The following is a 115,343-nucleotide window of genomic DNA, read 5'->3' as shown; positions in this document are numbered from 1 at the left end:
TGCAGCCACCACATCTTTGGTTGGCACGGCTTGCGCCAGCGTAAACGCCCGACGTAAATAGTCACCTTGCGGATAAGCCATACTTTCCAGACCTGCACGACCGCGCGCATCGGCTTCACTGGTCAGCGCCATCTTTTCCACACGATCGGGCTTGCGCCATGCATCAATACGATCAAACAACGCGATTAGCGCCTCAGCCGGCTGACGCTCAATGGTGTGCACCACATCGTGAAATTCGGTTACCACTAACGCTAAATCACGCACCTGATTGGGCACACGCAGGCGCTGGCACAGCGCTTCAACCAGCGGTACACCCGCCAGGCCATGACCATGATGACTCGGCCATTTCTCTGGAGGCGTTAGCGCTTTGCCAATATCGTGGAATAGCGTGGCGAAACGCACGTCAAGTTGATCGGAAAGCGCAGCCGAGAGGGTGAGCGTCATCAGCGCATGCACGCCAGTATCAATTTCGGGATGCCACTTAATCGGTGCTGGAATGCCGTACAGATTATCGATTTCCGGGAACAGCACCTGCAGCGCACCGCAATCACGCAGCACCTGGAAATAGACCTGTGGATTACGCGTCAGCAGCGCTTTTTCCGTCTCTTTCCACACGCGTTCGGCGGTGAGATGCGCCAGTTCGCCACTGCTGGCCATTTCACGCATTAGCGCCTGAGTTTCATCTGCAACTCGGAAATTAAGGTGGGCAAAGCGGGCGGCAAAACGCGCCACGCGTAATACACGCAGCGGATCTTCATTGAAGGCGGCGGATACATGGCGCAGCAGGCGTTGAGCCAAATCGCGTTGACCACCATAAGGATCGATGAGTTCGCCGCTGTCGCTTTGTGCGATGGCGTTGATAGTGAGATCGCGGCGCTGTAAATCTTGCTCCAGCGTGACATCTGGCGCGAATTGCGTCACAAACCCGGTGTAACCGTTACCGCTTTTGCGCTCGGTACGTGCCAACGCATACTCTTCACGACTACGCGGATGCAGGAAAACCGGAAAATCGCGCCCAACCTGCTGATAACCTTCAGCCAGCATCGTATCGGGCGTAGCGCCCACCACGACCCAATCTCTATCTTTTACCGGCAAACGCAGTAAGGCATCGCGCACTGCGCCACCGACCAGAAACGTCTTCACTCAACCACTCCAGAGGCAAATCAGAAATTGCGTGCTCAACACGCTTGTTACTTTATTGTTGCATACTTTGGCTAAAAATCGGGCACGCCAAAAGGGGCATCTTACGATCCCCTCAAATAAAAGAACAAATCTGCGTGGAGTATTAGTTCATCCAGCGATCGTTTTTCTTGCGGCGCGGCACCATGTGCGGCAGCAACAGACCCAGCAGCAGACCAACACCCAGCACGCCGCCGCCATACATAAACCACTGCATGATGATGGTGCGCTGTTTGTCATCCAACTGCACATTGGCGGCACTGACTTTCTTCTGAGCGACAATCAGCTCGTTTTTCAGCTTTTGATTCTCAGCTTTCAGGCCATCAATGGTGCCGTCGCTATTGGCGACTTTGTTCTGCATCTCAGAAGTGCGCTGATTCCAGCTGTTATCAATGTTCGCCAGCTTAGCTGTCAGGTCTTTGACCTGCTGCTCCAGCTGCGGCACGCGAGTGCGCAGGCTGGGATTGGCGCTCAGCTGTGACAGTGGGATCCAGTTAGTTTTGCCTTCTGCATCACGAATCTGGCCATATTGTGAGTCGTTGTTGGTTTGCAGCAAGGTCACTTCCTCTCCGGCGTTCAGCTTGCCGATCAGGCGATATTGATCGCCCGGACCGCTGCGCACCCAAGTGGATAATTCATCGGAGATGTAACGCTTTTCGTCAGCAGCATGAGCAGGTGTGATGGCGCTGAAAGCCAGCAAAGAAAGGGCAGCAAGTGTGATTTTTTTCATTCGATGTCGTTTTTTCTTAATGGCGTAAAATTACCGGCACAGTCTGGAGACGCTTCTCATAAATCTGAATGAGAACTATCCTGGTCTCAATCTGGTGCGAAAAGGGTCGTAAAAGCACAAGAAAGCGGAGACAGCGGGCTTCCGGTGCATTACTCTTCGCCAGATTAAACTCGTAAGTGCCAGCAGCGTATTGAATAAAAAATTATGACCATTGAAATCGAATTAAAGTTCATTGCCACACCGCAAGCCGCCGAAAAACTGGCTGAAAAGCTTGCCGCCTGGCCACATCAGCACGTCGCCGCGCGCGATCTGACCAACATCTATTATGAAACCGACGATAACCAACTGCGTCGCTGGGATATGGGCCTGCGTATTCGGGGTATTGACCAACGCTATGAGATGACGTTAAAAGCCGCCGGTAAGACCGTTGGCGGTCTGCATCAACGTCCGGAATACAACGTCGATATCACTGAGCCGCAACTGGATATTGCGCGCCTGCCGGCAGAGATCTGGCCACAGGGCACCGATATCGCCCTACTGCAATCGCAGCTGGAACCACTGTTCAGCACGCACTTCCAGCGTGAAGCCTGGCTGGTGCAGTTTGGCGACAGTGAAATTGAGGTCGCGTTTGACCGCGGCGCAGTAACAGCGGGTGAGTTCAGTGAGCCGCTTTATGAAGTCGAGCTGGAGCTCAAAAGTGGTCAGCGCGCAGATATATTGAAATTTGCCGAAGCGCTCATCGCCATGGGGGGATTACGTCTCGGCAGCCTGAGTAAAGCAGCACGCGGTTATCAACTGGCACAGGGCAACCTGCCACGTCCACGTCGTCCACTTCCGCTGCAGAAGATTGCCGCCAAGGCTTCGGTAGAGCAGGGCATGATTAATGCCATGACCGCTGCACTGAATCATTGGCAATATCATGAGGAAGTGTGGCTGCGCGGCAATAAAGAAGCTAAAGCGTCGGTGGTTGAAGCGCTGGAAACGCTGCGCCAGGCATTCTCGCTATTCGGTGCATTGGTGCCGCGCAAGGCGAGCAGCGATCTGCGACAGCAATTAACCCGTCAGGAAGAGCTGCTGGCCGACGAAGAGATAAATGCCGAGGCCGCATGTTTCTCATCCATCTCCGTTGAGGCTCAGTTAGCGCTTACTCATTGGCTCGTTGAGTCACAATGGCAAAGCTGGCTTGATGACAAGAGCAAAAGCAAGCTGCAGGGATCGTTCAAACGTTTTAGCGACATTATGCTGAGCCGTATTGCGGCCGATCTCAGAGAAACCTTTGTCGACGTGCAACTCTTTAATGAATTCCAGGATAAAGCCACACGTTTGAATCGCCAGCTGCTGGCGGTGAACTTGCTGGCGGGTGCTTATCCAGCTGAAGAGGTAAACAGTTGGCTGGAAGGCTGGCTGGAGCTGCAGCATGCTATTCGCATCAAGCAAAATCACGGTTTGATTCAGCTGGTTAATCTGGCAATTAAAACCACGCCGTTCTGGCTCAACAGCGGAACCAAACGCTAACGAAAAATCCAATCAGGGAGAGAAGATGTTGTTACCGTTACCGGCGCTAATGCAGGCGCAGTTAGCTAATGTGGCAGAGAGACTTAATTTGCCGCCCTCAGCGTTCACGCCAGAGCAGGCAGGCGCGCTGACCTTTAGTGACTTTATCCTTGATAACCTGCAGCAGCATCCCGAATGGTGGCAGCATCTGCAGCAACAAGCCCCTGCGCCGGATGAGTGGCAGCATTACGCCCGCTGGCTGAGCGATGCGTTGCAATCTGTTGATAATGAAACCTCCCTGATGCGTGAACTGCGATTGTTCCGCCGTCATATGCTGGTGCGAATCGCCTGGATGCAGGCGCTGCAGCAATCCAGCACCGAACAGAGTTTGCAACAACTGAGCTCGCTGGCGGAGATTCTCATCGCCGCGGCGCGCGATTGGGTTTGGCAGGATTGCAGCCGTGATTTCGGTACGCCTTGCAATGCTGCCGGTGAAGCCCAGCCAATGCTGATTCTTGGCATGGGTAAACTCGGCGGCTGCGAGCTTAACTTCTCATCTGATATCGATCTGATTTTTGCCTGGCCGGAAAACGGCGTGACGCAGGGCGGTCGGCGCGAGCTCGATAATGCGCAATTCTTTACGCGCATGGGGCAGCGGCTCATTAAGGTATTGGATCAGCCAACCGTGGATGGATTTGTCTACCGCGTTGATATGCGGCTACGTCCCTTCGGCGACAGCGGTCCGCTGGTGCTGAGCTTTGCTGCACTGGAAGATTATTACCAGGAGCAAGGTCGCGACTGGGAACGTTATGCCATGGTTAAAGCGCGGCTGATGGGCGACGATCACGGTCATTGGAGCCAGGAGTTGCAGCAAATGCTGCGTCCTTTTGTCTATCGACGTTACATCGATTTCAGCGTGATTCAGTCGTTGCGTAACATGAAAGGCATGATTGCACGCGAAGTGCGTCGGCGTGGACTGAAAGACAACATCAAGCTCGGTGCTGGCGGCATTCGCGAAACGGAATTCATCGTGCAGGTGTTTCAACTGATTCGAGGCGGACGTGAGCGCTCACTACAACTGCGCTCCTTGCTGCCTACGCTAAAAGCTATCGGCGAGCTGTCTCTGTTAAGCCAGCAGCAGGTTGATCATCTGCGCGCAGCCTATCTGTTCCTGCGTCGGCTGGAAAACCTGCTGCAAAGTATTAATGACGAGCAAACCCAAACGCTGCCGGAGAATGAACTCGATCACCAGCGTTTAGCCTGGGCAATGGGCGCGGCAAATTGGGATGCATTAATGGCGCAGCTCGAGCAGCAAATGGCAGGCGTGCGCGCTATTTTTGATGAGCTGATTGGTGACGATGCACCGGATGTGGACGATCAGCCACAGTTGGCCGAATTTGCTGGTCTATGGCAGGACGCGCTGGAAGAGAGCGATCTCATCCCCGTCGTACCGCGGTTAGCGGATGCGCAACGTCATGCGCTTTACCATGCGCTTAACAATTTCCGCCAGGATGTTAGCCGTCGCACTATCGGCCCACGTGGTCGTCTGGCACTCGATCAGCTAATGCCGCGCCTGCTTAGTGAAGTCTGCCCACGGGATGATGCGGATGTCCTGCTGAACCGACTGACACCGCTGTTGCTGGGGGTGCTGACGCGCAGTACCTATCTTGAGCTGCTAACCGAATACCATGGCGCACTGCGTCATCTGATTCGCCTGTGCGCTGCATCGCCGATGGTTGCCAGCCAGCTGGCGCGCTATCCGCTCTTGCTCGACGAGTTGCTTGATCCTGCCACGCTTTATCAACCCACCGCTACCGATGCATACCGCGACGAGCTGCGTCAGTATCTGCTGCGTATTCCCACCGATGATGAAGAGCAACAGCTGGAAGCTTTGCGCCAGTTCAAACAGGCGCAGCATCTGCGCATCGCCGCTGCCGATATTGCTGAAACTTTACCGGTAATGAAAGTGAGCGATCACTTAACCTGGCTGGCTGAGGCGATTATCGAGTCAGTGGTGCAGCAAGCCTGGCAAATGATGGTGCAGCGTTATGGTCGTCCATCGCATCTCACCAGCGATAGCGAGCGCGGTTTTGCGGTTGTCGGTTACGGCAAACTCGGTGGCTGGGAGTTGGGGTATAGCTCGGATCTCGATTTGGTGTTCCTGCACGACTGTCCGGATGATGCTGAAACCGATGGTGAACGCGTTATTGATGGCCGGCAGTTCTACCTGCGCCTGGCGCAGCGTGTAATGCATCTATTTAGTACGCGAACGTCGTCCGGCATTTTGTATGAAGTTGATGCGCGCCTGCGTCCTTCAGGTGCCGCAGGCATGCTGGTGAGTACCTTTGTTGCCTTCGATGAGTATCAGCGCAGCGAAGCCTGGACCTGGGAGCATCAGGCGTTGGTGCGTGCGCGTATCGTGTTCGGCGAACCCACGCTGTGTGAACGCTTTGACGATATCCGACGGGGCATTCTATGCCTGCCGCGTGAGGCGGGCGTGTTGCAAACAGAAGTGCGCGAAATGCGCGAAAAAATGCGTTCCCATCTCAGTAACAAACATAAAGGCCGCTGGGAAATTAAGACCGATGAGGGCGGTATCACTGATATTGAATTCATCGCGCAATACCTTGTCTTAGGCTACGCCGCCGAGCAACCGGCGTTAATGCGCTGGTCCGATAACGTGCGTATTTTTGAACTGATGGCACGGCATAACATTATGCCGGAAGAGGAAGCGCAGGCGTTGACGCATGCCTACGTGACGCTGCGTGATGCGCTGCATCACCTTGCGCTGCAGGAGTTGCCGGGACATGTCGCCCCTGATGCCTTTGCCGCAGAGCGAGCGGTGGTAAACAACAGCTGGCAGCGTTGGTTAAGCGCTGCCGAATCTGATCGCGCGGAACGGTGAGCCACAAAGCTTATATGTTATTATCCGCGCATAATTTTGACCGTAGTCTGGAGTCTCTGGAATGAAAGTAACACTGCCCACTTTTGGCAAGGCCACTGTGCTGGTCGTCGGCGATGTCATGTTAGATCGCTATTGGTATGGCCCTACCAGCCGTATTTCTCCGGAAGCGCCGGTGCCGGTGGTCAAGGTGGATACCATTGAAGAGCGTCCAGGCGGAGCGGCTAACGTTGCGATGAACATTGCTGCGCTCGGTGCCGCTTCACGCTTAATTGGCCTTACCGGCGCAGATGATGCCGCGCGTGTGTTGAGTGAAACCCTGCAGCAGGTGAATGTCGACTGCGATTTTGTGGCGGTAAAAAGCCATCCAACCATCACTAAACTACGCGTATTGTCGCGCAATCAGCAGCTCATTCGCCTCGATTTCGAAGAGGGTTTTGAGCAGATTGACCCGCAGCCGATTCACGATCGTATGCGTCAATCGCTGAGCGAGATTGGTGCGCTGGTGCTGTCTGATTACGGCAAAGGTGCGCTAAACAGCGTCCAGACAATGATTCAGCTGGCACGTGAAGCCAAAGTGCCAGTATTGATTGATCCCAAAGGCACCGATTTCGAGCGTTATCGCGGTGCGACGCTGCTGACGCCAAATTTATCTGAATTCGAAGCGGTAGTGGGCAAGTGTAAAACCGTCGACGAAATCGTTAGTCGTGGTATGCAGTTAATCGCAGATTACGAACTCTCCGCACTGCTGGTGACGCGTTCAGAAAACGGCATGACGCTGCTGCAGCCGGGCAAAGCACCGCTGCATCTGCCAACGCAGGCGCAGGAAGTGTATGACGTTACTGGTGCGGGCGATACGGTAATTGGCGTGCTGGCTGCCGTGCTGGCGGCGGGTGACAACCTTGAAGAAGCCTGTTTCCTCGCCAATGCTGCAGCAGGCGTGGTGGTCGGCAAGCTGGGTACCTCAACAGTCAGCACGGTTGAGCTGGAGAACGCGATCCATGCGCGTCCGGAAACCGGATTTGGTGTGATGACCGAAGCCGAGCTGAAAACTGCCGTTGCTCATGCGCGTCAGCGCGGTGAAAAGGTGGTTATGACCAACGGCGTGTTTGACATCCTGCATGCGGGACACGTTTCATATCTGGCGAATGCGCGCAAGCTGGGCGATCGACTGATTGTGGCTGTTAACAGCGATGCTTCTACCAAACGTTTGAAAGGCGAAACGCGTCCAGTCAATCCGCAGGAAAACCGCATGATTGTGCTCGGTGCTTTGGAAGCGGTCGATTGGGTGGTGTTGTTCGAAGAAGATACGCCGCAACGTCTGATTGCTGAAGTGCTGCCGGATTTGCTGGTGAAAGGTGGCGATTACAAGCCTGAGGATATCGCGGGAAGCAAAGAAGTGTGGGCGAACGGCGGCGACGTGCGTGTGCTCAACTTTGAAGATGGCATCTCAACCAGCAACATTATTAAAACCATTCGAAGCCATTAAAGACTAGCGGGCGGGAGAGGGCTCCCGCCCAAAAAATCACTGTGGCGTATCGATTTTACCAGCAGGATCTGGCGTGATAATCGCTGGGGCTGGTGCCGCAGGACTTTCACTCTCTAATTTCGCCAGGCGCTGTTCCAGTGCGGCTAATTTCTCGCGGGTACGCAGCAGAACCTGTGTCTGCACATCAAACTCTTCACGGTTAACCAGGTCCATACGCGTCAACTGCGCCTGCAGGACCTGACGGATTTTCTTTTCGACATCGTCGCCAAAATCGCGAATACCTTTCGGCATAGCTTCATGTACCTGGCGAGCCAGTTGTTCAATTTTTTTCGTGTCGATCATGATTATTTCCTGGTTACGGTGGCCGATAGCAGCGCGTGTTCGGACTCAATAAGTATTAAGTGTAATGCCTGAAACGAAAAGGTTAAACCTGAAATCAGCAACGCAGGAAATGCAAAAGCATTTGCACTTTTGTCGATTGCCCGACCAGATGATTGGCGTTATAGTTTACCCGCTTATTCTCAGGGCGGGGCGAAATTCCCCACCGGCGGTAAATCAGCTTCGGCTGAAAGCCCGCGAGCGCTTTCTCTGCAAAGTGAAAGGTCAGCAGATCCGGTGTAATTCCGGAGCCGACGGTTAGAGTCCGGATGGGAGAGGGTAACGACATCAGCCGGGCTTCGCCCGCGTCACGTTTTTGCCATGTGTTTTGTACGCACTCCTAAGCACGCCCTGGTTCTGGTAACTCATATTTTATAAGGTTTTTTACCATGAATCAGACGCTTCTTTCTGAATTTGGCACGCCTGAACAGCGTGTAGAACGCGCCATTGATGCGCTGCGCAACGGCCGCGGTGTAATGGTGCTTGACGATGAAAATCGTGAAAACGAAGGTGATATGATCTTCCCGGCAGAAACCATGACCGTTGAACAGATGGCATTAACCATCCGTCACGGCAGCGGTATTGTTTGCCTTTGCATCACTGAAGAACGCCGTCAGCAGCTTGAACTACCGATGATGGTGGAAACAAATACCAGCGCTTATGGCACCGGTTTTACGGTGACGATTGAAGCCGCGACCGGCGTGACAACCGGCGTTTCTGCCGCCGATCGCATCACCACTATTCGTGCTGCAGTTGCAGATGGCGCTAAGCCTTCGGACTTAAACCGACCGGGCCATGTTTTCCCGCTGCGTGCGCGTGAAGGCGGGGTTTTATCACGTGGTGGACATACTGAAGCCACCATCGATCTGGTAACGTTGGCTGGATTTAAGCCGGCAGGCGTACTGTGCGAACTCACTAATGATGACGGCAGCATGGCGCATGCGCCAGAAGCAATCGTGTTTGCGAAACAACATGATATGCCGGTAGTCACTATTGAAGATCTGGTTGCATATCGTCGTCAGCGTGAAACGCGTCAGGCCAGCTAACTGAAGTGATTGAGAAGAAAGAGGCCGGATGAAATATCCGGCCTCTTTTTTTATGGCTTAACGGCTGGCGTAAAAAACATGATTGCCAATGACAACCGTGCGTTCGAAGGAGTGACGCCATGCGGGTTTAACGCTATGGGCATGAAAAAAGGTTGCTCCTTTCGTTACATCCTGTAATTCCCCTTCCACAATTTTCTTTGCCAAATTTCTGGCGCGTTGCCAGCTTTTGTCCTCTTTAGGTGGATGACGATAGGGATCTTTCTTTAGAGACGTCCAGGAGAACTGTTTAGGTGCGTACACCACGGGACAGATCTCTTTGACATCCCAGTTGGCCCGATTCATGGTCACCGTGCCAACGGCGATTTGCCCTTTAATCGGCTCTCCACGCGCTTCATGGTAGATATTCAGCGCCAGACATAATATTGCTCCCTGAATTAACATAACTTTCCATTGCTCATTTTTCTAAAATCGTGTGGAGTTTAGAAACAGGATTCAATGGATGTAACAAGACCGGTCTGGCTCGGTCTTACGTGTAAGCTATATCACTGATTTATCAAAAGAGCTGGCACCATATTGCGACAAATCTTGCATCGGCTTTTCCATCGAAGTTCCGTAAGTCCCTTCTTTATCTTCTAAAGAGTACTGAGTTGTATGCGTTATTTTTTATTCAAATTCCCTGATGAAGATCATCACGCTTATCAGCGTTAATCCCAGCGCCAAAGCGCGTATCGTAGCGATTAACAAAGCAACACTTCGTCAGAGGATTAATTATGAGTCACGCTCGCATGCCCGCGCTTTTCCTTGGCCACGGTAGCCCAATGAACGTACTGGAAGATAATCGCTATACCCAAGCCTGGCAGCAGCTGGGCGAGATATTGCCACGCCCACGCGCTATTCTTGCCGTTTCAGCGCACTGGTATACACGCGGCACGGCGGTGACGGCGATGAAAAATCCACGCACTATCCATGACTTCGGCGGTTTCCCGCAGGCATTGTTTGATGTGCGCTATCCAGCACCAGGTTCGCCTGAACTGGCTCAACAGGTGATTGATTTACTTTCGCCGATTGCTGTTCATGCCGATCAGGAGTGGGGCTTTGATCATGGATCCTGGGGCGTGCTGGCAAAAATGTATCCAGATGCCGATGTTCCGGTCGTGCAGCTCAGTATCGATGGTACTCAACCTGCCGAATGGCACTATCAGCTGGGCCAAAAGTTGGCGTCATTGCGTGACGAAGGGGTGATGATCGTTGCCAGCGGTAACGTGGTGCACAATCTGCGTATGTTGCGCTGGCAGGGTGCTGAAACCGCGTATCCGTGGGCAGAGAATTTTAATCAGTTCGTCCGTGAAAATTTAAACTTCAAGGGCGACGCAGCAGATCATCCGTTGGTGAACTTTATGCAGCATCCCGATGCGCAGCAGTCCAATCCAACGCCTGAACACTATTTACCGCTGCTGTATATCCTGGGTGCACGCGCTACGGATGAGGCGATCACGATTCCGGTGGAAGGAATGGAGATGGGTGCTATCAGTATGCTGTCGGTACAGATTGGCTAAAAAGCGCAGCCGCCCGATAATCGCGGGCGGCGCAGCCTTTAATCGATAAAGGTGTGTGGATAGAAGCGGGAGAGATCCTGAGTGATCAATGCGCGATCTTCTCGCAAACCGATGCCGGCAGGCTGATCGTCAATTAGCCAGCTACCAATCAAGGTGTAGCTATCACCAAATTTAGGTAACGGGTAGAACTGCTGGATAATCATGCCTTCTTCGCCATATGGCCCATCGGCACGCGCGATTTCCTGCCCGTTTTCAATAATGCGAATATTGGCGCCTTCGCGCGAAAACAGCGGTTTCACCACATACTTGTCCATCTGCGGGGCATTTTCATCATCGGCGAAATAGGCTGGCAGCAGGTTGGGATGATTAGGGAACATCTCCCACAGCAGCGGTAACAGCGCTTTATTGGAAATAATGCTTTTCCATGCGGGTTCAAGCCAACGTACGCCCGCATCTGCTAGCTTGGTAGAGAACACCTCGCGAAGCATGAATTCCCACGGATAGAGCTTAAACAGATTGCTGATGACCTGATCGTTTACATCAGTAAACTGGCCCCTTTCACCCAAGCCAATCTCATCAATATAGAGAAATTCACTCGGCATACCGGCTTCAGTCGCGCAGTCTTGCAAATATTGCACTGTCGCGCGATCTTCGTCGGTATCGCGACAGCAGGAGAAGTGCAGCCAGTTAAAACCATGCTGCTGATGTAGCGTGGCGAAGCGCTCAATCAGTTTTTCTTGCAGGCTATTGAACTGATCGCTGCCCTGCGGCAGATTACCCGCCTGGATTTGATCTTCCAGCCAGATCCATTGAAAGAATGCCGCTTCGTAGAGTGAGGTTGGCGTATCGGCGTTATTTTCCAATAGCTTAGCGTCACCCTTACCATCCCAGGCGAGATCAAGGCGCGAATAGAGCGAAGGTTGGCGCAGCTTCCACGAGTCACGCACGAAATCCCATGTGTGCTTAGGAATGCAGAAACGCGTGAGCAGCGTATCGCTGTTCACCACTTTTTCTACCACTTGCAAACACATCTGATGCAGTTCGGCGGTGGTCTCTTCCAGTTGTTCAACCTGAGCAAGCGTGAACTGATAGTAAGCATCTTCACACCAGTAAGGCTCGCCATACATGGTATGAAACTGAAAACCGTACTCGGCTGCTTTTTCACGCCAGTTGGGGCGTTCGGGGATGGCAATACGTTGCATGCTACGACTTAGCCTCCCAGCGAGCGGCTGCCCGTGCCGGAGGCACTGCTGCGCTGCATGGTGTTTTGTTTTGCCACGCTGTCACCAAAGCCACCGCGAGTAATGGTGGAAGTGGTCGCCGGTTTAGGCGCCATTGCCGTTTTCGGCACGTTCATGGTGCGGCCCGAGGTAGCATTGCCGTAATTTTTACCCGCCGCATCAACAAATTTACCGTTTGCCGGGCTATTTGGATTTTTCGGTGAGAAGAGCGGCTGCTGAGCAAAGCCTGCACCGCCACTCATCATTCGGCCCATCATGTAACCGGCCATCAGTGGCATCCAGAAGCTACCGCTCTGCTGCGCTTCTGCATTGTTAGCTGTGGTACCCACGCCCGCTTGCGCAGGTGTTTGCTGACACTGATTTTCGCCAAACTCAGCAACACAATCTTCGCGTGTCTTATATTTTGGCGCTGTGCGTTCGGCTTCTTTCAGAGCGTTGTTATACGCAGTGGTACATTGGGCGCTCTGACTTGGGTTGGCTTTTGCACAATCATCGGCGTTTTGATACAGCGATACCGTTTCATCACTCTGCTCGCAGCCTGCCAGCATAAACACTGCGCTAACGGCAAATGCGACCGGCGTTAAGTGGCGTGCCTGCCAGCTTTTACGAAAAGCAGCATGGCGAATATTTTTCGTCCGTTTCATTATTTTCATCCTGTGCCCAAAGGTGGGTTTAGGATAGGGGATGAGCGGTGGAAAATGAAGCGCGAAGCCAGATGGGGAAAGGATCTTTACGAAGCTATACGAATGAATGCGAAAGGGGCCGCATGCGGCCCCTTAGGGAATTAATTACCGAATGGATTTCCGCTGCTGCGCGCGGCAGCTGGACGGGCTTGTGCGGCGGCTGAAGGCGATGACGCCTTAGGACCGTTATCCACACGCGCGGCTTGCTGATTATTCTCCGGCGCCACCACTTCTGGCGTCGTGGTTATCTCTTTGCCCAGCGTGCTGTTCAGCTGCTGCAGATCCTGCTCGTTCAGCGTACCCAGCGCATATTTAATATTCAGCTGGTTAATCAGATAGCTGTAACGTGCATCTGAAAGCTGCTGCTTGGCATTAAACAGCGTAGTGGTCGCATCCAGCACATCAACGATGGTACGGGTACCAACCTGATAGCCAGCTTCCATCGCATCCAATGAGCTTTGCGCAGACACGACAGCCTGCTTATAAGCATCAATGCTGCTGATCGACGCATTCACGTTGTTGAATGACGAACGTACAGTCTGCACAGCGCTACGGTGTGCGCCTTCCAGTTGTTCGCTGGCAGCGACATAGTTGTACTGCGCCTGTTTCACCTGAGAGGTGACCGAGCCACCGCTGTACAGTGGCATGGTGAAGCTCAGACCAACCTGGTTTGAACCGGTGATTGAATCAGTGCTGCCTGCGCTCTGGTTAGCGCGGCTACCGCCGTATTTACTGTTGGACATACCGGTTGAAGCGGTCAAATCCAGCGTCGGCATATGGCCGGTTTCTGCGGAGCGAATCTGCTCACGTGCCAGGTCCTGGCTCAGACGCGCTGACAGCAAAGTCAGGTTGCGGCTTTCTGACTCTTTCAACAGGTTGGCAACGGCGTCCGGACGTGCGGTTTTGAAACGATCGATATTAAGTGAAGCCAGCGACAGATAATCCATGCCGGTAATCTGGCGCAGAGATTCCACGGCGTTATCGAGGTTGTTACGCGCGGTGACTTCATTAGCCAGCACGGTGTCATATTGCGCACGGGCGTTTTGCACGTCAGTGATTGCCACCAAACCTACGTTGAAGCGCTGAGTGGTTTGATCCAATTCGCGGTAGATCGACTGTTTCTGTGCTTCGGTGTAAGAAAGCGTATCGATTGCCTTCAACACGTTGAAATAGGCAGTTGCGCTGTTCAGAATCAGGTCTTGCTGGGCAACCTGATAAGTGACGTCTTGAATACCGGCTTGTTTTTCTTGCAGCGACAGCGCACGCCATTTCGACATATCGAAAATAGTTTGAGTTAATTGCAGAGATGCGCTGGTCGTGTTGGAATGAAGTCCGCTGCTGTCACGATAACCGTTGTTATAAGTGTAATCTGCGCCCAAGCCTAACTGCGGCAATAAAGGACTACGCGCTTCATTGATTTTCTCAAATGCAGCGTCGCGGTCAGCGGCGGAAGCACGCAGATCGGGGTTGCTAAGGCGCGCCTGCTGGTAGACCTGCAACAGGTTTTCTGCCTGGCTGGCAAGGCTGAATCCGCCCAGGCTCAGTCCAATAAAAAGTGGGAGCAGTTTTTTCATTTGCATTCCTTTTGTTGCAGCAAAATGCACGGGTAGTGCTGCAGGTAAGCCAAAAAAATAATCGCCGATTCTACAGAGGCGGCGTCAGAGATAAGTTGGCTGAACGTGCCTTCTTCCCCTAATTTACGTAAATAATTCAAAAAGAACCACTCGGACGGAGCGGTATACTTGGCTTTTCTTTGCTCCATCCCAATCTGCATAAGGAATCAGACGATGATGAGTGAAAAAAAATCCCCTGTGACTTTCACAAAAAACGATGTAGAAATTATTGCACGCGAAACGCGTTACGATGGTTTTTTTTCCATTGTCAGCTACCGTTTCCGCCACCGTCGTTTTAATGGCGAAATGAGCGGTGAAGTGGTGCGCGAAGTTTTTGAGCGCGGACACGCCGCCGTGCTGCTACCCTATGATCCCTTACGTGACGAAGTGGTGCTGATCGAACAGATCCGCATTCCGGCTTTTGATTCCAGCCCAACGCCCTGGCTGCTGGAAATGGTGGCTGGGATTATCGAGCCCGGCGAAACGCCGGAAGATGTCGCACGGCGTGAGGCAATAGAAGAAGCCGGCCTCAAGGTTGGCCGTGTAAAACCGATAGTGAATTACTTAGCCAGCCCAGGCGGAACGTCTGAACGTTTGTCGGTGCTGGTGGGCGAAGTGGATGCCAGCCTGGCAGAGGGAAATCACGGGCTGGAGGAAGAGAATGAGGATATTCTTGTCCATGTAGTAAGCCGCGAACAGGCTTACCGATGGGTGGAAGAGGGGATTATTGATAACGCAGCATCTGTCATCGCCCTGCAATGGCTGGCGTTGCACCATGAAAAACTACGACAAGAGTGGAAGCTAAAATGAAACAGCGCTATACCCCTGACTTTCCCGAAATGATGCGTCTGTGCGAAACCAATTTCGCCCAGCTGCGTCGCCTGCTGCCGCGCAATGACGAGGCAGGTGCATCGGTGATCTATCAGGTGAATGGCGCCAGCTATCAGCTCACCATCGAAGAATCAACGCGTTACACCACGCTGGTTGAAGTGCGTCAGGTGGCACCCGCGGTGAGCTACTGGAGCCTGCCTTCTATGTCGGTGCGGCTCTACCATGATGCGATGGTCGCTGAAGTGTGTTCCACTAAACAGATCTACCGATTTAAAGCGCGCTATGATTATCCTAATAAAAAATTGCATCAGCGCGATGAAAAACATCAGATTAACCAATTCCTTGCGGATTGGTTGCGTTACTGCTTAGCGCACGGCGCTGTGGCTGTACCGGTCTGCTGATAGCGTGAAACGCAACAATGGCGTGGAGATTAAGGAAACGCTTTGGATAGCCTGCTAACTCTTCCTGCGGTAGATGGGTCTGGTATCAGGATTTTACAAATCACGGATACCCATCTTTTTGCAGGAAAACATCAATCGCTGCTTGGGGTGAACACCTGGTCGAGTTTTGCTGCAGTGCTGGATGCCATTGAGGCGCAGCAGCAGCATTACGATCTGATTATCGCCACTGGCGATCTCGCTCAGGATCATACCGTTGAAGCCTACCAGCACTTTGTAGCGGGCATTTCGCGTCTGCCAAAGCCTTGCGTCTGGCTACCGGGCAATCATGATTTTCAACCGGCGATGGTTGATACGCTGGCCGATGCGGGCATTAAATCGGACAAGCACGTTCTTTTAGGCGATCACTGGCAGTTAGTATTGCTGGATAGCCAGGTGTTCGGCGTGCCGCACGGCATGTTAAGTGAATATCAGCTGGAATGGCTGGATACCGCGCTGCGCAAATATCCGGAGCGCCATACTTTGGTGCTGCTGCATCATCATCCGCTGGCGTCGGGTTGTACCTGGCTGGATCAGCACAGCTTGCGCAATCCCCATCAGCTGGAAGCGGTACTGCAACACTTCCCGCGCGCACGGAATCTGGTGTGTGGCCATATCCATCAGGAACTCGATCTCGACTGGCATGGGCGCCGCGTCATGGCTTCACCCTCCACCTGCGTGCAGTTCAAACCCCATTGCACCAACTTCACTATTGATACGCTCGCCCCCGGCTGGCGCTGGTTTACCCTGCAGCCTGACGGTACGCTGGAAACCGAAGTGAACCGCTTGCAAAGCGACATGTTCCGTCCCGATCTTGATTCCGAGGGCTACTAAGCCATGGCGGCACTGATTTATCTGCACGGCTTCAACAGTTCTCCGCAATCGGCGAAAGCCACGCAGCTGCAGCAATGGCTTAGCGAACAGCATCCGCATATTCATGTCATGGTGCCACAATTACCGACCTTCCCGGCTGAAGCCGCCAGTATGCTGGAAGAGTTGGTGATGCAATATGCGGGTGAACCCCTTGGTCTGGTGGGATCGTCGCTCGGTGGCTATTTTGCCACCTGGCTGTCGCAATGTTTTATGTTGCCGGCGGTGGTGGTGAATCCCGCCGTGCGGCCGTTTGAGCTGCTGGTGGATTACCTGGGAGAAAATCGTAATCCCTACACCGGCCAGCAATATGTGTTAGAGTCTCGCCACATTTACGATCTGAAAGTGATGCAGATTGACCCTCTCGAAGCGCCTGATTTACTTTGGCTGCTGCAACAAACCGGCGATGAAATACTCGACTATCGCCAGGCGCTGGAGTATTACAGCGCATGCCGCCAGACGGTTGAAGAGGGCGGCAATCATGCCTATATCGGATTCGAACGCCATTTCGCACAAATAGTTGATTTTCTGGGATTAAATCCTCAGTAATGCTGTGAGATGGGGCCATTTTCCTATTGCCAATCAGACATATACGATGAGCCAATCAAGCTATAATGCCGATGCCATTGAGGTCCTGACCGGCCTTGAACCGGTGCGTCGTCGTCCGGGGATGTACACCGATACCACGCGCCCAAACCATTTGGGCCAGGAAGTGATCGATAACAGCGTCGATGAGGCGCTGGCCGGTCACGCCAAACGCGTGGAAGTGATTCTTCACGCCGATCAGTCGCTGGAAGTTATTGATGACGGTCGTGGCATGCCGGTGGATATCCATCCCGAAGAGGGCGTGCCTGCGGTTGAGCTGATTCTTTGTCGCCTGCATGCGGGTGGTAAATTCTCCAACAAAAACTATCAGTTCTCGGGCGGCCTGCACGGCGTGGGGATCTCGGTGGTTAATGCCTTATCAAAGCGCGTAGAAGTGACCGTGCGCCGTAACGGCGAAATTTATCAGATCGCCTTTGAAAACGGCGATAAAGTGCAGGATCTTACCGTTACCGGCACCGTCGGAAAGCGTAACACCGGCACTAGCGTGCACTTCTGGCCGGATGAGAGCTTCTTTGACAGCCCACGCTTCTCGGTTTCTCGTTTATCACACCTGTTAAAAGCGAAAGCAGTACTCTGCCCGGGTGTAGAAATTGTCTTTAAAGACAAGGTCAACGACACCGAACAAACGTGGATGTATCAGGATGGCCTGACAGATTATCTGTGCGAAGCCATCGACGGCTTGCCGACGCTGCCAGAAAAACCCTTCGTTGGCAGCTTTGCCGGTGACGTTGAAGCGGTGGATTGGGCGCTGCTGTGGCTGCCGGAAGGCGGTGAGCTGCTGACGGAAAGCTACGTCAACCTGATCCCGACCATGCAAGGCGGCACGCACGTCAACGGCCTGCGTCAGGGATTGCTGGATGCAATGCGCGAGTTCTGTGAATTCCGCAACATTCTGCCGCGTGGCGTGAAGCTCTCGGCGGAAGATATCTGGGATCGCTGTGCGTACGTGCTGTCGGTGAAGATGCAGGATCCACAATTTGCCGGTCAGACCAAAGAGCGCTTGTCATCACGTCAGTGTGCGGCGTTCGTCTCAGCCGTAGTAAAAGATGCCTTTAGCCTGTGGCTGAACCAGAACGTGCAGGCAGCTGAAATGCTGGCCGAGCTGGCGATCTCTAGCGCCCAGCGTCGTATGCGTGCCGCCAAGAAAGTGGTGCGAAAAAAGCTCACCAGCGGGCCGGCATTGCCTGGCAAGCTGGCTGACTGTACCGCGCAGGATCTGAACAAAACTGAACTGTTCCTCGTCGAAGGGGATTCTGCTGGCGGATCCGCCAAGCAGGCGCGCGATCGCGAATATCAAGCGATCATGCCGCTCAAGGGTAAGATCCTCAATACCTGGGAGGTCTCTTCAGACGAAGTGCTGGCCTCGCAGGAAGTGCATGATATTTCAGTGGCGATCGGTATCGATCCCGATAGCGAAGATTTGAGTCAGCTGCGTTATGGCAAAATCTGTATTCTGGCGGATGCGGATTCCGATGGTCTGCACATTGCCACCTTGCTCTGCGCGCTGTTTGTGAAGCATTTCCGCTCGCTGGTGCAGCACGGCCATGTCTACGTAGCGATGCCGCCGCTCTACCGCATCGATCTCGGCAAAGAAGTCTATTACGCGCTGGATGAAGATGAGAAAGAGGGCGTGCTGGATCAGCTCAAGCGCAAGAAAGGTAAGCCTAATGTGCAGCGCTTTAAAGGTTTGGGTGAGATGAACCCGCTGCAGCTGCGCGAAACCACGCTCGATCCCAATACGCGTCGTCTGGTCCAGCTCACGGTCAGTGACGAGGATGTCGATCAAACGCTGCGTGTGATGGATATGCTGCTGGCGAAGAAACGTTCGGAAGATCGCCGTAACTGGCTGCAAGAGAAAGGCGACTTAGCCGACCTCGAAGTGTAAAAATCAGGGACGCCGCGGCGTCCCTTCTTTTATGGCTGTAAGGCGTGTTTTACGCGTGCGATCACGTCGCTCCACTCTTCATCCTGCCCACGGGCAAACAGTCGCATCTGCGGGTACCACGGTGAATCCTCGCGACCCGCCAACCAGCGCCAGTCACGCGCCCATGCCGGTAGCAATACCCAGCAAGGTTTGCCCAGCGCACCCGCCAGATGAATCACCGAGGTATCCACCCCAATGATCAGATCCAGCTGTGAAATGACCGCAGCGGTATCCTGATAATTGGAGAAGCGGGCGCCATAAGGTTGCACCTGCGGGAAATCAATAACCTCCTCCTCGCCCGCGCCTTTTTGCAGGCTAATCCAATGCGTATTCGGCAGATCAAACAACGGCGCAAGTTGTGACAGGTGTGCAAGCGAGCGCTGGCTATCATTTTTATGTCCGCTCGATCCTTTCCACACAACACCGATTTTTTTGCCAGTTCCTGCAATCGGCCACTGTTCCTGCTGCTCAATTGAGCTGAACAAATAGGGATGTTCGGCACTAAAAGGCTGGGCGGAGTCGAGGAAATGCTGCGGCAAATCTAACAGCGAGCACCAATAATCGACTTTGGGCAGTGAATGCTGTTTATCTTCCCTAACCAGATAACCATCAACATGTGCTAGCGTCGCCATCAAGGGTTTGAGGGCGTTACTGCCCAGCATAAGCACCTTGTCAGCCTGCTTTTCCGTTTTCACCCGTGAGAGAAAACGACAGAACTGAATCTCATCTCCCAGTCCTTGCTCGGTGCGCACCAGCAGCGTTTTACCGCGCAGATCTTCGCCCTGCCAGTAAGGAAACGGCAGCGTAGGTAAGGAAAAGAAACGATCGGGATTATCTAACGCGTAACGAGCCTGATAATTACGCCAACCCGCGGAAAAATTGCCCTGTTGCAGCTGCACCATGCCAAGCGCATTACGGCAGCGGCGATCGCTGCGTCGTTCACGCAGCACCTGCTGCATCAGACTTTCGGCTTCCGGCAGCTGACCCATATGTGCCAGCAAGGTGCTTATGCCGTAGCGGGCTTCGGTATAATCCGGCTTGATATGTAGCGCCAGGCGATATTGTGCGAGTGCGGCGTGATAACGATGCTGTTTATGCAGCAGAATGGCGTAGTTATTGTGACACGCAGCGTAATGGGTATGTGCCTTAAGCGCAGCCTGGTAACAGGATTCTGCTTCAGAGAAACGCCCAGCGTCATAGTGGGTTAAACCTAAGCCATTCAGTAATCCGGCATCCTGCGGCGTCACTTTTAACGCGCGCTGATAGTAGCGCTGCGCCAGCTCCAGTTCACCGTTGCGTCGCGCCAGACGTGCGGCCTCATGCAGAAACCAGCTATCGTAAGGTACCAGCGTCAGGTGCGCACGGATCTTGCGCCAGGCTTCATCCTGTCGTCCTTGCTGCAGCAGCTGAGTTACTGCCTGCTGCTGACGTAGCTCGTTACTCATCCGAGGTTTATGGCGCATTATGTTATCCTGCCGCTGGTGAAAGTGGCGTAATCTACGGCAAAAGTTGCTGCTCAGGCGCTAAGACAGGTCTTGTTCTCAGGGAGATGGAAGAGTGAAAATCACGCTGGAAGAGTTACGCGCATGGGTGGCGGTAGTCGATACCGGTTCGATCACTGCGGCAGCGGAACAGTTAGAGCAAACCAGCTCCGGTATCAGCCGTGCGTTGAGTCGTCTGGAAGGCAAGCTGCAAACCACGCTCATGCATCGCACCACCAGACGTCTGGCGCTCACCGAAGAAGGGCTGATTTTTCTCGACCATGCGCGGCAGATTCTGGCTTCCGTTGAGCAGGCAGAAGAGCACATCGCCCAGCGTCGGGATATTCCTTCAGGACGGCTGCGCGTCAACGCTAATACGCCTTTCACGCTGCACGTGATTGTTCCGCTGGTAGCGGAATTCCGTGAGCGCTATCCGCAGATTCAGCTGGAACTGAACACGGATGACATTGTGATCGATCTGCTGGAACAGCAAACCGACATCGCCATCCGCATCGGCGAACTGCGAGATTCAACCCTACGTGCGCGTGTGCTCGGCAGCAGCGCCATCCGCCTATTAGCCAGTCCCAGCTATCTGGAAAAGTTTGGTGTCCCTGAAGATGTTGCGGCGCTGGCAAATCATCAACTGCTGGGTTTCAGTCAACTTGATGCCCATAACGTCTGGCCGGTGTGGCAGCGTGAAGGTGAGTTTTTGCGCATCAAACCCACGCTTTCGGCATCCAGCGGCGAGACGCTGCGCCAGCTGGCGTTAGCCGGACAAGGCATTGTGCGCTTATCTGATTTTGTCAGCCGCGAAGATCGTGTCAGTGGCCGCCTGGTGCAGGTTCTACCCGATGACACTCGCGAACTGCGCTTACCTATCCACGCTGTGTATTACCGCAACCAATCTCTCACTTCCCGCATTACCTGTTTTCTGGATTTTTTACGTGAAAAAATTCAGGAAAACCATCTGCTTTAGTCCTCTTCCTGACTCTTCCCTCACCATGTTTATTCTCCGGTATTTTCATTAAATAACCATTAATTCAATTAGTTAATGAGTTAATCCGTTTTTGGGCAACGTTTGGAATTATTTATTTCTTAACGGGACGTTTCTTATGTCTCGGAAATCTCTCTTTCCGGATTATGACGCTCACTTTGAGCCCACATCCGTGGGTTAAGCCAGGGAGATTGCTGCGCTTGTCCGCAATCGAGCAATCAAAATTTAATGTACGGAAGGGATTAACCATGAACGTTTCGCCCGTGAGTGTTGCTGTTATTGATAAAAAAACAATAACCAAGGCCGAAGTATTACGTACCGGCAAAGATGGCAAGGCGGCAAAAGTCCAGGCCATTACCAATGGCAAATATTTGCTGACCCAAAATAATGACGGTGTTGCGCCAGAAAACATTACCGTCAAGCGCGTAGGAAAGAATCTGTTAGTGATGCTGGAAGGCTCTGACGCTAACGATCCCGATCTGATTATCGAAGACTTTTTTGCCAAATCTGGCGCACTGGTCGGTAAAGCCGAAGATGGCGAAATGCATGAGTACGTCGCTACCGATGGCGATTCCGATCATGATGCTGCCGCGTTGGCTGATGGCGAAACCAGCTCGCTGGCCTTAGGCGAAGGAGCTTATGTTGATACCGCAGGCGGCTTTGATCTGGCCTCCGGCTTTGAATGGTCACCTGCGCTGATTGCGCTGGGTGGTTTAGCAGCCATTGCGGCGGCGGCTGGCCTTGGCTATGTGGCGGCGAAAGAGCAGTACCAGGACAGCAATAACGGCGGTAACGGCGGCGGTGATAACGGACAAGGCGGCGGCGGTAGCGGCGGCAGAGACGTACATGTTCCGGTCGTGAAAGGGCTATTCGATGACGTAGGCAGCATCACAGGTCCAATCGCCAAAGGTGGCAGAACGGATGATGTGACTCCAACGCTTAACGGTACGGGCTCTAAAGGTAATGTCATCGAGATTTGGGATGGCGAGAAGAAAATTGGCGAAACGACCGTCGGTGCAGACGGCACCTGGTCATTTACGCCAGGCACGGCGCTGGGCGCCGGCGAGCACAGCATCACTACGCGTGAACGTAATGAAAAGGGCGTGGTAAGTGAGAAAAGCGAAGCGTGGAAATTTATCGTTGATCTGACCGCACCCAATCACGGCACCATCGATAAGATGCTCGACGATAGCGCTAATCCAGCGAAAGAGATTAGCAACGGTGGCGTGACCAATGACAAAACGCCCGTTTTGTCTGGCAAGGCTGAAAAGGGCTCTACCGTCGAAATCTGGAAAGATGGCAAGTTGGTAGGTACGGCGAAAACCGACAGTGAAGGTAACTGGAAATTTATCAGCCCGGAGTTATCCGAAGGCAAGCATGATTTCAGCGCTGTGGTGGTTGATGAAGTAGGTAATAAAGGCCGACCATCGGACCCGTATATTGTTGAGATTGATACCACAGCGCCAGAAAATAAAGGCATCGGTAAAATCAGCGATGACGATGGTAAGCCCATCGAGAATGGCAACGAAACGGAAGACAGAACGCCTACCTTTGGCGGTGAAGGTGAGAAGGGTGAAATCATCACCATCATCGATAACGGCAAGCCAATTGGTAGCACCATTGTTGGCGATGACGGCTCATGGACTTTCACACCAGAAAAACCTATTGATAACGGCGAGCATGAATTCCAGATTATCGTAAAGGATCCCGCCGGCAACGAATCTGAGCTGTCTGATAAAGTCATTATCGATATTAAAGATCCGGAAGGTCCCGTAAATCCGGGTGAAGTGATCCCCGATCCGAACGTGCCCGTAACCGGTAGCATTGAGGCCCTGTTCAAAGATAATAATCCAGGAGGCACGAAATTCTTGGTAGGTAATCATATCTCTAATGACACCACGCCAATTATCGAAGGTAAGGGAGTTGCAGGGGATACCGTTTATCTGTGGGTTACCGGTTCTAAAGGCCACACCTACTACTCCACGACTATAGGTGCTGATGGTAAATGGAGTTTTACCTTCCCGGAACTGGCTGAAGATAAGTACAAGCTTGAGGCCGCTTTCAAGGATGCTGATGGTGTCGTAACCGCAAAAACACCTGTTTTTGATTTTGAAATCGATATTACGCCGCCGCCGCGACCAATCCCTAAAATTGATGGGGTCGATTTTGATGAATTAGGATTATCCGATTTGTTGTCAGATCAAGGTCATTCTCTGTTTAGCGATCAGCAGGAAGAGAGTGTTCTACTTCACGATTTGAAAGCAATGTTGCTAAATGATATTTCGTTCAGCGCTGATGCCAGCGGAAATAGTGCCTCGGGTGTATTGGCTGCGAATAGTTCAGCGAATAATAGTGCTCATCAAATGAATGAGCTCCTTGATCAGATATCACACGACTAATTATTGAGATAAAGAGAAACAGGTATCCTTTGATACCTGTTTTCCGGAGTTATTATGAAAAATAAATCTATGATGATATTGGCTGCATTTGCGTCATTGTCAGTAATGACAGTATGCAATGTGCAAGCACAAAATAATTTTGGCCAGGTTTGGCGTTCAATGCCTGCCGCAGCGGCTGATCAAGTACGGATTGTTTATTATCGTCCAGCAGATGCTGTAAGTAATTCACCGGCAAATATTTATGTGGATGGTGAATTCCAGACTTCATTGCTTGCCGGTGGATACAGTACTTTCTGTTTAAGCCCAGGCGTGCATTCGCTGGGAAGTTTTACCAATGATGCGCCATCGTATCAGGGCAAGCAGCAGCAACCGTGGCGCGATAATCTGGCAGCCGGAAAAACCTACTATATTCGCGCTAGCCTGGATGGATCGGGTCGTCCATTAGTGACCAGTACCACAGACGCGCAGCAGCAATTGGTTGGCACTCGCCAGCAAACGCATTTGTTGTCACGTGCTTCATCGGTTGTTGCTTGTCAGCAAGGCACAACACAGTCTTATGATAACTATACATTTTCATCAGACCTGCTGTTTAAATTTGCTAGCGCGAACAGTGATGATATTTCCGATGAAGGCCGCAGGGCTATTCAACAATTTACTGCCATGCTGAAGCAGCAATCCAACATGCAGGCGCATATCGTTGTATCTGGTTTCACCGATCCTATTGGTGATGAAGAGAGCAACATGAAATTGGGCCAGCGTCGTGCTGATGCGATTAAGAAATTACTGGTCAATAATGGCCTGTCCAGTGCCAATATTTCTTCTCAAAGTATGGGAGAAAGCCAGGTATCTAAACAGTGTCAGGGGACGCGTAAAGAGCTGGTCGCCTGCTATGCAAGTGAGCGTCGCGTTATTATCAGTGTAGAAAATAAATAACACTCCTGTAATTTTCTTATTATTAACCAAAGGCCTTCCGATATTATTCGGAGGCCATTTATTTTAAATCTAACCTTCTGGTTGTGAAATTATTAGCGTTCGGGATTTGAGACATGTCCTGTGTAACGAATTACGCTAACCAGGAGAAAATTATTTCGTTCCGGAGGGATATCCGGAGTCCGATAATCACACCTTGAAAGGAATATAATCATGGCGAAAAATATTTTTAACGACGTCCCACCGCCGGAATATCCAGCGATTATTATTAATACTAAAAACTCCGCTTACAAATGGGAAAGTCAGGAAACCGGTGAGCCCTATGGCCTGGCTGAAATCGTCATTGATGGTTACTCCAAGACCATTGAGCTGGGTGCCGATGGTAAATGGAGCTATGATCCAACGTCAGTATGGGAAAGTGGTAAATGGGCGGAAGGTGAACACGTTATTCAGGTGCGAACCTTTGATGCCGGCGGTAACGATGGCCCACCTCTGCTGTACATTTTAAACGTTGATAACACCCCACCTGCAGCGCCTGAGATTTGGCGTGTTGTGGACAATACCGGTAGCGACATGGGTAACCTGACGCCGGGCCAAACCAGTGATGAACGTAAACCTGTCATCTCGGGTGTGGCTGAGCCGGAATCCATGGTTTATCTCTATGATAAAGATGGCACCACGCCGATTGGCGAAGCGCGTGCAGACAAAATGGGTTCATGGACCATCACTCCTGAACTGGGCGATGGCGACCATATCCTGACCGTCACTTCGCAGGATGCGGCGACCAATACCAGCGTCAAGTCAACCCCATTCAATATGACGATCAGCGGTGGCGCTGTGGTCTTTGCCGAAAAAGGAGTGGCTGAAGCCTCTGAAGTCGCAAACGAGACTGCTGGAGTGGGCACTTTTGAGGAGAGCAAAGATTCCCTGACCACACCACGCACCTATTACAGCAGTGGCAAATTGGAACTTGGAGGTAACACCGGCGAAGGATTCGTTAAGGTGCAGGTCGCGATTGGTGATTATGCTCACACTTTCTATGCTGACGCTGAGGGCAAATGGAATTTCACCGGATTCCCGGAGCTGCCAGACGGCATTTATGTCTATCAAGTGCGCTACTGCGATCTGGGCGATAACTGGGGTGAGCCGCTGCAACAGATCTATGTGATCGATAGCTCTCTACCGGAAAAACCGCAAATCATGCGCGTGATTGATGACAACGGGGCAACGGATTGGCTGACATCAGGTCAGTATACCAATGACACAACCCCAACCATCAGCGGTGTGGCTGCGCCAGGCTCGACAGTTTATATCTACGATATCAACTCAAATGAGATCGGTTCTATGACCGTAGGCGCAGATGGCCGCTGGACCTTTACCACCCCAGAGCTGACTGGTGATGACACGCATGCATTTACTGCGGCGTATAAAGATCGTCACGGTCGTATGAGCCCTAAATCCGATAACTTCGTTATCAAGTTAGATACCTCTGTTCCGGTTGATCCGAAAGTGGAGAAGGTTTGGGATGATGAAGGAACCGTGGGAGAAGTGGAATCAGGTAAGGCCACTGATGACAAAACGCCAATTATGTCAGGCGTGGGCACAGCGGGTTCCACAGTGCGTATCTGGGAAGGCGATAAAGTCATTGCCAGCACCATCGTTGACCAGCAAGGCCGGTGGGAAATCGTCCTGCCAGAACAGGAAGACGGTACCCACAATCTGCGCATTGATGCGGTGTCGAAAGGCGGTACCGAGTCAGCTGGTTCAGATAATTTCCAGCTGGTGGTTGATTCAAAAATGCTGCCACCGACGCAAATTGACGAAGTGATTGCCAATAACGGTCCAGAGGATGTCGTCATTAACGACGGTGACGCCACCGGCGATGCAACCCCGGTTCTGCGTGGTAAAGGTAATGATGGCGAAATCATTATCATCTCTGATAACGGCAAACCTATTGGCTCAACGGTAGTTGAAAACGGCGAGTGGGAGTTTGAAATCCCTGAGGCTGACAAGCTTGACGACGGCGAGCATAAGTTAGTGGTTCGCGTTGTAGATCCAATAACGGAAAAGAGCTCCGGCGATTCTGATCCGGTGACTATCGTGGTTGATACCAAAGCACCAGAGAAACCTTCTGAACCGACCATCATCGATCACGAAGGTGACAACGCAGGTCAGATTGTTGCGCCGGGTGAACCGATTGACGATAGCCGTCCGGAGTTTGGTGGTAAGGATGCAGACAAAGACGATACCGTAAAAATCATCATTCGCGATGAAAACGGTAATGACACAGTAATTGGTACGACTATCGTTGGTGAAGGTGGCGAATGGACCATTCGTCCAGAAGAGCCAATCCCTGATGGTGACTACGAAGTTATCGTTGTCATCACCGATCCAGTGGGTAATGAATCTGAAGAATCGGACCCGATTGATCTGATTATCGATACCAAAGAGCCAGGTGCATTAACCGATTTGGTTCTGACCGATAACGTTGGCTTAATTACCGGACGTATTGAAAATGGCACTGAGACCGACGATGACAAACCTGTTCTGACGGGTAAAGGTCAGGATGGCACCAAGGTCATCATTTACGATGGTGAAAAAGAAATCGGCAGTGCCATCGTTAAGAACGGTGAGTGGTCATTTGAGCTGCCACAGCTTGCAGAAACTGCTCATAGCATCAAAGTTCAGCCAGTGAGCGGCTCAGGTAAGCGAGGCGAAATCGTTGACGTAGCTGATTTCATTGTCGATACCTCAATACCGACCTCTGGCACCTTTGACAGCGTTCATGCTGACAATAAATTAGATCCAATTACTAAGCTGCCTGTAGAAAGGGATGCGACGGAGGGACCTGGTGAAGTCAATGACCAGACCTTGATCATGCGCGGTACCGGTACCGATGGAGACCTGGTAATCGTTTATGGTGATCAGGCACGTACCAACATCATCGGCAGTACCACGGTAGAAAACGGGGTGTGGAGGCTGGATACGGAGAAACTGCCTGAGGCTTGGTACAACTTTACCGCAAGCTTCTTTGATAAAGCGGGTAACGAGTTGGCGATTGACGCAGACTTTAAGGTTAAAGTCGATATCACTCCGCCAAAGAGGCCAGACCCTGTTCCAGCTAGCATCAATGAACTGGAAGAAGAAGATTTGATGCACATGTCACTGAACGACATTATTGCTAACAGCAATGATTCACTGTTCATCGACAACGGCAAAACGCAGCTGGTGGTATCTGAGAAAGCCGGTAAGGAAGTGACGCTGGAAGACATCCTGCCGAAAGGTGAAGATGTGAATAACTGGAGCCAGGCGAACGGCACCGTAACCGTGGCAGGCGTTGAGTATGACGTTTACCAGAATAACGGTGGTGATGCGGAAGTGCTGGTACAGCACAGCCTGATCCAGGAGCAGCAGCACTAATCTCTGATTAGCTGCTAAACAAAAACCCCAATCGAAAGATTGGGGTTTTTTTATGCTTGATGCGGATACGAAAAATGAATCACTGACCTATTTCTTTGCGTCTTCCAGCACCAGAATTTTCACATCAACCACTTCATCTTTAATGATTTCGCGATGCGCATCCATATGCGGCATTTGCTGATGCTGCTCCAGATGGCGCAGTGATTCCCACAACTCCAGCATAAAAATCGAGTCTGGCGAATTCTGTTTCCACGGCACCTGCGCCTGATGATCCACCAGCGCATCGTATTGATGGCAGCCATCTTCTTCCAGCACGGTTGGAATCAGTTTATTAATAGCATCCAGCACCACCTGACGGCGGCCTGGCTTCACACAAATCTCTGCGACGACGGTTAACATAATGCTTCCTCTTTTCCCTGGGTGCTTACAGTTAAGCAAAGATCTGGCTGAGATGAGTCCGATAACGCTCAATATCGCGTGGCACATCCGGCATCTTAATCACATCGTTACAAATAAAGGTCGGCAGAGCTTCCATCCCGAGGAACTGGTTGGCTTTATGGAAGTGTAGATACAAGCCATCTACACCCACGCCTTCGAAGAACTGCTCTGGATCGTTAAACGCTTCCAGCGGTGCGTTCCAGGTCAAAGACAACATGTATTTTTTGCCCTGAATCAAGCCGCCCGAACCGTACTTTTTACCGGCATCGCTGCGCGTGCGGCCATCGCTGGCATACAGTGAACCGTGACCTTCGGTGAAGACGTCATCGATGTACTTTTTCACTGTCCACGGTTCGCCCATCCACCAGCCTGGCATCTGATAAATCACCACATCGCTGTCGAGATATTTCTGCACTTCTTCAGTCACGTTGTAATCGCTATCGGCAAGGGTGACTTGCACCTGGTGGCCGAGGTCGCGCAGTTGGCTGGCCGCCACGTCGGTTAACGTATGATTCAGCTCGCCTTTCGAATGGGCAAAGGTTTTTCCGCCGTCGATAATTAAAATATTGCTCATGTTTCGCTCCGTTTCTCGTTGATGGCGCACACTCTACGCGCGTGCGGGAGAGAGAAAAATGCGTGATTGATCACAACACTTTTGCGAATACAGCAATAATGCGCCCGCTTATGAAACAATCTGCGCGCAAACTAACATCAACTCGAAAAAGAAGAAGCCATGAAAACCGCGATACTGAGTGCATTACTTCTGGTGACCGGCGCTGCTCAGGCGCAATCCCACCTTGATGAAATCCGTGCCAGCAAAACCTTAAAAGTCTGTACCACCGGCGATTACAAACCTTACAGCTATCTGCGCAGCGATGGCCAATATGAAGGGCTGGATATCAGCATGGCGCAATCGCTGGCCGCCAGCCTTGGCGCTAAAGTGCAATGGGTGCCGACCACCTGGAAAACCCTAAGCGATGATTTTGTGGCGAAGCAATGTGATATCGCCTTGGGCGGCGTCTCGGTTACGCTGAAGCGTCAGCAGATTGCCTGGTTTGCCCAGCCGCTCGGCGTGGATGGTAAAATTCCGCTGGTGCGCTGCGATGACAAAGCGAAATATCAAACGGTTGAACAAATCAACCAGGCCAGCGTGCGGGTCATTGAACCGGCCGGCGGCACCAATGAAGCCTTCGTGCACAGCCATCTGCCGCAGGCGACGCTGCACCTGGCCGATAACGTCGGCATTTTCCAGCATCTGGTGGATAACAAAGCCGATGTGATGATCACCGATGCGTCTGAAGCACTGTTCCAGCAAAAGCACTATCCAACGCTGTGCGCGATCAATCCGGATAAGCCGATGCAGTACGGCGAGAAGGCGTACATGATCCCGCGCGATGATATGAGCTGGAAGCTGTATGTCGATCAGTGGCTGCATCTCAGCACCGCCACCGGCGAATATGCACAGATTGCCGGACAATGGTTAGGGGTGATTAAGTAAAAAAAATGCGCGATAAATCGCGCCGCTACGGTTTTGTGCACTGTTTGGGCACAATCCTCAATACGTGCACTTACTGTAGCGGCGCAATTTATTGCGCAAGGTAGCATAACGATCAGTACAAACTCGCCTTACCCAATCCACCAAACAGATTCATTTTGTAGCGAATCACCGCTTTCGCGGCAGTAATCGCATCCGGATAAATCACGTTCGGATCCCACCAGGTCTCACGCGCCAGAATTTCACGCAGCTTATTGAAATAGGCAAATTTCATATCGCTGGAAATATTGATTTTACCCACCCCAAGCGTCACCGCTTCAGCGATCTCCGCATCCGGATTAGCTGAACCGCCATGCAGCACCAGCGGAATGGTTACGCGCTGTGAAATGTCTCGCAGAATATGCATCTGCAGCTCCGGCTTCATATTCTTTGGATAGATGCCGTGCGCGGTACCAATCGCCACCGCCAGCGTATCCACGCCGGTGCGCTGCACAAAATCCTCCGCCTGCGCCGGTTCGGTGTAGATCACTTTACTCACGCCGCCTTCCACAGAAGTACCGGTATCGCCGATGGTGCCGAGTTCACCTTCTACCGACACCCCCACCGCGTGCGCTAGCTTAACCACCTCTTTGGTCAGCGCCACGTTCTCTTCATAGGGCAGCAGCGAACCATCGATCATCACCGAAGTAAAACCGCACTGAATGGCGCGCAACACCTGGGCGATAGACGCGCCATGATCGAGGTGGAGGGTAAACGGCACTTTGCTTTTTAGCGTGCGTTCACGCACATAGCCAAAGAACGCATCGGTGACAAACTCCAGCTCGCTCGGGTGGATGGAAATTATCGCGGGCGTGTTTGTGGCTTCGGCTTCTTCCACTACCGCACGGATAAAGCAGCTGTCCGCCACATTAAAAGCGCCAATCGCATAACGGTGTTCACGAGTCGGTGCCAACATCTCTTTCATTGAAATCAACATGTTAATTTTTCCTCAGCGTGATGTTTACCGGAGCCGACGCGCGCGCCGACCCGATGATGGAGAGTGATAAGGTGATTTTTAAAACCGGGTGCGCCTAAATGCGCACCGTACAATGTAGGGTCGCCATTAATGGCGACCGCCAGCCAGCGCCGTCGCTAAACCTTGCCCGCCGAGCCCGACCAGCTCAGATACTCAACCACCACTTCGCGGCAGGCGGACTCCATCAGCGCAAGGAGATCGGCGAGCTCGGCGTGGGGGTGCTGTTTCAGCGCCTGTTCGACCGCCATTTTCCCGGCATCAAACACCGCCGCGCCGACGTTAATCTTGGCGACGCCAAACTCGCTCACGCGGCGAATATCCTCGGCCGGCGTGCCCGAACCGCCATGCAGCGCCAGCGGTCGGGTGGAAACCGCCTGCAGCTCCTGCAAGCGCTGGAAATCAATCTTTGGCTTTACGCCCGCCGGATAAAGCCCGTGCGCCGTGCCGACTGAAATCGCCAGCAGATCGATATCGGTCTGCTCGATAAACGGCAGCACATCCGCCACCTGCGTCATCTTTACCGAAGCATCCGCCAGCGCGTAGGTGGGCGCATCGGCGATATGCCCTAACTCGCCTTCCACGCAAACGCCGGCGGTGTGCGCCATCTTTACCACCGCGGCGGTCTGGCGAATGTTCTCGGCAAGTGGCTCCGATGAGGCATCAATCATCAAGCCGGTAAAACCGGCGCGAAACGCCTGACCAATCAGCGGAAACGCTTTGCCGTGATCGAGTGCCAGCGCCACCGGCACGCGGGCGGTATCGGCCAGCGCTTTGACTAACGGCACTGCGATCGCTGGCGGAAAGTGCGCGCTATGCCCCTGATAAACATTGAGGATCAGCGGGGCGCGCTGCTGTTCGGCGGCCTGAATGGCGGCGCGCGCCGTTTCAAGGTTGAAGCAGTTAATCGCCAGCACCGCGTAGCGCTGTTGGGCAGCGGCCTGAATCAGGTCATTCATCATGGCAAACATGGTGGCTCCTTATTCCAGAGTGAATTTGATCTCTTCATCGCGGACGCCTGGGGCTTCCACGTCATCGAACTCTTCATCTGCCTGGGTGACCGGTTTTTTCAGCACCGCCAGCATCACCCCGCACACCGTGGTACCGATGCCGAGCGCTAAGCAGAACAGCCAGGGTTTAGTGAACAGCGGCACCACAAACATCCCGCCGTGCGGCACCGGTGCGCCCACGCCCCACACCATAATCAGCCCTCCGGCGAGGGCGGAGGCCACCACGCAGCTGCCAACCACGCGGAACAGGTCACGCGCCGCAATCGGAATCACCCCTTCGGTAATCATGCAGATGCCCATCGGGAAGGCGGCTTTCAGCGCCTCTTTTTCCGCTTTGGTGTACTTGTTGCGACTCAGCAGATACGACAGCGTGATGCCGAACGGCGGAATCATCGAGCCGACAAACTTCACCGCTTCCGGCCCGTAAATGCCGTCAACCAGCATGCCGTCGGCGAACAGCGACATGGTCTTATTCACCGGCCCACCGAAGTCGAAGGTGGCCATCGCGCCCAGAATCGCGCCCATCACAAACTTCGAGCCGCCCTGCATCGACTCCAGCAGCGCAATCAGCGCCTTTTGCAGCCAGACAATCGGCTGGCCGATAAAGGTCATCATTAGCAGCCCCGCAATGATGGTGCTGAGCACCGGCAGCACCATAATCGGCATTAAGCCCTGCATCGATTTCGGCAACCTGATGGTGCGGCGCAGCAGCAGCACCGTGTAACCCACGAGGAAGCCACCGAGAATGCCGCCGATAAAACCGGTGCCGATCTGTCCGCAGATAAAGCCGACAATCAGGCCGGGCGCAAAACCGGGACGATCGGCGATCGAGTAGGCGATCGCTGCGCTGATCAGCGGCACGATCAAGCCCATGCCCCAGCCGCCAATCTGATTGAGCATCCAAGCGAGGCTACCGGTCTGTTTGCCGACATCCGGCCCGCCGATCACCTGGCCGAGCGCGATACAGATCCCAGCGGCAACGATCAGCGGGATCATCCAGGAGATGCCGGTGAGCAGATGCCCTTTGATCTCCTGGCCGTACTGGCGTTTGTTATCACTCATGCTGGATCTCCTCAGGCGCGCGCCAGTGAATCCGCCACTTTTTCGAGGAATTTAACCGGTGACTTGATCACCACTTCGGTTTTCACTCGCACAATGGGTTTGCCCTGAAAGCGCTCCTCGCCTTTAATCTTCACGTCGACGGCGAGGATCACCACGTCAGCGGCGGCAATCTCCTCCGCCGTCAGCGGTGTTTCGGTGCCGATGGTGCCCTGCGTTTCCACGTGGATGGTGTGGCCCAACGCGTGGGCCCCCTTAATCAGTTTTTCGCGCGCAATATAGGTATGCGCGATGCCTGCCGTGCAGGCCGCTACACAGACGATATTCATGTGTCACCTCAGAGAGTTAGGCGGTTAACAGAGGTCGGTTTCGGCGTACTGACTAAACAGCCGGATGATATTGCTGGCATCGTTTTCCACCAGCAGTTGGGCTATCACCTCATCATCGGCCAGCGCGCTGGCCACCTGCGACAACAGGCGAATATGGGTGGTGTTCTGATCTTCCAGCCGCACCGCGAACAGGATGATGCAGCGCACCTGGCTGCCATCCAGCGTTTCCCACGGAATGTCATGTTGGGTGCGGCCGATGGCGAGTGTGGTTTGTTTCACCGCCGCAGATTTACCGTGCGGGATGGCAATGTGGTTTTCGAAGCCGGTAGAACCTTCGGCTTCGCGCAGCCAGACGTCCTCAATAAAGGCGGCGCGGTCGCTGATGGCGCCGTCGTGGTAGAGCAAATCGGTCAGCTCAAGAATCGCTTCTTCTTTGCTGGTGGCGGTCAGCGCCAGGTTAACGCGGCGCGGCGTCAGAATGCGGGAAATATCCATGGTGAATCCTCATTCAATTAATGTTCAGCCAAGGCGCAGAAGGCGCCGTCAGGTAGCTGGCTACCAATCATGGCGTCAGTCACCCGCCGGATATCGTCATCGTTAAAGAAGGCGCTGACATACACTGCCGGAACAGCGCCGGCGGGGAGGTGAATGGTGGTAATCACCAAATCCACCGTTTCTCGCTGGCAAAAGTCAGCCTGATTACTGGCCGAGACGACGCCAACAATTTCCCAATCCGGAAAGGCGCGCAGGATGCGGCTCTTAAGCAAATGCGAGGTGCCAACGCCGCTGGAGCACACCACCAGAATGCGTTTGTGAGCGATTTGTCGCTCCAGCGCGGCCTGGAAATGCACGCACAGATAACCTATTTCGTCATCCGCCACCGATGAAAGTCCCTGGCTGCGAGCAGTTAATTGCATCGCCTGTTTAGTCAAAGAAAATATCTCTTTCATCTCCTGCTGAATATCTTCCAGCAGCGGATTGCGAATATGAATATGGTATTTGAGTCGATTTAATAATGGTTTTATATGTACCAGCAATCCTTCAAATAATAATCGGTCCTGCACTAAATCCTGCTGAATAAAGGATGAGAAACGATCAATTAATTCACAGGTTATATTTACGGATTCAGCAGTGGAAAATTGATTATGCAGCGGTGCATTATCACCGCGCTCTTCCACCACAATGCCCGATGAGACGATATATTGATAAATAAAGCCCACCTCATCGGCCGGCAGCGCGCAGCACATACGCTGCTCAATCTGGGTCACCATCTGCCTGGCGATGGTGAGAATACGTTGATCGAGATCCTGCGCGCTGGTCAGGGTTTCCAGCGCCAGCGCGTTTCCTTGCGCCATGCGATGCATCATGATCAGGATATGGGTGCAGAGATTGAGGTACCACGCATCGCCCAGCGGATAACTCAATTGCTGCTCCATGTGCTGCAGCAGTGCCTGCACAAAAGCCACATCCTCATCGCCAAAATAGTGCACCAGCGCTTGCTGGCTGCCGGGGTCGAGCCGCGGTAGCAGCGGCGTGCCGGCGACGTTTTGCTGCATCACATCGTTAATCAGCGACACCATCGCCTGGCGCAGCGCCTGCTCATTGCCTTCAATGTGTGTGCCGCCGGGGCCGCGCTGCAGCTGCAAACCTAACGGCTGCAACCACTCCTCAATCACCTTCAGATCATTGACGATGGAGGCCTGGCTAATGAAGTAGCGCTCCGAAAGCTTGCTGATCGAGGTGGCGCGCGGTGCGTCGCTCAACAGCTGCGAGGCGATTTTCACCCGGCGGCTATTGTGGCCCAGCGCATCCGGGCTGCTTTCATCGCCGTTAAGCTGCTGCTCCAGCAGCAAGCGCTGCTGAATATCATCCACTCGCAAACGTACGCCGCGTCCCGGCGTTTTTTCCAGCTGCAGCGACCAGTTGCTGAGCCAGCTCTCAAGCCACTGCAAATCGCGCTGAATGGTTTTCTCAGACACGCCAAGCTGTGACGCTAACTCTTTACTGGGCTGCGGTGCGGCATGATGCAGCAGCAATTTCACTAATCGGTGTTGTCGCGAAGTCAGTATTTGCATGCGGTCACCCTTATTTCGGCAAAACGTTAATGGCGAATTGATGTTTATATTTATTCCATGCCAGAAATCAGAAGCGCAAAAATGTGGGTCTTGTGGAGTATGAATTTAGGAGAGTCATCAGCAAGCAACAATACTAAATGTTGTCCGCGCGCGCGGACATTATTAATAGGGTGTTGTCGGTGTAGCGTTAATTGCGAAGCTGCTCACATATTATTCGCCTTATTCAGTGTGATATAGCTCCCATTCCTTTTTAAATTTCCAACCAATATCACGTTATTTAATATGAGACGAATCTGTTCGCTGCACTGGCTTCTTTGTGACTAAACCGCACGAATAAGGTAATATCCTCGCCAAATGAGCGCCGGATGTCCCGCCGTTGCGGGCCACGAAGTGAGGATGCGAGCTTAATGAGCGAATTGACGCAGGATGGTGCAGAGCGTCTTGCCCTGCACAAGTTTACGGAAAACGCGTACCTGAACTACTCCATGTACGTGATCATGGATCGTGCGCTGCCGTATATCGGCGACGGTCTAAAACCAGTGCAGCGCCGCATTGTGTACGCCATGTCGGAATTGGGCCTCAATTCCACTGCCAAATTCAAGAAATCGGCGCGTACCGTGGGTGACGTGCTGGGTAAATACCATCCGCACGGCGACAGCGCCTGTTATGAAGCGATGGTGTTGATGGCGCAGCCGTTCTCCTATCGCTATCCGCTGGTGGATGGCCAGGGAAACTGGGGTGCGCCGGACGATCCGAAATCCTTCGCTGCGATGCGTTATACCGAATCGCGCCTGTCTAAATACGCTGAAATCCTGCTGGGTGAGTTGGGGCAGGGCACGTCCGATTACATCCCGAACTTTGACGGTACCCTGCAGGAGCCGAAAATGTTGCCGGCGCGCCTGCCGAACATTCTGCTGAACGGCACCACCGGCATTGCCGTGGGGATGGCGACCGACATTCCGCCGCATAACCTGCGTGAAGTGGCTGAAGCCGCGGTTAAACTGATCGACAATCCCAAAACCACGTTGAATGAACTGTTGGATGTTGTGCAGGGGCCGGATTATCCGACCGAAGCCGAAATCATCACGCCACGCAGCGAAATCCGTAAGATCTATCAAAGCGGTCGCGGTTCCATCCGCCAGCGCGCGGTGTGGAAAAAGGAAGATGGCGATGTGGTGATCACCGCGCTGCCGCATCAGGTTTCGGGTGCGCGCGTGCTGGAGCAAATTGCCAACCAGATGCGCAACAAAAAGTTGCCGATGGTGGAAGATCTGCGTGATGAATCCAACCACGAAAACCCGACGCGTCTGGTGATTGTGCCGCGCTCTAATCGCGTGGACGTGGAGCAGGTGATGAACCATCTGTTTGCCACCACCGATCTGGAAAAAAGCTATCGCGTTAACCTGAACATGATCGGTCTGGATAACCGTCCGGCGGTGAAAAACCTGCTGGAAATCCTCACTGAGTGGTTGGTTTATCGTCGCGCAACCGTGACGCGCCGCCTCAACTATCGTTTGGATCGCGTATTGCGTCGCCTGCATATCCTTGAAGGTATGCTGGTAGCGTTCCTCAATATTGATGAAGTCATCCATATTATCCGCAGTGAAGATGAGCCGAAGCCGGTGCTGATGTCGCGCTTTGACATCAGCGACACCCAGGCCGAAGCGATTCTCGAATTGAAACTGCGTCATCTCGCCAAGCTGGAAGAGATGAAGATTCGCGGTGAACAGGCGGAGCTGGAAAAAGAGCGCGACCAGCTGCAGGCGATTCTGGCGTCAGAGCGCAAGATGAGCAACCTGCTGAAGAAAGAGCTGCTGGCTGATAGCCAAACTTACGGCGACGATCGCCGTTCGCCGCTGCGCGAGCGTGAAGAAGCGAAAGCGCTGAGCGAAACCGAGCTGGTCAGCGCCGAGCCGGTCACCATCGTGCTGTCGCAGATGGGCTGGGTGCGTAGCGCCAAAGGTCACGATATCGATCCTGCCGGTTTGAGCTACAAAGCGGGTGACAGCTATCTGGCTGCCGCGCGGGGTAAGAGCAATCAGCCGGTGGCCTTTATTGACTCAACCGGGCGCAGCTACACGCTGGATCCCACTTCGCTGCCGTCAGCGCGCGGGCAGGGCGAACCGCTCACCGGCAAACTAACGCTACCGCCGGGCGCGGTGATGGAGCAGGTGCTGATGGAGCCTGACGATCAGAAACTGCTGATGGCGTCGGATGCCGGTTACGGTTTCATCTGTACCTTTGCCGATCTGGTGTCGCGCAATCGTGCCGGTAAAGCGTTGCTGACGCTGCCGGAAAACGCCAAAGTGATGACGCCAATGGCGGTGCATTCGGGTGATGATATGCTGCTGGCGATCACGCAGGCCGGACGCATGCTGATGTTCCCGGTGGGCGATCTGCCGCAGATGTCGAAAGGCAAGGGCAACAAAATCATCTCAATCCCTTCGGCGGATGCTGCAGCGGGCACCGACAAACTACAATGGTTGCTGATTCTGCCGCCAGGCGCGTCGATCACCGTGTACGTTGGCAAGCGTAAGCTGATTATGCGTGATGAAGATCTGCAGAAAGTCCGCGCCGATCGCGGTCGTCGCGGCAGCGTAGCGCGTGGCCTGCAACGCATTGATAGCGTAGAAGTGAATGCACCAGCGCGTCCAAAAGCTGACGCGAGTGAAGAGTAACGCTGTAATTCAGGCGATGGAATGCCCAATTTGAGGAATCTATGTTACTAATTTTACGAGCAATTATTGTTATTGTTTATTCAATTGTGGTCAGTATTATCGGCATTATCTGGTGTCTTTTTTCACCGCGTAATCCGCGTCACGTGGCGACGTTCGGCCATATGCTGGGTCGGCTGTCGACGGTGTTTGGTCTCAAAGTAGAACTGCGCAAGCCGCCGGAAGCCGCGCATTATGGCAACGCGATCTATATCGCCAACCACCAGAACAACTACGACATGATCACCGCTGCCAAGATTGTGCAGCCCACCACGGTGACCGTCGGTAAGAAAAGCCTGCTGTGGATTCCATTTTTTGGCCAGCTCTATTGGCTGACCGGTAACCTGTTGATTGACCGTGATAACCGCTCGAAAGCGCACGGCACCATTGGTGAGCTGGTGGATCAATTCAACAAAAAGCGCATCTCGTTCTGGATGTTCCCGGAAGGGACGCGCAGCCGCGGTCGCGGTCTGCTGCCGTTCAAAACCGGCGCGTTCCATGCGGCGGTGGCGGCCGGTGTGCCGATCATTCCTATCGTGGTTTCCAACACCCACGATAAGATCAAGCTGAACCGCTGGAACAACGGTTTAGTGATTGTCGAGATGTTGCCACCGGTCGATACGTCGCAGTTTGCCACCACGTCGGTACGCAAGCTCGCCACGCACTGCCGTGAATTAATGTCGACTAAACTGGAAGAATTGAACGCCGAAGTCGCCGAGCGTGAAAAAAGCGGTAAACTCTGACCAGCAAAAAGGGGCAGATAATCATCTGCCCCGTTCTCAAGCCACACAGCAACGAATAATCAATTAAAACAACATGGACACGGCGTCTCTACGCCACGCTCAAAAGGTCTGAAGTTTTATGTCTTGCAGCAGACGTCAGTTTATTCAACTTTCTGCCGGTGTCGCGCTGGCTTCCAGTGCCATGCCTTACGCCGCCCGCGCCGCCGCGCCATTGGGCGATACGCCACTTCCTATTCCGCCGCTGATTGAATCACGTCGCGGACAACCGCTATTTTTAACGCTGCAGCGCAGCCATTGGTCGTTCAGCGGCAACAGCAATAAAGTGCCGGTGTGGGGTCTTAACGGTATGTATCTCGGCCCAACGGTGCGCGTTTACAGCGGCGACGATGTGAAGCTGATTTACAGCAACCGCCTTAACGAACCGGTATCAATGACCGTTAGCGGTTTGCAGGTGCCGGGCGCGTTGATGGGCGGTGCGCCGCGCATGATGTCGGCGGGTGCCGATTGGGCACCGGTATTGCCGATTCGCCAGGGCGCGGGCACTTTGTGGTATCACGCCAACACGCCAAACCGCATGGCGCCGCACGTCTATAACGGCCTGGCCGGCATGTGGTTGGTTGAAGATGATGTCAGCAAATCGCTGCCGCTGCCGAAACATTACGGCGTCGATGATTTTCCGTTGATCATTCAGGATAAGCGGCTCGATAACTTCGCCACGCCGGTTTACAACCCACCCTCCAGCGGCGGTTTTGTTGGCGATGTGCTGTTGGTGAACGGCGTGCAAAATCCGTATGTCGAAGTCTCACGCGGCTGGGTACGTTTGCGTTTACTGAATGCTTCCAACGCGCGCCGCTTCGATCTCAGCTTCTCCGACAATCGTCCCTTCACGGTGATTGCCAGCGATCAGGGTTTCCTGCCTGCGCCAGTCGCGGTACAGCTGCTGACGCTGGCGCCGGGTGAACGTCGCGAAATACTGGTGGATATGTCGCAGGGCGATGAAGTATCGATTACCGCCGGAACGGCGGCGGGCTTGATGGATCGCCTGCGCGGTCTGTTTGAGCCGTCCTCAATTCTGACCAACACGCTGGTGCTGAGCTTGCGTCCAACCGGTTTGTTGCCGCTGGTGACGGATAACCTGCCGATGCGTTTATTGGCGGATCAGATTCTTGATGGCGTAGCGGTGCGCACGCGTGAGTTCCGCATTGGTGATAGCGAGCCGGGCATTAATGGCGTGCTATGGGACATGAACCGCATTGACACCACCGTGCAACAAGGCACCTTTGAACGCTGGATCATCCACGCCGATCGCCCGCAGTCGCTGCATATTCAGGGCGTGATGTTCCTGATTAAGAACGTGAATGGCGCGCAGCCGATGGGCGAAGATCGCGGCTGGAAAGATACCGTGTGGGTTGATGGTAGCGTAGAGCTGCTGGTGAGTTTCCCGCAGAGTTCGTCAGAGCATTTCCCGTTTGTCTATTACAGCCAAACGTTAGAGATGGCGGATCGCGGTACGGCGGGGCAGTTATTAGTGAATCCAGCGTTGTAATGCCCTCACCCCAGCCCTCTCCCGCAAGCGGGCGAGGGAGCAGAACGAGCAGATTTGGCACCTAACAATTCCCTCTCCCGCAAGCGGGCGAGGGAGCAGAACGAGCAGATTTGGCACCTAACAATTCCCTCTCCCGCAAGCGGGCGAGGGATCAGATCGAGCAGATTTGGCACCTAACAATTCCCTCTCCCACTTGTGGGAGAGGGTTAGGGTGAGGGGAAGACCGCACCAACCTAGCCGTTAAACGCTTCCGGATCCGGCCCCAGACGATTACCGCTATCCAGCTTACTGATTTCACTCACCTCAGTCTTATCTAACCTGAAATCAAACACCTGGAAATTCTCGCGAATACGCTCCGGCGTAATCGACTTCGGAATCACCACCAAACCGCTATCCAGATGCCAGCGAATAACGATTTGCGCCGGCGTCTTACCGTACTTCTTCGCCAGCTCGCGGATAATCTCCTGATCGAACACGCCTTTACCGCCTTGCGCCAGCGGGCTCCAGGATTCGGTTTGAATCTGGTGCAGCGCATTCCACGCATGTAGCGTGCGCTGCTGCAGCATCGGATGCAGTTCAATCTGGTTCACCACCGGCGACACTCCGGTTTCATCGATTAAACGTTTGAGATGCGCCTCATGGAAATTACATACGCCGATACTTTTGGTTAAGCCTTGCTGCTGCAGCTCAATCATCCCTTTCCAGGCGTCGACATAGGTATCTTTCTCCGGGCACGGCCAATGCATCAGATACAAATCGACCTGCTCTAGCTGCAACTTCTTCAGGCTGGTTTCCATCGCCTGCTGCCAGTTGGTTTGATCGTCATTCCACAGCTTGGTGGTGATAAAAATCTCTTCGCGCGGCACATCGGTCTCTTGCAGCGCTTGTCCAACCGCTTCCTCATTTTTGTAGATGGCGGCGGTATCGATTGAGCGATAGCCGACTTTCAACGCTTCCACAATGGCGTTACGCGCATCCTCAATGCTCGCTTGCCAGACGCCAAGGCCAAGCTGCGGCATCATGTTGCCGTCGCGCAATTTAATAATGGGTTGCTCTGCCATAATTGCTCCTTATGTGTTGCAGTGACTTACCGTAGAAAAGATGTGCTTAAGTCTAGTCAACAAACCTTGCCTGCGGATCATTGTGGCAAGCAGGCAGCAATTTTGCCCGGTTGGTTTCTGCAAATATCTTGCCTGATTCTCCAGTTTGATGGAGTTTTGAGCAGCGTTGCGGCAAACTGCGTTTTTTGCTGCTTGAGAGAGAACCATGTCAAACGACGCCCTTTGTCGCCAGCTGGCGCAGCGCGTGGTTGCATTGATGAGCGACCTGCGTAAGCCGCTGTGCGCAGTAGAAAACGTCAAACTCATTTATGCCTGTGAAACCCTGCCGCGCACGCCGATGATGTACCAGCCAGGCATTGTGATTCTGTTTCAGGGACGCAAAACCGGCTACCTCGGCAGCACCGTTTTTCATTACGATGCCACGAAATATCTGATGCTTACCGTGCCGCTGCCGGTGGAGTGTGAAACCGAGGCCACGCTGGAAGAGCCGCTGGCGGGCATGTGTTTAAGCGTGGATATCGCCAGCCTGCAGGATTTATTGCTGGATATTGGCGACGACGATCAGTTCCAGCCGCAGGCGCACACTTCCGGCATCCATTCTGCGTTCATGAGTGACGAGATGCTGTGCGCGGCCGAGCGTTTGCTGGAAGTGATGAACCATCCGCGTGACGCGCGCGTGTTAGGCCCGCAGCTGGTGCGTGAAATCATCTATTACGTGTTGATCGGTCCGATTGGCGGCGCGCTACTGTCGCTGGTCAATCGCCAGACGCAGTTCAGCCAGATTGCGCGTGCGCTGCGCCGCATCGAAAACAACTTCGCCGAAAGCCTCAGCGTGGACATGCTGGCAGCCGAAGTGAACATGAGCATTTCGGCGTTTCATCATAACTTCAAGGCGGTAACGCAAACCTCGCCGTTGCAATACCTCAAGCGCTATCGCCTGCATCAGGCGCGTTTGATGATGTTGCAGGATGGTATGAAAGCCAGCGCGGCGGCGGTGCGCGTGGGTTATGAAAGTCCTTCGCAGTTTTCGCGCGAGTTCAAGCGCTATTTCGGCGTAACGCCGGGAGAGGAGGCGAGCCGCGTGCGTCAAACCGTGCCAGCATTACCGTTTGACGCCGCGTCGTAATCAGACTTTCTGGCGGCGTTTTTTCCAAACCACCACAATGCTGCCGGCCAGGCCGATAAACAGCAGCGCGATCGGCAGAATCATCAGGATCGCCATCACCTGATCTTCATGACGTTTAATGAAGGGAACGTGGCTGATGCCGTAACCCAGCGTCACCACAATGCCGACCCACAATAAGCCGCTCAACCAGTTAAACAGCTGAAAGCGGCCGTTTTTCAAACCGGAAATGCCGGCCATGGTCGGCAGCAGCGTGCGCACAAAGGCGAGGAAACGGCCAACCAGCAGCGCCATCAGGCCATGACGATCAAACATATTCCACGCGCGCTGGTGATATTGCGCCGGTAAATGCAGTAACCAGCTTTTCACCAGTTTGGTATTGCCCAGCCAGCGGCCTTGCAGATAACTCAACCAGCAGCCGAGGCTGGCCGCCGTGGTCAGAATCACAATGGTCGGCACGAAATCCATTACGCCTTTGGCGACCATTGCGCCAGCCAGTAACAGCAGGCTGTCGCCCGGCAGAAATGAGGCGGGCAGCAAACCGTTTTCCAGAAACAGCGTCAAAAACATCACGCCATAGACAATCCACACCACATCCGGATTACCCAACGCGGCAAAATCCTGATGCCAAAGCGCCTGGACAATCTCATGTAAAACACCCATCAGCTATTCCATCGAGTCACAAGGATTGTAATTTTAACCTTCTGTGGCATCGCATACGTTGATCTCTCATCGCCGCCACAGCCTGGTTTATGTTCTGTTTAGTTTTTTAAGCGCGCAAAACCGGCTTTAAGATCGTCCAGCAAGTCGTCGACATGTTCGAGGCCGATATGTAAACGCACCAGGGTGCCGGTAAAATCCACGCCGCCGGCTGGGCGAATGGCCGCCAGCTCTTCCGGCTGGTTGGCCAGAATGAGCGATTCATAGCCGCCCCACGAATAGGCCATGCTGAAATGGTGGAAGTGATCGAGGTAATTCGCCAGCTGCTCGCTGCTCAATCTTTCATGCAGGATGAAAGAGAACAATCCGCTGCTGCCGGTAAAATCACGCTGCCAGAATTCGTGGCCTTTACACTGCGCCAATGCCGGATGATTCACGCGTGCCACCTCCGGCTGCGCGGCCAGCCATTCGGCGACTTGCAATCCGCTCGCTTCATGCTGACGCAAGCGCGTACCCAGCGTGCGTATACCGCGGCTCGCCATATAAGCGGTATCGGCATCGACCATTTGGCCCATCAGATACGAATTCTCACGCAGCTGCGGCCAGCAGCGCTCATTCGCTACGGCGGTGCCAATCATCGCATCGCTGTGACCAATAATGTATTTGGTGCCGGCCTGAATCGAGATATCGATGCCGTGCTCCAGCGCGTTAAACAACACGCCCGCCGCCCAGGTATTATCGATCATGATGATGGCGTCGGGCGCTTTCGCCCGCACCGCCGCCACGATGGCGGGGATGTCCTGCACTTCCATGGTGATGGAGGCCGGGGATTCGAGGAACACCACGCGCGTATTGGGCTGAACCAGTTCGCCGATTTCGCTGCCAATGCAGTGATCGAAATAGGTGGTAGTGACATTCAGCTTGCTGAGAATTTTAGAGCAGAAGTCCTGCGTCGGTTCGTAAACCGCGCCGCTCACCAGAATATGGTCACCGGCTTCGACAAAGGACAAAATCGCGTTGGATACCGCAGCAGCACCGCAGGGATAGAGCGCGCAACCCGCGCCGCCTTCCAGTTCGGTCATCGCATCTTGCAGCGAGAAATGGGTAAGGGTGCCGCGACGGCCATAAAACAGCTCGCCTTTAGCGCGCCCGGCGGTGGCGCGTTTTTTGTCGGCGACCGTGTCAAAAACCAGTGACGATGCGCGTTGAATTACGCTGTTAACTGAGCCTTGGGTGTAACGTTTGCTGCGTCCCGCGCTGACCAGCGTGGTGTCTATTTTTTTCGTTGCCATCACTGCCTTTCCTGACATTTCCCACAAAACATTCACGTTACCACGAATCGCTATGGCGGGTTGAGCCTGAATGCCGATTATCAGAGTGAGGCCAGTATTGCGCATAACATCGGCTAAATTGTGGAAATGACAGGCATCTTTCCTTTGTAAATAGTAATGAGAACCACTATCACTTCGGTGGTGTTTTTTGCTATGATCCGCGCTTCAATCGTGAACTGTGCAACAGAAGTTGGAGATGCAGCGTGGTAGCCAGTGATTTGATGCAAACGGATCTCTCCGTTTGGGGCATGTATCAGCATGCCGATATCGTGGTAAAGATTGTGATGATTGGCCTGTTACTGGCTTCCGTCGTCACCTGGGCGATTTTCTTCGGTAAGTTTGCTGAGCTGAGCGGGGCGAAACGTCGCCTGAAGCGCGAGCAGCAGGCGCTGGGCGAAGCCCGATCGTTAAACGATGCTTACCGTGCTGCTGAAAACTTCAAAGGCAACAGCCACAGCGCTGTGCTGCTCAACGATGCGCACAATGAACTGGAGCTGTCAGCCGGCACTGAAGATCTGGACGGCATTAAAGAGCGCACCAGCTTCCGTCTCGATCGCCGCGTTGCCGCCTTCAGCCGTCATGCCGGTCGCGGTAATGGCTTCCTGGCCACCATTGGTTCCGTTGCGCCATTTATCGGCCTGTTCGGTACCGTTTGGGGCATCATGAACAGCTTCATCGGTATCGCGAAAACACAAACCACCAATCTTGCTGTAGTAGCACCCGGCATCGCTGAAGCGCTGCTGGCAACGGCCATTGGTCTGGTTGCGGCGATTCCTGCGGTGGTTATCTATAACGTCTTCGCGCGCATGATCGCCAGCTACAAAGCGTCGCTGGGCGACGTCGCCGCGCAGGTCATGTTACTGCAGAGCCGCGATCTTGACCTCGGCAACGTTGATACGGCGAAAGAAGCCAACCGTCCAGCGGCGGCACAGAAACTGCGCGTAGGATAAGTATTATGGCGATGCGTTTAAACGATGACTCGGTAGGCGATGGCGAAATGCACGAAATCAACGTGACGCCGTTTATCGACGTCATGCTGGTTCTGCTGATCATCTTTATGGTCGCCGCACCGTTAGCCACGGTCGATGTGCGCGTTAACCTGCCAGCTTCGACCAGCGCGCCACAGCCGCGTCCGGAAAAACCGGTTTATCTGTCGATTAAAGAAGATAAGCAGATCTACATCGGTAACGATGCGGTGACCAAAGAGACGCTGGTGAATGCGTTGACCGCGCAGACCGAAGGCAAGAAAGACACCACCATCTTCTTCCAGGCGGATAAATCAGTCGATTACGCCACCCTGATGGAAGTGATGGATCAGCTGCGTGAAGCCGGTTACCTGAAGATTGGTTTGATGGGCATGGAAACGGTGAAGAAGTAATTCCGTTTGGTACGCTGATGTCTTGAATAGAAGGGTCGCTCTCACAGCGACCCTTTTTTATGGCTGCCTTACTGAGAAGCAGTGTTAGGCGGCGTAAGAGCCAGCGCCATCCTGCAGCAGCAGTTCGCTGTTGTCATGGCTATAAACGTGGTATTGCGCAGCAGTATTGGCCGTAGCAGTTTCTTGCATCCAGTCGCTGGCCTCTGTTCCCTGCGGCAGAATATCTTCCAACTGTAACGCCACGGCAGTGGTGTCCTGAAGCTCAAGCTGCGAGCTGTCAATAAACAGACCTTCGCCTTCCTCGACCAGCAACTGCTGCAGCGTTAGGTTGCTGTTCTCTTCTGGCTCGACACTGCTGATCTGCGCCTCCTCAACAAGGTTGATGTGGAATTTATCGCTCCAGTTACTTTTCATCTCCCCGGTGGAGGCGCGAGCCTGGTATTCCCAGATGCCCGGTTGATCCAGCTGCGGCGAGGTAAAGCTCCATTTACCGTCTTCGCCCACGCGTGCAGTGCCGCTGCTGCGCAGACTTTCTCCCTGCAGACCAAACTCAATTTCAATGATCTGGCCAGGTGTACCCGTGCCTTGCAGCGTAGGTGTGTTGTCGTCAGTGGTGCCGTTGTGGAAAACAGGATCCTGCACCAGACCCACATCATCGTTGGCAAAATTGATGCTCGGTGCCAGCGGGGCTCCAGGGATCATGATCAGCTCGAAGTTATCGCTCCAGTCACTGGTTTGCCCTGCAGTCACGCCGCGCGCACGGAACGCCCACTCGCCATAATTGCTCAGCTCAGCGGACTTAACCTGCCAATTTCCCTGCTGATCAACCGTTGCACTGCCCGCACTTTGCCAGCTACCGTTACTCAGCTTGTACTCAATTTCAACCACGCTTCCCGGCGCGCCTTTGCCCTCTAGCGTCGGCGTTTTGTCATCGGTGGTGCCACGGTGATAAACCGCACCGGTCATCGCCCCGGCGTCATCGTGGGCAAATTCAATGGTTGGCTCGATGTCCTTTAGCGCTTTCATATTGAGCGCAAAATCGGGACGATAATCGGCGATGCTATTCACATAGGTTGCATGGAAGGTGTAAAGGCCGTCGCCACTGATCATTGAGCGCGACTGAATGGACCAGTCACCATTAGCATCTGCCAGCACGCTGCCTTTATAGCCGATGCCGCCGTGGCTATTCTGCGCATACAGATAAACCATGCTATTTGGCTCAGCCCGACCGACAATAACTGGCGCGAAGTCATCGGTGCTCGCGCCAGAGTTCAGTTTGCCCTGTACGGTACCCACGTCATCCATGGCATAGCTGATGGTAGCGGGAATTCCCGGTGAATCATCGACTTGTAATACGTAGCGATCTGAAGATTCACTGACGCGATCAAACTCGTCAGTCGCGGTCACTTTCAGCTGATGCTCGCCGTTGCCAAGCTGTGCCTTGATCGTCCATTCACCATTCTGTAGCGCTACGGTGCTGCCTACCCATTGTTCAACGTCATAAAGTTGCACAATGCTACCGGGTTGGGCATAGCCTTTTAGCGTAGGGGTTGTGTCATCAGTGATCTGACCATTGCCAATTCCGCCGGTAACCTTGCCGACATCATCTATCGCTGAAGTAATCGCGGGTTTAGCGGGGGCTGAAAGGTCGACCTCAAGTGAGAACTGGTGCGGTTCTCCATGATTATCAGCCAGATCAAAACCGCGCATGGTGACGTTATGGCTGCCTTCATTGAAAAACAGCGGCGGCTGAAATGACCAATTACCATCCTCGCCGACTGTGGTGCTGAAGATACGTTCATTAATGATGAATTCAATCACGGTACCGGCTTCATCGGGCAAATTACCTTGCCAGAATTGATAAGGCGTACCGACGCGAATTGATTTACCACCTGAGATAGGATCAAAGCTGAGAGGTGTTGGCATGAGTGTTCTCCACCGGAATTAGCCACGGCCCAATTGCCGTTAAGCGGGCCAAGAATAAAAGCGCGGGTAACGAATATCCTACGGGACTTGTCTCGGAATCGAGCAGAATCTTATTTATGGGGCTAATTAATTTCACATTAAAAACAATAGGTCATTTCGCCACGTATTTTCAGTTAGCTTATGATTAATAATGAAATTTATAAATTAAAAAGGCGATAGCTCTTTTAGGGTTGAATTCGCCAATCAATAATAATTTTAATATTATTCCTATTGCTAATGAAATCTTATTGTTAATTTTTGGTTACCATTGATCATGTGTTTGTAAACTGCAATGGTGAAGAAGATCACGTTTATTCCTGGCTCAGCACGTTAAAACGGAAGAAAAACCAGGAAGGACAATATGAGCGCAAGTCACTCTTTACAAAAGTCGCCTCAGGGCGGTGCCAAAACTATCTTTAGCGTTACCAGCGGTAACTTCCTTGAGATGTACGATTTCATGGTGTTTGGCTATTACGCTACGGCGATCGCCAAAACCTTTTTCCCCGGTGATGATCCCTTTGCCTCTTTAATGCTCACGCTGATGACCTTCGGCGCGGGCTTTTTAATGCGTCCGCTAGGCGCGATTATCCTCGGGGCTTACATCGATCATCATGGTCGACGCAAAGGTTTGCTGCTGACGCTGGGCTTAATGGCCATCGGGACCTTGACCATCGCGCTGGTGCCGGGCTATGCCACATTGGGTGCCGCCGCACCGATTCTGATTTTGCTCGGCCGCTTGCTGCAGGGCTTCTCGGCGGGCGTTGAGTTAGGCGGTGTCTCAGTTTATCTGGCGGAAGTGGCGCCAAAGGGGCGCAAGGGCTTTTATGTCAGTTGGCAATCAGGTAGCCAACAGGTAGCGGTGATCTTTGCGGCGCTGCTGGGCCTGGGTTTAAACCATCTGCTGGCGAAAGACGCGGTGACCGAATGGGGCTGGCGTATCCCGTTTGTTGTCGGCTGTATGATTGTGCCGTTCCTGTTTTACATCCGCCGTATGCTGGAGGAGACCGAAGCCTTCAGCCAGCGTAAGCATCATCCCTCAATGAGCCAGATTATGCGCTCAGTCGGTCAGAACTGGGGGCTGGTGTTGGCAGGCATGCTGATGGTGGTCACCACCACCGTGATGTTCTACATGATCACTGCCTTTACCCCGACGTTCGGTAAAACAGTCTTGATGATGAGCGATAAAGAGAGCTTCCTGGTGACGCTGTTTGTCGGCATCTCGAACCTGTTTTGGCTGCCGGTGATGGGCGCATTATCGGACCGCGTCGGGCGCCGTCCGCTGCTGATTATTTGCACCATCCTGATGATTCTCACCACCTGGCCGGTGCTGCATTGGCTGGTCGGATCGCCGACCTTTGCCCACCTGGTTGAAGCCGAGCTGTGGCTCTCATTCCTGTACGCCAGCTACAACGGGGCGATGGTGGTGTACCTGGCAGAGATTATGCCGGCAGAAGTGCGCGCCACCGGCTTCTCATTGGCCTATAGCCTGGCGACGGCGCTGTTCGGCGGTTTTACCCCTGCGGTGTCGAGTTATCTGATTCATGCGACTGGCGATAAAGCCATGCCGGGCATATGGCTGTCATTCGCGGCGGTGTGCGGGCTGGTGGGTACGCTGCTGATTGGCCGTAGGGTGAAGCAGTACCGCGATGAGCATCGTTCCCCTCACCCTAACCCTCTCCCGCAAACGGGAGAGGGAATAGTTAGGTAAACCCCTGCAAGCGAGAGAGGGGGGATAGTTAGGTAATAACCAAACCTACAAACCGCTCGATCGGCTCCTTCTCCCGCCAGCGGGAGAAGGCTGGGATGAGGGACAGCACGCACTATCCCAAACCCCAAACCCCAAACCCCAAAACCCAAAACCCAAAACCCAAAACCCAAAACCCAAAACCCAAAACCTAAAACGACACATCCACCACCACGCTATCGGTATAATTCCCCGCTGCCGGCGTATTCTGAGTCGTCAAAATCTGCGCGGTATAGGTAAAGTTGCGCGTCACGGTATCCGCATTCAACGAGGTCGACGTCGTGCTGCTCCAGCGATCGGTGCCGGTCGGCCCCCAGCGTGCAGTCGTCGTCGTACCTTTGTAGATGTCATACGCTAGCCGATTAGTCCCGCTCGCCATCTGCCGCGTGGTGCCGCTGTAGTAGCTGCCGTTGCTTAAGCCCACGGTGTAAGTGCTGCCCTTCGAACACACCACGTTAATCGTCTGCTGCACCGTTGAAAAACTGCCGACTAACGGCGCACTGCCAAAGCTGACGTTGGGCGCGGTGATAGTGGTGCAGTCATTGGTGACCACCAGGTTTACGGTAATTGGCATTGCCGTGCCGGCGCTGGTCTGCAGCGTCCCCACACAGGCTCCCAGCAGGTTCACGCCTGCGCAGACGTTATAACTCACCGTGAGTGTAATGGTGGTGGTGTAGGTGCCCGCCGCAATCACCTGGCCGGGCACGGTGCGGAAGTAGAGCGGAATATTAAAGTTGAGACTGTTCCCCAATGCCAGCAGCGATGATGAGTTCCAGCGATAGCTGCCGCCCTGTTGTAATTCGGTCGCACAGGCGCTGTCGATACACATCTGAATCGGAATGCTGTCGGTACCGCCGCTCGAGGTTTTCAGCGCCGCGCGCGTGCCACTGAGGTTGGTGGCGGTGGTGAAGGCATAAGTAATGAAATCCGTTCCCAACAGAGACAGGCCGCCGGTACCGCAGTTGACGTTGGTGGTGCTGGATGTGGGATTAACGGTTGAGCCAACTGAAAAGGTAGTGACAGAGCCGAAGGTGGCGGTCGGTGCGGATAATCCGCAGGCGGCATAGCCAACGCCAGGCAGTAACAACAGCGCCAGCAGAAGCAGAAGCGTTCTCATGGTGAAATTCCTGACTGTGAATTATCCGCGCTGCTCACCGCGGCACCCTGCGGTGGCGGTGGCAGCGCACAGGTAAGCGGCCCGTAGGTTTCCAGCGCTTTTGGCTGGCCGTCGGCAATCGCCAGCTGCGTATCACAGCTGCGCCCATCCGGCGTCACCACGTGAATCGGATTGTTCGCGCCGAGATCTTCCATCCACACAATGCCGTCCCAGCCAACGTATTCAGTGGCTTGATTCGGACGTAACACCTGGCTGGAGATCGGCAGCGGTTGATGATTGCTGTCATGCAGCACCACGCTGGCCGCGCGTAACCGCTCAACCGGGAAGTTAAGCAGATAGCCGCTTTTACGTTTCACGGCAAAGCGCTGTTCCACTTTTGGCGCAGTGCGATCGGCGGGGAGATCGAGCGTATCGATATCGTATTTGGCGCCGTAATAGCTGCTGATGGACGGCACCAGCAGATAGCCCTCGTTATCGGTGCGGCCCATAGTTTGGTTTTCATAGCGCACCGTCACGTCGGGATAATCGGTCTTCACCACCACAAAGGCGTCATTGATATCGTTGGCAGCGAACACGCGGTTATCCATTAACACCACCGAACCGGTGAAATCGGCCCACTGCGTGGTGTTGTCGTTATCACCGTAAAAGCCGGCCGAGGTATCGATTTTGTTATTGCGATAGCGCAGGCTGCCCTGGCGATAATCCCCGCTGTCGCTGCCTTGATTGGCCCACGCGGCATCGTAGGAGAAGCCGCCGTCGGTTGGCATCGCGCGTGACACATAAAGGCGTTGATTGTTGTTGCCCTGCTGGTCGCGCTCCATGCTGACCGAAGCGCTGCTCTGTTCGCCGAACGGAATCACCAGCGAAATCGCGCCACTCCAGTCGCCCTGATCCCGATCGCGACTGGCGGAGATGTACAGGCTGCTGTTACCCCACAGGTTTTTACTCCACGACAGGTTCATCAAACGCGTGCGATCGCCATTGCCGCCGGAGATATCGAAATAGGCCAGCCCGAGGCTGCCATAATCGCTGAGCGACACGCTGGCAGTGTATTGCGCGCTGCGGCGTGACAGCGAGTAGCTGGTATTGGCGCTGTCGCCACGGCTGCCAACCAGCGCGAGATTACCAAACTCGGCGCTACGAATGGTGTGCTGCGTGCCAAGGCTGAACCAGCTGTTGTTGTATTGATAACCCCAGCTGTATTGCGTGCCGGCACTGCCCGCCATCTGGCTCTGCGCCAACGCGCCGTTGACCACGCCCAGGCTGCCAAGCTTGACCAATCCCCCCGCGCCGCCCATAGCCACGTTGTCGCTGCCCTCCGCATGGCTCTCCAGCGTCAGCCAGTCGGTTAGGCCGTAACGGTAAGAACCGCTGGCGGCGGCGGCACCATAATCGAAATTCTTAATGCCGTAGTTTTCGCGTATCGCACCGGCAGAGAACGAGTAATCGGATAAGCCCTGTTTCAACAAACTGCTGGAGACGTAAAACGGTAGCGTGGTGGTGATTTGCCGTCCTACCGCATCGGTGGTGGTGATCACCGCATCGCCCGCACCGTTCACAAATGGCACGTTAGTGAGCGACCACGGACCGGGCTGAACATCCGCCTGCGCGCTGCGGTAGCCGTTGATAAACAGATCGACCGACGAAGGCACCGCCGCCTGGCCCGAAAAGGCCGGCAACGGATAGGTCACCAGATCCGGACGCACGCTGAAGTCGCGGCCAATCTGCACCCCGCCGAGGCGCACGCTGTTGCTCCAGCTCAGCGCATCGGTGACCAAATCCCCGGCGCGCCAGCTGATTGCCGCGTTCTCGTTTTCGTTGCTAAACCAGGTGTCGTAGCGAATGTAGCCTTCCTGCTGGCCGGAGACGCCGCCTTCCAGTTGCTGTACGTACACGCCGTTCGTTGAGAACTGCCCAGCCGGGCCGAAGAGACGCAGTTCGTTCCAGCTGGAGAGGCGCGAACCGGCGTTATCGGTGCGCGTAGCGTAGAAGTCATAGTTGAGCAGGGCGCCGTTGCTGGCGCGACCGGGAAAGCGCGGCGCGTTTAGCTGTTGGCCAATAGTCTGGCCCGGTAGCCAGGCGGGCGGCACCGTCAATAACAGGCGCTGACGGCGTTCGTCATACTCCACTTTCGCTCCGCTCAGGTTGCTGACGTCGATCTGCTGCCCTTGCAGTTTCCCGGCCGGAATACCGGCGCGCTCCAGATCGCCACGACGCACCCAGAACGCCCCATTTTTGCGCTCCACCGGGACGATGTCGCCACGTTCGCCCTGGTTCACCACCAGTTCCAGCATGTATTGCTGGCCGCTGGCGTTATTCTCCAGCGCAGGCGGCGGTGGCAGCTCGGAGAAGGTCTCCGCGCTGCTGGTAATTGGGCTGATACAGAGCACGCTGGCCACCGCCAGCGCGCAGGGATGCGGCGTTAACTTCATCAACGCGCGGCAGCGCTGCTCCAGTGGCCTTTATTCATATCTGCTGCCAGCTCACCGCTCACGCTGCTGGTTAACGGCCAGCGATTGCTGCTGTTCGCCAGCACGTAGCCGAACAAGCCATTGCCCATTTTGCGTCCGCCAATGGTGACGTTACTTAACCGCGCGTGACCGCTGCCGCGATTGGTCAGCTCCAGCCAGCGTTTGCCGCCGCTGTTCACTTCCTGCCAGCTCAGCTGCGGTTTTGCCGTATCGCGCGTGACGCCGTCGCCATACACGAATAACGGCACCGAATAGCGCATCTGGAAAGTCAGGCCCGCCTGGTTTTCGCCTGGCGTGCGTGGCGTGGGGATCTCATCCAGCACTACGCGATACGCCATTTCACGTCCGGCAGTCGGCGGGGTTTGTTTAATCAAACGCACCAGCTGGCGCTGTCCCGGCTCAAGGCGCACCATCGGCGGGCTCGCCGCCACCTGCTGCTGGGTTTGATACTGCTCCTGGCCGTTAATTTGCTGCCAGCTGAAGATGCGCACCTGCATCATGGTGGTGGCATTGCCACGATTCTCCAGCCACAGCTCGCTGGCTTTTTCGTCGGGATTGATGGCGGGATCGATGGGCCACACCATCAGCGAGTTGGCGGCGTGCACCGCGGGCGTGAGTATCACAAGCAGCAACAGCAATCGGGCGCGCAGGTTCATCTTCATATCATCCTTCTTATCACTGACGTCACCAACTGAGCGTGACGGTTAAGGTGTCGGTATAGGTCCCGGCGCGCGTCGGGCCGGGCAGCGTTAACAGGCCATAAATTGGCAAAGTAATGTTGTTGGCATTGCTGTAACTCAGCGCCACGGCGCTGTTTACCGGGATCGCCGTGGTATGCGCGGCATTGGTGTAGAGGCTATAGGCCACCGTATTGGTGTTACTGGTGTGTTTGAGGTTACGGCTAGAGGTGTAGTTGCTGCCGCCGTTAATGCTCATGCTGACGGCGGTGCCTGGCGTGCAGGCGAGCGTGATGGTGGTGCTTTGCACATAGCTAGCGCTGACGCTGCTGGAAGCCACGCCAGATTGGGTACCAAAATTGAGCGTGCCGAATACCCCGGTATTGGTTCCGGAGACGACACAGCCTGCCACTACTGATGCTGAGACCTGAAAGGTTGCTGTCGGCAACCCCCAGGCGGAGACACTCCCTATCAGCAGGGCGAGGCCGCCTGCACTGTGCATCAACCGCTGCACCACGGCCACCCTGATTATCCTTTCCCTCAGTAATTCACCGCCACGTTGATGGTATCGGTGTAGGTGCCTGCGGGAATCAACGGGTTAAAGCCGCCGCCCACCACGCGACCATAAATGGCGTAGTTGGTCCCGAGCGTCGGGTCCGTGGTGCCACTGGCAGCGATGTTGGTGTTATTAGCGATGGCGGTGGTAAACGCGGCGTCGCTATACAGCGTATAGGCAATGCCTTGAGTATTATCAGAACCAAGAGTCAGGTAACGCGGCTGGCCGCTCACCGTACCGTAAATGGTCGCCGGTGCGGTATTACTGCTGGTGACCTGCACGTTGAAGGTTTGTCCGGTGGTGCAGCGGACAAAGATGCCGTTACCCGAAGCACCCACTAAAGTGGCATTGAGGGTATCGAAGGTTGCTGCGCTGCTACCAAAGTTCAGGGTACCAAAGTTAACCCCTGTCGTTGCTGACTGACCGTTGACTAAACAACCGGTGGTCAGCGTCAAGGTGGCATTGATGGTTCCCGTTGTGGTGGCGGCAAAAACAGCAGTAGGAGCAAGTGCGGCGCTTAGGCTGGTAGCCACAAGAAAAAGCTTGAGTTTCATAATCATTCCTTACTGATTATCCAAGGTCAGTGCTTTTTCACCTGGTTATACATTTATGCAAATACATCCGAAATCAAACAAGAGCCGCATGCAGCCCGACAGCGTAAGCGCCCGCTATCTAAGAAAATTCTTAGATGGTGGATTAATGATTTATATCAGTTTTCTTTACTATAGATCAGCAAATCGGGCCTTGTGCGCCAATGTTCACTTTTTTCCCTAATCAATTGCCACTTTTCGCCGATAACGCAGTAAACACAAGGGGTGGCGAGTGGTTAAAAAAACTAAACAAGCGGTGATTCCCCCCTCTACCACGCGCTTCGGTTCGATGATATGTTCGTGCATTAATCAGATATTATTAATTTTTCTATTAAAGACTGACGATGAATATAAAAAAAAACCAGCCCCACCATTCCAGATTTGTCTGGAACGGCTTTTTGTTGAACTTCGCCACAGGCGGTCATTAAGCACGCTTGATCGGCGTTTTATCATCCTTATTGATATTTGACGACACCGAACCTGCTGCGCAGCGGGTTGAGTTTAGGAGCGCACATGCTGCTGGTTACCTGGGATAGCGTTCTGGTTACCGTTTCACTGATTGTGGCCTTCATCGCCGCTTTTACCGCTCTGGACAGTGCCGGACGCGTAGCCGTATCACGCGGCACGCTGGCAAAATTGTGGTTAGTCGGCGGCGGTACCGCCATGGGCATCGGCATCTGGGCGATGCACTTCATTGGCATGCTGGCGATGAAAATGCCGATGACCATGCGCTATGACATGCAGCTCACCGCCATCTCCCTACTGGTGGCGATTGTTGCCGCCATGTTTGCCTTTGCACAGGGCGTGCAGGGCAGCCATCTCACGCGCCGGCGTTTACTGCGCGGCACCCTCATCCTCGGCAGCGGCGTGATTGTCATGCACTACCTCGGCATGAACGCGCTAATGATTGAAACTCCCATTTACTGGAATATGCCGCTGGTGCTGCTGTCGGTGGTGATTGCCTATGCCGCGTCTGGCGCGGCATTGTGGCTGGCGTTCCATTTGCGTCAGGGCAAAAGCCTGCTGCTATTACGCGCCTGCGCGGCGCTGGTGATGGGCATTGCCGTTGCGGGCATGCACTACACCGGCATGGCGGCGGCAGAATTCAGCATGCCGGTTATGATGCAGCATCATGGCGCCAGTGAAGAGGGGCTGGCGGTGTGGGTCACTATAATTACGCTGACCATTCTGGGGCTGATGTTACTGATTTCGATGCTGGATGCGCAGCTGCGCGCGGCGCGTCTCGCGGCCAAACTCAAGCGCGCCAACAGTGAACTGCGCCAGCTGGCGCTGCACGATAATCTGACCGCGCTGCCGAACCGCGTGATGCTGGAACAAGAACTCACTGCGCAGATCAAACAGGCGACGCTGCAGGATGAGAACTTCGCGCTGATGTTTATGGATCTCGACGGCTTCAAGGCGGTTAACGATACCTGGGGCCATCACGTTGGCGACCGCTTGCTGATTGCGGTGGCCGAGCGCCTGCGTGTGGAGTTGAGCGAAGAGATTTTACTGGCGCGGTTGGGCGGCGACGAATTTGTGCTGCTGTGTCCGCAATGCTATCTCCATCAGGCGACACAACTGGCGCAGCGGCTGGTGCAGGTGATTGATGCGCCTTTCGATCTCGATCGTTATTCGCTGCGCGTGTCGCTCAGTATCGGCATTGTCATCTTCCCGCTGCACGGTCGCAGCCAGCAGGAGATGATGTTCAACGCCGATTCCGCCATGTATCACACCAAACACAGCGGGCGTAACGGCTGGTGCGTGTTTGAACCGGCGATGAGCGCGGTAGCTCAGCATCAGCTGGCGCTGGCCAACGATCTGTGGAACGCGCTGGAATATCAAGAAATGCGCCTGTTCTATCAGCCTAAATTCCGCGCGGGCGGCACGGTATTGATCGGCTTTGAAGCGCTGTTGCGCTGGCAGCATCCGCGTCGCGGCCTGCTGATGCCGGACACATTCCTGGCGCGAGCAGAGAAAACCGGGCAGATTGTCGCGCTGGGTAACTGGGTTATTAACGAAGCCTGCCGCCAGCTAAAACAGTGGCACGATGCCGGCAACGCTGACTGGACGGTGTCGGTTAATCTTTCGGCCCTGCAATTCCAACAGCGCGACCTGATCGATAGCGTGCGCCAGGCACTGCTGCACCATCAGATACCCGCCGGGACGTTGATGCTGGAGATCACCGAGAGCATCGCCATGCGCGATCCGCAATTTAGCCAGCAGCGCATTGCCGAATTGCATCGGCTGGGGGTAAAAGTGGCGATCGATAACTTTGGCATCGGCTACGCCAATCTGCTGCATCTGAAACATCTGGAAGCCAGCGAGCTGAAAATCGACCGGGCCTTTATCAATAGCCTGCGCGCCGGCAGCGAAGATGCCGCCGTGGTCAGCGCGATGTTATCGCTGGCGCAAACGCTCAACCTGCGCATGGTAGCCGAGGGCGTTGAGACCGAGGAGCAGCAGCGCTTGCTGACGGGATTAGGCTTCGATACCTTGCAGGGCTATCTGCTCGGTAAGCCAACACCGGCAGAGCGCATCGGCGAATTTACCGCTGCGCTTAATCTGCCGCTGGTGTTGCCGAATAGCGTCGTACCGCTGGCCAGGGCGTGATAAACCATTTTTCTTTTCTTCCGCATCGGAAGGTTTCATCGTTCATAGACTCAGATCGGCAGGTATTCTGCCGATAATTCCTACAATAAAACCAATAGATTCCTCACTTTTCACAACACCACAGCTGACTTAACCCGGCTTTAACTTGGGAAATCACTATGTTAGTGACTTCGTACGATTCGTTTACCGTCATCGTCTCCATCCTGGTGGCAATGCTGGCTTCGTTTACCGCGCTGGATATGGCGGGACGCGTGGCTTCCTCAACTGGCAAGGTGGCGCTGGTTTGGTTATTCGGCGGTGGATTCGCTATGGGCATCGGCGTCTGGGCGATGCACTTTATCGGCATGCTGTCGATGAGCCTCGATATGGTCATGAGCTACGACCCCACGCTCACCGTCGCCTCGATGGTGGTGGCGGTGCTAGCTTCGGTGTTTGCGCTGTGGCTGGTGTGCTCAACCCCGACGCTGCCATGGCGACGGCTGTGCGGCGGCGCGCTGGTGCTGGGCACCGGCGTGGTGGCCATGCACTACACCGGCATGGCGGCGCTGATGTTTTCGCCAGGTATCACCTGGAACTGGGGCTGGGTGGCGGCCTCGGTGGCCATCGCGCTGGTGGCTTCAGGTGCCGCATTATGGCTGGCGTTCAACCTGCGTGAAGGACACGGACGCGTTACCGTCCTGCGGCTGGGCGCATCGGTGGTGATGGGCTGTGCGATAGCCGGCATGCACTACACCGGCATGGTCGCGGCCAACTTCCCGATGCAGAGCCACGCGACGCACATGGGCGTGAACAGCAACTGGCTGGCGGTGGTGGTGACGGTGGTGACGCTGGCGATCCTCGGCATTACCTTGCTGGTATCGATGCTGGATGCCCGCCTGCAGGCTCGCACCTCAATCCTTGCCCACTCGCTAGCCGAAGCCAACCGCGAGCTGGCACAGCTGGCGCTGCACGATAATCTGACGCGCTTGCCCAACCGTATTCTGCTTGAAGATCGCCTGGAGCAAGCCATCAATAAAGCCAACCGTGAGAAATCACAGTTTGCGCTGATGTTTATGGATCTCGATGGCTTCAAGGCCGTCAACGACGCCTTTGGCCATCACGTCGGCGACAATCTGTTGATCGGCGTCACCGAACGCATGACCGACCAGATGAAAGGGCACTACACGCTGGCGCGCATGGGCGGCGACGAATTTGTCCTGCTGCTGGAAATTGACGATCCCAACGATGCGGCGGCGGTGGCAGATTCGCTGGTGAAAGCGGTAGATCGTCCTTTTGATATCTCGCGCTACGAGCTTGTGGTGTCGCTGAGTATTGGCATTGCGGTTTATCCGGGCGATGGCAAAGACGAGCGCGAACTGATGTTTAACGCCGATGCCGCCATGTATCACACCAAAAACAACGGTCGCAACGGTTACACCTTCTTCCAGCCGTCGATGAATATGCTGGCGCAGTCCCAGCTGCAGCTGAATAACGATCTGTGGCAAGCGCTGGATAACCATGAACTACGGCTGTTCTATCAGCCAAAATACTGCGCACCGCGCGGGCCGATCCTCGGTTTTGAAGCGCTGCTGCGCTGGCAGCATCCGACACGCGGTCTACTGGCGCCAGATACTTTCCTGCCGATGGCGGAAAAGACCGGCATGATTGTGAGTATCGGCAATTGGGTGATTAACGAAGCCTGTCGCCAGCTGCGTTCCTGGCATTTACAGGGGCATCCGCACTGGTCGGTAGCGGTCAACCTGTCGGCACTGCAGTTTGAGCAGAGCAACCTGGTTGAAACGGTGACCGATGCGCTGGCGCAGCACCAAATCCCGGCTGAGCTGCTGACGCTGGAAGTGACGGAAACCACCGCGATGCGCGATCCAGAGGAGAGCGTGCGTATTCTCACCGAGCTGACCAATATGGGCGTCAAGGCATCGATAGATGACTTCGGCACCGGCTACTCGAGCTTGCTGTATCTCAAGCGTTTACCGGCCAGCGAGCTGAAGATCGATCGCGCGTTTGTTAATGAACTGCAGGTGCATTCGGAAGACGCCACCATTGTGTCAGCGATAGTCGCGCTGGCGCAGTCGCTGCATCTTAAAGTGGTCGCTGAAGGGGTAGAGACGCAGGATCAGCAGGCGTTTCTGACGGGCCTGGGCTGCGATACGTTGCAGGGCTATTTGCTGGGTAAACCGGTGCCGCCGGATCGCATCAACGAGCTGCCGAATTTTTACGAGGAAGTACTAGAGCTGGAGCGCATGCCTTAGCCCGTAAGTTTTCCCCTTCTATTCATTCCCTCTCCCGCTTGCGGGAGAGGGTTAGGGTGAGGGAAACTAGCCGCCAAATCCTCTACATCGGAGTTCGGGTGGCGAAATATCAGCAGTTGGTCGAGCAGCTTCGCACGCAAATTGAGGCACGCATCTGGCCGCCAGGCGAAAAACTGCCGTCGCTACGCCAGCAGGCGGAGCAGAGCGGGCTCAGCCTGATGACGGTCATGCACGCCTACGAGGTGCTGGAGAGTCAGGGCTGGATCGTATCGAAACCGCAATCCGGCTACTACGTGGCGCCGCGCGCTGCCGAAAGTCGTCCCCGGCTGCCCACCCAGGAAATTGCCAAAACCGATCAGGCCGACACCAACAGCTTTGTGTTTGACGTGCTGCAAGCCACGCGCAATCCCGCCATTATGCCATTTGGCTCAGCTTTCCCAGATCCCGAGCTGTTCCCGCAGCGCCAGCTGATGCGCTCACTGGTGAAAGTCTCGCACAACCTTAAACCCACCGATGCGCTCAACAACCTGCCGCCGGGCAATGAAGAACTGCGCAAAATTCTGGCGCAGCGCTACGCGCAGCAGGGTATTACGCTGTCGCCGGATGACATTGTGATTACCAACGGCGCGATGGAAGCGCTCAACCTGAGCCTGCAAGCCGTCACCGAACCCGGCGATTGGGTGATCCTCGAGAATCCCTCGTTTTATGGCGCCCTGCAGGCGATTGAACGCCTCAAGCTGAACGCCATCGCCATTGCCAGCGATGTGGAACACGGCATGGATCTCGATGAGCTGGAGCAGGCGCTGCAGCGCTGGCCGGTAAAAGCCTGCTGGCTGATGACCAATCGGCAAAATCCGCTCGGCTTTACGCTCAGCGCCGAGCGCAAACAGCAGCTGGTGGCGTTGCTGGCGCGCTACAACGTAGCGATGATTGAGGATGATGTGTACGGCGATCTGTATGAGGGCCACGACAAGCCGCTGCCGGCCAAAGCCTTTGATCGTGACGGCAACGTGCTGCACTGCGGCAGTTTCTCTAAGAATCTGGTGGCGGGATTTCGCGTAGGTTGGGTGGCGGCCGGGCGTCATGCGCAGCGCGTACAGCGTATCCAGCTGATGAGCACGCTGTCGACCAGCGCGCCGATGCAGTTGGCCTTAGCCGATTTTCTCAGCACGCGCAGCTATGATGCGCATCTGAAAAAGCTGCGCCAGACGCTAGCGAAACGCAAACAGCTGGCGCAGCAGGCGCTGCGGCGGGTGCTGCCTGCTGATGCCAGCATCAGCGACACGCCGGGCGGTTATTTCCTGTGGATTGCGCTGCCTGCGCAGATCAATACCACTGAGCTTTATCATTTGGCGTTGCAGCAAGGGATCAGCATTGCCCCCGGCCAGCTGTTTTCCAGCAGCGAGGGCTTCAGTCACTGTTTCCGCTTTAACACCGCCTGGCCGTGGGATAGCCGTGCCGAAGCGGCCGTCGAAACGTTGGGCAAACTGATTGCCGGGCTAAACCGCTAAACCTGAGCCGCTTGCTGGTGGCCCCAGGTGAGGTAGTAGACATCGTAGAAATCCACTTCACCTTTCTGCTTCATCAGGCGATCGATGCCGCTGCGCACGCGATCGGGCGTTTGTGGGTTATCCAGAATCTTATCCAGCGCCTGCTGCGAAACCGGCTGCACGTAATACCACTCGCCGTTATAGCAAACGCGTAAATCCAGCGTATCGATATCTTCGAAGCGATATTTGGGATTGATATCCATCAGCATCAGCACGCTCATCACCACCACAAACACCGTGGCAAACCAGAAGGCCGGCCAGCCGAGCATGTCGGTGGAGAAGATCAGCGCCACGCACAGCGCGTAGCACAGGTACATTATGGCCCAGAGTCCCGGATGGGTTTTGAGGAAGGAAAAGCTAAAGCGCGGCAAGTTATCGCGCTGCCCCTCACGGTTCAGCGTGGCGATTTCGTCGAGCAGAATTTGTTTAATCGCGTCCATTGTTCACCTCTAATTATCACTGCCTGCCAGTAAAGCACATAACAGTGAAGCGAATTAGAGACAGATTTGCTGTGTTTTTTTATAACAGTTGGAATCTGCTACTCAAGTATGTCGTGAAAGCATTGAGCCAGGGAATTTTAGAGAACAGGATGCGCTTTTCAGGATGAAACACGATGCGACATCATGTGCAGCGCTGCCGCGAGCTGAGAAATAATATGACCTCAGCAGAGTGGAAGTTATGGTCTTTACTGCGTGCCCGACAATGTGGCGGAATGCGATTTCGCCGCCAATATGCCGTTGGTACCTACATATTAGATTTTGCTTGTATTGAAAAGCGGCTTGCGATTGAACTTGATGGCTCTCAGCACGCTGAAAATGTCAGATATGACAATAGACGCACCCATGAATTAAATAGACATGGCTGGCGAGTATTGAGATTTTGGAATAATGAGGTGCTGCTTGAGCCAGCGGCTGTTCACGCTGTGATTATGCTGGCTTTAAAGGGATAGTGCTGGCGGTCCCCCATCCCGGCCTTCCCCCACAAGTGGGGGAAGGAGACGCTGCCACATGCAGCTTCAGAACTAACACATAGCAGCATCTTCCTCCCACGAAAGTGGGGGAAGGAGACGCTGCCACATGCAGCTTCAGAGCTAACACATAGCAGCATCTTCCTCCCCCACAACTGGGGGAAGGAGACGCTGCCACATGCAGCTTAAGAACTAACATATAGCAGCATCTTCCTCCCACGAAAGTGGGGGAAGGAGACGCTGCCACATGCAGCTTAAGAACTAACACATAGCAGCATCTTCCTCCCCCACAACTGGGGGAAGGAGACGCTGCAACATGCAGCTTAAGAACTAACATATAGCAGCATCTTCCTCCCCCACTTGTGGGGGAGGACCGAGGAGGGGGACAGCCAGCACAGGCTGAAATGTCAGGCCGCAGAGGACCGAATCAAGAAACCTGCCCCACAATTTGCAAATTAGCGTCATCCGGTACTTCGTTATACGACAGCACGTTCAGCCCGTTGGCAAACAGTCGGGCATAGCGCGCAATCAGTGGACGCAGCTGCGGCGTTACCAACAGCACCTGGGTCAGATTCTGCGCTTTAAGCTGCTCCATCATCACCGGCAGCGTGCTCTGCAGCTGCGTCAGGATATTCGGATCGACCGGGAAGCTATCGAGCGCCACTTTGCCGGCCTGCTGCGCCTGGTTCAGCGCGGAGAGCAGCAGATTCTCCAGACTGTTCTCCAGCGTATAAGCCGACAACGGCTTGTTGTCCGGCGCAATCGCCGCCACCATCGCGCGCCGCAGCGCATAGCGCACATCGGAGGTCAGCAGAATCGGATCTTTGGTGATCGCTGAGCTCTCCAGCAGCGTAGTCGCAATGGTGGTGATATCCTTCAACGACACCTGATCGTTCAGCAGCAGACGATAAACCTTGAGCTGCAAACTGAAATTCACCGCGGCATTCACATCTTCCGATAGCTTGGGTGCCACGTTGCTTAGCCGCTGATGCAGCTGCGTGATGTCATCATAATTAAACAGCTCCGGCAGATGCTCGCGCACCACTTTATTCACATGCGTAGCCACGACGCTGGCGCAATCCACCACCTGATAACCCAGATTCAGCGCCTTGGCTTTCTGCTCCGGCAGGATCCAGGTCACCGCCATGCCGTAGGCGGGATCGGTGTCCAGCACGCCGTCGATCTCGCCGTACTGCTCCGGCGTGGGGATCGCCATCAGACGATCGGCGTGCACTTCGCCAACTGCGGTGCGCACACCATTGATCTTAATCGCGTACTGCGCCGGTTTGAGATGGAAATCCTCGCGCAGGGCGATTTCCGGCAGCAGCACGCCGCTGGTTTCAGACACCACCTGACGCACGCCGCGCATACGCAATGTCAGCGGCGCACCTTTGCCTTTATCCACCAGCGTCACCAGCTTGTAGCCGAGATTGAGGCCGATTGGCTCAACCATCGGGATATTGTCCCAGCCAATCGCCGGCTGCTCTTCCGGCTGCGCCAGCGCCTGATGGATGGCGTCCATATCGGCATGATCCTGCGTCGGCTTTTGCACATTACGGCCTTGACGCCAGGCAGCGAACAGCAGCAGAGCGGTAAAGATCAGGAACACCAAATGCGGCATGCCGGGCACGATCGCCAGCACAAACATCACGGCGGCGGCGGTGTAAAGCGTGTTGGGTTTCGCCAGCAGCTGCGATTTAATGTCATCGCCCATGTCCGCGCCATCGCTGATGCGCGTCACGATAATCGCCGCCGCCGTTGACAGCAGCAGCGAGGGAATCTGTGCTACTAAGCCGTCACCAATGGTCAGCAGCACATACTGCTCAAATGCTTGTCCCGCCGGTAATCCGTGCTTGAACACGCCAATCAAAATACCGCCAATCACGCTGATCAGCAGGATCATGATCCCGGCGATCGCATCCCCGCGCACGAACTTTGAGGCACCGTCCATCGCACCGTAGAAATCGGCTTCATTCGCCACGTCTTTGCGGCGGCTACCGGCCTGCTCCTGATTGATCAGGCCAGCATTGAGATCGGCATCGATCGCCATCTGTTTGCCGGGTAATGCATCAAGGGTAAAGCGGGCCGACACCTCAGAGATACGCTCGGCCCCTTTGGTCACCACCACAAAGTTGATCATCAAACGCGGCGGCAAGAAGGCGCACCACGCTCATCATGGCGGTGCGTGGAAAGTGGCGTTTGCCGACTTTACCCTGGCGATGATGGCGCTGTTTATGGTGCTGTGGATTATGGGCGCTGTGACCGAAGACGAGCGCAAAGAGATTGTGGCGCAGCTGAACGGCACGTCGGTGTTTGAGGGCTCCGGCTTCAATCCGTTTGACGTCGAGAAGTCCATGGGCTCAGCGGGATCGTCGATCATTGGCGAAACCCTCGCGGTTTCACCGCCGACGCAGAGTGCAACCGTTAGCGCTTCACCGGCGGACAACACGCTGGAGAGCGGCAGCAAGCCGCAGGAAGATTTGGACAGCGTATTATCGCGTTCTGATGCCGAACTGACGCTGTTACAGAGCCAGATCCAGCAGTTGATCAATAGCTATCACGCGCAAAATTATCTGATGCTGGAAACCCTGCCACAGGGCCTGCGCATCCTGATTCAGGACGATCAGGATCGCATGATGTTCCCGCGCGGGAGCGCGGTGTTAACGCCGTTCTTCCAGAAACTGCTGACGGAACTCGGTCCGGTATTTAACCGTATCGACAACAAAATCATGATCAGCGGTCATACCGATGCCGCGCAATACAGCGGTAACGCGGCTTACAACAACTGGAACCTGTCTGGCGATCGTGCGCTGGCGGCGCGCCGTGCGCTGGAGCGTGGCGGGCTGGAGAGTGCGCGCGTATTGCAAGTCAACGCCATGGCATCACGCATGCCGCGTGACAGAGAGGATCCAATGAGTGCACGCAACCGCCGCATCGAGATCCTGGTATTAACCGATGCAGCAGCCGAAACCCTGTTCCAATTTTATGGCCGCGAAGGGGAGAACGTCGTAAAACCCATCGCTGAACGCCTGCGATAACCTGTCAGTGCCTTTGAATCATCTTTGATTCGACCGGTGGCGAAATCCACCGGTTTTTTTTTGCCTGAAATCCATGCGCCTGCGGCCAGGTGCGCATAAATGTCACCCCGACAAAACCACTCGATCCCAGCGTCGGGGCGCCATTGATGGCGACCCGACAGGCGTTACAGCAATGATGATTCAGGGATAAGCATTGATGATGCAGCGCGGGTGTTGAGGCGACATCCCAGCCCGCTGAGCGAGTGAGGGATTCCAGGGCGAGCCGCAGGGATGCGGCGAGAGGCGGCGCTGAGCAGGAGCGAATCGCCGCCGGTCCGTCAGGAATCGTGAGGGAGCGAAGGCACCGCGTAGCGGCGGGATGGGCTGGCGCAGGGCCGGGGAGTGAAGAGGGCGTGGCCCAGACGCCCTCTTCTCGGTCGCCGCACGGCGTAGATGAAACTGCCTCAGCCGATGGCGAACGAAAGTCGCTCAGCGCTTAACTGATCGGCATTACGCCATTGATGGCGACCGAATTAACGCCGGCACATCATGTTAAATATGTTGCGCAGTAATTTGGCTTTAGTTAGCTAAATCATTCTTTTATGTGAATTTTGTCGGCGGGCGCACATTGCATTGTGGGTTGGGTAAGCCACAATTAAGCATCGTGTTTAACCGGAGAAAGAGTATGACTGCCAACCACTCCAGCCTGCTGTTACTGATGTCTTTCGCCGCCGGTACCTTTTCCGCGGGATCGTCCAGCAATCCGCAACATTTGATGCTGTCGCTGCCCTCCGGTGGCGTGCCCAATAGCCCGCTGCCGCTGATCATCTGGCCCGGCATCGTGCCGGATGAAGATGAAGCGGAAGATAGCGCCGCCTGGTTTGAAAAAACCTTTACCCGCAACGGCTGGCCCGCCGCCTGGCGTTCGCCGATCTTCCCGTACACCCATTATCATCCCAACACCCATGAAGTGTTAGGCGTAGCGGCCGGTTGGGCGGAGGTGCTGTTTGGCGGCGATAGCGGTCGCATGGTGACGCTGCGCGAAGGCGATGCGGTGCTGATTCCCGCTGGCGTCGGCCACAAGCAGGTGTTTGCCTCGGAGGATTTTTTCACCGTTGGCGCCTATCCTGAAGGAATGTCTCCGGAAACCGTGCGCGATGAGCCGTCGCGATTGCGTGCGTCGAAGGAGAAGATCCAGCAGGTTCCACTGCCGCAGCGCGATCCGTTTACCGGTGGCGAAGGCGCGATGACGGAGATTTGGCTGCCGATCGCGCAGCAGCTGATGCACCAGTAAAGTGCAATTTCGCCATTTCCAGCCGCGCGGCGCGTGTGCCATGCCGGGGCAAGCCTCTGGCACAGTTTGTGCAGGAGAGAGTGATGTCCTCTGACAAGCGCCGGGTAAATCATGAAAGAAAGCTACCAGATAGCACCGCACTTCTATGATGAGATGTTGCTGAGCGATGGCCAACACCGCGCTCACTACCAGCATTACTGGGAATGGTTACAACAGGCGGACAAAGATGCCGTGGCGCGCAAGCGCGAAGAGGCGGAACTGCTGTTTCATCGCGTCGGCATCACCTTCAACGTGTACGGTGACGACGGCGGGGCAGAGCGTTTAATTCCTTTCGATAGCGTGCCGCGCATTATTCCTGCTAGCGAGTGGGCGATGCTCGATCGCGGCATTCGTCAGCGCGTGCAGGCGCTCAACGCCTTTCTGCATGACATCTACCATCAGCAATTCATCCTCAAAGCGGGCATCGTACCCGCCGAGCAGGTGCTGGTGAACGATCAATATCAGCCCTGCATGCACGGCGTCGATCTGCATCGCAATATCTACGCGCACATTGTCGGCGTGGATATGGTGCGCAATAACGACGGCGAATATTATGTGCTGGAGGACAATCTGCGCACGCCATCTGGCGTCTCCTACATGCTGGAGAATCGTAAGATGATGATGCGCCTCTATCCGGAGCTGTTCGCCGAGCGCCACATCGCGCCGGTGGAACGCTATCCTTCTCATCTGCTGCAAACGCTGCGTGAAAGCTCGCCGGTCAACGATCCGGTGGTGGTGGTGCTCACGCCGGGCCGCTTTAACAGCGCCTACTTCGAACACAGTTTCCTCGCGCAGCAGATGGGCGTCGAGTTGGTGGAGAGCGCCGATCTGTTTGTTAAGGATGGCGCGGTGATGATGCGTACCACCGCGGGCCCGTGCAAAATTGATGTGATTTATCGCCGCGTCGATGACGCTTTCCTCGATCCGCTGGCGTTCCGTCCGGATTCGATGCTCGGCGTGCCGGGCCTGCTGTCAGTGTATCGATCCGGCAACGTGGTGCTGGCGAATGCCATCGGCACCGGCGTCGCTGATGATAAGTCGATCTATCCCTATGTGCCGGAGATGATCCGCTACTACCTCGACGAAGAGCCGATCCTGAATAACGTTCCTACCTGGCAGTGCCGCAAACCGCAGGATCTGACTTATGTGCTGGCCAACCTGGCGAAAATGGTGGTGAAAGAGGTGCACGGTGCGGGCGGCTACGGCATGTTGATTGGCCCGGTGGCGAGCCAGCAGGAGCTGAGTGATTTCCGCGATCGCCTCAAAGCGCGGCCGGAAAACTACATCGCCCAGGACACGCTGTCGCTCTCGACCTGCCCAACCTTTATTGATAACGGCCTCGCGCCGCGTCATATCGATCTGCGGCCGTTTGCCCTGTGTGGCGCGGATATCCGGCTGGTGCCTGGCGGCTTAACCCGCGTGGCGCTCAACGAAGGTTCGCTGGTGGTGAACTCGTCGCAGGGCGGCGGCACCAAGGACACGTGGGTTCTGGAGGATGACGCATCATGCTAAGCCGCACGGCCAGTGGCCTTTATTGGATGGCGCGCTATCTGGAGCGCGCAGAACAACTCGCTCGCGTGTTGGATGTCACCAACCGTTTGTCGTTAATGCCGGTACGCGGTAATCAGGGTGATGATCTGCTGCTGCCGCTCAACCTCACCGGCACGCGTGAACTGTTCGAAACCCTCAACGGTCGCTTCACTATGTCGCAGCTGTTCAACTTCTTCGCGCTTGACGATCGCAATCCGTGCAGCATTTTCAGTTGCTGGCAGGAGGCGTGGAACAACGCGCATGCGGTGCGCGGCAGTTTGTCATCGGAAGTGTGGGAGAGCATCAACTCGACCTGGATCGAGATGCGCAACACGCGGCGGCGCGGCATCACCAGCGCCAATGCCGATAGCTTTTTTGATTGGGTTAAAGAGCGCTCGCACCTGTTTCGCGGCGCGATGTTCGGCACCTTGCTACGCGGCGATGCCATGAGCTTTATCCGCATCGGCACATTAATGGAGCGCAGCGACGGCACCGCGCGTCTGTTGAGTGTCAATCAGCAACTGATGGAGCAGCAGTCGGATTCGGTACGTGAATATTATCGCCTCGACACCCTGCTGCGCGCGGTATCCGCCCGCGAAGCCTATAACGCCATATTCAAGCAGCAGCTGTTGCCGGATCTGGTGAATGAGATGCTGATCCTGCGCAGCGAAAGCCCGCGATCGCTGCACTCCTGCATTGATGAGATCGCTACGCAGCTGGAGCAGCTCGGCAGCAGCGGGGAAGATCGACCGCGCTATTTGATCACCGTGCTGCTGGCGGAGATGCGTTTCAGCACCTGGGAAAGCCTGACGCAGGAAGGGTTAACGCACTGGCTCACGGCTTTCCTGACGCGCCTCAACGCGCTGGCAGACAGCATCAATCACACCTATCTGGAGGCGAAATGAGACTGAACATCGAGCATAAAACCCGCTACGCCTATGAGCAGCAGGTGACACTCAGTACCCAGTATCTGCGCCTGACGCCGCAAAACTCGGTGCATCAACGGATTATCTCGTGGGATCTGGAGCTGCCGTGCGCAGCCACCTGCACGCAAGATGCCTATGGCAATGTGATGCATGTGCTGACGCTGGATACGCCGCATCAGCAGCTCGATATCGCGGCGCGTGGCGTGGTGGAGATTCTTGATGCCGGCGAATGGGCACCCGATCCGGAATGCGCCTTGTCGCCGCTGGTGTTTCTGCGCGCCACGCCGCTGACCCAGCCCGATGGCGAAATCCGCGAGTTTGCTCAGCGCTACTGGCGGCCGGAAAAGCCGCTGGCCAGCCTGGAAAAATTGATGGATGAACTGCTGCTGAAGATGCCGTATCGTCCCGGCAGCACCCAGGTGAGTGATAACGCGGCGAAAGTATTTGCTGCCGGCAGCGGCGTTTGCCAGGATCACAGTCACGTGTTTCTCGCCTGCTGTCGCAGCCTGGGGATTCCGGCGCGCTATGTCAGCGGCTATCTCTATACTGAAAACGTGGAGCACGTCGCCACTCATGCCTGGGTTGAAGCCTGGCTGGATGGCAGTTGGCACAGCTTTGATATCACCAATAATACCCGTAGCACGCGCCAGCATTTGCGGCTGGCAGTCGGCGTGGATTATCTCGATGCGTGTCCGGTGCGCGGTATGCGACTGGGCGGCGGCGGTGAAGATATGCTGGCGGTGGCTGCGGTGCTGCAGGTGCACGGGCAGCAGTAATTCTCTTGGCAGGCTTAACTATGACTTATTGTGTGGCAATGCGTTTATCGTCAGGGATGATTTTTGTTTCCGATTCACGTACCAACGCGGGCGTTGATCATATTTCCTCGTTCCGTAAATTGCATGTGTTTCAGGTGGATGATGAGCGCACGCTGGTGCTGCAAAGCGCTGGCAATCTGGCGACCACGCAGAGCGTGCTGAGCCTGCTGCGACGTAACAACGGCGATAGCGATCAGCCCAATCTGCTGAATGGGCGATCGCTGTATGACATTGCGCTGATGGTGGGTGAAACGCTGCGTGATGTGATTAAGCGCGATGGCGAGGAGTTTGGCGGCACGCTGTTGCTGGGCGGCCAGATTCGCGGCGAGGAGCCACGTCTGTTTCAGATCTACCCGCAGGGCAACTTCATTGAGGCGAGCGTCGATACGCCCTATTTCCAGATTGGTGAGAGCAAATACGGTAAACCGATTATTGATCGCGTGTTGCGCTACGAAACGCCCTTAAGCCAGGCGATGCAGTGCGCGCTGATTTCGATGGACTCTACGCTGGCGAGTAATATTTCCGTTGGCCTGCCGCTGGATGTGATGGTGTATCGCAGCGACAGTTTTAGCGACAGCGAGCAATATCACATCACCGAACAGCATCCCTACTATTCGCAGATTCGCCAGCTGTGGAGTAAAGGTTTGCTAAGCGTGTTTTCGCAGTTGCCCCCGTTGAAGTTGTAACCAGGTCGCCATGAATGGCGACCCTACGTATCAGTCAACGATGATGAGATAAGAAAACGTGTTACCGCGCAATTAAATCAGCGCATTGAGTTTGGCGGTCATATTAATTCCGCTAATCCCTTTTAATCCTAATTTGCGCAGGATTTTTATTTTATAAGTGCTGACGGTTTTACTGCTCAGCTGTAATTGCGAAGCGATCTCTTTATTACTCATCCCCGAAGCCAGTTTAACTAACACCACCAATTCGCGTCGCGTCAGGCTCATCAATTTCTCGCTCTCGATCAATTCTCCGGCATCCGCGGCGGCATGGGTCACCGGATAAAAACGATTACCGCGCTCGACTTCTTTTATGGCGGTAATGAGCGTGTCTAATTCCCCCCGTTTGTAGACATAACCCTCAACGCCTAATTGCAGGCAACATCGTTGATAAAAAAGACTTTCTGAGGCGGTAAATATGATGATTTTCTGTTCAGGAAGCGCGCGTTTAATATCGGCAATCAGCGGAATGCCGGCGCGGCCGGGCATGGTGAGATCGAGTAGCAGGACGTCTGGACGCAGCTGGTGCAGCTCGGTAATCAGCATATCTCCTTTCTGCGCAATGCCAACAATTGCATAGTGATATGAGTCTAAAAGTGCCTGGATACCCGCACAAATTAACGGATGGTCATCAACAATAAATACCGAATGAATCATATGTGTAGCCCAGAAAAAAAAGAAAAAACCCAAGGGTGAAAAACACCCATAAAAAAAACACAACCAGAGGTGTGACCAGATTAATTCACGGGGCTTAACAATAAGATTTAAGCTCTGTCTTGAATTTGGGAATTTAAGATCAATTGATCGATTTTATGTGCGAGAACAAAGCACGTTGCTTTTTTTTCCGCCGTAACAGGACGCGAGTCATAAATCTGAAAACAAGCCGTTTTAACGTCGAGGCGATAAACCGCTGCGCATAAAAGGTGAATGATGTTTTCAGTTGATCAGCTTCTCGATAGTTACTGGCCAGGTCATCAGGCGGCGAACTGGCAAAAAAGCGCGCTGAAATGGGCGGTTCGCGAGCATGAATTCCAGGCATTTGCCGCGCGTTATCGCCACCTCAAAGACGTGGACATGGTGGAGCAAGTGCTGGATCACCTGGATGTGCGCTGCGAACTGAGCGAGCGTGATTTAGAGCAGATCCCCACGCGCGGGCCAGTGGTGATTGTGGCGAATCATCCGCTCGGTGCGTTGGATGGATTGGCGCTGCTGGCGGCGGTTTCACAGGTGCGGCGCGATGTGAAAATCGTGGCTAACCGCATGTTGATGATGCTGGAGCCGATCAACAACATGATGCTGCCGGTGGATAACATGGGCAACCGCACCAACCGCGAGCAGCTCACGCGCATGCAGCAGCATCTTGATAATCAGGGCGTGCTGATTATCTTCCCGGCGGGCGAAGTGTCGCGCCTCTCCAGCCGTGGCGTGCGCGATCGTCACTGGCATCACAGCTTCCTGCGCCTCGCGGCCCGCGCCCGTGCGCCGATTGTGCCGGTGCACGTGGTGGGCCGTAACAGCCTGGCGTTCTACGCGGCGGCCAAAATCGCCTCGCCGCTGGCGCTGTTAATGCTGGTACGCGAGATGTTCCGCCAGCGCGGGTCACGCATCAAACTGCATATCGGCGAGCAGATCCCGTTTGCCAACTGGCACGATGGCCACACGCCGGGCAAAGAGCTGGCGAAGCGGCTGCGCAAACATCTCTACCGGATTGGTCAGGGCCGTCGCGGCCTGTTCCAGACCGAAGCGGCGATTGCGCGTCCCGAAGATCGCGCCGAACTGAAAAAAGCGCTCATGGAGAGCGAGCGTCTGGGCACGCTGCCTGATGGCAAACAGATCTATCTGTGGCGGCGCAACGGCGCCAGCTGGGTACCGCTGCTGCGTGAACTGGGACGTTTGCGCGAAGTCGCGTTCCGCGCGGTGGGCGAGGGCAGCGGTCGCCGTCGCGATCTTGATAAATACGATGATGATTACTATCACCTGATTCTGTGGGATGACGATGCGCTGGAGATCGTCGGTGCTTATCGCTTTATTCCGGGTGCCGAACAGCTGGCGCGCCGTGGGCTGGAGGGGATTTACAGCGACAGCCTGTTCCACTACGACGCGCGCATGTTGCCGATCATTAATCAGGGATTGGAGCTGGGGCGCAGTTTTATTCAGCCCGCTTATTGGGGCAAACGCGGCCTCGATTATCTGTGGATGGGCATCGGTGCCTACATCGCCCGCTATCCGGAAACCCGCTATCTGTTTGGTCCGGTCTCGATTTCCGGCGGTATGCCGCTGGCGGCACGCGATCTGCTGGTGGCGTTTTATCGCCTCTACTTCCCCACCGAGCTGCCGCTGGCCACCTCACGCCGTCCCTATCCGGCATCGCTGCCAGAAGTGCTGGCCCAGTTCACCGGCGATAACTACAGCGAAGATTTGCGGCGTCTCAAACATCTGCTGGCCAATCTCGGTACTGCCATTCCTACGCTCTACAAACAGTACTCCGAGGTGTGCGAACCGGGCGGCGTGCAGTTTATCGATTTCGGCAGCGATCCCGATTTCAATAATTGCATCGATGGCCTGGTGCTGGTGGATCTCACCCGCGTGAAGCCCGCGCGCTATGAGCGCTATATCGGGATGCATCTGTGAATCGGCTTGCAGCACGCACTTCCTCATTGCGGCGCGATTTATCGCGCTCTGTACACTCCGCTCTCCTGGAGAACGCGCAATAAATTGCGCCGCTACAACCTGGGCGGACAATGATGTCACGGCGCTGTCATCTGAATGTCGTAGGGTCTTAGCCGGACTGTCAGAGAAAGGCCGCAAACATGGCGTCAATCACACTGCGCGGGCTGTGCAAATCCTTTGCGGCGCAGCCGGTATTGCAAGACATCTCGCTGCAGATTGCGCAGGGAGAATTTATCGCCGTATTGGGCCCGTCGGGCTGCGGCAAGACCACGCTGCTGCGCCTGCTGGCCGGTTTCGAAACCGCCGATGGCGGCGAAATCCACGTTGGCGATCGCTGCTTTGCCGCACCGAGCGTGCATCTGCCGCCGGAAGATCGTCAGCTTGGCGTGGTGTTCCAGAGCTACGCGCTGTGACCGCATATGACGGTGGCGGAGAATGTCTCCTACAGCCTGAAGGTGAACGGCGTAGCACGTGCTGAGCGCGAGCGCCGCACCCAGCAGGCGCTGGAGCTGGTGGGATTAGAACACTTCGCGGCACGTCGCCCCGCCGATCTCTCCGGCGGACAGCGTCAGCGCGTGGCACTCGCCCGTTGTTTGGTGGCGCAGCCGACGCTGGTGCTGCTCGATGAGCCGCTGGCGAACCTCGATGTCCATCTGCGTGCCACCATGGAAGAGGAGTTCCGCCGCTTCCATCACCACAGTCACGCCACCCTGCTTTACATCACCCACGATCAGCATGAAGCGATGGCGCTGGCCGATCGCATTGTGGTGATGGATGGCGGACGCGTAATGCAGTTCGCCACGCCGCAAACGCTGTGGCGCGAGCCGGCGAATGCCATGGTCGCGCGCTTTATTGATGACGGCAAAGTTCTGCCCATCAGCGATATTGAACCGCTCGGCGAGGGCCGCGCCTTTGCCACGCTGTTTGGGGTGCGCATGGCGTTACGCTGTGCGTCACATCAGCGTCCGCAGCCGCAGGCGCAGGCCAGTTTCCACGCGGTGGATTTTCGTCTGGCACAGCCCGGCGAGCCGCAATTTGCCGCTCGCGTAGAGCGGGTGATCTATCGCGGCGGCCATCACCAGCTCAACGTCACGCCGCTGGCTGCACCCGAATCCCGCCTCACGCTGCTGCTGGCCGATCAATCTTTACCCGCTGTCGACGCGACCCTCGGTGTGGCGCTACGCGACGGCTGGATTCTTCCTTCTTAACCTTCTTCTACTCAGGGACATGCGATGCGTACTACCTTCAACGTTTTGATGTTAGCCAGCGGTTTACTGGTGTCTGCCGTCACTCATGCCGAACCGGCGCCAGCGGGCAAGCTGGTGGTCTACACCTCGCAGGCGCCGGAGATTGCGCAGCAAACCATGGATGCATTCAAGGCCGCCTATCCCAATGTGCAGGTGGAGTGGACGCGCAACGGCACCACGCAGTTGATGAACGTGCTGCGTACCGAAATGCTGAGCGGCCAGGCCAAACCGGATGTGCTGCTGATTGCCGATGCCATTAACCTTGGCGCGCTGAAAAATGAGAACCAGCTCTACACCTACAGCGATGCGCCGCTCAGCCACATCAATCCGTCGTTCTACGACCAGGACAAGACCTTCTTTGGCACCAAAATTATCGCCACGGTGATTGCGTATAACACCCAGCTCGCGCAGCCGGTTGACAGCTGGAGTGCGTTGGCGGTCGAAGCCAATAAAGGCCAGATCGCGGTGCCAAGCCCGCTGTACTCCGGCGCGGCGCTCTACAAGCTGCACACCGATATCAACACGCCGTCAATTGGCTGGAGCTTCTATAAAAAGCTGGCGGCGCTGGGTGTTGCGCCGCAGGGCGGCAACGGTCCGGCGCTGAAGGCGGTGGCCAGCGGGCTGGATAAATACGGCATCATCACCGACGCCGACGTGATTCTGGCGAAGAAAAAGGGCTCGCCGGTTGATCTGGTTTATCCGCAAGAGGGCGTCTCCTACGTCACCGAACCGGTAGCGATCATGAAATCGGTGCATAACCTGCCTGCCGCCAAAGCGTTCGTGAACTTTTTGCTGTCCGAGCCGGGCCAGAAACTCGTGGTTGAGCAGGGCAACCGTCCGGTTGACGATCGCATCGCGGCGCCGGAAGGTTTCACGCCCATCAACAAAATTAAGCTGCTGTCGCCGGACGTAGCGCAAGCGATTAAAGAAGACGCCGCAGTGCGCGACCAGTTTACCGCGCTGTTTGGCGGCTAATCATGAGCGTGGTGAGCAACGAATGGCGCAGCACGGCGCGCGGCGCTAAACGCCTGGGCTTTAACAGCGAACGGCTCATTCTGGCGCTGCTGGTGCTGTTGATCGGCCTGCTCTCGGTCGCGCCGCTGCTGCGGCTGGTGTGGACCGCGATTGCGCCGCACGGCGTGCCGGATCTGGCGCGCTTGACGCGTCTGCTGGCGAGCGATCGCGTGTTGATCGCCAGTTTCAATACCTTGTTCATTGCGCTCAGTTCGACCCTTATCTCGGTGCTGCTGGGCACCGTCGCCGCGTGGCTGGTGGCGCTCAGCGATATGCGCGGCAAAACTGCCTGGGTGTTTGCCTTTATTCTACCGCTGATGATTCCGCCGCAGGTGACGGCGCTGGCGTGGCTGCAGGCGCTGGCGCCCGGCAGTCCGCTGGCGCTGCTGTTTGCCCGTCTGGGATGGCCGTGGTTTGCGCCGGGCGAACAGCCGCTCTACTCCTTAAGCGGCATGGTGCTGCTGCTGGGCACCCACAATGCGCCGCTGGTGTTTCTCACCGTGCGTGCAGGGTTACGGCGGCTACCGGCTGATTTGGTCGAAGCCGCGCAGGCCAGTGGCGCCTCACGGGCGCGCGTGCTGTTCACGATTATTTTGCCGCTGGCGCGCCCGGCGATTTTTGCCGGTGCCGCACTGACCTTTGTCGCGGCGGCAGGCAACTTCGGCATACAGGCGATGCTGGGGATTCCGGCGCGCGTCCCGACGCTGATCACACTAGTGTATCAACAGCTGAATGGCATTGGTCCGAGTGCGCTGCCGAATACTGCCGTTTACGCCTTGTTGATTGCCGTGATTACGCTGGCGGGCATGGCGGCCAGCGCGTGGTTAGGCGGGCGACATGATGTGCGCGTCAACGGTGCGCCGCGTGTGTGGCAGCAATCGCTGGGGCGTGGCCGGATGGCGATTGCCGGCGTCGCCTGGCTGTGGATGGCGCTGACTTTGCTATTACCGCTCAGCGCTTTGCTGATCACCGCATTAACCCGTGGTTTCGGCCAGGCACTGAGCTGGCAAACCCTGACGCTGGAGAACTTCCGCGCCGCGTTGTGGGGATATCCGGCGGTGCGTCACGCTTTTCTCACCAGCCTGGGCTTGACCACGCTAACGGCGCTGCTGCTGACCTTCTGCGCGCTGTTTCTCGCTTACTTCCTCAGCTGGCGTCGCAGCAAATTAGTGCGCGGCCTGTGGCTGGCAAGTGAACTGACCTACGCGCTGCCGGGCATTGTCACCGGCGTGGCGGCGATGCTGTTCTTTCTGCGTCCGCTGCCGATGATCAATGTTTCGCTGTACGGCACGGTATGGATCATCCTTGCCGCTTATCTGGCGAACTTCCTCGCGCTGGTGTTGCGTCCGACGCTGGCGGGATTTGCGCAACTGGAACCGGCGCTGGATGAAGCCGCGCGGTTGTACGGTGCGGGTTTCATGCGCCGCATGTGCGATATTTTACTGCCGCTGGCGGCGCCGTCGGCCCTGGCCGGCAGCGTGCTGGTATTTCTCACGGCGCTGAATGAGATTCAGGTCTCGATACTGCTGGTGACCTCGCAAACGCAAACTATCGGACCGACCATCGTGTTTCTTGATGAAGGCGGATCGGCTTCGCTGGCGGCGGCGGTGGGCTGCCTGATGATCCTCGTGGTTTTCTTATTAATGGCGCTTGCTACTAGGCTGACGCGCCGCCTGCCGCAGGGCGTTTTGCCGTGGCAGGCATAACGGTTTTTACCGTCAACAGTTGCTGATTGCTGAAGTATCCCGCTGAACATTTTCTCGCCACTGCCGATAACTGACCTACCAACATTTGTCTGTGGATGAATAGCGCTTGTCAGCGCTGCGTATTTGCGCTTAAGTCTGCATGCTAATTAAGAATTTTCTTAATATTTCTGAATAATACCAGGCCAGCAATAGGCGAATAACAATGAATAATAACTCTGACGTCATGTACCGATTATTGGTGCAGAGCGTGGTGGATTACGCCATTTACATGCTCAAACCCGATGGCACCGTGGCGAACTGGAACGCCGGGGCACAACGCGCCAAAGGCTACACGCCCGATGAAATTGTTGGGAAGAATTTTGCGCTGTTCTACAGCGAAGACGATCGTAAAAACGGCGCGCCCCAGCGCGGGCTGGCGGTGGCGACAGCGACGGGGCGCTTCGAAACCGAAGGCTGGCGCTATCGCAAAGATGGCAGCGCGTTTTGGGCGCATGTGGTGATCGACGCGATTCGGGATGAGTATGGCGAGCTGTTAGGTTTTGCCAAAATCACCCGCGACTGCACCGAACAGCAGGAACAACAGCGTAAACAGCGCGAGCAGGAGCAGCGCTTTCGCATGCTGGTGGAGGGCGTCAGCGATTACGCCATCTATATGCTCGATTTGGACGGCAACGTTGAAAATTGGAACGTAGGCGCCCAGCGCGCGAAAGGCTACGTGGCCGAAGAGATCGTCGGACAGCACTTCTCACGCTTCTATAGCGCGCAGGATCGCCTCAATCACATCCCGGAAAAAAACCTTACCACCGCGTTTAAGACTGGCCGTTTCGAAGATGAAGGCTACCGCTATCGCAAAGATGGCAGCGCGTTCTGGGCGCACGTGATTATTGATGCGATTCGCGATGATGCCGGTAAATTGATCGGCTACGCCAAAATCACCCGCGACTGTACTGAGCAGCAGGCGCTGCTGCGCAAACAGCATGAGCAGGAGAAAAACTTCCGCCTGCTGGTGGAGGGCGTGCGCGATTACGCCATCTATATGCTGGACGTGCAGGGCCGCGTGGTGAACTGGAATAGTGGTGCTCAGCGCGCCAAAGGTTATATCGCCGACGAGATTGTCGGTCAGCACTTCTCGGTGTTTTACAGCTCCGCCGAACGCAATGCTAACGCGCCTGAAGCCAACCTCGGGATTGCGTTAAAAACCGGCCGTTTCGAAGATGAGGGCTGGCGCTACCGCAAAGACGGCTCGGCGTTTTGGGCGCATGTGGTTATCGAGGCCATCCACGATGAAATCGGCAAACTGATTGGTTTCGCCAAAATTACTCGTGATATCACTGAACGGCGTGAGAATGAGCAGCAGTTGCTGCGTGCACGCGATTTAGCGCAGACGCAGAGCGCGAAGATGTCTGAGCTGTCGGGCTTCCTTGACACCATCATCAGTAATATTCCGTCTTGCGTGATTGTTGAAGACGCCATCAGCCGCGAAATTTTGATGGTGAATGACAAAGCCGAGCAGCTGTTTGGCGTCAATAAAGCGCTGATCATGCATAAACGTCCGCATGAGTGCATGTCGGCCGAGCTGGGGGATTACTTCAATAGCCTGGCGGATGTGGCCTTGCGCAGCGAAGGTATTCATGCGCGCGAACAGCTGATGCTAACCGCCGGCGGCGAGCGCATTCTGCATACCCGCGCCACCACCATCAGCGGCAAAGATATGCGGCAGAACTACGTGATGCTGATTGTGGAAGATGTGACCGACCAGCGCGAAGCCGATGCGCGCATCCGCCATATGGCGCACCACGATAACCTCACCAGCCTGCCAAACCGCGTGCTGTTCCGCCAGAAGCTGAGCGAAGCGCTGCGCGTGGATAACCAGAACGGCCACACCAGCGCCACGCTGTGTCTCGATCTCGACAACTTTAAAAACGTCAACGATGCGCTCGGCCATCAGATCGGTGACGACCTGCTGCGCGTGGTGGCAAAGCGCCTGCGAACTGCGCTGCGCGATCACGATACCCTGGCCCGCATCGGCGGCGATGAGTTTGCCATTGTGCTGCCGAATGTGCGCAGCGCGGATGAAGCGGCGGTGGTGGCACAGCGTTTGATCGAAGCGATTCGCCCGCCGATTAACGTGGAAGGGCATAACTTGTCGGTGGGCTTGAGCGTTGGCATCGCGCTGACCTCGCAAGCCACCAATACGCCGGAACATATGCTGCGCTGCGCCGACATGGCGCTGTATGAAGCCAAGCGCAATGGGCGTAACCGCTTCGAGCACTTCACCATGGAGATGGACGATCAGGCGCGCAGCCGTCGCGTGATCGAGAACGATTTGCGGGAAGCGATCACCGGTCGCCAGCTCAAACTCTATTACCAACCGATCACCGACGAGAAAGGCATTATTGGCTATGAAGCGCTGATGCGCTGGCATCACCCGATTAAGGGGCTGATCATGCCGAATGATTTCATCCCCATTGCTGAAGAGACCGGCTTGATCCATATGCTCGGCGCGTATGCGCTGTATGAAGCCTGCCGCGAAGCGCAGAGCTGGGGCACGCAACAATCGGTGTCGGTTAACCTGTCGCCGCTGCAGTTCAAAAACAGCTCGCTGGTTTCGGTGGTGGAAGGGGCGTTACGGGAATCAGGGCTGGCACCGCATCGGCTGGAAGTGGAGATCACCGAATCGGTACTGCTGGACGATACGCTTGGCAATATCCGCACGCTACAAAGCCTGAAAACCCTTGGCGTGCAGATTGCGCTGGATGATTTCGGCACCGGCTATTCATCGCTGAGCTATTTGCGCTCGTTCCCGTTCGACAAGATCAAAATCGACAAGTCGTTTATCAACGATATGGGCGACAGCCGCGAGGCGCTGGCGATTATCCGCGCCATTACCGGCATGAGCCGCAGCCTGGATATTCAGATCACCGCCGAAGGTGTGGAGAGCAGCGAGCAGTTCGCCAAGCTGCGCGAAGAGGGCTGTACGCTGTTCCAGGGTTATTTCTTTGGGCGTCCACAGCCATCGGAACTGCGTTTGAAAGAGCTGGATTAAAATCGCGCGATAAATCGCGCCGCTACAGATTCGTGCATGTAGTGTAGCGGCGCAATTTATTGCGTAATGTTGAACGCAGCCATAAAAAAACGCCCGACGTGTCGGGCGTTTGCTGTTTTGCTGTGGGTAATCTTTATTATTATGCGCCGTGGCCGTCGACGGACATGTGGCCGAGATCTTTGTCCACCAGGAACAGGCCTTCGCCTTTGTTGCCCACCAGCGCCAGTTTATCCAGCACGGTTTTGAACAGTTTCTCTTCTTCATGCTGCTCTGCCACGTACCACTGCAGGAAGTTGAAGGTCGAGTAATCCTGGGTGGTTAATGCGGTGTGCACCAGCTCGTTGATTTTTTTGGTGATCAGCTGCTCATGCTTCAGCGCTTCTTCCAGCACGTCATTCAGTGAAGTCCAGCTAATTGCCGGTGCGGCAATGCTGCCCAGAACCGGCAGAGCACCTGCATCGCTGACGTAATCGAACAGCTTCTGCATGTGCTGCATCTCTTCGCGTGAGTGCATTTTCAGGAATGAAGCGGCACCTTCGTAGCCTTTGTCGCTGCACCAGGCGCTCATCTGCAGATACAGGTTGGCAGAGAAGAATTCGAGGTTCAGCTGGTCGTTCAAACGAGAGGTCATTTCAGCGGTTAACATGGCTGATTCCTTTTTAATTTATTAGGTGAAGTACGGCGAATTATGCATCAATCTATACTTTTTTGTGAAGGCTTTTTCGTAAAAAGGTTGAATTTATCTTATTGATTGTAAATGGAATTATTCCACTTGTTGAATGCGAGGAGTTCTCAACTTTAACTAATTTTCATTCACGCTGGATTGATTATAGCTGCACATCGGGCGATGCTGAGGCTTGCCTTTAATTGTCAGGAGCTTAGCGGTGTCCAACGTCTTAGAGCATTACCATTATCTGCATGAAATCCCTGAACTGGGTTTTCAGGAATTTAAAACCTCCGCTTATATTGCCGATCAGCTGGAAAGCGCCGGCATTAAGGTGACACGCGGCATCAATAACACCACCGGCATTGTGGCGGAAATCGACAGCGGCAAACCTGGCCCGGTGCTGGCGCTGCGTGCGGATATGGATGCGCTGGGGCATATCATTAATGGCGTGGCTTGTGCTCGCCACACCTGCGGTCACGATGGTCACTCCTCGGTGGTGCTGTCGGCGGCGCAACAGCTGCTGAAAGAGGGCGCAATTAAGAGAGGACGCCTGAAACTGCTGTTCCAGCCCGCCGAAGAACTGGGTGCCGGGGCGCTGGCGATGATAGAAGGCGGCGCGCTTGATGATGTGGAGATGATTCTTGGCTTCCATGTGCGTCCGCTGGAGGAGTGTCACGTGGGGCAGGCGACGCCGGCGGTGATCTACTCCGCCTGCAGTACGCTGGAAGCGACGATTAAAGGGACTCCCGCGCACGCCGCGCGACCGCATTTGGGCGTTAACGCGCTGGACGCGGCGGTACAAGCGGTGCAGGCGGTTAACGCTATCCATCTGCCGCCAGGTTTAACATGGAGCGTCAAAGCGACGCGCTTCCTGTGTGATGCCGGTGTGACCAACTCGGTGCCGGATGAGGCGCGCGTGGTGTGGGATCTGCGTTCGCAGGAAAACGCGCCCATGGACCTGCTGAAAGAGAAGGTGACGCTGGCGATTCAGCATAGCGTGGCGGCGCTGGGTGCCTCGGCGAACGTGGTGGTGCTGAAAGAGATGCCGGCCGCGGAAATTCACGAGGAAGCCACAGCAGTGATTCGCGCGGCGATTGTTGATGTACTGGGCGAAGAGGGTTTGCTGGAAACCAAAACCACGCCGGGCAGCGAGGATTTCTTCTATTACCCGGTGAAAAATCCGCAGGTGAAAGCCGGTTTCTGGGGGCTGGGAACCAATCTGGTGCCGGGCCTGCATCATCCTGATATGCGCTTTGAATTGAGCTCGCTGGAGATTGGCGTGCAGATCTTTAAGGCGGCGGTGGTGCGGGTTCTGGGTTAGTTGTGATTGTTTCCCCTCACCCAGGCCAGCGATTCCCCCCCTCGGCGAAATATTGTATGCTATGCCGCCTCAATTACTGATGGGATTTCAGGACTGCCGCCAATGTAGATCGCGCACCTCTTGCTGTGAACTGACGCTACTGCGTCGCCATTGGCCGCGTTATCCCGCGGAATGACCCCGAAACGATTTATCGCAGCGCGCCGTCCGCGCGTTGCCCTTGAAGAAGAATTCACTCATGTCTAATGCTCCCTTTTTAGAAGAAGTGGCGCGCCGCCGTACCTTTGCGATCATCTCGCACCCGGACGCCGGTAAAACCACAATCACCGAAAAAGTGCTGCTGTTCGGACAGGCGATTCAAACCGCCGGTACCGTCAAAGGCCGCGGCTCCAATCAGCACGCGAAATCAGACTGGATGGAGATGGAGAAACAACGTGGTATCTCCATCACCACCTCGGTGATGCAGTTCCCGTATCGCGATAGCCTCGTTAACCTGCTGGATACCCCAGGACACGAAGACTTCTCCGAAGATACTTACCGCACGCTGACGGCGGTCGACTGCTGCCTGATGGTGATCGATGCCGCGAAAGGCGTCGAAGATCGTACCCGCAAGTTGATGGAAGTGACGCGCCTGCGTGATACGCCGATCATCACCTTCATGAACAAACTCGACCGTGACATCCGCGATCCGATGGAGCTACTGGATGAAGTGGAGAGCGAGCTGAAAATCGCCTGCGCGCCAATCACCTGGCCGATTGGCTGCGGCAAGTTGTTCAAAGGGGTTTATCACCTCTATAACGACGAAATCTACCTGTATCAAACCGGTAAAGGCCACACCATTCAGGAAGTGCGCATTGTTAAAGGTCTGGCGAATCCAGAGCTGGACGCCGCGGTAGGTGAAGATCTGGCACAGCAGCTGCGCGATGAGCTGGAACTGGTGCAGGGCGCTTCGCACGAGTTCGATCAGGAGCTGTTCCTGAGCGGCGAAATCACCCCGGTATTCTTCGGTACCGCGCTGGGTAACTTCGGCGTCGATCATATGCTCGATGGCCTGGTTTCGTGGGCGCCACGTCCGATGCCGCGCAACACCGACACGCGTCTGGTGGAAGCGAAAGAAGAGAAATTCAGCGGCTTCGTGTTTAAGATCCAGGCAAACATGGACCCGAAACACCGCGACCGCGTGGCATTTATGCGTGTGGTGTCCGGCAAGTACGAAAAAGGCATGAAGCTGCGTCAGGTGCGTACCGGTAAAGATGTGGTGATCTCCGATGCGCTGACCTTCATGGCGGGCGACCGTTCGCACGTGGAAGAGGCCTATCCGGGCGACATCATTGGTCTGCACAACCACGGCACCATCCAGATCGGCGACACCTTTACTCAGGGTGAAAACATGAAGTTCACCGGCATTCCGAACTTCGCGCCAGAGCTGTTCCGCCGCATTCGTCTGCGCGATCCGCTGAAGCAGAAACAGCTGCTGAAAGGGCTGGTGCAGCTGTCGGAAGAGGGCGCGGTACAGGTGTTCCGTCCGGTACATAACAACGATCTGATCGTCGGCGCGGTCGGTGTGCTGCAGTTCGAAGTGGTGGTGGCGCGCCTGAAAAGCGAATACAACGTTGAAGCGATTTACGAAGCCATCAACGTCTCAACCGCCCGTTGGGTTGAGTGCGATGACGCGAAAAAATTCGACGATTTCCAGCGTAAAAACGAAGTGAACCTGGCGCTGGATGGTGGTGATAACCTCACTTATATCGCGCCAACCATGGTGAACCTCAATATCACCCAGGAGCGTTATCCTGACGTGAGATTCCGCAAAACGCGCGAGCACTAATCGGCGTTGCCTGCAGGGTCAGTGGTTTTCACTGGCCCTGTTTTATCGGATACAGACTCCTCCTAATTCCGCTGTTTTTTTCTCTTTTTGGCGATATATCAACCACAAGAGCCAGCAAAAGCTGTAATCCCTACTACTATTATCCTGTCGGACGAGAAAAGAGACCTTTCGGGTTTCATTACGTCCACTAACTCAGCAACGCCGTTCGTTGCTGGCGCATCCGCGATAACGGATGAGTTAACTGATAGAAGGATGATATCGATGAATAAGACTAAGATTGCCAAAACCCTGATTGCTGCTCTGGCCGGTTCTGCTCTGCTGAGCGGCGCGGCGTTTGCAGATGAATCACTGTCGCAGAAAGCACAGCAAACCTCCGACAGCGCGGGTTCGAAAATCGATAGCTCAATGAAAAAAGTCGATGGTTATATGGATGACAGCGGCATCACTGCGAAAGCCAAAGCGGCGTTGGTGGATGATGAAGCGATTAAAAGTACGGATATCTCCGTCAAGACGCATGATGGCGTGGTGACCTTGAGCGGCTTCGTTGCCTCTCAGGATCAGGCTGAAAAAGCCGTCGCGCTGGTGCAGAAAGTCGAAGGTGTGAAATCCGTCAGTGACAAACTGCACGTTAAAGACAGCAAAAATGCTTCGCTGAAGGGTTATGCCGGTGATACCGCCACCACCAGCGAAATTAAAGCTAAGCTTTTAGCAGATGACATTGTGCCATCGCGCAACGTTAAGGTGGAAACCACCGATGGCGTGGTGCAGTTATCTGGGGAAGTGGCGAACCAGGCACAGTCCGATCGTGCTGAGAAAATCGCCAAAGCCATTGAAGGCGTGAAAAGCGTGAAGAATGACCTGAAGGTGAAATCTTAACGCGGGCGACTCGGCACCTGCTGGTGCCGTTTCGTAATAAAAACAAAGGTGTAAATAAGCAGTTCGATTTTCACAATGGTAAAGGAGAGGCTTATGTTTCGTTGGGGTATTATCTTTCTGGTCATCGCTCTGATTGCTGCAGCATTAGGTTTCGGCGGTTTGGCGGGTACGGCAGCATGGGCAGCTAAAATTGTCTTCATTGTCGGTATTATTCTGTTCCTCGTGAGCCTGTTTACCGGGCGCAAACGACCCTGACTACTTGCGTCATAGACGCTAACCCGCGAGTTACGTAAAGCGGAGACCGGTCATTTGCGGCATACTATGAAGCCGCAACGATTGCAGACGCAATTGGTCAGGGAACGACAATGACTGGTTCTCCGGGATGCTGCTCAGGCAGCTCCCTCAGAGCAAACACTGAGGGACATCCATTGGGTACTCGTATTCCGCTGACGTTAGGTTCATTTGAACCGCTGGCTTTAACTCCCTTCAAATCCAACAAAATTGCCTTAGTGTGTGAAGGCGGCGGCCAACGTGGCATCTTCACTGCGGGCGTACTGGATGAGTTTCAACGCGCTGGATTCAATCCCTTTCAACTGATGCTTGGCACCTCTGCCGGTGCACAAAATCTTTCTGCTTTTGTCTGCGGCCAACCTGGCTACGCACGACGCGTGATCTCCCGTTACACCACCAGCAAACTGTTTTTCGATCCGCTGCGTTTCGTGCGCGGAGGGCATCTTATCGATCTGGATTGGCTGATCGATATCACCAAACAGGAATTTCCGCTGGCGCTCACCACCGCCGAAGGGCTGTTTGCCAAAGGCAGCGAGTTCTATATGTGCGCTTGCCGCAGCGACGATTATCGTGCTGAGTACTTCAACCCGACCAGCACCAACTGGCATGACATCATCAAAGCCTCCAGCGCGATTCCCGGCTTCTACCGCAGCGGCGTGCAGATGGATGGCGTGAGCTATCTGGATGGTGGCATCAGCGATGCGATCCCAGTGCGTGAAGCGGCACGCCGTGGCGCGGATACCATCGTGGTGATCCGTACCGTGCCGTCGCAGATGTCGTATACGCCGAAGTGGTTCAAACGCATGGAGCGCTTTTTGTCCGATAGCGCGTTGCAGCCGATGATCAACGTCCTGCATCAGCATGAAGAGAGCTATCGTGAAATCCAGCAGTTCATTGAACAGCCGCCGGATAACCTGCGCATCATTGAAATCTGCCCACCTAAGCCGCTGGCGAGCATGGCGCTCGGTAGCCGTTTGTCCTCGCTCAATCAGGATTACCATTTAGGTCGCCGCAGCGGACGCTATTTCCTCGCCACGCTCGGCCAATGGCTCAGCGATGCCGAACCGCTGGTGCGTTCAACCACGGTAACGCCGCCAGCTGCTGTTGCCAATGCGCCAGACAATCGCCCGTTGATTACGCCCGCGCTGGCGGAAAACGATGCTGATTTTGATAAAGGCTCGCTGGCATGAAGTTTATCGACACCCATTGTCACTTTGATTTTCCACCGTTCGTTGATGCGGCACCCGCCAGTATTGCGCGCGCGGCGCAGGCGGGTGTGGAACGCATCATTGTGCCAAGCGTCGATGCCAGCCGTTTTGCGTTGGTTAGTCAGCTGGCGCAGCAGCATGACGCGCTGTATGCCGCATTGGGCCTACATCCGATCAACATTGCCGCGCATCAGGAAGATGCGCATCTTGGCGAGCTGGAAAGCTGGTTGAAGAAGCCAGATAGCAAGCGCGTGGCGATCGGCGAGATCGGTCTCGATCTCTATATGCAGGAGGCGCAATTCGCTAAGCAGACGCGGCTGCTTGATAAGCAGCTTAAGCTGGCGAAGCAGTACGATCTGCCGGTGATTCTGCACTCGCGGCGCACCCACGATCAGTTAGCTGTGCACCTGCGTCGTCACGATCTGCCGCGCCGTGGCGTCGTGCACGGTTTTGCTGGCAGCCAGCAGCAGGCCGAGCGCTTTATTCAGCTCGGCTATGCGATTGGCGTCGGCGGCACCATTACCTATGAACGTGCCAGCAAAACCCGCAATACCATCGCCAACCTGCCGCTAGATTCCCTGTTGCTGGAAACCGACGCGCCCGATATGCCGCTGCAAGGTTTTCAGGGCCAGCCTAACCGTCCGGAGCGGGCGCGCAACGTGTTTGACGTGCTGTGCCAGCTTCGCAGCGAATCGTCCGAGGTGATTGCCGACGCATTATGGCAAAACAGCCTGCGCCTGTTTGCTCTGCCTGCCTGATCCTCCCCGACAGATTCTGCATTTACGCTGCCTTACGCCCGATTAGCTACAGTATTAAAGCGGGAAGTACACTTTTACGTCCTTTTTTGTGATAATAATAACAACGACAGTTTGGTCGATATTTTGGCCTGATCAGCAATTATTTGTGATGTTTATCACTAAATAATTGTATTTTAATGACAGATTTTCTTTTCTGTGTGACGTGAGGCGCAATTCATCGTCACGGTAATTGTTAGAATTATCACATTCTCCGGTGGGTTGTGCCTGCCGGTCTGACTTTTGGAGAGCATCATGACCGACCTTAAAGCAGCCGCACAGCGCGCACTGCAACTGATGGATTTAACCACCCTGAATGAAGATGACACCGACGAGAAGGTGATCGCGCTGTGCCGTCAGGCGAAATCACCAGCCGGTAACACCGCGGCTATCTGTATCTATCCGCGTTTCATTCCGGCGGCGCGTAAAGCGCTGCGTGAACAGGGCACACCGGACATCCGCATCGCCACCGTGACCAACTTCCCGCACGGCAACGATGACATCGAGATCGCACTGGCCGAAACCCGTGCGGCAATCGCCTACGGTGCCGACGAAGTCGACGTGGTGTTCCCGTATCGCGCACTGATTGCGGGCAACCGCGACATCGGTTTCGAGCTGGTGAAAGCCTGTAAAGCCGCTTGCGCAGAAGCCAACGTGCTGCTGAAAGTGATCATCGAAAGCGGTGAGCTGAAAGACGAAGCGCTGATTCGTGCGGCTTCGGAAATCGCTATCGATGCGGGCGCAGATTTCATCAAAACCTCAACCGGTAAAGTGCCGGTCAACGCCACGCCAGACGTAGCGGCGATCATGATGCAGGTGATTCGAGATAAAGGCGTGCAGCAGCAGGTTGGTTTCAAACCGGCGGGCGGCGTGCGCACCGCTGAAGACGCGGCGCTGTATCTGAAACTGGCCGACGACATTCTGGGCCAGGGCTGGGCCGATGCGCGTCATTTCCGCTTTGGCGCTTCCAGCCTGCTGGCAAGCCTGCTCAACACGCTGGGCCACGAAACCGCGACCAGCAAAGCGGGCTACTAAGTTCAATCCATTCTTTGTAGGGTCGCCATTCATGGCGACCTCCTCATTCCAGGGAGGCAACCGTGTTCCTGCCACAAGAAATTATTCGTAAAAAACGCGACGGCCAGGCGCTGAGTGAAGCGGAGATTCGCTTTTTCATCAACGGCGTGCGCGACAACAGCGTCTCGGAAGGCCAGATCGCCGCGCTGGCGATGACCATCTATTTCCACGATATGACGCTGGAAGAGCGCGTGGCGTTAACCATGGCGATGCGTGATTCAGGCACGGTGCTGAACTGGAAATCGCTGAATCTTAACGGCCCGATTGTGGATAAGCACTCCACCGGCGGCGTGGGCGATGTGACTTCGCTGATGCTTGGTCCGATGGTGGCGGCCTGCGGCGGCTACGTGCCGATGATCTCCGGTCGCGGTCTGGGCCATACTGGCGGCACGCTGGATAAACTGGAAGCGATTCCTGGCTTTGATATCTTCCCCAGCGACGATCGTTTCCGCCAAATCATTAAAGACGTCGGCATCGCGATTATTGGCCAGACCAACTCGCTGGCGCCGGCTGACAAGCGTTTCTACGCTACGCGCGATATCACCGCCACCGTCGATTCCATTCCGCTGATCACCGCCTCGATCCTCGCTAAAAAACTGGCGGAAGGATTGGATGCGCTGGTGATGGACGTCAAAGTGGGTTCCGGTGCCTTTATGCCGACCTTCGAAGCGTCAGAAAATCTGGCGCAGGCGATTGTCGGCGTGGCGAACGGTGCAGGCTGCAAAACCACCGCGCTGCTGACCGACATGAATCAGGTGCTGGCTTCCACTGCCGGAAATGCGCTGGAAGTACGTGAAGCGGTGCAGTTCCTGACCGGCGTTGCACGCAATCCACGTTTGCTGGAAGTGACGATGGCGCTGTGCTCAGAAATGCTGATCTCCGGCAAACTGGCGGAGAACGATACCGAAGCGCGCAAAAAACTGCAGCAGGTGCTGGATAACGGCAAGGCCGCTGAAGTGTTCGCCCGCATGGTGGCGGCGCAAAATGGTCCGGCAGATTTCATTGAGCGCATGGACAGCTATTTGCCGGCGCCAACCCTCAGCAAAGCGGTTTACGCCGAGGGTGCTGGCATTGTCAGCGCCATGGATACGCGCGCACTCGGCATGGCGGTGGTGTCGCTTGGCGGCGGACGTCAGCGCGCCAGCGACAGCATTGATTACAGCGTCGGCCTGAGTGACATGACCACGCTCGGCACCCAGATTGACGCGCAGCGCCCGCTGGCCATCATTCACGCCAGTTCGGAAGCGCAGTGGCAGCAGGCCGCCGCTGCGGTGAAAGCCGCCATCACCTTGAGTGACAGCGCGCCAGCGATGACGCCGGTGGTTTATCGTCGCGTCAGTGAATAACTGGCGCTTCTGCGTGCCAGGCAGCGGCCGTTCGGGTATACTGATCTGATCGCTTTTTTTTGACTTGTCATCGCGCATTGCGCAGGAGACTTGCATGAAACGTGCTTTTATTATGGTTCTCGACTCCTTCGGGATCGGTTCCAGCAAAGACGCCGATAAATTCGGTGATGAAGGATCGGACACCCTCGGCCATATCGCCGAAGCGTGTTTCGAAGGCCGCGCCAATGAAGGTCGCGAAGGCCCGCTGCACTTACCTAACCTGACTAAATTAGGACTCGGCAAAGCCGCTGAGCTTTCCACCGGTCGCTTCCCGCCAGGCCTCGATCCCAACGCGGAAATCATCGGTGCGTACGCTTACGCCAGCGAACTGTCGTCGGGTAAAGATACGCCGTCGGGCCACTGGGAAATCGCCGGCGTGCCGGTGCTGTTTGATTGGGGCTACTTCAGCGACAAAGAGAACAGCTTCCCGCAGGAATTGCTGGATATTCTGGTGAAACGCGCCGATCTGCCGGGCTATCTCGGCAACTGTCACTCTTCAGGAACGGTAATTCTCGACCAGCTCGGCGAAGAGCATATGAAATCCGGCAAGCCGATTTTCTATACTTCGGCGGACTCGGTATTCCAGATTGCCTGCCACGAAGAGACCTTTGGCCTCGAACGCCTGTATGAACTGTGCGAAATCGCCCGTGAAGAGCTGACGAAAGGTGGCTACAACATTGGCCGCGTGATTGCGCGTCCGTTTGTTGGCGACAAAGCCGGACACTTCGAACGTACCGGCAACCGTCATGACCTCGCGGTAGAACCGCCATCGGCGACCATGCTGAAAAAACTGGTCGATGAGAAGGGCGGTGAAGTGATTTCGGTAGGTAAAATCGCCGATATCTACGCCGAGCAGGGCATCACGCAGAAAGTGAAAGCGACCGGTTTAGACGCGCTGTTCGATGCCACCATTGAGCAGATGAAAAAAGCGCCTGATACCTCAATTGTGTTCACTAACTTCGTTGATTTTGACTCAACGTGGGGACATCGTCGTGATATCGCCGGTTACGCGGGCGGGCTGGAGTTGTTCGATCGTCGTTTACCCGAGCTGATGGAACTGGTGAAAGAGGGTGACATTCTGATCCTCACCGCCGATCACGGCTGCGATCCCAGCTGGGAAGGCACCGAACATACGCGTGAGCACATTCCGATTCTGATCTACGGCCCGCATGTGAAGCCAGGTTCGCTGGGATACCGCGATACCTTCGCCGATATCGGCCAGACCATCGCAAAATATTTCGGCCTGTCCAGCATGGACTACGGCAAGAGCATGCTGTAAAACAGCGCACCAATTTTTATAAGGAAAATAATCATGGCAACGCCTCATATTAATGCAGAAATGGGTGATTTCGCGGACGTCGTGCTGATGCCGGGCGATCCGCTGCGCGCGAAGCACATTGCGGAAACCTTCCTCGAAGATGCGGTAGAAGTGAACAACGTGCGCGGCATGCTGGGTTACACCGGTACTTATAAAGGCCGCAAGATTTCGGTAATGGGTCACGGCATGGGCATTCCATCCTGCTCGATCTACACCAAAGAGCTGATCACCGATTTCGGCGTGAAGAAGATCATCCGTGTGGGTTCTTGCGGTGCCGTGCGCGCTGACGTGAAATTGCGTGACGTGGTGATTGGGATGGGTGCCTGCACCGATTCCAAAGTGAACCGTATGCGCTTCAAGGATCATGACTTTGCCGCAATTGCGGACTTCGACATGGTGCGCAACGCGGTTGACGCAGCCAAAGCGCTGGGCGTTGATGCACGCGTGGGTAACATCTTCTCGGCCGATCTGTTCTATACGCCAGATCCGCAGATGTTCGACGTGATGGAGAAGTACGGCATTCTGGGCGTGGAAATGGAAGCGGCGGGTATTTACGGCGTGGCGGCGGAGTTCGGTGCGAAAGCGCTGACGATCTGCACCGTGTCGGATCATATCCGCACCCATGAGCAGACCACCGCGGCTGAACGCCAGACCACCTTCAACGATATGATTAAGATCGCGCTGGAGTCGGTGCTGCTGGGAGATTAATTTCTATCCTTGCTGCGCCTATTAACCAGGGCGGCATAAATGCCGCCCCTACAACGAATGTAGGGTCGCCATTCATGGCGACCTGGCTCCCCACCGTAAACATCTGACACACTTTTACCCAGGCTTGTGCATCTTCGTGCTGGCTCTGAAACATTCTCTGCTTATCATTAGCGTGATAACAAAGAGACTAAGCCCACCTGATGAATTTTCGTAATTTCGAAGCAGAAGAAAAGCTGTTTGCCCGCCGTGCGATTGTCGCTTTTGCCCTGGTTGTCATCTGCTTTACCATTTTAGGCATCAACCTGTATCGCCTGCAGGTTGATCAGCACAGCTATTACCAAACGCGATCCAATGAGAACGACATCAAAATGATCCCCATTGCGCCGACGCGTGGGCTGATTTTCGATCGCAACGGTATCCCGCTAGTACGCAACGTTAGCTGGTATGACATTCACATCACGCCGTACAAAATCGCCGACATGCAGGCAACGCTAAAAGCGCTAACGCCGATTGTCGATCTGACGCCAGAAGAGATCGAAACCTTCGAGCATGAACTCAAGCAGAACAGCCGCTACAAGCCGGTTGAACTGAAAGCCGAACTGACTGACGAAGAAGTGGCGCGCTTCGCCGTCAATCAATTCCGCTTTAGCGGCGTCACCGTCGATACCTATCAGGATCGCGAATATCCTTACGGCGCCGATCTGGCGCACGTGCTTGGCTACGTCTCAAAAATCAACGATAACGACTACAAGCGTCTGAACGCCCAGGGCGTGGGCGAGAACTATGCCGCCGACCATAACATCGGTAAGCAGGGCATTGAGGGCTATTACGAATCGCTGCTGCACGGCAAAACCGGCTATCAGGAAGTGGAGGTGGATAATCACGGCCGCATCGTGCGCGTGCTGAAAGAGGTGCCGCCGGTTGCCGGACAAAACATCACGCTAACGCTCGATCTCCATCTACAGCAGTATGTTGAGAGCCAGCTGGCGGGGCAACGCGCGGCGGCGCTGATTGAAGATCCGCACGACGGCAGCGTGCTGGCGATGGTCTCCGCGCCGAGCTACGATCCCAATCCGTTCGTTAAAGGCATCAGCTATAAAGCCTATAAAACCCTGCTGCAGGATAAAGACCTGCCGCTGATTAACCGCGTCACCCAGGGGTTGTATCCGCCAGCCTCGACGGTGAAGCCGTATATGGCGATGTCCGCGCTGCTCACCAAAGTGATTACGCCGGGCACCACCTTCTTCGGCGCGCCAACCTGGACGCTGCCGGGCACCGATCGCAAATATCGCGACTGGAAAAAATCGGGCCACGGCATGCTGGATGTCACGCGCGCGATTGAGGAGTCCGCCGACACCTTCTTCTATCAGGTGGCGTTCATGATGGGTATCGATCGCATCCACACCATGCTGAGCCAGTTTGGCTACGGCAAATCGACCGGCATCGATCTCAACGAAGAGTACGCGGGCTTGCTGCCGAGCCGCGAGTGGAAGCAGAAGGTACATAAACATGTGTGGTATCAGGGCGATACCGTATCGGTCGGTATTGGGCAAGGTTATTGGGTGGCCACGCCGATTCAGATGGTGAAAGCGATGGTGGCGCTGATCAACAACGGTCGCGTGATCAACCCGCATCTGCTGGAGAAATCACAGCGTGGCACCGACATGCAGCCGTATCAGCCGAAATTACCGCAGGCGCAGATTGGCGATGCCAAATCGCCGTACTGGTCGCTGGTGCGCCACGCCATGTTCGGTATGGCGAATGCGCCAAACGGCACCGGCTACAAATACTTCCACACCGCGCCGTACGGCATTGCGGCCAAATCGGGCACCTCGCAGGTCTTCAGCCTCAAGCAGAATCAGGTGTATAACGCCAAAATGACGCCGATGCGTCTGCGCGATCACATCTTCTATACCGCTTTTGCACCGTTTAACGATCCCAAAGTAGCAGTGGCGTTGATTCTGGAAAACGGCGGCAACGAAGGCGTCACGGCGGCGCCGCTGATGCGCAACATCCTTGACCATATCTTTGTGCCGGAAGCTGCAGCGCCGCCGCTGGCAACAGCGGCGCAGTAGGAAAGTGAATTAGTCCTCTTTCAATGCATCCGTAACGTGGCCGATGGCGCGCACCACTTCGCTGGAACTGCCGCGAATATCGGCCATCATGCCGCCCGCTTCCTGCGCTAACACCACGCCTTGATCGGCGCGTTTCAGGTTAGATGCAATCCCTTTCAGCGCTTTCTCCGCCAATGTGTGGTTCTGCTGCACCATGTTCTCAATCTCGGTGGTGGCGCGGTTGATGTTAGCCGCCAGCGTACGCACTTCGTTGGCCACCACGGCGAAACTGCGACCGTGCTGACCGGCGCGCGCCGCTTCTACCGCCGCGTTGAGCGCCAGCAGATTGGTTTGATCGGCGATGCGGCGAATGCTTTCGACGATGGCGCCAATGCGATCGGATGAGTCGCTCAGATTACTGATATCGCCGGAAATACCGTGCAGTTCGCCGGCCAGATCGTTCATGGTCTGCACGCTGTTTTCAATCACCGTCGCACCCAGTCGCGTGCTTTCGCTGGTTTGCAGCGCGGTTTGATACGCCTGCTGCGCCGCTTCGCGCTCCTGCTGATTCTTCTCTACTTGCGCGGTGACATCGGTGGCGAACTTCACCACTTTGTACAGCTCGCCGGCTTCGTTAAACACCGGGTTATAGGTGGCGCGTAGCCACACCGTTTGGCCGCGTTTGTTCACGCGCTGAAACTGACCGGAGATAAATTCGCCCTGATTGAGCTTGTGCCAGAAGCGGCGATACTCGTCGCTGGCACGCATCTCTGGCGGACAGAACTGGCGGTGATGCACGCCAACTACTTCCGTCGCGCTGTAGCCCATGGTTTTCAGGAAGTTGTCGTTGGTCATCAACACTTCGCCCTGCAAGTTGAAGGCAATCACCGCCATGGAGCGCTCTATGGCGGTGGTCATCGCGCGCTGCTCCTGCGCATCCATAATGCGCGCGGTGATATCGCTTGCCAGTTTGACGATTTTAATCACGCGACCGCTGCGATCCTGCACCGGCACATAGTTGGCTTCCAGCCAGATGGGACGGCTGTGTTTTGCCACGCGCAGAAATTTGTCGCTAAAACCTTCGCCACGATTCAGGCGCCGCCAGAAGTCGCGATAGTGCGGAGAGGTGATCTGATCGGCGGTGCAAAACAGGCTGTGATGCTGGCCGACGATCTCTTTGAGCGTATAACCCATGCGCTCAAGAAACAGATCGTTGGCGGTGAGAATTTTGCCTTCGGGGGTGAATTCGACCATGGCGATAGCGTCCTGCAACGAATTGAGCGTTGCCAGGCTATGACCGCGTTTCTGCCACGCAAGGCGCGACAGGATTCCTGATGTAATTGTGCTGAACATGGTGCACCTTAATTATTGGTATGAGATGTCAGCACGGTTATCGGCACAAGCGATTAAAAATTCATCGATAACTGCGATAGGTAGAATGATTTTTTACCGGTTGGTCTGGCGGTTGCTTTAAAAGGCATCAGTCAGTCAATTTTTGCTGAAAAGCGTTTGACGGTGCCGCGCCAGTAAGGTTTAATGCGCCCCGTTGCCCGGATAGCTCAGTCGGTAGAGCAGGGGATTGAAAATCCCCGTGTCCGTGGTTCGATTCCGCGTCCGGGCACCAACATTTAGAAAACCCAGCTTATGGCTGGGTTTTTGCTTTTCTGCGATTCATCACTCTTCAAACAAACGCTCGACGATTGCGACTCAAAGCGGAAATTGAGCATCTGTATCGCCAGAGGTAACACGCGTTCTGTTAAGCAGTAGGACGTTCGTTCCATGCATCCGTGTACTGGATGTTGCCATCAACGATGCGCCAGGTGATTTTTTCATACTGCATGCTAACGCTTTCTGAGTGATTCATTTTATCGTTGCCCGATAGTTTCACATTGGGAACACCGCAGTGAACGCCAGTAATTTTCACGTTTTCCAGTATCACCGTGTAGTAGCAAACCTCTTGCCCAGCATCGCTGCTATTGTAAAAGCGGATTTCGGCGCTCTTTAATGTCTGCCCGGTAGCAGCGGCTTTATAAAGATAGGGCGTTGAGCTATCCACTTCCTTTACGGAGGGATTGGCATTTAATTGCTCCTTATTAGTTTTAATAACTTCATTGTTGAGATGTAAATAAAAGTAGTTATAGAAAAGACAAACATTACGGATATATAAAAATAAAGGTCGTAGAAGTTATCCGCTCCTATCTCGCCATCACCATAAATAAATTTAGCGATGCGAGTAGCTAAGTTATGATCCAACCATATTTCAGGGTTGCCTATTATTCGCCCGGTAATCAGCGAAATAGCGAAATAGAAAATAACTTTTGATGTCCTACGGACAAATGTTGTTATTGCCACTGGCAATTACCTCAATCCATCCACGTGCCATCAGGGATTTCATACAGGGAACCTGTATAGGTGAAGTCTGCAGTAATGCGTCGCGAATCAGTATTCCATTCAGTGCCATCGTTCCCTCAATATTCATGTAATAACTATTTGTGATAGTAACAGTGAAGAGGTTTTGAGACACTAATCATTAGTATTTCTTGGGGTTTTGACTAACATTGGTAACTCTTTTTTTTGAACAGCATAGTTACATCTCTTGAGCCAATAACAACATCTGCATTTTAGAGCTGATGACACTCAGTAACATTGCGGCGGTCAGAACGCTGTGATATGTCATCCGCTTTCCCCCAGCAGAAGAAGTACCGGCATGATAAGATTGCCTTCATGCATCTAGTGTCCCGTATCCCGCTGTTTACATGCATGATCATCCTTGTTAAGGGGAAATATGTCAGACGACAGGTTGCCATGAGTAAACCCCAGTAGCACTTTCTGGTTCTCGTCTGCGACTTTCTGGGCACGACTTATAAGATCCGTTGCTTCATTACCTGCAACAGTGGCATCAAAGCGCACATAGGTAGGGCTATCAGTCGCACCACTCAGCGCATTAATCACCACGCTAAGAAATCGCCACTAAAGGTTTTCTTTATTGCAAATGTTGCTCAGATAACCCAACCCCTAATGCTGAGAGTGAGGTATTCAGCTTTAGCAGTAGTGGTGTTGGCGTTGTATGCAGCGTTGATGCTAGTAGCAGCAATCATAATGCTCTCGCCTGGGAGTGAGGTAGAGTGACGAAGAAATATGCATCCCTGACGAATAAATGCTTTCCATCAGGAAGCGCGGATAGCTATGCCGCGCTGGCTGGTTTGAGATACATCAATAATAATGCCGCTCAGTGTCCTGCCGTGATGAGCAGATATAAGCGCTACAAATAGGGCAATTGACGTATATGCCGAAGGTAGTAGCAGTTTTATAACCCCGAAATATCACTCTGTTAAAGTTAAAATAACTCAATCAGCATATCCAGAAATGCGCGTACCGCCGGATTACTGCGACGGCTCTCAGGCCAAATCGCGCTGATATTGTGTCGCTCGACGGCAAAATCGGCCAAAACGGGGACCAGTTCCTTGCGGCTGACCCACCGCTCCGCCATAAAATTCGTGGCCATTCCGATGCCTGCACCTGCAGCAATGGCAGCCAGCACGCCTTCACTGGCATCAACGATGACTGACGATGACGGCACGATTTCAATCTCTTTCTCTCCCATCCGAAACGGCCAGCGAAACACTTGCCCCGAACTTTGATAACGCAGATTAACTGTCTGATGTCCTTCCAGTTCATCGGGATGCTGCGGTGTGCCGTGCACCGCCAAATATGCTGGCGAAGCGTAACAGCAGAGCTTATAGGGTGAGAGGCGGCGTGAAATCAGGGAGGAATCGGCGAGCTCACCGATGCGCACCGCGATATCAATGCTCTCTTCTGTCAGACCCGAGATGTGGTCGCTCAAGCGTAGGTCGATCATGACTTTTGGATGGCGCTGGCGAAATGTTGTAATCGCCGGCGCGATCATATGCAGACCAATCGGCAGTGAGGTCGCGATACGCAATGTGCCCGCCGGTTCGGAACGTGCCGACTTCGCCACCTGTTCGATCTCTTCCGCATCCCGCAGCAACTTAAGCACGCGCTCATGCAGATCGCGTCCTTCGGGCGTAAAGGTGAGGGAACGCGTGGTGCGAGTGAACAGCGTCACGCCGAGATAACGCTCCAGACGCTGGATGCTTTTACTGATTGCTGAGGGAGAAACCGCCAGCGAACGGGCGGCAGCGGTATAACTGCCGAGCGAGCCAGCACGCGCAAAGGCGATTAAGCCCGTGAGTCTTTCAAAACCTATTTGTTCCTTCATGGCACTATTAAAGCGAAGCAGGGCCTTATTATCAACTCAAGGTAATAGTTGTACGCTTTCTCTATCAGACAAAAGAGAGAGCGATATGACGATGACAACGATGAAAGCAGTGCGATTGCATCAATTTGGCGGCCCGGAGGTTCTGCATTATGAAGATGCTCCGCGACAAATTGCTGAACCCGGTGAAGTGCTGGTTCGCGTTCATGCTTCAAGCCTTAATCCGCCCGACCTCCATCTGCGCAATGGTTATCGCTCGTTGCCACCTGAATGGCAGCCCAGCTCGGCCTTTCCACTGATTCTGGGTACCGATATCTCAGGAACCGTTGTAGCACTGGGTGAGGGCGCTTCCGGATTCAGCATCGGAGACGAGGTTTATGCGATGGTGCGATTCCCAGAAGACTTGATGACGGGCAGCGGTGCGAACGCAGAATACGTGCGCGTCGCAGTGAACGAACTGGCGTTGAAACCAGAGGGGATAAGTCATATTGAGGCAGCCGGTGCACCGATGTCGTTGCTGACGGCGTGGCAGTTTCTGATTGAGCTCGGCCATGACGTAGCCAATCCTTTTCAGTCTTTTCAACATACGCCGGTTCCGCTCGCGGGCAGAACGGTGCTGATAAATGGTGCTGGCGGCGGAGTAGGGCATCTGGCGGTGCAGATTGCCAAATGGCAAGGGGCGCATGTTATCGCCGTCGCTTCTGGCAAGCATGAAGCCCTTCTGCGCGATCTCGGTGCCGATGAGTTTATCGATTACCGCAAGGCTGCTGCCGAAACGGCGGCACAGAACGTCGATTTGGTGATGGATGCTGTGGGTGGCCCGCATATGGAACGCTTTCTGGCGATCATCAAACCGGGTGGCTCGCTGTTCCTCGTTAATCCGCTCGGCTTCACGGGATATCAAGATGCAGCTAATGACGGGATAACGGTGTCATCAGCCCAGGTGCGATCCAGCGGCAAACAGCTGGTGGAAGCAGGGGAATTACTTGAGAAAGGCATGATTCGAGTTGTGGTTGAAAATACCTATCCGCTGGTAGAAGCCTCCGCCGCACATGAGCGCGCTGGTCGGGGAAATATCCAGGGAAAGATTGTTCTGACTCACCTCTAAAACTTCGGTGTGGACTGAACCAGATAATCGTCAATAAGGTTTACTTTCACGGTGACGTTTTTAAGGTCGTGATAATGACTCTCCCTATCCACGCTTTAAGCCATAAAAAAACGGATGGCGAACCATCCGTTTTGGCTTAGTGGTTTATGCGTTCAAAAATCAGATTACTGAGTAGTGTTGCTCCTCAGATTCAATCATCGCTCGCGCAGCGTTGTTCACCACGCCGGACTGCGTTTCCACCGCCATATCGGCTTGCGCGATTGACAGCGGTTGGGCAGCAGGCTGCTGAACGTCAGCTTCCTCACTGAACAGCGCAGGCTCCGCAGAACTCAGCAGATCGGCGGCTGAAATATTCAGCAGCGATGCCTCAGATTCCGCAGGGGCAGTCTGAACATTAAAGCTATTAGGGTAGCTCTCCAGATAGAGGCTTTTTACCACAATAGAGTGCGGACCATCTTGCAGCTCAGGGACAACAAACGACCACGAGCCGTCCTGCAGGGTCTGTACCGAACCGATGGGTTTGCCATTGTCCAAAATTTCCAACAGGATATCTTGTCCAGCAAAACCTTTCAGCGTAGGGGTTGAGTCAGAAGAAATCTGACCGTTTCCAATCAGAATTTCACCCTGTTGATCATCATAGACGCCGCATGAGATTGCCATATCATACGGTGACGCCAGCTCGAAGCTAAAATCAATGCTCTCAACCTGACCTTCACCAGTGACTTTCACCAGATTATTGCCCGATTTCAACGGCTCAGTGACGTCGAAGTTCCAGCGACCGTACTCATTGGTTAGCGCCGTTCCATGTGTCTTACCGTTGATAGTGATGGTGACGACCGAACCCACTGCTGCGATACCGCTAAATGACGGCGTGTTGTCATAAATCGCTGTGCTATGACCAATACCAAAACGCTCAACACCCTCGTTGTAGGTACTCACTCCTTCCAGCACTAAAATGCGTTCAGCTGCGGCTGGCACCAAGGTGAAGGTAAATGCCTCACCGTGATATTTTTCGTTCGATCCCGCCGTGATGTTGTGTTTACCCAGCGACAGCGCAGTTTCAACCTGGTACGTCCATGCACCGGTAACATCAGCGCGCGTTTCACCAATTTGAACGCCATTATCGAAGATCTTCACCAGCGCATTGCTATCGGCTTTTCCTAGCAGGAAGGGGGAATGGTCATCCATTTCGCTGTTGGCATTGATGAAGCCTGACTTAAAGAAGTTATCTTGTACAAAGGTGACTTCATACGTCGTTCCTTTCGGTAGTGGATTTTCTGGATCAGGTGCCACCACGGTGAAGACAAAGGCGGGGCCATAATGCTCGGCATCAGGTCCTGCACTGATTTCATGCCTACCCAGCGACAATGCGGGTTCTGGTTTGAACGACCAGAAGCCAGACGCTTCAGCGCGTGTTTCACCGATCTTCACGCCATTATCGAAGATATGGACCAGCGCATAGCGTGATGCATGCCCTGAAAAACGCGGGGCCGCGTCATCACTCTCGCCGTTCTGTGGAATACGTCCCGATTCCAGCACGCTATCGTAGGCATTGCTGACTTCGTAAATGATCTGGATCGGTAATGGGTTCTCTGGATCTGGCGCCACCACGGTGAAGCTAAAGGCCGGGCCTTTATGCTCTGCATCGGGTCCGGCAGTGATGTCATGTTTACCCGGAGTTAATGCTTCTTCAAGCTGGAACGCCCATGTGCCAGACACATCAGCGCGTACTTCACCGATCTTAACGCCGTTATCGAAGATCTGGACCATGGCATAGCGTGAAGCCTTACCGAAAATATGTGGCATAGCGTCATCTGTCTCGCCATTGGCAGGAACAGTACCTCTTTCCAGCACGTCATCACTCACCCTGGTAACGGTGTAAGTCACCTCTGGTACAACCGGCGGTTCAACCACAGTAGGTTCGGTGATGTCAAAGGTGTACGTCTCGCTGGTATTACCCTCTTCGGCGACGGCCACGATGTGATGTGGGCCGATATTCAGCGGATCGGTAAAGGTAAAGGTCCAGCTGCCGTCGGCTAAGGTTTTAACTGAACCAATCCAGTTTTCACCTTCATACAGATTGATCACCACATTTTTCGGACCGCCGCCGCGCAGATCGGGCGTGGTATCGGCGGTTGAATTCCAGCTCGACTCTTCACCCGAGTTGGCATAAACAGCATTCGCACTCACCGGTACTTTCACCACCAGCACAAACGAATCGCTTTCCTGGCCATTGTCGGCTTTCGCCACAAAGTTATGTGAACCCTGGCCAAGATAGTCCGGAACGATGAATGACCAGGTGCCAAGATTAGATGTTCTCGCCACACCGATTTTTACATCATTGTCATAAATGGTAATCAGGCTGTTAGGCTCAGCGAAGCCGGCAAGCGCTGGCTTGTCGTCCTGAATAACATCATGCTCTTTCAGATATCCGGTCTTATTTCCAACCTTGGCAAAACCGTAATCAATCTCGGTTTTACGCACAGGCTGAGGTTCTGGCTCTGGCTCAGGTTCTGGCTCTGGTTCCGGCTCTGGCTCTGGTTCTGGCTCTGGTTCCGGCTCTGGCTCTGGTTCCGGCTCTGGCTCTGGCTCTGGCTCTGGCTCTGGCTCTGGCTCTGGCTCAGGTTCTGGCTCTGGCTCAGGCTCAGGCTCAGGCTCAGGCTCAGGCTCAGGCTCAGGCTCAGGCTCAGGCTCAGGCTCAGGCTCAGGTTCTGGCTCAGGTTCTGGTTCTGGCTGAGGTTCCACTGGCGCGTCGATATACAACGTAAATGGATTACTTTCGCTGCCGTCTTCACTTTTCACCGTGATGATATGCTCGCCGCCGCCCAGTTCCTGCTCGAAGTTCCAGCGTCCGCCCCAGCTTGATAATACCGAGCCGATCTCAACCCCGTTATCGAAAATAAAGATCAGCGTATTTGGCTTCGCGGTACCGTTAAAGCGGGGTGCGGTGTCTTTGATGCTATCGTTGTCGCCGACTTCACGGTCATAGCCAACGCTGTCATCAAACGCGCGATCGATGGTGACTTCAGGCGCTTTAACTGGTGCGGTGATGTAAATCGTAAACGGATCGCTCACGCTGCCGTCTTCGCTTTTCACCGTGATGATGTGTTTGCCCGCGCCGAGTTCCTGCTCGAAGTTCCAGCGTCCGCCCCAGCTCGATACGACTGAGCCGATAGGAACCCCGTTATCAAAAATAGTGACTACCGTATTCGGTGCCGCTTTGCCGTTAAAGTGCGGCGCGGTATCACTGACGGTGGCGTTGTCGCCCACTTCGCGGTCATAACCGACGCTATCATCGAATGCGCGATCGATAGTGACGGGTGTAGCGGCGACGGTGAAATCATAGGCTTCACTCTCGCTGCCTTCGCCTGCCTTGAAGGTGATGCTGTGCGCGCCGCCTTTCAGCTCGGCGGTGTAGCTCCAGTAGCCCCAGGCATTAGACACCGCGGTACCAATAGGCTGACCGTGGTCATACACGGTGATTTTCGCATTCGGTCCCGCTTGCCCGCTAAAGCTCGGCGACGTGTCATTGATGGTGGCGTGGCGAGCAAAGTTTTGGCTGTAGCCTAAGGAGTCGTCGTAGGCATCATCAACGGTGATCGGCTGGCTATCCGGCGTCACCACCGTGAAGTCAAACGGATCAGTTTGGTTATCTTCGCCTGACTTGAAGACGATTTTGTGCGCGCCGCTGTTCAGGAGAGCGGTATAAGACCAGTATCCGGTGTGATCGGGAGTAATGACGCCAATCGGCTGACCGTTGTCATATACGGTAATTTTCTTACCCGGCTCGGCGTGACCCACAAAACGCGGCGTTGAGTCGTTGATGGTGGTGTTGCGTTCAAAATCACGTTGGTAACCCTGCGAGTCGTCATACGCGTGGGTGATGGTAATCGGCATCACTTCCACGGTGAAATTAAACGCATCACTCTCGCTGCCTTCGCCGGCTTTAAAGGTGAAGCTATGCGCACCTGCCTTCAGCTCAGGTGTGAACACCCACTTACCGTTGTGATCGGACATGGTGAAGCCGATAGGCTGGCCGTTGTCATACACATTGATTCTGAGATTCGCGCCTGATGTGCCGTTAAAGCGCGGCGTGGTGTCATTGGTGATGCCGTTCTCCGTCACCAGCTGCCAGAAAGAGTGCGCGTTGTCATACACCTCGTCCACGATGATCGGCTGGCTTTCAGCTAATACGATGGTGAAGCTAAACACCTTGCTCGCGTTGCCCTGAGCATCCTTAAAGCTGATGTTATGCAGACCGCTGCCCAGTTCCGGCGTGTAGATCCACTCGCCGCGGGCGTTGGAAGTCATGCTGCCGATCGGCTCACCGTTGTCATACACGGTGATCAGCACATTCGGGCTGGCCTTGCCGTTAAAGCGCGGTGTGGTGTCATTGGTGGTGCCGTTCTCCGCAATGCGCTCCCACACATAATTACTGCTCTGATATACCTCTTCGATGGTGATTTGCGCGTCGATGGTGAAGCTGAACACCTTGCTCTGGTTGCCCTGCGCGTCTTTGAAGCTGATGTGGTGCTCGCCGCCGCCCAGCTCCGGCGTGAAGACCCACTCGCCACGGGCGTTAGAGGTGGTGCTGCCGATCGGCTGGCCGTTGTCATACACGGTGATCAGCACATTCGGGCTGGCCTTGCCGTTAAAGCGCGGCGTGGTGTCGTTGGTGCTGCCGTTCTCACTGATGCGCTCCCAGACATAATTGGTGTCCTGGTTTACCGCTTCGATAGTGATGTTCGCGTCGATGGTGAAGCTGAACACCTTGCTGCCGTTGCCCTGCGCGTCCTTAAAGCTGATGTTGTGCAAACCGCCGCTCAGCTCTGGCGTGAAGACCCATTCGCCACGGGCGTTAGAGGTGGTGCTGCCGATTGGCTCACCGTTGTCATACACGGTAATCAGCACATTCGGGCTGGCCTTGCCGTTAAAGCGCGGCGTGGTATCGATAGTGGTGCCGTTCTCAGCAATAGATTCCCAGACATAATTAATGTTCTGGTTCACTTCTTCGATGGTGATTTGTGCATCGATGGTAAAGCTGAACACCTTGCTCTCGTTGCCCTTAGCATCTTTAAAGCTGATGTTGTGCATGCCGCCGCTCAGTTCTGGCGTGAACACCCATTCGCCACGCGCGTTAGCGGTGGTAACGCCGATGGGCTTACCGTTGTCATACACGGTGATCTGCACATTCGGGCTCGACTTGCCGTTAAAGCGCGGCGTGGTGTCGTTGGTGGTGCCGTTCTCGGTAATCAGCTCCCAGACATAATTGGTGTTCTGGTTGACGGCTTCGATGGTGATATTCGCGTCGATGGTGAAGCTGAATACCTTGCTCTCGCTGCCTTCGCCGGCTTTAAAGCTGATGTGGTGCTCGCCGCCGTCCAGTTGCGGCGTGAAGACCCACTCGCCGCGCGCGTTAGAGGTGGTGACGCCGATCGGCTGGCCGTTGTCATACACGGTGATTTGCACATTGGCGCCCGCTTTGCCGTTAAAGCGCGGCGTGGTGTCGATAGTGGTGCCGTTCTCAGCAATGCGTTCCCAGACATAATTGGTGTTCTGGTTCACCTCTTCAATGGTGATCAGCTGGGTTTCCGGGCCTTCAATCACCGGATCTACTGGATCAACAATCACCGGCTCTTCCGGTTCTGCGCTGCCGATAATTTCGAAATTAAACGGTTTGGTGGTATTGCCGTTGCCAGCGTCAAAGGTGAGGGAGTGCTCGCCCAGCCCCAGTGTAGGATTGAAGCTCCAGTTACCATTCGCTTCAGAAGTGAAGGAGGCGATTGGCTGGTTATGATCGTAGACGGTAATGATGATATTCGGATCGGCAATGCCCGCAAAGCGCGGGGTGGTGTCCTCGATTTTATCGCCCGGCACGATAGTCATGTTTTGTTCGCCGCTATCATCGATCTGATACTTCAATGAAATCAATTGAGAGCCTGCTGCAAGCAGCAGAAAATCAAACGTATCGCTTGATTCATTGGTTGTGAATGTCAGATGGTGCTGGCCAATGTCTAAGCCGGGAGTGGTGCTGAAATTGAACGTCCAGTTGCCGTTAGCATCAGACGTGGTAACGCCAACCTCCTTTTCACCATCAAAGATGGTGATTTCGGTATTAGGTGCAGCAACGCCAACAAACCGCGGGGTGTCGTCATAGGTTACTCCGTCGCGATAGATGGTTTTAGAGCGCGTGTCATCAATAGCATAATAGACGGTTAACGCGACAGGTTCTGCCAGCGTGGTATGGGTGGCGGCAATCTGTACAGCTGCAAAATCGGCACTATTTTCAATCGCGTTTTCCGGCGCAGCGCTTAAAACGGAAACCGTTGCGTTCTCGTGACTGGAACGATGCACGCTATTTTTTTTGGATTCTTCCATGGTGTTCATTCTCAAATACTCAGCTACATCCTATACGCAGCTAACGGCGCCATAATAAGGGCCGCGAAAAAAGTATTTATGAGACGTGGCTCAAAGCCACTTTGCATCGCCTTTATTATTTGACGTTAAATTAATTAACATTAAAAACAATCAGTTGCGTATGAGTCGGGAAGTTAAACTTTTCGTTAATATTTCACTGCGCACACGCTGTCTTGATGGCGGTGGATTGCCCCCCTCACAACGCCAAATGAATCGCCTGTTCGTCACCTTCCTGCTGCGCGGGCTGCGCACAGCAAATCAGCACTTCATCTTCTGCCACGCGGGCGCTGGGCGGTGTTTTATAGGTCACTGCGCCCTGCAACAGTTTGGTTTTACAGCTGCCGCAGTGTCCGGCACGGCAGCTGTAGGCTGGGCTCAGGCCGCGCGCTTCGGCCAGCTCCAGCAGCGAACCGGCTTGCGGCGTCCAGCGCGCTTCCTTCATCGAGTCCATAAACCTCACCGGCACCGATTCAGTCGCCACCGGCGGCAGCGGCTGTGCTTCTGCAACGCCATCGCGGCTACGCTGCAACGATGATGGCCCAAAAGCTTCGGCGTGAATGCGGCGATCGGCGATATTGTAGGCGCGCAGCCCGTCGTACAGCTCCTGCGTGAATTGCGGCGGCCCGCACAAATAGAAGTCGTAGTCGTTGAACGGCAGCACCTGCGACAGCAGCGCCATATCGATGCGTCCGGCGACGTCGTAATCCAGATCCTGCTGCGCATCTGCCGTTTGGCTCAGCACGCGCACCAGCTTGAGCGCGCCCTGCGCCTGCGCCAGCAGCCGATCGATTTCGCGCACGAAAGGGCGCTCGGCTTTGCTGCGCGCTGACTGCAGCAGAAACGTCGGCCGCATCCGCTGTTTGCGCTGCCCCTCAAACACCAGATGACGCAGCATTGCCAGCATCGGCGTAATTCCCACGCCTGCAGCAAGCAGCACCGCCGGACGCGTTTCGCTGGCATCAATAGTGAAATCACCCGCCGGTGCGCGCGTTTCCACTAGGTCGCCAACCGCAAGCTGCTGGTGCAGATAGCGCGACACCGCACCATCACGCTTGACGCTGATGCGATAAAAACCGTCGGCGGGCGCGACTGATAAGGTATAGGCGCGCATTAGCGGCTTCTCAGCGCCCGGCGGCTGGACGCGAATCGGCAGATGTTGACCGGCCAGATGCGGCAGCAAACCGGCACCATCAGCCGGCATTAAATGAAACGAGCGGATGGTGGCGCTCTCATCGACAATTTTCGTCACCCGGAACGACCGCCAGCGCGTTGCCAGCTCCGCCGCACGCAAACGCTCGGCGGCAGTTTGCCAGTCACCGGTCATCAGTGAAGCGGGCGCGCTGCCATCGGCTGGCGTTTGCCAGCGCAGGGCGAGGGCGGCACGACGGCGCACGATGCGGCGCGCGCGAAATGTCCACAGCCGCTCAGCCCCCTGAAACGCGGCGATCTCCGGCGAGTCGAGTATCACCGCCGCTTCGCCGCTCATCTGCAGCGTGTCGCCGCTGGCGTAATCAATAAACAGCAATCCCGCCTGGCCATTCTGGTAGATATTGCCGAGCGTGGAGAAGAACAGGTTGCCGTTGAAATCGGGAATGGTCAGCAGGCCATCATCGCCGACGCGCACGAAACCGGGCTTGCCGCCACGATGCGAGGCATCCACCTGGCGATGCGGTTGATAGTTGTAGGTCGCCACATAAAAGGTATCCGCTGCGGCGATGCTGGCGCGCGCTTCATCATCCAGCGCGTTGAGCGTTTCCACAGCGCCGTGATAAGGCGCGGCGGGATCGCGCGCAAACTGAACGTCGCGCTGCTGAATATAGCGCGGACAGTTGCCAAAACTCTGCTCTACCTGCACGCGAAAACCGCCGCCAATCGCCTGCAGCACGCCATTCATGCGGTTACGCCGCCGCGTGTGCAGCTCAATGCCGAGCAGCCCGATCGGCGCTGCATCCTGCATGCCGGCCGCCGCCGGATCGCTGGCATCGGCGTGCGCGGCGATATCCAGCGTGGTGGCGTTGGGCGAGAAGATAAAACCGGGCTGGCCTTCCAGCAGCGTAGCCCAGGCATCGCCGTGCGTATCCACGCTGCCCGCGATAATAAACGGCAGCTGCGCGTAGAAATCACGATGCTGATCGGGCATGTGATCGCGCACCACGCGCTGGCCCACTTCCGCCATGCGATCCGCCACGCCCGCCTGCTGCTGCAGCGCAATTTCACCCGCATGCCACACTGACAGTTTCTCGCCCATGATCGTCTCCTAAACCTGGCTGCGCAGGCCCGCGGCTGTTTGCGGGAAGGGTACAAAGCCCGGTAGCGCTTCAATGCGGCGCAGTAAAGCGTTCACCGCCGGGTAGCCGGAGAGATCGACGTTGCCTTCCGGCGCACCGGCAATGTAGCTGTACTGCGCGATGTCGGCGATGGTCGGACCCTCGCCCACCAGCCATTCACGCCCTTCAAGGTGCTGCTCAATGCGTGACAGCACCAGATGGGCGCGGGCGATGACTTCTTCTGGATTGAATGGCCGACCAAACACGGTAATTAAGCGTGCCGCCGCCGGGCCAAAGGCGATATCACCGGCCGCCACGCTAAGCCAGCGCTGCACCGCCGCCGCACCGCGTGCATCTTCCGGCAGCCACTCGCTGCGCCCGGTTTTCTTCGCCAGATAGACCAGAATGGCGTTGGAGTCGGCAATATACACGCCGTCATCTTCCAGCACCGGCACCTGGCCGAACGGGTTCATGGCGAGGAACGCGGGCGTGTGGTGCTCGCCCGCTTTGAGATCGACATCCACAACTTCAAGCGGCACATCCAGCAGCGACAGGAACAGACGAGCGCGGTGCGCATGACCAGAAAGGGGGAAGTGATAGAGTTTCATGATGCGATTCCTTAGGTGATGCTCGGGATGATCCCGAGCCTGACCATAAGGTTCGCACAGACAATTGCGGGGCAGAATAGCCGGATTAGCGAAGTCATTGTTGCGAAAAATGGAAGAGTCTCGACGGGGTGATGAGCGCTATTTCTTGGCCTCAACGCCCGGCGTGGCGTCACGAATTAAATACTGCTCTGTTACCTGCGGCAGATGCGTCAAGGTCCAATCCGCCATCGCGATTTCCTGGTCGCGAATACGGTTAAAGATCTCGGCACTTTGGTGATCGTTAAGATGCTGCGCCGCCGCAATCAGCGAGGTGTAGCTGGCGATCTCAAGGTGTTCAAACACGTTGCCGCTGATGGCGCCTTTCACTACTTCATCTTCCACCATGACACCGCCGATGGACTGGCCGAAGGCCGAGATTTTGCCGGCGATATCTTTTAATACCGATTGTGAAGTGGAGTAACGGTCAATAACGCTCTGTACTAATACCTGGTGTTCACGGGTTTCAACCAGATGTTGTTCGATACGCAATTTAAGATCCGGATAGTGTTCAAGGCGTGACGCCATTTTTTCCAGCATCTTTTCGGCCTGTTTTTCCATCGCATGGGCATCTCTCACCCAATCGAGAAAGTGTGCTTCGCTGTTATTACTCATCGTATGGTTCCTTACTTAAAATAAAGGGAGCTGCAGCTAACGCGGATATTTATCGCTAGCCGCAGTGACATTACTCAGGGGATTTATCCACGACGCGACGGCTTTTTTTACCGCCTTTTCGTCCCGCTTCTATCGCGCGCTCGGGATTATTTCGGAAATTACCGCCGCTAAGCTGGCCGCCTTTTTTACCCGCTTCGCGGGCTCTTTCTGGGTCCATAGCAAAATTGCCAGAACCGCCACGTGGTGTTGTCATAATGAATGCCTCAAATAAGGTAGATAACTATTATTTCAGTTACCACTTAAGGCTAGTCGTTAAAGCCTAACGCACAAGGCAGGCTAATTAGGAGTTATCTTATCGGTGTTGAAAAGGCTCGCTTATTTCTCGTTATTTAATTTATTATTTTGTCGGAATGATAAATATATTCCTCTGGCTTAATTATGCGTAAAATAATTACCCGTATCGCTTATATTTAATTTAATTTTCAAGCTGATGAAATTAAACACCATTAAGGTTATTCTTTTACTATGCGGAAAGATGATTACTATTTTGATTATTAGCCCTTCTCTTCAAAGGGCTATGAACCATTTATTTACTTATACTGGACAACTTTATTTCACCAGCACCTGTGCACCGGCATTTTTCTCCAGTCGACACACATCAACTAGCGAAAGCAGCATTAATAACGCGACGCCGGCGAAAGCGATGTGAATGTCGCTTTGCGCAATGGCCGTATGATCGTGCCACAGCATGGCGCCGCGCAGGAACAGCGCGGCCAACGCGATACCCGCGCTCATGCTGAACTGGAAGAAGATGCTGAATACCACCGACGCATCGCTCATTTTGGCCTGCGGCACATCGGCGAAGCCGAGGCTGTTGTAGCAGCTGAACTGTAGCGAACGCGACAGCCCGCCAATAAACAGAATCGCCGCAATTGCGAAATAGCCGAGTGACGGATTGAGCAGCAGGCAGCCCAGCATCGCCGCCAGACTGATGACGCCGTTAACCATCAGCACCCGACGAAAACCCCAGCGCTTCATCAGCCAGGTGGTCGCCGGCTTCATCGCCAGATTACCGGCAAACACCCACAGCACCATCGCGCCCGCCTGCGCCGCGCTCCAGCCAAAACCGAGCTGGAACAGCAGCGGCAGCAAAAACGGCACGGCATTGATGGAGGCGCGGAAGAACGATCCGCCCATCACCGCGTTGCGGAAAGTGGCAATTTTTAGCGCGCTAAAGGGCAGCAGCGGCTGCGCATGGCGGAAGCTGTGACGATAAGCCAGCCAGCTGCTCAGCACGCCGAGCAGCAGCAGCGGTACGCCGAGGTTAAGATGCATCTGCCCCAGCGCTTCCAGCGCGATAATCAGCGAGGTGCAGGCGGTGGCGGTCAGTACGAAGCCCTGCACATCAAAGCGGCGCGGTTGCTCGGTTTTGAACTGCGGCACCAGATAGCCGGTCGCGATCAGCGCGAGGATGCCGAGCGGAATGTTGAGCCAGAAAATCCACGGCCAGTGACCATACGTGACAATCAGGCCGCCAAGCGGCGGGCCGAGCACCGGCGCAATCAGCCCCGGCCAGGTGATAAACGCGATGGTTTTCACCATCTCTTTTTTCTCGGTAACGCGCAGCACCACCATGCGCCCGACCGGCACCATCATCGCACCACCAATGCCTTGCAGAATGCGGCTGAGCGTGAACATCGCCAGCGTGTCGCTCAGGCCACACAGAATGGAAGCGAGCGTAAAAATCAGAATGGCGCTGGCAAATACCGTACGTGCGCCGAAGCGCTCCGCCAGCCAGCCGCTCATCGGAATGAAAACTGCCACCGCCAGTAAGTACGCACTCACACCCACGTTGAGCGCCACCGGGCTTGCAGCGAAATCGCGCGCCATCTGTGGAATGGCGGTGGTGATCACCGTGGCATCCAGGTTTTCCATAAAGAAGGTCACGGCGACCAGCAAAGCTAACATCATGGTGCGATTCACGTTCGGACGGGCTTCTCTGCCTGAGTGCGTCATGCGGGATCCTGCAAAAAACAACGGTAGGCAGAGACTGTTAATGAAAAATGCTTAGGGTGCAAATCAAATCACAGCATGCACCCGTGGTAGCGGCGCAATTCATTGCGCGATAAATCGCGCCGCTTCGGAAGGTGCGATGATTGGACCCGCACTGGGCAAATCAGATGGCTTCTGCCACGCTGGCTTTGGACGTAATAAACTGCACTACCGCACGCGTCACCTCGGCGGTGTTGGCCGTGCCGCCGACATCCGGGGTCAAAATGCCTTTGGCGCAGACAAACTCGATGCCTTGCATAATCAGCGCCGCCGCGTCGCGCTCGCCGAGATGCTCCAGCATCTGCACTGCGGTCCAGAAGGTGGCGATCGGGTTGGCAATGCCTTTGCCGGTGATATCAAACGCTGAGCCGTGAATCGGTTCGAACATCGATGGGAAGCGACGCTCGGGATCGATATTGGCGGTTGGCGCCACGCCGAGACTGCCCGCCAGCGCGCCAGCCAGATCCGACAGAATATCGGCATGCAGGTTGGTGGCCACGATGGTGTCGAGGCTTTGTGGATGCAGCGTCATGCGGTGCGTCATGGCATCAACCAGCATTTTGTCCCACCGCACGTCCGGGAACTCCAGCGCCACTTCGGCGGCAATCTCATCCCACATCACCATGCCGTGACGCTGGGCGTTGGATTTGGTCACCACGGTGAGCAATTTACGCGGGCGCGACTGCGCCAGTTTAAAGGCATAACGCATGATGCGCGTCACGCCGACGCGGGTGAAAATCGCCACCTCGGTGCCGACCTCTTCCGGCAACCCGCGGTGCGCGCGCCCGCCGTTGCCGGAATATTCGCCCTCTGAGTTCTCCCGCACGATGACCCAATCAAGATCGCCAGGACCGCGATTGCGTAGCGGTGACGTCACACCTGGCAGGATTTTGGTGGGGCGCACGTTGGCGTACTGGTCAAAGCCCTGACAGATCGGCAGACGCAAACCCCACAGCGTGATGTGATCCGGCACGTCTGGTGCGCCAACTGCGCCGAAGTAAATCGCATCGAACTTCTTCAGCGTTTGCAGGCCCTCTTCCGGCATCATCACGCCGTGTTGTTTGTAGTAATCCGAACCCCAGTCAAAGGTCTCGACATCGAACTTCAGCTGCGGATCCTGGCGCGTCAGCGCGTGCAAGACTTCCACACCGGCAGAGATCACTTCCGGACCAATACCGTCTGCGGGAATAGCGGCAATCGAATAGTTACGCATGTTGTTTCTCCAGATTAATGAGTATGAGGATGAGGAAGCTCGGCCGTTTGCGGCTTATTGCCGCTGGCAGAGAGCAGCAGAACCACGATGGCGGAGATCGCCAGCAGTCCCGCCACGAAATAGAGGCCCCAGCTGTAGCTGCCGGTTTGCTGGCGAATCACGCCAATCATCATCGGGCCGACAAAACCGCCGAGGTTGCCAATCGAGTTGATGGTGGCGATGCCCGCCGCCGCCGCTGGACCGCTGAGGAACAGCGTTGGCATGCTCCACAGCGGCGGTTTGGCGGCGCTGATGCCGACGGTCACCAGCGTCAGGGCGATAATCACCGTAAACAGCGTGCTGACGTTGCCGGCATAAATCAGTCCGGCCGCCGCCAGTAAACAAGCGCCGATCACGTGCCAGCTACGCTCTTTGGTGCGATCCGAATGGCGTGCCCACAGGATCATGCCGATCACGCCGATTACCGCCGGGAAGGCGTTGAGGAAACCGATCTGCATTGAGGATGCGCCAAAGCTGCGGATGATTTGCGGCGACCAGATGCCCAGCGTGTACAAGCCCGCTGAGGTGCCGAAATAGACCAGCGCCAGCGCTAAAACGCGCTTATCGGCCAGTCCGCGCCATGCGCTGCTGTGGCCCTGATTGGCGGCGCGCGCCTGTTCTTCCGCCCGCATAGTGTTTTCCAGCCAGGCGCGCTCCTCATCGTTCAGCCACTTCGCTTTTGCCGGACGATCGGTGAGGTAGAACAGCACCACAATGCCGAACAGCAGCGCTGGAATGGCTTCCAGCACAAACATCCATTGCCAGCCAGCGAAGCCCAGCAGGCCGTGCATCTCCAGCAGCGCAGCAGAGATTGGCGAACCGAGCGCCGTTGAAAGCGGTGCGGCAGCCATAAAGATGGCGGTGACCTGCGCGCGTTTCGCCGCCGGGAACCAGTAGCTGAGATAGAGAATGATGCCGGGGAAAAAGCCGGCTTCCGCCACGCCGAGCAGGAAGCGCAGCACATAGAAGCTGGTGGTGCCCTGCACGAAGGCCATGCAGCCGGAGACTAATCCCCAGGTGATCATCACGCGGGCGATCCAGATGCGTGCGCCGACTTTATGCAGAATTAAATTCGACGGTACTTCAAACAGGAAATAACCAAGGAAGAAAATTCCGGCACCAAAACCAAATACCGTAGGCGAGAAACCTAAATCCTGATTCATGGTTAATGCAGCAAAACCAATATTGACGCGATCGAGAAAGGCGATGAAGTAGAGCAGCATGATGAAGGGCACAATGCGTAACGTCACTTTACGCATCACCCTTTTTTCGAGGTGAGAGTTCATATTAAAGTGCTCCAGATTGTGTAGGGGTAGTATTATTTTTTGTCTTCGCGTTCAGTATGCAGTTTTGCTTTGGCGGATCATCAGGCGGGGATTATATAAAGTATTTGCATAATCAACAGGCGAGGGAAATGTGGATATAAATCAATTGCGTTGTTTTGTCGCCGTGGGTAAAGAACTCCATTTCGGGCGCGCTGCCCAAAGAATGGAAATGATGCCTGCGTCACTTTCTCGCTTCATCCGTTTACTGGAAGAAGACCTTGGCGTGCGCTTGTTAAATCGTTCGACGCGTAATGTTTCATTAACCGCCGAAGGTGCAATATTTTTTGATGAGGCCAGCAAATTAATCGATCAATTTGATGCGCTGGCGCAGCGATTTAAAGTGGGATTAAAAGATGAACGTCGGACATTACGCATTGGCGCCATCGATAGCGCCGCACGCGGATTAGTTCCGGCTTTACTCAACTTATTTGTGCCGCTGCATCCGCACAGTGATATTCATATTATTGAAGACAAAACCATTAATTTAATCCCGAAATTAAAATCGGGCTGGCTGGATATGATTTTTATTCGCGAACCGCAAAGTATCGATGCGTCTTTAGCGGTGCGCTTTATTACCCGTGAAAGCTGCGTGCTGGCGGTGCCAATTCAGCATGCGCTGGCGCAGCGCGAACAGGTGGCGGTGGCTGATTTTCAGCATGAAGCGATGATTATTCCCGATCGCCGCACGCGCCCGCACAGCCACGATCTGACGATGAATTTGTTCAAACTAGCGGGACTCACGCCACACATCGCGCAGTTCGCCGAAGAGAAACAAACCATTCTGAGTTTGGTGTCGGCCGGTTTGGGATTGGCCGTGGTGCCCGCGTCGTACCGCACGATGAATAGCGACAGCGTGCGCTATATTGCGCTGGATTTACCGGAACAGATTAAAGGTTTGCCGCTGAGCATTGCCTGGCAGAAGGGCAACGAAGACGGGTTTTTACTCGAGATGCTGCGGCTGCTGCATGAGAATGAATGTGAGTTGACGGAGAAGTTGTGATTTCCCTCACGCTAACCCTCTCCCAGAAGGAGAGGGAATGATTAGGTGGGAGAAAATGCTGAATTCCGCAGAGGACGGTTCCCTCTCCCGCCTGCGGGTGTTCAGTCCGGGGAGATCGTGAACACTTGTTCGGGGACATGGTAGACACTTACAACTAAGGCATAAGAACCCGTTTATGGAGTCGCTTATGCCCTGGGATGCGA

General features: G+C 55.0%; 88 protein-coding genes, 1 tRNA gene, 4 pseudogenes and 1 riboswitch (1 of these 94 running past the window's edge). Of the genes and pseudogenes, 51 read left to right on the top strand and 42 right to left on the bottom strand.

The window, feature by feature from the left end:
* Positions 1-1,143 carry the 5' portion of a multifunctional CCA addition/repair protein gene (locus WFL93_RS20685; RefSeq protein ID WP_336778943.1) on the bottom strand. Its footprint begins 90 nt before the window's first position, so the window shows 1,143 of its 1,233 coding nt (coding positions 1-1,143); the start codon lies at positions 1,141-1,143; its stop codon lies beyond the left edge, outside the window.
* A gap of 142 nt (positions 1,144-1,285) precedes the next feature.
* Entirely contained in the window at positions 1,286-1,909 is a 624-nt protein-coding gene (locus WFL93_RS20680; RefSeq protein ID WP_008103426.1) for a TIGR04211 family SH3 domain-containing protein, read from the bottom strand.
* Positions 1,910-2,113: 204 nt separating this feature from the next.
* Between WFL93_RS20680 and WFL93_RS20675 the strand changes: the two genes are divergently transcribed.
* The 3 genes from WFL93_RS20675 (at position 2,114) to hldE (ending at position 7,794) form a co-directional block, all read left to right on the top strand.
* Positions 2,114-3,424 (top strand): CYTH domain-containing protein, encoded by a 1,311-nt coding sequence (locus WFL93_RS20675; protein ID WP_336778942.1) that lies wholly within the window; start codon positions 2,114-2,116, stop codon positions 3,422-3,424.
* Positions 3,425-3,449: 25 nt separating this feature from the next.
* Positions 3,450-6,308, top strand: a complete 2,859-nt coding sequence (gene glnE, locus WFL93_RS20670) for a bifunctional [glutamate--ammonia ligase]-adenylyl-L-tyrosine phosphorylase/[glutamate--ammonia-ligase] adenylyltransferase (RefSeq protein WP_336778941.1) — start codon at positions 3,450-3,452, stop codon at positions 6,306-6,308.
* Between the two features lie 61 nt (positions 6,309-6,369).
* Complete coding sequence (hldE, locus tag WFL93_RS20665) at positions 6,370-7,794, top strand: bifunctional D-glycero-beta-D-manno-heptose-7-phosphate kinase/D-glycero-beta-D-manno-heptose 1-phosphate adenylyltransferase HldE (RefSeq protein WP_336778940.1); 1,425 nt, start codon at positions 6,370-6,372, stop codon at positions 7,792-7,794.
* Between the two features lie 36 nt (positions 7,795-7,830).
* Here hldE and ubiK read toward each other — a convergent pair whose 3' ends face one another.
* Entirely contained in the window at positions 7,831-8,136 is a 306-nt protein-coding gene (gene ubiK, locus WFL93_RS20660; protein WP_008103418.1) for a ubiquinone biosynthesis accessory factor UbiK, read from the bottom strand.
* Between the two features lie 171 nt (positions 8,137-8,307).
* Positions 8,308-8,457: riboswitch (FMN riboswitch) on the top strand.
* Positions 8,458-8,561: 104 nt separating this feature from the next.
* Here ubiK and ribB point away from each other — a divergent pair.
* The gene (ribB, locus tag WFL93_RS20655) at positions 8,562-9,218 is read left to right on the top strand and encodes a 3,4-dihydroxy-2-butanone-4-phosphate synthase (RefSeq protein WP_180822516.1); all 657 of its coding nucleotides are present in this window, start codon (positions 8,562-8,564) and stop codon (positions 9,216-9,218) included.
* 57 nt (positions 9,219-9,275) lie between these two features.
* Here ribB and WFL93_RS20650 read toward each other — a convergent pair whose 3' ends face one another.
* Positions 9,276-9,659: a cell wall hydrolase gene (locus WFL93_RS20650; RefSeq protein WP_009127672.1), complete on the bottom strand. Its 384-nt coding sequence runs from the start codon at positions 9,657-9,659 to the stop codon at positions 9,276-9,278.
* A 329-nt stretch (positions 9,660-9,988) separates the two neighbouring features.
* Here WFL93_RS20650 and ygiD point away from each other — a divergent pair, with 329 nt between their 5' ends.
* Positions 9,989-10,774, top strand: coding sequence for a 4,5-DOPA dioxygenase extradiol (gene ygiD / locus WFL93_RS20645; protein ID WP_336778939.1), 786 nt, complete (start codon positions 9,989-9,991; stop codon positions 10,772-10,774).
* A 38-nt stretch (positions 10,775-10,812) separates the two neighbouring features.
* On the opposite strand, the gene WFL93_RS20640 is transcribed toward ygiD, so the two are convergent.
* The 3 genes from WFL93_RS20640 to tolC form a co-directional block, all read right to left on the bottom strand.
* Positions 10,813-11,976 carry a glutathionylspermidine synthase family protein gene (locus WFL93_RS20640; RefSeq protein ID WP_336778938.1) on the bottom strand — a complete coding sequence of 388 codons (1,164 nt, stop codon included), beginning with the start codon at positions 11,974-11,976 and terminating at the stop codon, positions 10,813-10,815.
* A gap of 8 nt (positions 11,977-11,984) precedes the next feature.
* The gene (locus WFL93_RS20635; protein ID WP_009127679.1) at positions 11,985-12,659 is read right to left on the bottom strand and encodes a DUF1190 family protein; all 675 of its coding nucleotides are present in this window, start codon (positions 12,657-12,659) and stop codon (positions 11,985-11,987) included.
* Between the two features lie 140 nt (positions 12,660-12,799).
* Positions 12,800-14,272: an outer membrane channel protein TolC gene (gene tolC / locus WFL93_RS20630; RefSeq protein ID WP_009127681.1), complete on the bottom strand. Its 1,473-nt coding sequence runs from the start codon at positions 14,270-14,272 to the stop codon at positions 12,800-12,802.
* Positions 14,273-14,485: 213 nt separating this feature from the next.
* Here tolC and nudF point away from each other — a divergent pair, with 213 nt between their 5' ends.
* The 5 genes from nudF to parE are packed head-to-tail and all read left to right on the top strand — an operon-like array spanning position 14,486 to position 18,940.
* Entirely contained in the window at positions 14,486-15,121 is a 636-nt protein-coding gene (gene nudF / locus WFL93_RS20625; RefSeq protein ID WP_049850617.1) for an ADP-ribose diphosphatase, read from the top strand.
* Positions 15,118-15,543 (top strand): DUF1249 family protein, encoded by a 426-nt coding sequence (locus WFL93_RS20620; protein ID WP_008103400.1) that lies wholly within the window; start codon positions 15,118-15,120, stop codon positions 15,541-15,543. The genes nudF and WFL93_RS20620 overlap by 4 nt, the downstream gene beginning before the upstream one ends.
* A 42-nt stretch (positions 15,544-15,585) precedes the next feature.
* Positions 15,586-16,413: a 3',5'-cyclic-AMP phosphodiesterase gene (cpdA, locus tag WFL93_RS20615; protein ID WP_009127687.1), complete on the top strand. Its 828-nt coding sequence runs from the start codon at positions 15,586-15,588 to the stop codon at positions 16,411-16,413.
* A gap of 3 nt (positions 16,414-16,416) precedes the next feature.
* Entirely contained in the window at positions 16,417-16,998 is a 582-nt protein-coding gene (gene yqiA, locus WFL93_RS20610) for an esterase YqiA (RefSeq protein WP_009127689.1), read from the top strand.
* A gap of 46 nt (positions 16,999-17,044) precedes the next feature.
* On the top strand, positions 17,045-18,940 hold the full coding sequence (parE, locus tag WFL93_RS20605; protein WP_009127691.1) for a DNA topoisomerase IV subunit B: 1,896 nt from the start codon (positions 17,045-17,047) through the stop codon (positions 18,938-18,940).
* 29 nt (positions 18,941-18,969) lie between these two features.
* On the opposite strand, the gene WFL93_RS20600 is transcribed toward parE, so the two are convergent.
* Complete coding sequence (locus tag WFL93_RS20600) at positions 18,970-20,442, bottom strand: tetratricopeptide repeat-containing glycosyltransferase family protein (RefSeq protein WP_336778937.1); 1,473 nt, start codon at positions 20,440-20,442, stop codon at positions 18,970-18,972.
* 94 nt (positions 20,443-20,536) lie between these two features.
* On the opposite strand from WFL93_RS20600, the gene WFL93_RS20595 reads away from it, so the two are divergent.
* The 4 genes from WFL93_RS20595 (at position 20,537) to WFL93_RS20580 (ending at position 28,203) form a co-directional block, all read left to right on the top strand.
* Positions 20,537-21,436, top strand: coding sequence for a LysR substrate-binding domain-containing protein (locus tag WFL93_RS20595; protein ID WP_336778936.1), 900 nt, complete (start codon positions 20,537-20,539; stop codon positions 21,434-21,436).
* Positions 21,437-21,702: 266 nt separating this feature from the next.
* The gene (locus WFL93_RS20590) at positions 21,703-23,853 is read left to right on the top strand and encodes an Ig-like domain-containing protein (protein WP_336778935.1); all 2,151 of its coding nucleotides are present in this window, start codon (positions 21,703-21,705) and stop codon (positions 23,851-23,853) included.
* A gap of 54 nt (positions 23,854-23,907) precedes the next feature.
* Positions 23,908-24,786 carry an OmpA family protein gene (locus WFL93_RS20585; RefSeq protein ID WP_336778934.1) on the top strand — a complete coding sequence of 293 codons (879 nt, stop codon included), beginning with the start codon at positions 23,908-23,910 and terminating at the stop codon, positions 24,784-24,786.
* Between the two features lie 210 nt (positions 24,787-24,996).
* Positions 24,997-28,203, top strand: a complete 3,207-nt coding sequence (locus tag WFL93_RS20580) for an Ig-like domain-containing protein (RefSeq protein WP_336778933.1) — start codon at positions 24,997-24,999, stop codon at positions 28,201-28,203.
* Positions 28,204-28,290: 87 nt separating this feature from the next.
* Here WFL93_RS20580 and WFL93_RS20575 read toward each other — a convergent pair whose 3' ends face one another.
* Positions 28,291-28,602, bottom strand: a complete 312-nt coding sequence (locus WFL93_RS20575; protein WP_049850625.1) for a putative quinol monooxygenase — start codon at positions 28,600-28,602, stop codon at positions 28,291-28,293.
* A gap of 31 nt (positions 28,603-28,633) precedes the next feature.
* Positions 28,634-29,215 (bottom strand): NAD(P)H-dependent oxidoreductase, encoded by a 582-nt coding sequence (locus tag WFL93_RS20570; RefSeq protein ID WP_009127707.1) that lies wholly within the window; start codon positions 29,213-29,215, stop codon positions 28,634-28,636.
* Between the two features lie 159 nt (positions 29,216-29,374).
* Between WFL93_RS20570 and WFL93_RS20565 the strand changes: the two genes are divergently transcribed.
* Positions 29,375-30,139 carry a transporter substrate-binding domain-containing protein gene (locus WFL93_RS20565; protein WP_336778932.1) on the top strand — a complete coding sequence of 255 codons (765 nt, stop codon included), beginning with the start codon at positions 29,375-29,377 and terminating at the stop codon, positions 30,137-30,139.
* A gap of 112 nt (positions 30,140-30,251) precedes the next feature.
* Here the strand turns inward: WFL93_RS20565 and WFL93_RS20560 are convergent, their stop codons facing one another.
* The 6 genes from WFL93_RS20560 to WFL93_RS20535 all read right to left on the bottom strand — a co-directional run bounded on the left by WFL93_RS20560 (position 30,252) and on the right by WFL93_RS20535 (position 35,621).
* On the bottom strand, positions 30,252-31,112 hold the full coding sequence (locus WFL93_RS20560; protein WP_336778931.1) for a ketose-bisphosphate aldolase: 861 nt from the start codon (positions 31,110-31,112) through the stop codon (positions 30,252-30,254).
* A 155-nt stretch (positions 31,113-31,267) separates the two neighbouring features.
* The gene (locus WFL93_RS20555; protein ID WP_049850627.1) at positions 31,268-32,119 is read right to left on the bottom strand and encodes a class II fructose-bisphosphate aldolase; all 852 of its coding nucleotides are present in this window, start codon (positions 32,117-32,119) and stop codon (positions 31,268-31,270) included.
* 9 nt (positions 32,120-32,128) lie between these two features.
* Positions 32,129-33,220 carry a PTS fructose transporter subunit IIC gene (locus WFL93_RS20550; protein WP_049850628.1) on the bottom strand — a complete coding sequence of 364 codons (1,092 nt, stop codon included), beginning with the start codon at positions 33,218-33,220 and terminating at the stop codon, positions 32,129-32,131.
* An 11-nt stretch (positions 33,221-33,231) separates the two neighbouring features.
* A complete protein-coding gene (locus WFL93_RS20545) occupies positions 33,232-33,546 on the bottom strand; it encodes a PTS fructose transporter subunit IIB (protein WP_009127717.1) in 315 nt (104 codons plus the stop codon).
* A 24-nt stretch (positions 33,547-33,570) separates the two neighbouring features.
* Positions 33,571-34,041, bottom strand: coding sequence for a PTS sugar transporter subunit IIA (locus WFL93_RS20540; protein ID WP_009127719.1), 471 nt, complete (start codon positions 34,039-34,041; stop codon positions 33,571-33,573).
* Positions 34,042-34,058: 17 nt separating this feature from the next.
* On the bottom strand, positions 34,059-35,621 hold the full coding sequence (locus WFL93_RS20535; RefSeq protein ID WP_336778930.1) for a BglG family transcription antiterminator: 1,563 nt from the start codon (positions 35,619-35,621) through the stop codon (positions 34,059-34,061).
* 407 nt (positions 35,622-36,028) lie between these two features.
* Here WFL93_RS20535 and parC point away from each other — a divergent pair, with 407 nt between their 5' ends.
* The 3 genes from parC to ftsP all read left to right on the top strand — a co-directional run bounded on the left by parC (position 36,029) and on the right by ftsP (position 40,624).
* Positions 36,029-38,299 carry a DNA topoisomerase IV subunit A gene (gene parC, locus WFL93_RS20530; protein ID WP_049850630.1) on the top strand — a complete coding sequence of 757 codons (2,271 nt, stop codon included), beginning with the start codon at positions 36,029-36,031 and terminating at the stop codon, positions 38,297-38,299.
* A gap of 41 nt (positions 38,300-38,340) precedes the next feature.
* Complete coding sequence (locus WFL93_RS20525; RefSeq protein ID WP_009127726.1) at positions 38,341-39,078, top strand: 1-acylglycerol-3-phosphate O-acyltransferase; 738 nt, start codon at positions 38,341-38,343, stop codon at positions 39,076-39,078.
* A gap of 118 nt (positions 39,079-39,196) precedes the next feature.
* Entirely contained in the window at positions 39,197-40,624 is a 1,428-nt protein-coding gene (gene ftsP / locus WFL93_RS20520; protein WP_049850631.1) for a cell division protein FtsP, read from the top strand.
* Between the two features lie 233 nt (positions 40,625-40,857).
* Here the strand turns inward: ftsP and dkgA are convergent, their stop codons facing one another.
* Positions 40,858-41,685: a 2,5-didehydrogluconate reductase DkgA gene (dkgA, locus tag WFL93_RS20515; protein ID WP_336778929.1), complete on the bottom strand. Its 828-nt coding sequence runs from the start codon at positions 41,683-41,685 to the stop codon at positions 40,858-40,860.
* 205 nt (positions 41,686-41,890) lie between these two features.
* On the opposite strand from dkgA, the gene WFL93_RS20510 reads away from it, so the two are divergent.
* On the top strand, positions 41,891-42,811 hold the full coding sequence (locus tag WFL93_RS20510) for an AraC family transcriptional regulator (RefSeq protein WP_336778928.1): 921 nt from the start codon (positions 41,891-41,893) through the stop codon (positions 42,809-42,811).
* On the opposite strand, the gene WFL93_RS20505 is transcribed toward WFL93_RS20510, so the two are convergent.
* Positions 42,812-43,471: a DedA family protein gene (locus tag WFL93_RS20505; protein WP_336778927.1), complete on the bottom strand. Its 660-nt coding sequence runs from the start codon at positions 43,469-43,471 to the stop codon at positions 42,812-42,814.
* Between the two features lie 98 nt (positions 43,472-43,569).
* Positions 43,570-44,760 carry a cystathionine beta-lyase gene (gene metC, locus WFL93_RS20500; protein ID WP_336778926.1) on the bottom strand — a complete coding sequence of 397 codons (1,191 nt, stop codon included), beginning with the start codon at positions 44,758-44,760 and terminating at the stop codon, positions 43,570-43,572.
* Between the two features lie 260 nt (positions 44,761-45,020).
* Here metC and exbB point away from each other — a divergent pair, with 260 nt between their 5' ends.
* The gene (gene exbB / locus WFL93_RS20495) at positions 45,021-45,749 is read left to right on the top strand and encodes a tol-pal system-associated acyl-CoA thioesterase (protein WP_071531065.1); all 729 of its coding nucleotides are present in this window, start codon (positions 45,021-45,023) and stop codon (positions 45,747-45,749) included.
* A 5-nt stretch (positions 45,750-45,754) separates the two neighbouring features.
* Positions 45,755-46,177 carry a TonB system transport protein ExbD gene (exbD, locus tag WFL93_RS20490; RefSeq protein WP_336778925.1) on the top strand — a complete coding sequence of 141 codons (423 nt, stop codon included), beginning with the start codon at positions 45,755-45,757 and terminating at the stop codon, positions 46,175-46,177.
* Positions 46,178-46,261: 84 nt separating this feature from the next.
* Here exbD and WFL93_RS20485 read toward each other — a convergent pair whose 3' ends face one another.
* On the bottom strand, positions 46,262-48,103 hold the full coding sequence (locus tag WFL93_RS20485) for an Ig-like domain-containing protein (protein WP_336778924.1): 1,842 nt from the start codon (positions 48,101-48,103) through the stop codon (positions 46,262-46,264).
* A 400-nt stretch (positions 48,104-48,503) separates the two neighbouring features.
* On the opposite strand from WFL93_RS20485, the gene WFL93_RS20480 reads away from it, so the two are divergent.
* Positions 48,504-49,850 carry an MFS transporter gene (locus tag WFL93_RS20480; protein WP_336778923.1) on the top strand — a complete coding sequence of 449 codons (1,347 nt, stop codon included), beginning with the start codon at positions 48,504-48,506 and terminating at the stop codon, positions 49,848-49,850.
* 187 nt (positions 49,851-50,037) lie between these two features.
* Here WFL93_RS20480 and WFL93_RS20475 read toward each other — a convergent pair whose 3' ends face one another.
* From WFL93_RS20475 to WFL93_RS20455, 5 genes are read right to left on the bottom strand one after another with little or no spacing between them, the layout of a single operon-like run.
* Positions 50,038-51,003 (bottom strand): Csu type fimbrial protein, encoded by a 966-nt coding sequence (locus WFL93_RS20475; protein ID WP_049850638.1) that lies wholly within the window; start codon positions 51,001-51,003, stop codon positions 50,038-50,040.
* Entirely contained in the window at positions 51,000-53,435 is a 2,436-nt protein-coding gene (locus tag WFL93_RS20470; protein ID WP_336778922.1) for a fimbria/pilus outer membrane usher protein, read from the bottom strand. Before WFL93_RS20470 ends, WFL93_RS20475 begins: the two co-directional genes overlap by 4 nt.
* Positions 53,435-54,130 carry a fimbrial biogenesis chaperone gene (locus WFL93_RS20465; protein WP_336778957.1) on the bottom strand — a complete coding sequence of 232 codons (696 nt, stop codon included), beginning with the start codon at positions 54,128-54,130 and terminating at the stop codon, positions 53,435-53,437. The genes WFL93_RS20470 and WFL93_RS20465 overlap by 1 nt, the downstream gene beginning before the upstream one ends.
* A gap of 28 nt (positions 54,131-54,158) precedes the next feature.
* Entirely contained in the window at positions 54,159-54,653 is a 495-nt protein-coding gene (locus WFL93_RS20460) for a Csu type fimbrial protein (protein ID WP_200902246.1), read from the bottom strand.
* Positions 54,654-54,691: 38 nt separating this feature from the next.
* Positions 54,692-55,261: a spore coat protein U domain-containing protein gene (locus WFL93_RS20455; RefSeq protein WP_009128086.1), complete on the bottom strand. Its 570-nt coding sequence runs from the start codon at positions 55,259-55,261 to the stop codon at positions 54,692-54,694.
* 549 nt (positions 55,262-55,810) lie between these two features.
* Here WFL93_RS20455 and WFL93_RS20450 point away from each other — a divergent pair.
* The 3 genes from WFL93_RS20450 to WFL93_RS20440 all read left to right on the top strand — a co-directional run bounded on the left by WFL93_RS20450 (position 55,811) and on the right by WFL93_RS20440 (position 61,670).
* On the top strand, positions 55,811-57,910 hold the full coding sequence (locus tag WFL93_RS20450) for a putative bifunctional diguanylate cyclase/phosphodiesterase (protein WP_336778921.1): 2,100 nt from the start codon (positions 55,811-55,813) through the stop codon (positions 57,908-57,910).
* 158 nt (positions 57,911-58,068) lie between these two features.
* Positions 58,069-60,159 carry a putative bifunctional diguanylate cyclase/phosphodiesterase gene (locus WFL93_RS20445; RefSeq protein WP_336778920.1) on the top strand — a complete coding sequence of 697 codons (2,091 nt, stop codon included), beginning with the start codon at positions 58,069-58,071 and terminating at the stop codon, positions 60,157-60,159.
* Between the two features lie 98 nt (positions 60,160-60,257).
* The gene (locus WFL93_RS20440; protein WP_049850644.1) at positions 60,258-61,670 is read left to right on the top strand and encodes an aminotransferase-like domain-containing protein; all 1,413 of its coding nucleotides are present in this window, start codon (positions 60,258-60,260) and stop codon (positions 61,668-61,670) included.
* On the opposite strand, the gene WFL93_RS20435 is transcribed toward WFL93_RS20440, so the two are convergent.
* On the bottom strand, positions 61,667-62,149 hold the full coding sequence (locus WFL93_RS20435; RefSeq protein ID WP_009128093.1) for a YlaC family protein: 483 nt from the start codon (positions 62,147-62,149) through the stop codon (positions 61,667-61,669). The genes WFL93_RS20440 and WFL93_RS20435 overlap by 4 nt on opposite strands.
* A 173-nt stretch (positions 62,150-62,322) precedes the next feature.
* On the opposite strand from WFL93_RS20435, the gene WFL93_RS20430 reads away from it, so the two are divergent.
* Positions 62,323-62,658 carry an endonuclease domain-containing protein gene (locus tag WFL93_RS20430; protein WP_336778919.1) on the top strand — a complete coding sequence of 112 codons (336 nt, stop codon included), beginning with the start codon at positions 62,323-62,325 and terminating at the stop codon, positions 62,656-62,658.
* 445 nt (positions 62,659-63,103) lie between these two features.
* Here WFL93_RS20430 and WFL93_RS20425 read toward each other — a convergent pair.
* Positions 63,104-64,819, bottom strand: a pseudogene (locus WFL93_RS20425) (flagellar biosynthesis protein FlhA); the annotation flags it as partial.
* On the opposite strand from WFL93_RS20425, the gene WFL93_RS20420 reads away from it, so the two are divergent.
* The 6 genes from WFL93_RS20420 to WFL93_RS20395 all read left to right on the top strand — a co-directional run bounded on the left by WFL93_RS20420 (position 64,809) and on the right by WFL93_RS20395 (position 70,983).
* Positions 64,809-65,714 (top strand): flagellar motor protein MotB, encoded by a 906-nt coding sequence (locus WFL93_RS20420; RefSeq protein WP_235440712.1) that lies wholly within the window; start codon positions 64,809-64,811, stop codon positions 65,712-65,714. The pseudogene WFL93_RS20425 and the gene WFL93_RS20420 overlap by 11 nt on opposite strands.
* 664 nt (positions 65,715-66,378) lie before the next feature.
* Positions 66,379-66,987 carry a cupin domain-containing protein gene (locus tag WFL93_RS20415; RefSeq protein WP_007891882.1) on the top strand — a complete coding sequence of 203 codons (609 nt, stop codon included), beginning with the start codon at positions 66,379-66,381 and terminating at the stop codon, positions 66,985-66,987.
* Positions 66,988-67,098: 111 nt separating this feature from the next.
* Positions 67,099-68,538: a circularly permuted type 2 ATP-grasp protein gene (locus WFL93_RS20410; RefSeq protein ID WP_007891881.1), complete on the top strand. Its 1,440-nt coding sequence runs from the start codon at positions 67,099-67,101 to the stop codon at positions 68,536-68,538.
* On the top strand, positions 68,532-69,461 hold the full coding sequence (locus tag WFL93_RS20405) for an alpha-E domain-containing protein (RefSeq protein ID WP_007891880.1): 930 nt from the start codon (positions 68,532-68,534) through the stop codon (positions 69,459-69,461). Before WFL93_RS20410 ends, WFL93_RS20405 begins: the two co-directional genes overlap by 7 nt.
* Positions 69,458-70,258 (top strand): transglutaminase family protein, encoded by an 801-nt coding sequence (locus tag WFL93_RS20400; protein ID WP_007891879.1) that lies wholly within the window; start codon positions 69,458-69,460, stop codon positions 70,256-70,258. Before WFL93_RS20405 ends, WFL93_RS20400 begins: the two co-directional genes overlap by 4 nt.
* 20 nt (positions 70,259-70,278) lie before the next feature.
* Positions 70,279-70,983 carry a proteasome-type protease gene (locus WFL93_RS20395; RefSeq protein ID WP_336778918.1) on the top strand — a complete coding sequence of 235 codons (705 nt, stop codon included), beginning with the start codon at positions 70,279-70,281 and terminating at the stop codon, positions 70,981-70,983.
* A gap of 72 nt (positions 70,984-71,055) precedes the next feature.
* Here the strand turns inward: WFL93_RS20395 and WFL93_RS20390 are convergent, their stop codons facing one another.
* Positions 71,056-71,739, bottom strand: a complete 684-nt coding sequence (locus WFL93_RS20390) for a response regulator (RefSeq protein ID WP_235440713.1) — start codon at positions 71,737-71,739, stop codon at positions 71,056-71,058.
* A gap of 210 nt (positions 71,740-71,949) precedes the next feature.
* Between WFL93_RS20390 and WFL93_RS20385 the strand changes: the two genes are divergently transcribed.
* The 5 genes and pseudogenes from WFL93_RS20385 to WFL93_RS20365 all read left to right on the top strand — a co-directional run bounded on the left by WFL93_RS20385 (position 71,950) and on the right by WFL93_RS20365 (position 80,702).
* Complete coding sequence (locus WFL93_RS20385) at positions 71,950-73,650, top strand: lysophospholipid acyltransferase family protein (protein WP_336778956.1); 1,701 nt, start codon at positions 71,950-71,952, stop codon at positions 73,648-73,650.
* A 179-nt stretch (positions 73,651-73,829) separates the two neighbouring features.
* Positions 73,830-74,897, top strand: a pseudogene (locus WFL93_RS20380) (ABC transporter ATP-binding protein).
* A gap of 24 nt (positions 74,898-74,921) precedes the next feature.
* A complete protein-coding gene (locus WFL93_RS20375; RefSeq protein ID WP_180822473.1) occupies positions 74,922-75,911 on the top strand; it encodes an ABC transporter substrate-binding protein in 990 nt (329 codons plus the stop codon).
* 2 nt (positions 75,912-75,913) lie between these two features.
* Positions 75,914-77,656 carry an ABC transporter permease gene (locus tag WFL93_RS20370; RefSeq protein WP_336778917.1) on the top strand — a complete coding sequence of 581 codons (1,743 nt, stop codon included), beginning with the start codon at positions 75,914-75,916 and terminating at the stop codon, positions 77,654-77,656.
* Between the two features lie 202 nt (positions 77,657-77,858).
* A complete protein-coding gene (locus WFL93_RS20365; RefSeq protein ID WP_336778916.1) occupies positions 77,859-80,702 on the top strand; it encodes an EAL domain-containing protein in 2,844 nt (947 codons plus the stop codon).
* A gap of 139 nt (positions 80,703-80,841) precedes the next feature.
* On the opposite strand, the gene ftnA is transcribed toward WFL93_RS20365, so the two are convergent.
* The gene (gene ftnA / locus WFL93_RS20360) at positions 80,842-81,348 is read right to left on the bottom strand and encodes a non-heme ferritin (protein WP_007893200.1); all 507 of its coding nucleotides are present in this window, start codon (positions 81,346-81,348) and stop codon (positions 80,842-80,844) included.
* A 238-nt stretch (positions 81,349-81,586) separates the two neighbouring features.
* Here ftnA and WFL93_RS20355 point away from each other — a divergent pair, with 238 nt between their 5' ends.
* The 11 genes from WFL93_RS20355 to mrdA all read left to right on the top strand — a co-directional run bounded on the left by WFL93_RS20355 (position 81,587) and on the right by mrdA (position 94,244).
* A complete protein-coding gene (locus WFL93_RS20355; protein WP_336778915.1) occupies positions 81,587-82,690 on the top strand; it encodes a M20 peptidase aminoacylase family protein in 1,104 nt (367 codons plus the stop codon).
* A 235-nt stretch (positions 82,691-82,925) separates the two neighbouring features.
* Positions 82,926-84,515: a peptide chain release factor 3 gene (prfC, locus tag WFL93_RS20350; protein WP_007893196.1), complete on the top strand. Its 1,590-nt coding sequence runs from the start codon at positions 82,926-82,928 to the stop codon at positions 84,513-84,515.
* 261 nt (positions 84,516-84,776) lie between these two features.
* A complete protein-coding gene (gene osmY, locus WFL93_RS20345) occupies positions 84,777-85,391 on the top strand; it encodes a molecular chaperone OsmY (protein ID WP_007893194.1) in 615 nt (204 codons plus the stop codon).
* A 93-nt stretch (positions 85,392-85,484) separates the two neighbouring features.
* Positions 85,485-85,646 (top strand): DUF1328 domain-containing protein, encoded by a 162-nt coding sequence (locus tag WFL93_RS20340; protein WP_007893192.1) that lies wholly within the window; start codon positions 85,485-85,487, stop codon positions 85,644-85,646.
* A gap of 173 nt (positions 85,647-85,819) precedes the next feature.
* Complete coding sequence (locus WFL93_RS20335; protein WP_007893189.1) at positions 85,820-86,872, top strand: patatin-like phospholipase family protein; 1,053 nt, start codon at positions 85,820-85,822, stop codon at positions 86,870-86,872.
* A complete protein-coding gene (locus tag WFL93_RS20330) occupies positions 86,869-87,648 on the top strand; it encodes a TatD family hydrolase (protein ID WP_336778914.1) in 780 nt (259 codons plus the stop codon). Before WFL93_RS20335 ends, WFL93_RS20330 begins: the two co-directional genes overlap by 4 nt.
* Positions 87,649-87,939: 291 nt before the next feature.
* Positions 87,940-88,719, top strand: coding sequence for a deoxyribose-phosphate aldolase (gene deoC / locus WFL93_RS20325; protein WP_049850655.1), 780 nt, complete (start codon positions 87,940-87,942; stop codon positions 88,717-88,719).
* A 62-nt stretch (positions 88,720-88,781) separates the two neighbouring features.
* Complete coding sequence (deoA, locus tag WFL93_RS20320) at positions 88,782-90,104, top strand: thymidine phosphorylase (RefSeq protein WP_007893182.1); 1,323 nt, start codon at positions 88,782-88,784, stop codon at positions 90,102-90,104.
* 94 nt (positions 90,105-90,198) lie between these two features.
* Positions 90,199-91,422 (top strand): phosphopentomutase, encoded by a 1,224-nt coding sequence (gene deoB / locus WFL93_RS20315; RefSeq protein WP_180822466.1) that lies wholly within the window; start codon positions 90,199-90,201, stop codon positions 91,420-91,422.
* 33 nt (positions 91,423-91,455) lie between these two features.
* On the top strand, positions 91,456-92,169 hold the full coding sequence (gene deoD, locus WFL93_RS20310) for a purine-nucleoside phosphorylase (protein WP_007893178.1): 714 nt from the start codon (positions 91,456-91,458) through the stop codon (positions 92,167-92,169).
* A gap of 200 nt (positions 92,170-92,369) precedes the next feature.
* Positions 92,370-94,244, top strand: a complete 1,875-nt coding sequence (gene mrdA, locus WFL93_RS20305; RefSeq protein WP_007893176.1) for a penicillin-binding protein 2 — start codon at positions 92,370-92,372, stop codon at positions 94,242-94,244.
* Between the two features lie 9 nt (positions 94,245-94,253).
* Here mrdA and WFL93_RS20300 read toward each other — a convergent pair whose 3' ends face one another.
* On the bottom strand, positions 94,254-95,576 hold the full coding sequence (locus WFL93_RS20300; RefSeq protein ID WP_007893169.1) for a methyl-accepting chemotaxis protein: 1,323 nt from the start codon (positions 95,574-95,576) through the stop codon (positions 94,254-94,256).
* Between the two features lie 195 nt (positions 95,577-95,771).
* Here WFL93_RS20300 and WFL93_RS20295 point away from each other — a divergent pair.
* Positions 95,772-95,847, top strand: a tRNA-Phe gene (locus WFL93_RS20295).
* A 132-nt stretch (positions 95,848-95,979) separates the two neighbouring features.
* Here WFL93_RS20295 and WFL93_RS20290 read toward each other — a convergent pair.
* The 4 genes and pseudogenes from WFL93_RS20290 to WFL93_RS20275 all read right to left on the bottom strand — a co-directional run.
* Positions 95,980-96,285: pseudogene (locus WFL93_RS20290) on the bottom strand (Hcp family type VI secretion system effector); the annotation flags it as partial.
* 264 nt (positions 96,286-96,549) lie between these two features.
* Positions 96,550-96,666 (bottom strand): annotated as a pseudogene (locus WFL93_RS20285) (DUF2778 domain-containing protein); the annotation flags it as partial.
* Between the two features lie 287 nt (positions 96,667-96,953).
* Positions 96,954-97,133, bottom strand: a complete 180-nt coding sequence (locus tag WFL93_RS24325; RefSeq protein ID WP_442955900.1) for a DUF3577 domain-containing protein — start codon at positions 97,131-97,133, stop codon at positions 96,954-96,956.
* A 427-nt stretch (positions 97,134-97,560) separates the two neighbouring features.
* The gene (locus tag WFL93_RS20275) at positions 97,561-98,463 is read right to left on the bottom strand and encodes a LysR family transcriptional regulator (RefSeq protein WP_336778913.1); all 903 of its coding nucleotides are present in this window, start codon (positions 98,461-98,463) and stop codon (positions 97,561-97,563) included.
* A gap of 85 nt (positions 98,464-98,548) precedes the next feature.
* On the opposite strand from WFL93_RS20275, the gene WFL93_RS20270 reads away from it, so the two are divergent.
* Complete coding sequence (locus WFL93_RS20270; RefSeq protein WP_442955899.1) at positions 98,549-99,568, top strand: NADP-dependent oxidoreductase; 1,020 nt, start codon at positions 98,549-98,551, stop codon at positions 99,566-99,568.
* Positions 99,569-99,727: 159 nt separating this feature from the next.
* Here the strand turns inward: WFL93_RS20270 and WFL93_RS20265 are convergent, their stop codons facing one another.
* From WFL93_RS20265 to WFL93_RS20230, 8 genes are all read right to left on the bottom strand, one after another.
* Entirely contained in the window at positions 99,728-105,946 is a 6,219-nt protein-coding gene (locus WFL93_RS20265) for an Ig-like domain-containing protein (protein WP_336778912.1), read from the bottom strand.
* A 235-nt stretch (positions 105,947-106,181) separates the two neighbouring features.
* Positions 106,182-108,233 (bottom strand): FAD-binding oxidoreductase, encoded by a 2,052-nt coding sequence (locus WFL93_RS20260; protein ID WP_336778911.1) that lies wholly within the window; start codon positions 108,231-108,233, stop codon positions 106,182-106,184.
* A 9-nt stretch (positions 108,234-108,242) separates the two neighbouring features.
* Positions 108,243-108,860, bottom strand: a complete 618-nt coding sequence (locus WFL93_RS20255) for a glutathione S-transferase family protein (protein ID WP_336778910.1) — start codon at positions 108,858-108,860, stop codon at positions 108,243-108,245.
* Between the two features lie 138 nt (positions 108,861-108,998).
* Positions 108,999-109,511, bottom strand: a complete 513-nt coding sequence (locus WFL93_RS20250) for a ferritin-like domain-containing protein (protein ID WP_007893072.1) — start codon at positions 109,509-109,511, stop codon at positions 108,999-109,001.
* Between the two features lie 70 nt (positions 109,512-109,581).
* Complete coding sequence (locus tag WFL93_RS20245) at positions 109,582-109,764, bottom strand: general stress protein (protein WP_007893075.1); 183 nt, start codon at positions 109,762-109,764, stop codon at positions 109,582-109,584.
* Positions 109,765-110,120: 356 nt separating this feature from the next.
* Complete coding sequence (locus tag WFL93_RS20240) at positions 110,121-111,527, bottom strand: MFS transporter (protein WP_336778909.1); 1,407 nt, start codon at positions 111,525-111,527, stop codon at positions 110,121-110,123.
* 160 nt (positions 111,528-111,687) lie between these two features.
* The gene (locus WFL93_RS20235; RefSeq protein ID WP_336778908.1) at positions 111,688-112,776 is read right to left on the bottom strand and encodes a tartrate dehydrogenase; all 1,089 of its coding nucleotides are present in this window, start codon (positions 112,774-112,776) and stop codon (positions 111,688-111,690) included.
* A 14-nt stretch (positions 112,777-112,790) separates the two neighbouring features.
* On the bottom strand, positions 112,791-114,101 hold the full coding sequence (locus WFL93_RS20230; protein WP_336778907.1) for an MFS transporter: 1,311 nt from the start codon (positions 114,099-114,101) through the stop codon (positions 112,791-112,793).
* 130 nt (positions 114,102-114,231) lie between these two features.
* Between WFL93_RS20230 and WFL93_RS20225 the strand changes: the two genes are divergently transcribed.
* On the top strand, positions 114,232-115,140 hold the full coding sequence (locus tag WFL93_RS20225; RefSeq protein ID WP_336778906.1) for a LysR family transcriptional regulator: 909 nt from the start codon (positions 114,232-114,234) through the stop codon (positions 115,138-115,140).
* The last annotated feature ends 203 nt before the right edge of the window (positions 115,141-115,343 follow it).

Source organism: Pantoea sp. USHLN256 (assembly GCF_037149875.1).
Classification (GTDB): domain Bacteria; phylum Pseudomonadota; class Gammaproteobacteria; order Enterobacterales; family Enterobacteriaceae; genus Pantoea; species Pantoea nemavictus.
This window is presented reverse-complemented; position numbering and strand designations above follow the sequence as displayed.

Bases quoted from the DNA above. Each gene is read 5' to 3' on its own strand.
- WFL93_RS20680 (WP_008103426.1), bottom strand. From the start codon at position 1,909: ATGAAAAAAATCACACTTGCTGCCCTTTCTTTGCTGGCTTTCAGCGCC.
- WFL93_RS20675 (WP_336778942.1), top strand. From the start codon at position 2,114: ATGACCATTGAAATCGAATTAAAGTTCATTGCCACACCGCAAGCCGCC.
- glnE (WP_336778941.1), top strand. From the start codon at position 3,450: ATGTTGTTACCGTTACCGGCGCTAATGCAGGCGCAGTTAGCTAATGTG.
- hldE (WP_336778940.1), top strand. From the start codon at position 6,370: ATGAAAGTAACACTGCCCACTTTTGGCAAGGCCACTGTGCTGGTCGTC.
- ubiK (WP_008103418.1), bottom strand. From the start codon at position 8,136: ATGATCGACACGAAAAAAATTGAACAACTGGCTCGCCAGGTACATGAA.
- ribB (WP_180822516.1), top strand. From the start codon at position 8,562: ATGAATCAGACGCTTCTTTCTGAATTTGGCACGCCTGAACAGCGTGTA.
- WFL93_RS20650 (WP_009127672.1), bottom strand. From the start codon at position 9,659: ATGTTAATTCAGGGAGCAATATTATGTCTGGCGCTGAATATCTACCAT.
- ygiD (WP_336778939.1), top strand. From the start codon at position 9,989: ATGAGTCACGCTCGCATGCCCGCGCTTTTCCTTGGCCACGGTAGCCCA.
- WFL93_RS20640 (WP_336778938.1), bottom strand. From the start codon at position 11,976: ATGCAACGTATTGCCATCCCCGAACGCCCCAACTGGCGTGAAAAAGCA.
- WFL93_RS20635 (WP_009127679.1), bottom strand. From the start codon at position 12,659: ATGAAACGGACGAAAAATATTCGCCATGCTGCTTTTCGTAAAAGCTGG.
- tolC (WP_009127681.1), bottom strand. From the start codon at position 14,272: ATGAAAAAACTGCTCCCACTTTTTATTGGACTGAGCCTGGGCGGATTC.
- nudF (WP_049850617.1), top strand. From the start codon at position 14,486: ATGATGAGTGAAAAAAAATCCCCTGTGACTTTCACAAAAAACGATGTA.
- WFL93_RS20620 (WP_008103400.1), top strand. From the start codon at position 15,118: ATGAAACAGCGCTATACCCCTGACTTTCCCGAAATGATGCGTCTGTGC.
- yqiA (WP_009127689.1), top strand. From the start codon at position 16,417: ATGGCGGCACTGATTTATCTGCACGGCTTCAACAGTTCTCCGCAATCG.
- parE (WP_009127691.1), top strand. From the start codon at position 17,045: ATGAGCCAATCAAGCTATAATGCCGATGCCATTGAGGTCCTGACCGGC.
- WFL93_RS20600 (WP_336778937.1), bottom strand. From the start codon at position 20,442: ATGCGCCATAAACCTCGGATGAGTAACGAGCTACGTCAGCAGCAGGCA.
- WFL93_RS20590 (WP_336778935.1), top strand. From the start codon at position 21,703: ATGAACGTTTCGCCCGTGAGTGTTGCTGTTATTGATAAAAAAACAATA.
- WFL93_RS20585 (WP_336778934.1), top strand. From the start codon at position 23,908: ATGAAAAATAAATCTATGATGATATTGGCTGCATTTGCGTCATTGTCA.
- WFL93_RS20580 (WP_336778933.1), top strand. From the start codon at position 24,997: ATGGCGAAAAATATTTTTAACGACGTCCCACCGCCGGAATATCCAGCG.
- WFL93_RS20575 (WP_049850625.1), bottom strand. From the start codon at position 28,602: ATGTTAACCGTCGTCGCAGAGATTTGTGTGAAGCCAGGCCGCCGTCAG.
- WFL93_RS20570 (WP_009127707.1), bottom strand. From the start codon at position 29,215: ATGAGCAATATTTTAATTATCGACGGCGGAAAAACCTTTGCCCATTCG.
- WFL93_RS20565 (WP_336778932.1), top strand. From the start codon at position 29,375: ATGAAAACCGCGATACTGAGTGCATTACTTCTGGTGACCGGCGCTGCT.
- WFL93_RS20560 (WP_336778931.1), bottom strand. From the start codon at position 31,112: ATGTTGATTTCAATGAAAGAGATGTTGGCACCGACTCGTGAACACCGT.
- WFL93_RS20555 (WP_049850627.1), bottom strand. From the start codon at position 32,119: ATGTTTGCCATGATGAATGACCTGATTCAGGCCGCTGCCCAACAGCGC.
- WFL93_RS20550 (WP_049850628.1), bottom strand. From the start codon at position 33,220: ATGAGTGATAACAAACGCCAGTACGGCCAGGAGATCAAAGGGCATCTG.
- WFL93_RS20545 (WP_009127717.1), bottom strand. From the start codon at position 33,546: ATGAATATCGTCTGTGTAGCGGCCTGCACGGCAGGCATCGCGCATACC.
- WFL93_RS20540 (WP_009127719.1), bottom strand. From the start codon at position 34,041: ATGGATATTTCCCGCATTCTGACGCCGCGCCGCGTTAACCTGGCGCTG.
- WFL93_RS20535 (WP_336778930.1), bottom strand. From the start codon at position 35,621: ATGCAAATACTGACTTCGCGACAACACCGATTAGTGAAATTGCTGCTG.
- parC (WP_049850630.1), top strand. From the start codon at position 36,029: ATGAGCGAATTGACGCAGGATGGTGCAGAGCGTCTTGCCCTGCACAAG.
- WFL93_RS20525 (WP_009127726.1), top strand. From the start codon at position 38,341: ATGTTACTAATTTTACGAGCAATTATTGTTATTGTTTATTCAATTGTG.
- ftsP (WP_049850631.1), top strand. From the start codon at position 39,197: ATGTCTTGCAGCAGACGTCAGTTTATTCAACTTTCTGCCGGTGTCGCG.
- dkgA (WP_336778929.1), bottom strand. From the start codon at position 41,685: ATGGCAGAGCAACCCATTATTAAATTGCGCGACGGCAACATGATGCCG.
- WFL93_RS20510 (WP_336778928.1), top strand. From the start codon at position 41,891: ATGTCAAACGACGCCCTTTGTCGCCAGCTGGCGCAGCGCGTGGTTGCA.
- WFL93_RS20505 (WP_336778927.1), bottom strand. From the start codon at position 43,471: ATGGGTGTTTTACATGAGATTGTCCAGGCGCTTTGGCATCAGGATTTT.
- metC (WP_336778926.1), bottom strand. From the start codon at position 44,760: ATGGCAACGAAAAAAATAGACACCACGCTGGTCAGCGCGGGACGCAGC.
- exbB (WP_071531065.1), top strand. From the start codon at position 45,021: ATGCAAACGGATCTCTCCGTTTGGGGCATGTATCAGCATGCCGATATC.
- exbD (WP_336778925.1), top strand. From the start codon at position 45,755: ATGGCGATGCGTTTAAACGATGACTCGGTAGGCGATGGCGAAATGCAC.
- WFL93_RS20485 (WP_336778924.1), bottom strand. From the start codon at position 48,103: ATGCCAACACCTCTCAGCTTTGATCCTATCTCAGGTGGTAAATCAATT.
- WFL93_RS20480 (WP_336778923.1), top strand. From the start codon at position 48,504: ATGAGCGCAAGTCACTCTTTACAAAAGTCGCCTCAGGGCGGTGCCAAA.
- WFL93_RS20475 (WP_049850638.1), bottom strand. From the start codon at position 51,003: ATGAGAACGCTTCTGCTTCTGCTGGCGCTGTTGTTACTGCCTGGCGTT.
- WFL93_RS20470 (WP_336778922.1), bottom strand. From the start codon at position 53,435: ATGAAGTTAACGCCGCATCCCTGCGCGCTGGCGGTGGCCAGCGTGCTC.
- WFL93_RS20465 (WP_336778957.1), bottom strand. From the start codon at position 54,130: ATGAACCTGCGCGCCCGATTGCTGTTGCTGCTTGTGATACTCACGCCC.
- WFL93_RS20460 (WP_200902246.1), bottom strand. From the start codon at position 54,653: ATGCACAGTGCAGGCGGCCTCGCCCTGCTGATAGGGAGTGTCTCCGCC.
- WFL93_RS20455 (WP_009128086.1), bottom strand. From the start codon at position 55,261: ATGAAACTCAAGCTTTTTCTTGTGGCTACCAGCCTAAGCGCCGCACTT.
- WFL93_RS20450 (WP_336778921.1), top strand. From the start codon at position 55,811: ATGCTGCTGGTTACCTGGGATAGCGTTCTGGTTACCGTTTCACTGATT.
- WFL93_RS20445 (WP_336778920.1), top strand. From the start codon at position 58,069: ATGTTAGTGACTTCGTACGATTCGTTTACCGTCATCGTCTCCATCCTG.
- WFL93_RS20435 (WP_009128093.1), bottom strand. From the start codon at position 62,149: ATGGACGCGATTAAACAAATTCTGCTCGACGAAATCGCCACGCTGAAC.
- WFL93_RS20430 (WP_336778919.1), top strand. From the start codon at position 62,323: ATGCGACATCATGTGCAGCGCTGCCGCGAGCTGAGAAATAATATGACC.
- WFL93_RS20415 (WP_007891882.1), top strand. From the start codon at position 66,379: ATGACTGCCAACCACTCCAGCCTGCTGTTACTGATGTCTTTCGCCGCC.
- WFL93_RS20410 (WP_007891881.1), top strand. From the start codon at position 67,099: ATGAAAGAAAGCTACCAGATAGCACCGCACTTCTATGATGAGATGTTG.
- WFL93_RS20405 (WP_007891880.1), top strand. From the start codon at position 68,532: ATGCTAAGCCGCACGGCCAGTGGCCTTTATTGGATGGCGCGCTATCTG.
- WFL93_RS20400 (WP_007891879.1), top strand. From the start codon at position 69,458: ATGAGACTGAACATCGAGCATAAAACCCGCTACGCCTATGAGCAGCAG.
- WFL93_RS20395 (WP_336778918.1), top strand. From the start codon at position 70,279: ATGACTTATTGTGTGGCAATGCGTTTATCGTCAGGGATGATTTTTGTT.
- WFL93_RS20385 (WP_336778956.1), top strand. From the start codon at position 71,950: ATGTTTTCAGTTGATCAGCTTCTCGATAGTTACTGGCCAGGTCATCAG.
- WFL93_RS20375 (WP_180822473.1), top strand. From the start codon at position 74,922: ATGCGTACTACCTTCAACGTTTTGATGTTAGCCAGCGGTTTACTGGTG.
- WFL93_RS20370 (WP_336778917.1), top strand. From the start codon at position 75,914: ATGAGCGTGGTGAGCAACGAATGGCGCAGCACGGCGCGCGGCGCTAAA.
- WFL93_RS20365 (WP_336778916.1), top strand. From the start codon at position 77,859: ATGAATAATAACTCTGACGTCATGTACCGATTATTGGTGCAGAGCGTG.
- ftnA (WP_007893200.1), bottom strand. From the start codon at position 81,348: ATGTTAACCGCTGAAATGACCTCTCGTTTGAACGACCAGCTGAACCTC.
- prfC (WP_007893196.1), top strand. From the start codon at position 82,926: ATGTCTAATGCTCCCTTTTTAGAAGAAGTGGCGCGCCGCCGTACCTTT.
- osmY (WP_007893194.1), top strand. From the start codon at position 84,777: ATGAATAAGACTAAGATTGCCAAAACCCTGATTGCTGCTCTGGCCGGT.
- WFL93_RS20340 (WP_007893192.1), top strand. From the start codon at position 85,485: ATGTTTCGTTGGGGTATTATCTTTCTGGTCATCGCTCTGATTGCTGCA.
- WFL93_RS20330 (WP_336778914.1), top strand. From the start codon at position 86,869: ATGAAGTTTATCGACACCCATTGTCACTTTGATTTTCCACCGTTCGTT.
- deoC (WP_049850655.1), top strand. From the start codon at position 87,940: ATGACCGACCTTAAAGCAGCCGCACAGCGCGCACTGCAACTGATGGAT.
- deoB (WP_180822466.1), top strand. From the start codon at position 90,199: ATGAAACGTGCTTTTATTATGGTTCTCGACTCCTTCGGGATCGGTTCC.
- deoD (WP_007893178.1), top strand. From the start codon at position 91,456: ATGGCAACGCCTCATATTAATGCAGAAATGGGTGATTTCGCGGACGTC.
- mrdA (WP_007893176.1), top strand. From the start codon at position 92,370: ATGAATTTTCGTAATTTCGAAGCAGAAGAAAAGCTGTTTGCCCGCCGT.
- WFL93_RS20300 (WP_007893169.1), bottom strand. From the start codon at position 95,576: ATGTTCAGCACAATTACATCAGGAATCCTGTCGCGCCTTGCGTGGCAG.
- WFL93_RS20275 (WP_336778913.1), bottom strand. From the start codon at position 98,463: ATGAAGGAACAAATAGGTTTTGAAAGACTCACGGGCTTAATCGCCTTT.
- WFL93_RS20270 (WP_442955899.1), top strand. From the start codon at position 98,549: ATGACGATGACAACGATGAAAGCAGTGCGATTGCATCAATTTGGCGGC.
- WFL93_RS20265 (WP_336778912.1), bottom strand. From the start codon at position 105,946: ATGGAAGAATCCAAAAAAAATAGCGTGCATCGTTCCAGTCACGAGAAC.
- WFL93_RS20260 (WP_336778911.1), bottom strand. From the start codon at position 108,233: ATGGGCGAGAAACTGTCAGTGTGGCATGCGGGTGAAATTGCGCTGCAG.
- WFL93_RS20255 (WP_336778910.1), bottom strand. From the start codon at position 108,860: ATGAAACTCTATCACTTCCCCCTTTCTGGTCATGCGCACCGCGCTCGT.
- WFL93_RS20250 (WP_007893072.1), bottom strand. From the start codon at position 109,511: ATGAGTAATAACAGCGAAGCACACTTTCTCGATTGGGTGAGAGATGCC.
- WFL93_RS20245 (WP_007893075.1), bottom strand. From the start codon at position 109,764: ATGACAACACCACGTGGCGGTTCTGGCAATTTTGCTATGGACCCAGAA.
- WFL93_RS20240 (WP_336778909.1), bottom strand. From the start codon at position 111,527: ATGACGCACTCAGGCAGAGAAGCCCGTCCGAACGTGAATCGCACCATG.
- WFL93_RS20235 (WP_336778908.1), bottom strand. From the start codon at position 112,776: ATGCGTAACTATTCGATTGCCGCTATTCCCGCAGACGGTATTGGTCCG.
- WFL93_RS20230 (WP_336778907.1), bottom strand. From the start codon at position 114,101: ATGAACTCTCACCTCGAAAAAAGGGTGATGCGTAAAGTGACGTTACGC.